The sequence below is a fragment of the Vibrio sp. 704 genome, from assembly GCF_033339295.1.
The window spans coordinates 57,672-168,852 of record NZ_JAWOUH010000011.1; the positions used below are offsets into that span (position 1 = coordinate 57,672).

Below are 111,181 nucleotides of genomic sequence, written 5' to 3' on the forward strand. Positions count from 1 at the left end.
GATTGCTTGCGCCTGCGGTCTGGCAACGGCAGTCGCGATGGGAACAACATTAAACCTATTCAACTTGCTTGGCTTGGTGCTCATTCTTGGTATCGGGATCGATTACACTCTGTTCTTTGCCGAGAAAGCCCGCAGCGTGAGCACACTATTGGCGATCACCCTTTCGGCAATAACCACTGTGCTGTCATTTGGGTTGCTATCACTCAGCCAAACTCACGCGATTCACAGTTTCGGCATTACGGTGTTAAGTGGTATTTTTGTTGCTTGGCTGCTCTCTCCGATTGCGATTAAAACAGAGGAAACGACGTCATGATTTTTAACCATGCTTTTCGCTGCGCGACGTTAATCGTACTGAGTCTGTTTTTAAGTGCATGCAGCTTGGTCCCTCACCAATCGACGCCTCTGGTCGACATTGCCGAGCACACCCAAGTTAGCTTGCCCACTCCCGCAAGCTTGGGCTATCAGTTGTCTGCCAGTCAGTTAATTACGGCTTCTTGGGCAATAGATGGTAAAACCACATCTGAGCAACTTCCGGTACAACTGCAAGTGACCAACAACGAAGTGGTGTTGGCAGGCTTTTCATCCTGGGGGACAAGAGTACTCTCACTGTCTTACGATGGAGAACAAATTCAAACCGAAGTGCTCAACGGTTTACAAGGTTCGCTACCGCAGCCAGAACAGGTATTATTTAACCTGATGATCACGCTCTGGCCGAGTTCCGCTTGGGAAGGATCGTTAAATGAGGTAAGGTGGCGAATTATTGATAAAAATAATTCTCGCGCCATCTTTGATAGCGACGGTGAAAAGATCATTGAGATTCAATACAGCTCTTCTAACAAGTTAGAGGGTAAGATTGATTTTCATCACCTCAAACATCAGTTTTCAATTTCTATTCAAACACTGCAACATCAGATTAATTAAGAACAATTTAGAATAACAATATGCCTATTCGCTCTTCTCAACCTTTGTATATTCAGGCCTGTGGCTTTCACTCTGCCATGGGACAAGATGATGCGCTCATCCACCAGTGTTTATCGGGAGCGAAGCCATCCAACATGGTGGTTGACCGAGATATTTTAAATTCAGGCCGCCAAACAGTAATCGGTCGAATCGCACAGACGTTACCGCAATTACCACCCGCACTCAGCCAGTTTGATACGAGAAACAACCGCCTCGCACTTTCGGCTTTGCAGCAAATCGAAGGCGACGTGCGTGACGCCATTGCTAAATATGGTCGTGACCGTATCGCAGTCGTGATCGGCACCAGCACATCTGGCATTTCAGATGGCGAAATCGCATTTGGTGAAAAGCTGGCAAAGGGTAATTTTCCTGCCGACTACCATTACACCAAACAAGAGCTTGGCAACTGCAGCGATTTTATTGCCGCCTACTTTGATTTGAGCGGCCCACATTACTCAGTTTCAACCGCCTGTTCTTCTAGTGGCCGTGTCTTTTTAACCGCGCAACGCCTGATTCGCTCTGGCATTGTTGATGCAGTTATTGTGGGTGGTGTGGATACCATTTGTCGCCTCACACTAAACGGCTTTAACGGTTTAGAAGCTCTATCCGATACCCTTTGTAAGCCGTTTGACCAACATCGCAACGGCATCAATATCGGTGAAACCGCAGCATTAATGTTGCTAAGCAAAACACCTGCGCCCGTTGCTCTTCTCGGAGCTGGCGACAGCTCAGACGCACACCATATTTCCGCACCACATCCAGAAGGGTTAGGCGCAGAAGAAGCGATGAAAAAAGCGTTGGCCAATGCAGGACTTACAGCGCAAGACATTGGTTACATCAACGCGCATGGCACAGCAACGCCGTTAAACGATGCGATGGAAAGCAAAGCCATTCATCGCTGCTTTGGTGACTCCGTTCCCGTAAGCTCGACAAAGCCACTTACCGGACACACATTAGGCGCAGCAAGTGCAACGGAAGCCGCGATCGCTTGGCATATTCTCAAGTACAACCTTGATTTGCCAATACAACACTGCGAAACCAAAGCAGACGATATCCATATATCGTTAGTTGAGACGCCAACCAAACTGGGTAACAAAGCGATTCTCAGCAACTCTTTTGCTTTTGGTGGCAATAATATTAGTCTTATTTTTGGTTACGCTCATGACTAAACTTCCTCCCATCGAACAACTTTTGCCACACGACAAACCAATGATCTTGGTCGATCGTGCTTTGGATGTTCAACAAGATACGACTCACTGCCAGGTTGATATCGCAGAACACAACCCGTTCTTCGACTCGGCCTCTCAAACTGTGCCAGCTTACGTTGGCATTGAGTTTATGGCGCAATCTGTCGCGGCGTGGTCTGGTTACCACGCATTAATGAAAGAACAAGCGCCACCGATTGGCTTTTTGCTTGGTAGCCGTCGATACACGTCTGAATGCGATACGTTTTCTCGCGGACAGGTGCTCGATGTGTATGCTGAAAAAGTTATGGAAGATAACGGTATGGCGGTTTTTTCAGCCCGTATTGAGCTACAAGGAACTGTTGTAGCGACTTGCCAATTGAACGTTTACGTTCCATCAGAAGAAAAATTACAAGAAATGAAAATCAGGAGTCAACAATGACCCGACAAGTCCTCGTTACAGGTGCCAGCAAAGGCATCGGTAAAGCCATTGCCGTTCAATTAGCCAAAGATGGTTTCCAAGTCATTGTCCATTACATGGGCGATCAACAAGGCGCGCAAGACACCCTAAACACCATCGAACAGCATGGTGGTAGCGGTCGTCTTATCCAATTCGACATCAGTGACCGTGCAGATTGTCGTGAGAAGCTAGAAGCCGATATCGCCGAACACGGCGCTTACTATGGCGTAGTAAACAACGCTGGCATTACAAAAGATACCGCTTTCCCTGCGATGACCGAAGAAGAATGGGATGGTGTGATTCATACCAACTTAGACAGCTTCTACAACGTTCTTCACCCTTGTGTTATGCCAATGGTGCAAAAGCGCAAAGGCGGCCGAATTGTTACGCTTGCATCAGTCTCTGGCCTAATGGGGAATCGTGGTCAAACTAACTACAGCGCAGCGAAAGCGGGCGTAATTGGTGCAACAAAATCACTCGCGCTTGAACTGGCAAAACGCAAAATCACCGTCAACTGCGTTGCTCCAGGGCTTATCGACACAGGCATGGTAGACGAACACGTGAAAGAACATGCGATGCCGCAAATTCCTTTGCGCCGCATGGGAGAGCCAGCAGAAGTTGCTGGTTTAGTCAGTTACCTTATGTCTGACATCGCAGGCTATGTAACTCGCCAAGTCATTTCGGTAAACGGAGGCCTAGTATGAGCCATCGAGTTGTTGTAACCGGAATGTCAGGCGTGACTGCGTTTGGTAACGATTGGCAATCTGTCGAACCAAAACTGCGTGACTGCCAGAACGCGACGCAATACATGCCTTCTTACGAACAGTATGATGGTTTGAACACCAAGCTCGCGGCACCAATTTTAGATTTTGAACTGCCAAAGCACTACAAGCGCAAGCAAGTACGCGGCATGGGGCGTGTTTCCAAATTGGCGACCGTCGCAACAGAAAACGCACTGAGCCAAGCAGGTTTGATTGGTAACGACGTACTCACCAATGGTCAAACGGGTATCGCATACGGCTCATCAACAGGCAGTACTGATGCAATCGGTGCATTTGGTGTCATGCTGAATGAGAAAACCACCAAAGCGATCACCGCAACGACTTACGTGCAGATGATGCCGCATACCACAGCAGTGAACGTTGGTCTATTTTTCGGTTTGAAAGGCCGAGTGATCCCAACCAGCAGTGCATGTACCTCTGGCAGCCAAGCAATCGGCTACGCCTACGAAGCGATCAAACATGGCTACCAAACGGTAATGGTTGCTGGTGGCGCTGAAGAATTGTGCCCAACGGAATCCGCTGTCTTCGATACCCTTTTTGCCACCAGTCTGAAGAATGAAGACCCGAAAAGCACACCAAGACCTTATGACTCCGATCGCGATGGTTTGGTGATTGGTGAAGGTGCGGGAACGCTAGTTCTGGAAGAGTACGAACACGCCGTCGCTCGTGGCGCGAAAATCTATGCAGAAATCATCGGTTTTGCCAGCAACTGTGATGCCGCACACGTCACTCAACCACAGATGGAAACCATGCAAATCTGTATGGAAATGGCTTTGCAAAATGCGGGCATTCCTGCTGAGAAGATCGACTATGTATCTGCTCACGGCACTGCCACCGACCGCGGCGATATTGCGGAAAGCAACGCAACAGCGAATGCTCTGGGCAAAGTGCCAATCAGTTCACTCAAGAGCTACTTTGGCCACACACTAGGCGCCTGTGGCGCGATTGAAGCGTGGCTAGGTTTAGAAATGATGCACACAGGCTGGTTCAACCCAACGCTCAACCTAAAAAACCTCGACGAGCAATGTGGTGATTTAGACTACATCGCCGGACAAGGCCGAGAGCTGGACGTGAAATATTTGATGAGTAACAACTTCGCCTTTGGCGGCATCAACACCTCCATCATCTTTAAAAAGATGTAATGCCCTTAGTAAATGCAAAAGCGCTGGTTAACCAGCGCTTTTTTGTTGGTTGCCTATCAGGTTCATATATCACGCTGTAACGGCAAACAAGACATTACCATTCCGCGATACAAAGGCGACTTTTAACACCACGAATTTGTAATCCCATCGCTTCAAAGACATGCTCAAAATCTTGACAAGATGCAGGCACATTAGGTAGCGACAATGAAGCCTCGGTAAAAAACGTCCGACTCAAATTATCCGTCTCTCCCCAAGCTAACTGCCACCAATCCAAAATTCGCGGCTTGGATGCGTTTAATCGATAGCTAGCAGGAATACGATCACGCTTGTTTAGGTTTTCAACCTTAGATGTTGGTAGTAAGTTCCACTTATCATTGTTGGGCCAATAAGCAAATGGCAAACAGTGATCAACGTGATACTCATTTCGTAATTTGCTTCCACTCCATACACTGACAATGTCGCAATGGCTGAGCTTCAACTGTTCAATTCTCTTTCGCACGACTCGCGTATCATGGTCTTTATCAATCCAGACCAAACAATCATGATACGTTTGCAGTGGAATACCCCGCTCTTGATTAGACCGAAATCGTTGCATTTCCATAATCCATTGGTTGACCACCAGCGGCTCAATCCAAGAGTTATACAATCGAAAACAATCCCAAAGGCTTTCATCCAACACAAACAGCCCATAACCTTCGAGGAACTCGCTATCCACAACAATTGAACGTTTTGGCTTCTTAGCTGAACGAATCATTTCAAAGTAAGGGTTTGATTTATCACCTTGATAGGTAAAAGTGACGGGACCATCTTTTATGGTTTTTAAGCTGTCTTTTATCGCTTTATCAAGCGCCACTGCATCTTCACCAAAAAATGTCGTGCCTATAGCAAGATCATCAGGACTTAAATGGGAAAGTCTGCCCCAGCCATCGGGCTTTATAAAACCTAGCCCTTTAGACGAGTTCGAGCTTTGCTGGATGTTCTCTTTATCGATTAAACGCTTAAATTGACGAATCCAATATAAGCCAACTAATCCTAATGGGATTGCAACTTTACCTTCGCTGCGATCAACCACTGCACCAGAATGAGCGTCTGCAATACGTAGTAAAGTACGTAGTAGTGCGAGCTTATAGGTAGCCGATTTGGAATCATTGACGATAATGTGGCGAACCTTATTCAGATCACCGGAACCATCATCAGGCAAAGACATCACTACAGTTTGCCAAGATACACCCGTTCGCTTTAACTGATCGTCATCGAGAGATACGTTTCTCACCATTAAAGCGCTATTCTTTGCAAACTTTTCGAGCTCTTCAACCGATACGGGATAAGCTTTACGACCGTCAGAAAAGTCACCGTGACGAAGGCTAATCACCAATCGACCATTAGGCGCTAACAAATTTGCAAGTTTGCGAAATGCACGTTCACGGTGCGTAGGCGCAAGATGCATCCATACCGCACTGACAAGAATTAAATCGAAGCGAAAGCCAAGATTAATGGTTTTCTCAAGCTTAGGTAATGCATCTTCAAGCCAAGTAACGGAATCGCCACAGTAAGACTTACCAAGCCTTAGAAGTGCTTGAGCAGGCTCGATCGCAACAACTTCACACCCATGCTCAGCCATCCATTTCGCGTCTCGACCAGAGCCCGCGCCAACATCTAACACACGATCTCCAGCCTGGGGCCAGAAGACTCTCCAACTCGCGTGGACATCCTCAAACTGGATCGATGTGTATTGCTTCGCGAAAGAGTCGGCGTGTCGGTCATAAAAGTTAGAAGTGGCAGGCATAAAGGTTAACGAAAGGTAATTAATATGCGTCCATATTAATTGCTAGAAATTGCAATGGCTAGAATGCCATTCAAAAGTTGTAGATAGAGTGGCAATTACAGCCAAAAACCTAAAAACGACAAAGCCCCGACAACTCAAAGAGTTATCGAGGCTTTTGAATAAATGGCACGCCCTATTGGATTCGAACCAATGACCACATCCTTAGAAGGGACGTGCTCTATCCAGCTGAGCTAAGGGCGCGCTACAGGGACAGGATTATACGAGTTCAAACGGGTAAATCAACGGGTTTTCATAACATTCTGATCTGAATGCCTAAAAAAAGTCCATTAAAACGCTTAATGTTCAAAAACACCACAAAGCAAACGTTTGCGTATGGATGTTAATAAGAAATTCTGCGACAATGCGCCGCAGATAATCTGCCTTCTTAATTTATAAGGAAAGTCATGACTGCTCAAAATATAGACGGAACTCTCATTTCCCAAACTGTTCGATCCGAAGTGGCTGCACGTGTTAAAGCACGTGTTGAAGCTGGGCTACGTGCTCCTGGTTTAGCAGTGGTTCTAGTTGGTGAAGATCCTGCTTCTCAGGTTTATGTCGGTAGCAAACGCCGCGCATGTGAAGAAGTTGGGTTTGTTTCTAAGTCTTTTGACCTTCCTGCGTCTAGCTCAGAAGAAGAGTTACTAGCTCTGATTGATGAATTAAACAACGATGATGAAATTGACGGCATTCTAGTGCAATTACCCCTTCCTGCGGGCATAGACACAACACATGTTTTAGAGCGCATTCACCCAGAGAAGGACGTGGATGGCTTCCATCCTTACAACGTTGGTCGTCTTGCGCAGCGTATTCCAAAGCTTCGCTCTTGCACGCCAAAGGGCATCATTACCCTACTCGACCGTTACAACATTGAGCTACGTGGTAAACATGCGGTTGTGGTTGGTGCATCAAACATTGTTGGTCGTCCAATGACACTTGAGCTGCTGCTTGCGGGCTGCACAACAACAACATGTCACCGTTTTACCAAAGACCTAGAGAGTCATGTGCGTCAAGCTGACGTTGTCGTGGTGGCGGTTGGTAAGCCTAACTTCATCCCTGGTGAGTGGATTAAAAAAGGCGCAGTGGTGGTCGATGTCGGTATTAACCGTCTTGATTCAGGCAAACTAGTTGGCGACGTGGAATACGACAAAGCACGTGAAAGTGCGAGCTTTATTACTCCTGTTCCTGGTGGCGTTGGCCCAATGACCGTCGCAAGTTTAATTGAGAACACGATGCTCGCTTGCGAACAGTTCCACACAGACAAATAACGTAAAACTTCAGATACGAAAAAGGCTCCGCAAGGAGCCTTTTTGCTAATTGTTGATATCTATTTCAATTACAGACTTAAAATCACGCCCGCAATAGAAGCGCTCATTAAGTTCGCCATGACACCAGCGATAATCGCACGGAAACCATGCTTAGAGACAAATGCACGCTTTTCTGGTACCAAAGAGCCCAACCCACCAATCAGCATCGCCATGCTTGAGATATTTGCAAAACCACACAAAGCAAACGTCACGATTGCTTGTGAGTGTTCACTAAGTTGAGACTTCACTTCTGCAAGCTGGATGAAAGCGACGAACTCATTCACCACAATCTTGTTACCAATCAGCGAGCCTGCTGTGGTTGCTTCTTGCCATGGTATACCCAACAACCAAGCGACTGGCGCAAACACAAAACCTAGGATGAGCTCAAAACTTAATGGTGTCCCAATCAGATCACCTATCCAGCCTAACATGCCGTTTAGCATTGCAATGACACTAATAAACGCCAGTAACGTACCACCGACCGATACAGCAATGCGTACACCCGCCATGGCACCATCGGCTAATGCTTCTACTACGTTGGTTGCACGTGGAATTTCAACTTGGCTAATGTCGATATCTGCTGCTTTATCCGTATCTTCTGGCATTAAAATTTTTGCCATCAACAAGCCGGCAGGTGCCGACATAAATGCAGCAGCAATAAGATAATTGAGGTCGACACCCAGTGATGCGTAACCAACCAACGTTCCGCCAGCAACTGACGCTAAACCACCTGTCATAACTGCAAAGAACTGCGAGTCAGTCATGTGTTTTAGGTAAGGCTTTACCATTAATGGTGCTTCAATGGTGCCAACAAAGATATTCGCCGTAGCAGACAAAGACTCAGCACGACCGATACCTAGCAGCTTTTGAATACCACCACCGATAAAGTTAATGATTTTTGGCATCACACCAATGTGATAAAGACCTGAGATAAGAGAGGAGAAGAAAACGATGATACCCAGAACATTGATCGCAAAGGTGAAGCCCCCTGTCGCCAAATTACCGAATAAAAACGCAATGCCCTCTTGACCATAGTTGATCAAATTCGACACAACACTGCTCACTGAATTCAGCGCATCTCTTCCTGCTGGTACATATAAAACCAACAACGCAAACAGTACCTGCAAAGCAAACGCAAACGACACCGTTCTCAGCTTTATATTTTTTCTATTTGTAGAAAGTAGCCATGCTAGGAATAGTATGGCTACGATACCAATAATTGAGTTCATAAAATGAATCCGACAGAAGGGGGATATGGAAGGCACCGGATTGTATAGCGGACTCAAAATGCTGCAAGTTGAGGATGTTAACAGTGTGAAAAGTTTAAGCGACCAATAACTGACCAACAAAATAACCAATTGAATTTATTGAAGATAAACGTTTGCTTATTTTAATTATTTCCATATGGAAAATATGTTTCTGATTCAGGAAAAATTTTTGTGAAGTGAATCACCTTATGTGTCGTTCTACAACGTCATTGATCCTGTTATTTAGGAATAGAGATGTAAGGCGCCAAACGTTGGTCCCAATGACAAGGGTTGCCGATCTTCTGTTTGATAAAGTTAATCACTGCGGATATTTTTTTTGGCATATGTTGGCGGCTTGGGTATACCGCATAAAACGGCATCGACTGGCTGGCTTTCCAGTCAGGTAACAGCTGTATTAACTTACCCGTTCTGAACTCATCACCCAGCAAGTAAGTGGCAAGGTAGGCAATACCCCAACCTGCAATAGCCGCGTCCCGGACGGCTTCTGCCAGATCCACTGAATAGTTACCCGAGACTTTTACGTTCAATTCTTGCTGATCTTTGGTAAACGCCCACCCCGTATAGTCACGCTCCCAACTTCTGTATATGAGGCAGTTGTGAGCAGATAGGTCATCCGGTTCTGTTGGCGAGTCATGTTTCAATAAGTAATCTGGCGATGCCGCAACAACAAACTGGCAATCCGTCAAACGCTGCGCAATGTAACCTTCAGGCAAATGCTCGTTGTTGGTTACCCATAAATCGAGCCCTTCGGCTAACATATCGACCTTATAGTCAAACAGATGTACTTCCACTTGAAGTTGAGGATACAGTTCGCGTAACTCTTGAATCGCTGGAATAATGTGTAAGGTACCAAATGATTGCGACAACCCAAGACGTACCAAACCTGCCACTTCATCCCGCTGGGTTTCCATCTCTAATGTGGCGCTGCTCACCGCTTGTACCACTTGCTCACAGTGATGAAAAAAGGTTTTCCCTGCCTCTGTCGGCGTAAAGCTTCGCGTAGTGCGTTGAACAAGCTTGATACCAAGAGACGCTTCTAACTGACTCAACTGTTTACTCACATGAGACACCGACACGCCTAAGCTCTTTGCAGCAGCTGTGAAGCTTTTGTGTTTAAGAAGAGCGGAGAAAATCACCATTTGTGCGGCACGTTCAGATAACACGCTTTACCTCGATTTGGTTATAGAAAAAACAAAGGGCTCCGAAGAGCCCTTGTATTGAAGACTGGATGCCGAATTGTTTGTGGCAGATCAGTATTTAATGCGGTCAGCCAAGTGGCTCACAGCAAGTGCGAAGTAGTAAGAGCGGTTCCACTTCATCAATACGTTGTAGTTATTGTAAACCAGATACGTACGACCATTCTCGTCGTCCGGCATGATCAACCATGCTTTGATGTCTTCATCCAGTTTTGGCAACGGGCTACCGTCATATTTTGTGATACCTAATTGGCTCCACTCTTGAAGGTATTTGCCTTTTTCAGCCGTGCGCCCTTCCAGGCTGCGATCAATATTTTTAGGAACCTTAACTTGGCGACCCCAAGTATATTTATCATCCCAACCAGACTTGCTCAAATAGTTAGCGGTTGATGCAAACACGTCCGCTTCAGATTGCCATATGTCTTTTTTACCATCACCGTTGCCGTCAGCAGCAAAACGAAGGAAAGAGCTTGGCATAAACTGGCATTGACCCATCGCACCAGCCCATGAGCCTTTAAAGTTCTCTAGCTCAATATGGCCTTGATCGAGGATCTGCAGTGCCGACATGGCCTCTTTACGGAAAAACTCTTCACGACGGCCTTCAAATGCCATTGTGGATAGTGCATCAATCACTTTAAAGTTGCCGGTAAACTTACCAAAGTTACTTTCAACTCCCCAAAGTGCCACAATAAAGCGCGGGTGGACACCGTACTCATCGCCTATACGCTTTAGCTCAGTGTAATGCTCTTTGTAGAGTTGTCTGGCTTGCTTCACCTTCCATTCAGGCACCGCGCGAGGAATGTACTCATCCAATGTCAGTTTCTTTTCTGGTTGGTTTCGGTCCGCTTTTACTGCTCGCGGCTTGTACTCAACATTAGCAAAAGCAGCACTAATGACCTGCTCTGAGATACCTTTATCACGAGCTTCAGCACGCAGCTTATTCAAGTATTCATCAAAACCCTCGCTACTTGCAAAAGCCGAGGTACACATACCAACGCTAAGCATGGTAGCCAGTATCTTTTTCATATTGCCCTCCTTGAGCAAGGCAGAAATCCCAGATGAAAAACGATGACGTTATTCGCCTTTCTGCTGGGCTTTTTGTTCTTTGTACTTTTCTAATAGGTTCTCCGGCGGCGGTGGAACCTGAAGAAAGAAGCCATCATTTTGTAATGAAGCCTTCACTTTTTCGATATCAACTTGTGCCAATTTACGGCCATCAAGTTTAATCGTCATGACAGCGATAGGCTTACCGAACATCTGCATTAAGGTGTCAGGAACCTGTGAAAAATCATCCTTTTTCGGAATATAGAGATAAGTACCTTCTTTTTTCGAGCTTTTATAAATAGAACAAAGCATGACACGCCTTTTATGCTGATTTAGCCGCGTTGAGTGCGGATTAGGTTGAAAACGTCAAATTCTCGCAAACTTAATAGCAAATTTGAGATTAATTCACCTATTTGCCCACGAGAGAACTTGCTGCGTCAAAGGATGAAATATAACATGACATACCTAGTTTAAGGCAACGCTCTTTCAATAAAGGCAAGAAGTCCACGATGACCCATTCACCAGACCTTAAAGGTAGCAGTTTTACATTGTCAGTTTTACACCTTTCTGACAATGAGATCGCAAAGACTGTCGAATTTTTGCAAGAAAAAGTTTCTCAAGCACCTTCTTTTTTTGCATCCGCGCCTTTGGTAATCAATATAGCAAAAGTACAAGGCGACATTGATTTCCCTAAGCTTAAACAAGGCATCTCAGATGCCGGTTTTATTCCGGTCGGTGTAACGGGCTGTAAAGACAAGCGTGTACAAAACCTTGCTTCCGAAGCTGGCTTCGCCATTATGTCGGCGAGCAAATCGCCAAGCCAAGCACCTGCCAAAATGGCACCAACGAAAGTAGTTCGTACGCCTGTCCGCTCAGGACAACAGATCTACGCAAAAGATGGTGATTTGGTGGTGCTAGCGCACGTAAGTGCAGGTGCTGAAGTCATTGCTGACGGCTCTATTCATATCCATGGCACACTTCGAGGTCGTGCGATTGCAGGAGCAAGTGGTCAGCAGGAAGCGCGTATTATTTGCCACGATTTACAAGCAGAACTGGTATCCATTGCGGGTGACTACTGGTTAAGCGATCAAATTGAAAGCGAGTACTGGCAAAAGAAAGTAATGATCAGTAAAGCCGATGAATCATTACATTTAGAAGTTCTCGCGATTTAATCTAAAAAGGAAAAAAAATGGCACGCATTATTGTAGTAACGTCTGGTAAAGGTGGCGTTGGTAAAACCACTTCAAGCGCAGCCATCGCCTCTGGTCTAGCTCTTAAGGGAAAAAAGACCGCGGTGATCGATTTTGACATCGGTTTGCGTAACCTCGATCTAATCATGGGCTGTGAGCGCCGCGTCGTGTATGACTTTGTAAACGTCATTAACGGCGAAGCGACATTAAACCAAGCGCTGATCAAAGATAAGCGCACGGACAACCTATTTATTCTTCCTGCTTCTCAAACTCGTGATAAAGACGCACTGACAAAAGATGGTGTTCAGCGCGTATTCGGCGAACTTGATGAAATGGGCTTTGATTTCATTATTTGTGATTCACCAGCAGGTATCGAGCAAGGCGCGTTAATGGCCTTGTACTATGCCGATGAAGCCATTGTCACAACGAACCCAGAAGTCTCTTCTGTGCGTGACTCTGACCGCATTCTCGGTATTTTAGATTCTAAGTCACTGCGTGCAGAACAAGGGCTAGAGCCAGTAAAACAGCATCTGTTACTGACTCGCTACAACCCATCTCGCGTCACTCAAGGCGAAATGCTAAGCGTTGAAGACGTTGAGGAGATCTTACATATTCCACTACTGGGCGTGATTCCAGAAAGCCAAGCCGTGCTTAACGCGTCAAACAAAGGTGTGCCAGTCACTTTTGACGATAACACCGATGCGGGTATGGCTTATGCTGACACCGTTGATCGCTTATTAGGCAATCAGGTTGAATTTCGTTTCCTTACTGAGGAGAAGAAAGGACTCTTTAAACGACTCTTTGGAGGCTAGACATGTCATTATTAGAATTTTTCCGTCCACAGAAGAAAACTTCTGCGAATCTAGCTAAAGAGCGTTTGCAAATCATTGTCGCAGAGCGCCGCAGCCAAAATGATCCTGCGCCGTCTTACTTGCCTCAATTAAAAGAAGACATCTTGAAGGTGATCAGCAAGTACGTGGCAATTGATCCAAATATGGTTGACTTAACATTTGAGCACAAAGACGACGATATCTCAGTTCTTGAGCTGAATGTGAAGCTACCAGACGAAGAAAAGTAATCAGTTTCTCTCGCAAGACGAATACTCTAATTAGAACGAAAAAGGTTGGCATCGAGGCCAACCTTTTTCATCTTTCATTACTTTAATGCTTTGTTCATCTTGTCGCCGAGTAAATCCAAACGCCACCCTTGCATCAAATCAGGCAACACTTCTGGGTCACGATCTTTTTTCCAAACCCAACTGATCAACTGATTGATCTGCTTTTTAGAGGCAAGGAACTCCGTGGCTAAACCTGACTTCTGCGAAGCCGATTTCACCAAGTCTTTCATATTTTTGAAGACCTGCTTGTAACCCGGATAGTCCATTAAACGCTCAATTTTCTCAGGATACTCTTCAGAAGGTGTTTGCTTCGCTTGTTTAACAATCGCGGCAATCTTCGCGCCATGGCGGTTAATCGCTCGGATATCAATATCTTCTGCTTCCATCTTCTTAAAGTTCGTTAAACCAAGACGAGCGACCGTTAATAGATCACCTTCTTTGAAGATAAAGTTCAGCGCTAAATCTCGTTTGATTGCTTCACGATAACGCCACGTCGCCAATGGCTTTAAAATCGCCAGCTCAGAAGGTTTTAATTGCCAAGCGCCCTTAATATCAAGGTAGGCATTCTCTTCATTGGTTACGCGAATACGTTTCGAAACGAGTAAATCACTTTCTTGCTGTACAGCTTCCCACCAACCTGCTTGCGTCACCTTATCGAACAGCTTTTCGTATAACGGTAACAAGTAATGAACATCTGCGGCAGCATAATCTAATTGCTTTTGTGTCAGTGGACGAGCCATCCAGTCGGTACGTGATTCACTTTTGTCGAGCTCTACGCCTAAATATTCTTCCACCAGCGATGCGAAGCCTGTCGATAGGCCGTGACCGAGAAAAGCGGCCATCAGCTGCGTATCCACCATAGGGAATGGTGTACAACCAAAAGCGTTTTGGAAAACTTCTAAATCTTCACCACATGCGTGCAGCACTTTTAGCACAGAAGTATCTTTTAATAGCGCTACAAACGGCGTCATATCCGTTAATTCAGTCGGATCAATCAGCGAGAGGCGATTACCATCGAAAAGCTGAATCAGACCTAACTGCGGGTAGAAAGTGCGAATACGAACGAATTCGGTATCCAGCATCACTACGTCTGCCTCTCGGGCATGAGTGCAAACCTCTTCTAGGTCTTTGTTTTTAGTAATAATTTGATAGTTCACATACTTCTCGCTATAAAAATGCCAGCAAAACGCTGGCATTCTATCATTTTTTAAATCTCTCGACTCGACGAAATCGGCTTATGCGCTTTTCTTCGCAAGTTCAGCGTCATTCTCTTCGCGTAAAACACGACGCAAGATCTTACCGACATTGGTTTTAGGTAAGTCTTCGCGGAACTCAACCAACTTCGGAACTTTGTAGCCAGTTAAGTGTTCTCGACAATGCGCGATCACTTCGTCTTTGGTCAAGCTCGGATCACGTTTCACGACATAAATCTTCACTAATTCACCAGACACTTCATGCGGCTGACCAATAGCAGCAACTTCAAGTACTTTGCCGTGTAGTGCTACAACGTCTTCAATTTCGTTCGGGTAAACATTAAAGCCTGATACTAAGATCATGTCTTTCTTACGGTCAACGATATGCAGGAAGCCTTCGTCATCGAACTTAACGATGTCGCCAGTTGATAGCCAGCCGTCTTCGTTAATCGTATCTTTCGTTGCTTCAGGTCGTTGCCAGTAACCTTGCATAACCTGAGGACCACGAACTTGAAGTTCACCAGTTTCAGTATTCGCAAGAGCGTTGCCTTCTTCGTCCACGATACGAACTTCTGTTGATGGTACCGGCAGACCAATAGAGCCATTGTATTCAACAAGATCATGCGGATATGCCGCCACCAACGGAGAACACTCTGTTAGACCGTAACCTTCGAGCAAATAGCAACCCGTGGTCTTTTGCCATCTTTCTGCCACTGAGCGCTGCACTGCCATGCCGCCGCCAACGGCTAAACGTAGATTACTGAAATCCAACTCGTGGAAATCTTCATTGTTGACCAATGCATTAAATAAGGTATTCACGCCCGTAATCGCAGTAAACGGATGCTTTTGTAGCTCTTTCACGAACCCTGGAATATCTCTAGGGTTGGTAATAAGTAAGTTACGACCACCCATTTCGACAAACAGCAGACAGTTTACGGTAAGAGCAAATACGTGATACAGCGGTAACGCTGTTACGACTAATTCACGCCCCGGAGATAAAACCGGTCCGTACGCGCCTTTTGCCTGTAGAACGTTCGCAATCATGTTGCGATGAGTCAGAATCGCACCTTTCGCGACACCTGTCGTCCCCCCCGTATATTGCAGGAATGCAATGTCATCCCCAGACATAAACGGTTTAACGTATTGTAGACGACGACCTTTACGTAGAGCCTGACGCATTGAGATAGCACCAGGTAAATCGTACTTAGGCACCATGCCCTTAACGTACTTCACGACAAAATCGACAATCGTACCTTTCGCTCGTGGCAGCATTTGACCAAGACTGGTTAACACTACGTGTTTGACTGGTGTTTTATCGACGATTTGTTCTAGCGTATTCGCAAAGTTAGACACAATCACAATCGTCGTCGCACCTGAGTCATTCAATTGGTGTTCAAGTTCACGAGGAGTGTAAAGTGGGTTAACGTTTACGGCGATACAACCTGCACGCAAAATACCAAATAATGCTACTGGGTATTGCAGTAAGTTTGGCATCATCAGAGCAACGCGGTCACCCTTTTGCAGTTTTAACTCGTTTTGCAGATACGCTGCGAATGCGCGACTACGCTCTTCCAATTTACGGAAGGTCATAACCGAGCCCATGTTCATGAATGCTGGTTGGTCTGCATATTTTTGTACAGACTGTTCAAACATTTCTACCAAAGACTCATATTGCTCTGGATTAATGGTTTCAGGTACGTCACTTGGATAACGTGAAAGCCATGGTTTATCCACGATGTTACTCCTCGTTTATAACTGGCTAAAAAATAGCGTCCTTTTTATTTTGAAAGCTATTACAGCACAGCGAACGTGCTTGAGCACGCAACTCTCAAACACTTGTTTAAATTTTGTTAACTACACCAAGAATTCGCGTTGCGACCTCGAGTATTTGCTCTAAATGACAGTGATGACCACCCTTGACAGAAACCACTTGCGGTGGGTTCTCTCCCCAATCAGCTTGGTTAGATGGTAAATTCTGAAATCCTTGATCGCCTAATACAATCAAATGAGGACAACGTATTTGGCTGGTAATCGAGTTAGCATGCGCTTGCGCCATTCGGTAAAGCGACGCACATTTTAACTTGGCGTCATGCCGCCAATACCATTTATCTCCTCGCTGCTCTGTTCCACGCTCGACTATCGGTAGAAGTTGCTCAGCGGTTAATTGGTTGGCTTGCATGCGTAATTTTAACGCCAGATCGAAGGAGGCAATGGCTCGCTCTGGCTTGTTTTGCTGTCTTATTCGACTTAAAACGCCATCGCGAAGACGAGGCAAACTGTTAGTAGGATCCTCATGAAGAGGTCCTGCTCCCTCAATTTGCACAAGAGCTTCGACCTGCTCTGGAAACGCTGCACTATAGCAACTTGCGATTAAAGCACCAAGTGAATGCCCTACTAATATCAGTCTGTTTGGTGATAATTCGTCCAAAAACTGATACAAATCGGCAATATAGTCGTGAAAGGGGTAATAATTATCGTGAGATTTATGACTCGATAAACCGTGACCAAAATGATCGATGGCGAGGAGGTGTAAGTGAGGATTAAGTTGATTCAACTGCTCCATGAGCGCTTTAAAGCTGCCCGCATTATCTAACCACCCATGAAGAAAAACGACTGACAAGTCAGCCGTTTTCTCGTTCCCTATCTCAAGGGCTGCCATTTTGCCGGCAGGAAGCTCGAATTGACGCTCATGCATCGCAGATTATTTGACCTGTTTTATCACTTTACCGTCTTGCGGGAAATCATTACGCCACATGCGGCAGTTAATCGAGTAACATGGGTAAAAGTAGGTTGGCGAGTCATACATGCGTACACGTTCTTCAATTTTCCATAAACGGTACCCTTCCCCCTTAATTACCGGGAAGATGTAACCGTGCTCACCGATCTTTCCTTCTTCTTCCCCTGCTCCTTTGCCTACAACCGTCACCAAACGGCCTTCACTAAAGGCGACAGGCTCTAAATAGCCATCAAAATAGGCGACAAAACGCCCCGTAGGCTCTTCATCAATATCAGGTTTACCAGACTCACTGATAGGAAGGTTTACAATCTCTAGACGCGTTTTATCTTTAAAGTTATCCACTTTAGCGATGATTCCACCAAGGCGAACATCTTCACTCACTTGCCCCTGAGACTCAGCAAACGCTTTATAGTCTGTAACGACCAATGCTGTGCTTGCATTTAGCTCCTCTGGCAAAGAGCTACACGCAGACAAACCAACCGTAGCAAATAATGCGAGAAAAAACCGTCCAAAAACCTTCATAAACCACCTTTCAATATTAGTAACCCCAAGCTGGGGAGATCTCACACGTAAATATCGACACCAAGTAATTGAGCCAGTTCCTCTTTTTTAGCTCGATTCATGACATCCATGTACTGCTCCATTGCTTTACGTGCGCCCCCTTCAGGAAGGTCATATTGCACTTGAGCTCGGTGAATTTGGGACTCATCCACGTGTTTTATGGAGTGCGCCACGGCGTTAGCAACCTTTGAAGGCTGACCTACAGGCTGCTTTGTTTGTGATTTATTTACCTGCTTCTTTTGACTGGCTTTATGAGTGCGATTTGCACCGGGAATCAAAGAAGGAGGCAAGCCATTAATCGACGCCATAGCACTCCATAAAAATACAGGGCAAACGCCCTGCTTTTTGTCAGGTTAATGAAAAACGGACTATTCGCGACCAGGAAGTTTTTTCCATGTCACATTATCACGTAAATAAACAGGGCTCGAATCTTCGACCGGCACGGTATTACCCTTTTTAAATTCTTGTTCAGCAAGAATCACGATGTCTTGTGAATCAGGGTACAGAACGTCACTATGCGTCAAATTAAACGGTAGGTCTGCTAATACTTCTTGGTAAGCATCCCAACCAGTACCTGCTGTCGTCCACGTTTTGTCGTCTGCTTGTGCTTCTTCAACGAGACGTGCTGGTGGAATTACGCACTCTGCATCCATCTCTGCCCACTCACCGTTTGCTTGGCGAGTGTAACGTGCCCAGTAAACTTCACCCATACGTGCATCAATGGCCACAGCGACATCGGTCACACCATGTAAGCGATAGCTACCTTGAGCCATTGCAGCCAGCGTTGAAACGCCGATCATAGGTAAGTCAGCACCGAACGCCAAACCTTGTGCGATACCAATACCGATACGAACGCCAGTAAAGCTACCTGGACCACGTCCAAACGCTAACGCATCCAGCTCTTGTAGAGTCAGGCCAGCTTCTTTGAGTACTTCATCAACCATTGGCAGTACTTTTTTGGTGTGATCGCGTGGTGCAACCGCGCTACGTGAAATCACTTGATCATTAGCCAACAACGCAACTGAACAGTTTTCAGTCGCTGTATCGATAGCAAGAATTTTTGCGCTCATTTAACTCTCTACAACTTTCATTTATTGGGTTATGCCTCAGCACTTGCGTCTGTGACAGATTGTTCTGCTTTCAGGAATGCTTTGATTCCATCTAAGTCTCGCGTCCTTGGGATAGGTGGTAGGCTTCCGAGGAAAATACCACCATAGTCTCGCGTGACGAGGCGATTATCACAAATGATCAACGCACCGTGATCCTTCTGATCTCGAATTAATCGCCCTACTCCCTGCTTTAACGTAATCACTGCATCCGGGATTTGTACTTCAGCAAATGGTTCACCGCCACGTAATCGACAATCCTCGATACGGGCTTTGAGTAACGGATCGTCAGGGGCGGTAAACGGTAATTTGTCGATAATAACACAGCTCAGCGCATCACCTCTAACATCAATCCCTTCCCAGAAAGCGCCCGTCGCCACGAGTAAAGCGTTACCCAGTTCCATAAACTCCGCCAAGGTTTTCTGCTTACTCATCTCCCCTTGCATTAACACAGGCAGCTCAAGTACTTCTCGGAACTTCTCACCTAGTTCACGCATCATGCTGTGCGAGGTACATAAAAAGAAGCAGCGACCATCATTTTCTTCAATCACCGGAGCAAGCATTCGGACTAACTTATCCGCTAAGCCGTTACTGTTTGGCTCTGGCAAATACCTTGGCACACAAAGGCGCGCTTGTTTTTGATAATCAAAGGGGGACGGCAGAGAAAATTGCTTTGTAGGTTTGAGGCCAAGGCGCTCAGTAAAGTGCTTGAAGTCGCCCGATACAGCTAGGGTTGCTGACGTGAAAATCCACGCGCCTTGTTTAATCTCTATTTGCTCATGGAACTTGTCCGCGACAGAAAGAGGCGTAATGTGCAGAGCGAAATGACGAGGCGAGGTATCGTACCAGTATGAGTAACCGGTAATATCGACATCACAGACGCGGTCGATGCGGCCTTTGATCAAATTGGCTCGTTCAAAAGCGGTATCCAGTAATTGACTGCGCCCTAAAGCTATTTTGAGTACATCAATCGCCAATTCGAGGCTGTCAGTTAAGCGCAATAATTCTCGCTTAATAGAACCTGATTGCAACGCCTCACGCCAGTTGCCACGAAAGCCTGGCTCACCCAATACAATCCGCATGTCCATTGCGCTTTGCATGAGTTTGTCGCCCACTTTTTGCAATTGACGCATATCTTTGGCTTCGGTGCGGTAGGCTATTTCAATGTCTTTGGCAAGATCGTGAATTTGGCGGCTTGAAACTGACTGGCCGAAATATTCGCTCGCAATATCTGGCAACTGATGAGCTTCATCAAAAATAAACACATCGGCTTCAGGAATCAGTTCACCAAACCCTGTTTCTTTAATCGCTAAATCAGCAAGAAACAAGTGATGGTTCACTACAACAATGTCGGAATCCATGGCTCGCTTACGCGCTTTCAATACAAAGCAATCAGTGTAGCTCGGACATTCTTTACCTAAACAGTTATCATTGGTTGAGGTGATGGTCGGAATGATCATGCTGTCTTCTGGTAGATCATCACAATCCCCAAGGTCACCTGTTTTGGTTTCTGATGACCAAGCACGCACTTTAACAAGTTGAGTTAATAATGTCGGGTCAGATTCATTAGTGTGGCTTTCGACCATTTGGCGGCTCAAACGATCCAAACACAGATAATTAGAACGCCCTTTTAATAACGCCACTTGGCCATAAAAACCAAGCGCATTGACCATGAGCGGTAAGTCACGATGGTACAACTGCTCTTGCAAGTTTTTCGAGCCTGTACTGATGATCACTTTTTTACCGCTCAACAGCGCAGGGACTAGGTATGCGAAGGTCTTACCGGTTCCGGTTCCTGCCTCCACCACCAACTGGGTTTGATCTTTGATCGCACTGCTGACGGCTTCCGCCATATCGATTTGTGGCTGACGAGCTTGAAAGCCAGGAATGGCCTTACCTAACGCGCCATCAGAGGAAAAAGTTTTTGCGATCATGCTTGGTATTGAGTTTGAAAAATTATCGAGAGTATATCAGAGGAATAGGAGTGACATCAGCCCACAATCTGACCAGCTTGCGGCGACACGCGGATATTTTGTTGAAACCAACGTAAGAATAGATTATTTATGGTGAAACATGGCAGTACAGTTACACCCGCCAGGGAATAATAACAAATTCGTACGCTAAAATATTAATGCATGGAAGTACCTGATTTATGGAAAAGAAAACACTGTTGACCCACTGTTCTGACGCCCCGGGTCTCATCTCGAAAATTACTAATATCTGTTACAAGCACCAACTCAACATCGTTCACAATAACGAATTTGTTGATAATACCAGTGGCCACTTTTTCATGAGAACGGAGTTGGAGGGGTACTTCAACGATCAAACGTTTCTTGCCGACTTGGACCAAGCTCTCCCGCAAGGTGCTAAGCGTAAATTGGTTGGCTCTCGCCGTAAGCGCATCGTCATTCTCGTCACAAAAGAAGCGCATTGTTTAGGCGATATTCTGATGAAAACCTACGATGGAAGCCTAGATGTTGAGATCGCCGCTGTGGTGGGGAATTACGACAAACTGCAAACTCTCACTGAACGCTTCGACATTCCTTACCACCACGTGACCCATGAAAACCTTAGCCGTGAAGAACACGAGCAGAAGATGCTAGAAGTGATCGATCAATACGATGCTGACTTTTTGGTGCTAGCTAAATACATGCGCGTATTGACGCCGACGTTTGTTGAGAAATATCACCACAAAATCATTAATATTCATCACAGCTTCTTACCTGCTTTTATTGGCGCGAAGCCATATCAACAAGCTTACGATCGCGGTGTGAAAATCATCGGTGCAACAGCACACTTCGTGACTAATGATTTAGATGAAGGGCCGATCATCAAGCAAGACGTAATTCCTGTCGACCATACATTCAATGCCCAAGATATGGCGCAAGCGGGACGCGATGTAGAGAAGAACGTATTGAGTAAGGCTTTGAATAAAGTGATCAATGACCACGTCTTTGTTTATGGGAATAAGACAGTGATCCTGTAATCCCTCCGTACTAGTTACAACGATAGTGAAACCCGTCCAACTTGGCGGGTTTCATCTTTTCAGAAGATCCCCCCTCCAATTCTAACCATCAAAGTTAAACCGATACGTTATAATTTTTCATTTCTCCACAACTATTTACTGAGAGAATGATTCCGTTTATCATTTGCCCTCCTTATAATAAACCACGTTAATATTACGGAATTAAAATGAAAAAAACGTTAGTGGCTTTTCTGATTGGGCTGACTTTACCAGCAACCACAATCGCAGATACTCTTGAGCCTGTTCAGAATGATGTATCCACTCGCATTATCGGCGGCGAACCTGCCAACACTTCCGACTGGAAATTTATTGCTTCACTGGTACGTAAAGGACAACCTACATCTATTGGTCACTTTTGTGGTGGCAGTTTCCTAGGTGGAAAATACGTATTAACTGCTGCGCACTGTGTGGAAGGTCTTAATGCGGACGATCTGGATATCGTTCTTGGTCTTTATGACAAAAACAGAGAGTCTCAAGCACAGCGCATCGCCATTAAAAATATCTATTCACATGATGAATATAACAACATAACAACGAACAATGACATCGCTCTTATTGAATTAGAACGCAATATCGATAGCGCAACTATTGACCTGGCAACGCCAGAACTTTTAGATAGCGTACGCGTAGGAGACAAGTTGCACGTGGCTGGATGGGGAAATACGTCCACGACAGACCGAATATACCCAACCGTTTTACAACAAGTAGATTTGGAATACGTAGATCGAGCTACCTGCCAAAACCTACCAGGAAACTACTCTAATGTATCAGATGACGGTATTTGCGCCGGATACTATTGGGGAGGTAAAGATAGCTGCCAAGGAGATAGCGGCGGTCCACTCATCGTTGATGATAACGGTATCAACAAATTGCTAGGCGTGGTCAGCTGGGGGGATGGATGTGCTCAACCAAACGCTTATGGTGTTTACGCCAACGTCGCTCATTTTCAACACAATGGATGGATAGATAGCCATCGCAATACTATCAGCTTCACTAAGTACCGAGATCTTCGTTTCGTTGAGCGAAAAGCGCAGCAAGAGACCTTTACTATTCGTAATGACGATACTATCCCATTCAACATCTACCAAAGCACAATATCATACGGAAGTACCATCGAGAAAAGCACTTGTACTGGTACCTTAAAGCCTTCGCAAAGCTGTCAAATTACCGTCGGCTACCAACCTAGCTATTCGGGATCAGAAACAACGATAGAGCTCTTTACCGATCATCCGAAACTGTCCAGACTCACAACAACTTTCGAGTATTCAGGTGTAGATAAAGCAAGCAGATCAGTGCGTAATGCCATTCCGCTAGCAGACGCAAATGTTTATACCGGTCAAAACGCTTGGACGGCTGAAAATGGTGAACTGCAATCAGCGGATATGGGAGCTTATCCTGGTGTATCTGAGCTGGTTTTGACCGATCTTCCGAAGGGCAAACTTACCATGGATCTCAAAGTAATGTCCGATGGTTTTGATTACTTGTTCATCTTAGTTAATGGTGAAATTTACGATAGCACCAACCAACTCCTCGATTATAAAGAGATCCAGATCGATCTTTACAAAGCATCTAATACGATAACGTTTGAATACGTCCAACACCCGTTTTCAAGTGGCATTTACAGCGCGCAAGCATTTGTTCGCAACATAAATATGTCAGTCAGCACAGATAATACGGGCGATGCTGGTAACGACGTTAATAAAAAGTCTAGTTCAGGCGGCAGTTTATCTATTGGCCTACTGGTGTTAATGGCTGCAGGTTCATTCGTACGACGCAAAAAAAGGTAACGAGATGAAACATAGACTCAAGATATTCCTACTTGGTTTGGGCACTATCAGTTTAACTGCATGTTCAGCAAACGCAGGACTGCAAACAAACCAGACGTCTGAGCACCAAGCAATGATGGTAGAGACTTATAGGACAAGTGAGAGTCAAATTTCATTTATCACAGAGTCTAACGGCTGCAGTGAAAACGAGGACTTTAGCCTAAAAATAGAGCAAAGCTCACAGACAGAAGCTCTTATTACTATCGTTAGAGACAAGGCGGATCATTGTAAACGAATGCCGTTTGCCAAAACTTTTACACTGCCTTTAGATGAAGAGTTGAAAGGCAAAAAACTTTCCATTACCAACCCAAAAAGCAAGTCACTGGCTAAATAATGATTCGCTTACGAAAGGGAGCCTCGGCTCCCTTTTTGCCTATCGCAACTCAGCAATTCTCACCCTAGCGTTTTACGCCTGCTCAGACTCCACAATACGCTTAAGTGAATGCGGGTGCAGTTTGATACAAATGCCTTGGTACTTAAACGCCACTGTTGGGTTATTCAAGCGTTCGCCATCCCCTTTCGGGCTCGACAGTTTGATCTTCACACCCAGCTCTTCCAACTCATTAAAACGCGCGCCAAACGCTGGGTAAGTGTGTTTCAAATCAGCAAGAAACTCGTCTGCAGTTTCGGCATGAGACGGAATCACAAACTCCACATGTTCCCAGCTTTCATTTGGGTAGATTTTGCCTTCCGCAGGGTATGGCAGTTCCAGACACTCAATCTTCCAACCACGGCTTTCCAACGCTTTATCGAATTCGATAACGATGATTGGGCGACCGTTGATTTTCGCTTGTGAAATCACCTTACCGTATTGATTCCATGCTTCATGCGCGGCTTTTGCTGTTTCAGTATCATTAATTCGCAGCGCAATATGGTCAGCTTGAGCAAAGCTCAGATCCAGTTTTAACAGGGATGCAAGCTCTTCAATCTTCGCCATAAATGCATCCAGATCTTGGATCATCAATTTAGGCGCTAGGCGTTTTTCAACTAGTTGAGTCGTCATTGTGGCTCTCTTATGGGGCGATTTATCTCATTACTCTGAGCGCAATAGTAAACGCAAACCAAACCACATTTCCATTCAATCGAAAAAGTATAAATTTCCCCAATTCCTCTCTGTATGAAAAGCAATAAAGTTGTTATCATTAGCCCCATTTTTGTGAACTCCAACAGAACTCGGCACTTACTTCGCCGAGTTCTTCGTCCTTGAATTGAAGGAAACGCGTGTGAATATCCAAGCACTTATTAATGACAAAGTATCTCAGGCTCTAGAAGCCGCTGGCGCACCTGCAGGCAGTCCTGCGGCAGTACGCCAATCAGCAAAGCCACAATTTGGTGACTACCAAGCAAACGGCGTAATGGGCGTTGCTAAAAAACTGGGTACTAACCCACGAGAATTTGCACAGAAAGTACTGGATGTTCTAGACCTAGATGGTATTGCAAGCAAGACAGAAATCGCTGGTCCTGGTTTCATCAACATTTTCCTAAGCGAAGAGTTCCTAGCAAAACAAGCGGAAGCAGCACTGGCTGACTCACGTCTTGGCGTTGCAGCAGACGAAGCTCAAACTATCGTTGCTGACTACTCTGCACCAAACGTTGCTAAAGAAATGCACGTTGGTCACCTACGTTCAACCATCATCGGTGATGCGGTAGTACGTACTCTTGAGTTCCTAGGTCACAAAGTGATCCGTGCGAACCACATCGGCGACTGGGGTACTCAGTTCGGTATGCTTATCGCAAACCTTGAGCGTGTACAACAAGAGTCTGGCGAAGTTTCTATGGAACTTGCGGACCTTGAAGGCTTCTACCGCGAATCGAAAAAACTGTACGACGAAGATGAAGACTTCGCAGTAAAGGCGCGAAACTACGTTGTGAAACTGCAAAGCGGTGACGAGTACTGTGCAGAAATGTGGAAAAAACTCGTTGATGTAACCATGATCCAAAACCAGCGCAACTACGACCGTCTAAACGTGTCACTGACTCGTGACGACGTGATGGGCGAGAGCATGTACAACGACATGCTTCCTAAGATCGTTGCAGACCTAAAAGAACAAGGTCTTGCCGTTGAAGATGATGGCGCGCAAGTTGTATTCCTAGATGAATACAAGAACAAAGATGGCGAACCAATGGGCGTTATCGTTCAAAAACGCGATGGCGGTTTCCTATACACAACAACAGACATCGCATGTGCAAAATATCGTTATGAAGAGCTAAGCGCAGACCGTGTGCTTTACTTCATCGACTCACGTCAACACCAGCACCTAATGCAAGCTTGGACAATTGTTCGTAAAGCAGGCTACGTACCTGAGTCAGTATCTCTTGAGCACCACGCGTTCGGCATGATGCTTGGTAAAGATGGTAAGCCATTCAAGACTCGTGCGGGCGGTACAGTTCGTCTTGCCGACCTTCTAGATGAAGCAGAAGTTCGTGCAGCACAGCTGATCGAATCTAAAAACCCTGAACTAGATGCGGAAGAAAAAGAGAAGATCTCTAAAACAGTTGCAATGGCAGCGGTTAAATACTCTGACTTATCTAAACACCGTACGACTGACTACGTGTTCGATTGGGACAACATGTTAGCGTTTGAAGGTAACACAGCACCATACATGCAATATGCATACACTCGCGTAGCTTCTATTTTCGCTAAAGCTGGTGTTGCTATGGACGCTCTCCAAGGTGACATCAAAATCACTGATGAGAAAGAGAAAGCACTTATTGCTAAGCTTATGCAGTTCGAAGAAGCGGTTCAATCTGTCGCTCGCGAAGGCCAACCACACATCATGTGTAGCTACCTATTCGAACTAGCAGGTCAGTTCTCTAGCTTCTACGAAGCATGCCCTATCCTAGTTGCTGAAGACGAAGCAGTGAAACAAAGCCGCCTGAAACTAGCAGCGCTAACAGCGAAGACCATCAAGCAAGGTCTGTCTCTACTAGGTATTGATACTCTAGAGCGTATGTAATCCGCTTTTACGTAGGTAGCTTAAGTAGCACAAGCTAAATGATGACAAAGGTTGACGTGAAAGCGTCAACCTTTTGTTTTATCTGGCGTATACTGATGTCATTCAATTCAAATCGGACAACATAATGAGTTTTGAACTGCACCCTCAACTGGCAAAAGACACCACCGTTATCGGCCACTTCCCACTGTGTGTGGCGCTTCTGCATAAAGATAACGCCGTGCCATGGGTTATCTTGGTCCCTAAACGTGCAAACCTAAAAGAGCTTCACCACTTGCCAATGCAAGAACAGCAACAGTTTTTGCTAGAGTCTCAAGCGGTAAGCCAAGCACTGGAAGCAACATTCCGTCCAGACAAGCTAAACCTTGGTGCGCTAGGTAATATGGTGCCACAGCTGCACATTCACCATATTGCTCGCTTCAAAGATGACGTAGCATGGCCGGGACCGGTTTGGGGGAACACCAAAGGTGAATTCCGTACAGAAGAAGAGCAAAACGAATTGCTTGGTCGCATTAAAAATGTGCTGTCACTGAGCTCTATTTTCCAAAAAGCATAAGCACTGCTAGCGAAAATAATTCGCCTTTGAATACGGCTGAAATAGACAGAGAAAGATTAATACGTATTTGTAACAATCTTTCTCATTTTTCTGGGATTATCACTAAAATAAAACTTGTTTAGACTACCAGCTCAGTTAGAGAGGGTCATCATGAAACAAGTCTTCAACACATTCCGATACGTCAGCTGGATCGCCATTATCTGTTCTATGGCTGCTTCATTCTTGCTTTTTCTTATGGGCGCAGCAAAAACCTATTCGGCATTTGCGGTCTTCATTCTTAATCAAACACCTCCAGAAGCACTCGCACATTTAGATAAAGCAGACATCGCGATCGCATATTTGATCAAGTCACTGGATACGTTTCTTGTCGCACTAGTTTTGTTCATCTTTGCTCACGGCATCTACACACTGTTTATTTCCAACAAAGCTAAAGCGAAAACACAAGAACCGTCGGTTTTGCATTGGATCAGAACCCCAAACATCGGCCACCTAAAAAACATTTTGGCTGAAGTCATCATCGTGATCTTGTTTGTGAAGTTCTTAGAGCTCGTGCTGATTAACTTCGACAGCTTAGATTGGACGATCTTAACATTACCTATTTCGATTTTAGTTTTAAGTCTTGGTTTGAAGTTCCTAGGGTTAGGCGCGACTAAACACTCTGAAGAGCATTAATTTCGCTGTATTCACAAACAATAACCAGCAAAAGAAAAGCCGCATCATTGCTGATGCGGCTTTGTCGTTTTTACGTAATAACTTTTTAGGTGACTAATTTTGACAATCGCTACATGGTGACTGTCAAAGACAAACCATCTTGTTTAGTCACTGAGTAGCGAACACGAGTCACGTCATGAGCTTTATTAGTGTCGACTAGGCGGCTAATTTTGCCCTTCTTAATCCACACGTTTAACATCGCGTCGGCGCCATCTTCACTCATCCCAAACTGTTTAGCCAGATCTGACTGGGAGACGGTTCCTTTGTCTGCAATGTATTGATAAAGCTCTTTTAAAATCATGCTACTTGCGCCTCTAATGCACCGTTTTGTTTCTTACCAACTTGTTTGAACACGCGGTAGGTACCAAAGAAGATAGCAACGATCACAGCCATCCAAATACCACTTGTCACTGGGCTATCTGCGAAATGCGTCAATTGGTTGTAGAACGTCGCACATAGGTAAGCCAAGCCCATTGTCCAAACCGCGATAAAGCGTGCGAACTTATGACCAAACTCACGTACGTAAGCACCCATCGCCGCCACACAAGGAGTGTACAGTAGGATAAAGATTAGGTAAGCAAATGCGGCATTGCCAGAAGCAAACTGCGATTTAATGTTACCGAAGATAGAAGCATCGACTTCTTGTTCTTCGGCAACGGCATTTGAGTCAGTTAAGTCACCCACTTCAATGCCTAGTGGATCTGAGTAGCTCAAACCGGCTAAGTTTTCAGGGATACTCATTACTGCCTCTTCTAGGCTGCCCATTAGATCAAATTCTGCGTCTTCACCGTCACTTGGCGTGGTGTATAGACTGTTAAGCGTACCAACTACCGCCTCTTTTGCGAAGATACCGGTAATGATACCAACCGTCGCTGGCCAGTTATCTTCTTGAACACCGATTGGCGCGAATACTGGAGTTACAACTTGCGCAGCTTTAGAAAGCACCGAGTTTTCGCTGTCTTCATTACCAAAACTGCCATCAGTACCCAATGAGTTGAAGAAACTCAGAATAGCAACAACGATAACGATGGTTTTACCTGCACCAAGTACAAAGCGCTTTAGCTTTTGCCAAGTTTTGATCACCACGTTTTGTAGCGTCGGAAGCTCGTAATCTGGCATTTCCATCACTAGGCTATCGCTGCTACCTGGGTAAAGCGTGTGCTTAAGGAAAAGACCTGTGAAGATCGCTGCCACAATACCAAGTAGGTAAAGTGCGAATACAATGTTCTGGCCAGAACCTGGGAAGAATGCCGCAGCGAATAGCGCGTAGACAGGCAAACGAGCACCGCATGACATAAATGGCGCCATAGAGGCAGCCAGTTTACGCTCACGTTCTTGGTCTAGAGTACGAGTTGCCATGATTGACGGTACGTTACAGCCAAAACCAAGAACCAACGGTACAAATGCTTTGCCCGGTAGGCCGATCTTCTGCATCACTTTATCTAGTACGAATGCTGCACGAGCCATGTAACCTGAGCTCTCAAGTACCGCTAGGAAGAGGTACAAACACGCGATAACCGGAATGAAGGTTGCAACCGTCTGGATACCACCACCGATACCATCAGCAAGAACCGTCACTAACCACACAGGCAAATGACCGTCTAACAAGTGATGCCCACCATCAACCAACAATGCGCCCACACCAATGTCAAAAAAGTCGATAAATGCACTACCGATGTTAATCGAGAACATAAACATCAGGTACATAACAACAAAGAAGAAAGGAATTCCAATCCACTTGTTCAAAATAAACTGGTCGAGTCTTTCAGTCACACTACGACTTAACTTGCCTTCGCTTCGGCGAACTTTTTTACACTGTTCATGCAGATGCGTGTACTTAGTATCCGCGACATGCAAATCGATATCCAAATCTAACGTCGTAATGACTTCCAAGACTTTGCTTCTATCAATATCAGAAAGACTATTGAGCACCATTGTGTCTTTTTCAAGCGCACGAATCGCTAGTGCACGATGAGCGACGTTTTGGTCGTTAAAAAGTGCGGAAACCGTTTGAATTGCCGACTCCATCTTCTCACCGTAATGCAAAGACAATTCTTTAAGTGGCACTCCTTGAACGATGGATTTATGGAGCTTTTCTTTAAACTCTGCCACTTGAGTTTTATTGGTTGCAGATAAACTGACAACCGGACAACCTAACGTTTTCTCAAGCTCTGCAACGTTAATCATCTGACGTTCACGCTTTAGCGCATCCATCTTGTTGAGGACAACAATCATAGGGCGACCAAGTTCGCGAAGTTGCAGCGTCATGTATAAGCTGCGCTCTAAACTTGTAGCATCCACCACGTTAATAATGAGATCAGCAGGATGAGTTAGAACCGCACGCGATGCGATGGATTCATCAATACTATTACTATCATTACCACTGTCTAATGAGTAAATACCCGGAAGGTCAGTGAGCAAAAACTCATCCCCAGCATGCTTGAATTGTCCCGTTTTCTTTTCAACCGTGACGCCTGCCCAGTTACCAACTTGCTGTTTTGCGCCAGTTAAACCATTAAATAGCGTCGTTTTACCACTATTAGGGTTACCTACGGTTAGCACTTGATATTGCATTACACTCGCTCCACTTCAATTTTCTGAGCAATTGTTTCTCGCAATGCGACAGACACACCACGGACTTCGACTTGTAAAGGATCGCCCATTGGCGCACGTCGAATCACTTTGACTTCTGTATTGGGAAGCAGCCCCATTACCATGAGTTTCTTTCTGATATCTGATGAAAGACCATCTAACAACCGAATCGTCACCGTATCGCCAGGATTAATCTCTGATAACTTCATAGTGGCCCTTAAGAGTATTGCTAATGAGAAATATTATTATTTAATAAGTTTAGGTTGCCAATATTACTCCCCTATACCCCTTCAATCCTTGTGTGAAATCAAAGATTCCGTAAATGTTTTCACGCTTTCAAACGTTAACTTCGTAAATTTCCTCTCGTTATTTACGTCAAAATTAACAATTAAAAATGACACCTAACGAAACAAAAATGTCACAAACCAAGATAGAAAACAAAAAATACAAATTAAAACAATTGGTTAAGTAAAAAACCAAACGTTGTCGCTTTTCTCATATAAACATGGCGTTATTTTTATAAGAAAAATAAGTAACCTCTCGTATAGTTACTCCATCGAGAGGGCAACCTCTCTAATAAATTCCAGAGGTGGCATGGCAACATGTCACTCCGGCAGCAAGCGAAGGTGTCCTTGACACCCGTGGTATAGTCCCCCCGGCTATACCACGATATTTTTTTTCACCTCTTTCAAAACTTCTTTACCTTATTCATCTTTTCAACACAGTTTTCGTTTTCACGAATGTCGCACACCATCATTCACCCAAATGAACAACGCTCTTTTGATACAGCAATACAACTGTCATTTATTTGTTGCAACTATCAATAAATCATTCTCTTGAAGCCATTTATGCTTATTGCTATGAACATCGCGACTAACAGATAGAACGTGATCGTGCTTACGTGTTGAGAATGGATTTGTAGGCTAGATGTGATGAAAAAACAATGAAACTCACTGCGTTAGCAACTGCAGCAATAATAGAGCACTGCATGCAGCTCCCCAGCATCTTAACTATTAACTAGGGAGCGTGTAATGAAGGTTTTCTAGTTAATTTCTTGGCTTTCTTGAGTCAAAGCAAACTTGGACGGGGGCAAACCAAAATGTAGCTTAAACTTTTGGCTAAAGTAAGATGGATCATTAAAGCCACAGTTAAAGGCGACTTCACTGATTTTCTCACCCGCCAATAACTGTTCACACGCCGTTTCTAAACGAACCTCTGTGACATAGTCTTTTAACGTTCTTGACGAGGCAGATTTAAAACGTCTCTGCAAAGAGCGTTCAGACATATACAGCATTTTAGCGGCTGACGCAGTGCCAAATTCAGGATCATGGTAATGCTCTGCCACTAATTGATAGACTTTTTGCAACCACTCTTTCTCTGGTGTGACTTGATCTTCTGCAATAGTTACAGGATTGAGTTCTTGCTGCGGTTCATCCAGATAACTACTTTCCTTCGCAGATGGCCATGTAATCTCGACTTTGTTTTGAGCATCAGAAGAGAAGACAGCCAAATAACCACCACTCGTTGTCACTAGTTGGGCAAGGTGGTCAATACTCAACTCAGAGTGATTTAAGTTAGATGGAAGCCCAGTCGCGACTTTATTAGGTAATTGCGTCCCGTAATCAAGAAAGCTCAATGACACAATATCATGCCCCTTTTCTAGCATAATTCTAACCGTTTGACCTCGGAAAGAGCGCTTGATGATATTGGCAAAAATGCTATTGAAAATAACATCAAGATTAAAACTTTCCAGAGCAACCCGGCTCTGCTTGCTCTCATCTTCTAGCTCTACCAAAATACCCGCTTTTGCAAAGTCATCTTGCCATACATCAACCACTGACTGAGTTATCTGACTCAAGTCGTAGTTCTGACTCCCACCACTTACATCACTTGGAACGCTTTTGAGTTCATTTAACTGCCAATTCGTTTTAGCCAAATGATCCTCTGTCGCAGTGTCCAGAGGCATAGGTAGTTTCGCCACAATAAAGTCGACGCTTGATTTTATGGATAGAGCTACATGGTCTACGAGTAGGTTTCTAACTTGAATCTGTTTACGTAATTGCTGGTTGCTCGTAAGCAACACTCTACTTTGATGTCTTAACTGATTCGTTTTGAGAGTCACTTGAGCTGCTAGATCACGGTTAGCCTGTACAACGTAGCGAGAGCGCCAGAAAACAAGTAATGCGACGACCGCAATACTAGCTACGACAAAGCCTAAAATAGCAAATCGCGATAGATACCAAGGATGAAGGACGATAAAGTGAGATTCTAAACCAACGACTCCAGCGGCAACTTGAGACGCATTACTGACCTGCAAGTGATATTCACCGGAACTAAGGTGCTCGAGTGTCAGTTGGCCCCCCTCTAACGTTTGCCATGGGTCATCGTTGTTCAATCGATAGTACAAATTTTGACTGTCTGGTTTTGGCATCACACCGAATAAAAAACTCAGCGAAGATCCATATGGCAGTGTGAGCCCATTCAGATCGGCACTACCAACTTGCAGAACTTCATTTTCAAGCACAACTTGGCTAACAATAAACTTAGACTCTGGGGGATTAGATACAAGCAGCTTGGATGCTTCTGCTTTTACGAGTCCGTACTTCGACCCCAGAACAAGCTCTCGCTCACCAATTTCTGTCTGTTGTATAACGCTACAAATACCAGGGAGGAACTCATTGTTCATTAAGCCTGATGACGATGAGTAATGTTTCACTAACTCACCCGAAAGGTGGTAATAGCTTAAACCGACAGAGGAAGCTAACCATACACCTTGCCTGTCTCTGATCAAGCAAGCAGGTCTGGCGTTGGGTTCACTCATTTCAACAACACGTTTTTCATCGCTTCGTGTATCAGTTTTAAACACACCATAAGATGAAGCAAACCACTGGCTGCCATCAACCGCCGTGGTCATGTCTAATGATTCACCAAACTTTTCTGAAAAACGGATAAACTGGATGTTGTCATTACTGTATTGGTATACGCCATGATCGGTGCCTATTAATAGGGCATCTTCAATATCATATAGGCGCGTAACCTTAGCAGGCAAATACTGACTTACTAGCCACTCACTTCCAAAGTTTCGTACGCTTTGTGCAGCAGTATCAACATTGTAAAGATGGTATCCGCTTGATACCCAAAGACGGTCATCACCATCAACGGTCACATGCTCTACGGCATGTCCGGCCATAACCTGTAAATAAGGAAATGTAATCTTGTTGAGACCATTTAGATCAAATATTTCCAGCCCTTTTGAGGTTGCAAGCCAAAGCATGCCGTTTTGAAACGCAAATTCATTGATCTGCGACTCCAACTCTAAGACTTGGTTAATCCCACTCTTTCCTGAACGATAAATCTTTCGGTCATCAGCAAACCAAAGCGCACCATCAGGACCTTCAATAGTTTGCCGAATTCGTCCTGATAGGGTGTGTGAGTCATAACTACTAAAGGTCACTCGTTCAAATTTTTTACTAAATAGCGAGTAATAACGAATACCTTGGTTAGTCGCAATCCACATCCCTCCTATATTGTCGCTCAACAACGAATAAATCTTCGTGTTGTCTAACTCTAACTCAAGAAAACTTGCAGGCGCGACTTCGGTGACCTCACCTGAAAAAAATGAGTACAAATAAAGGCCATGCTCTGTCCCCACCCAATACTCTTGATTTGTCTCTGCGAATGTCAAAACATGTGAGCCGCCAATTCTAATCACTTCTTTATCAGGCTGGTAAATGTTGAAAATTAAAGCGCCACGCAATGTACCTATCAAAATTTCTCTTCGCGTGTGTGAATAATAGACTTTCTCAATGTAGTTTTGACCTGAGGCAGCGACATGGTCAAACTTATCACCTTCAGAAAGATAGAAGCCGGAAGTCGTTGCTAGTGCCCACTTCGTTTCAACTAGCACCGCATCATTAATGTAAACGTAGCTATTATTACTATGTTGATAGAGCTGCAATAGAGAGAAAGAGTTTAATTCGCTAGTGTCGATATTGTAGGTATAGAAATGCGCGCCATCACTCACCCAAATATAGTTCTTTGAAGACCCTATTTTTCTTATTTGTGAGCCTGGATTTAAACTAAAGACTAAACGTCGTTCCTGATTTGGATAGGTTCGATAGACCTCATTTTCAATAAAGGTCCAAAAAGCACCTTTATGATAAGCCAACTGCTTAGCCGACGTTTGTAGGAAGCTACCTGATTTAGGTAATATAGTTTGACCATCGTAAAACAGGACTCGTCCGTGTACGTCATGAATCCACAAACCGCCCTTTTCACCCAAGAACAACTTTTTAGCCGCGATAAAAGTACCCTTTGCCTGAGTTGGCAAAGGGTAAAAGATTGCATTTGCATTATGAAGCGCAAATGCTTGGTAGGATAAGACAAAGCCCAACAGAGCAAGGGCTAATTGGCGTAGCAAGACGAAAACCTTTTGTATCAATTTGTGCTCGGAAAGTGACCGTTCATCGTTTGTAAAGCATGGATTGATACGGTTATTTTGAGCTGATAATTATTGGTAATGATATCTCAATTACTTTCTGAGAAAAGGCTCGCCTTATCAAAGGTTGTAATTCTTACTACTGGATCACGTTAAAAAGACTACTCCTACATTACGACAGCACTTAATCTGACTTTTTGTTCAAGCATTGCTCAAAACTATTCGCCATATTGTTGAGAAAAGTAAAGTAACTGCCAGGTTTTGCTTCAATTGTACTCCCTAACGGGTCAAGCTCGCCTTTAGCGACGTCACTGCCTCTCATTACGCTCTGAACGACAGCCGGGGTAAACTGAGGTTCAGAAAATACACAAGCCACATCTCCACCACTTAGCTTTTGACGAATTTGAATTAAGGTCTTCGCTCCTGGCTTTCGTTCTGGGCTCACAGTAAAATGCCCCATTTGATTTAGTTCATAACGATCTTCGAAATAACCGTAAGCATCATGGAATACAAAGTAACCTTTGTTTTTTACTGGTGCCAGCTTCTGCTTTATCTGTTGGTCAGTGTCTTTTAGCTCGAGTTCAAACTTTTTGAGGTTCGCTTGATATTGAGCTGCATTTTCCGGATCAAGTGATACAAGTTGATTCACAACAGCCTTGGCCACTTGTTGTGCTTGGCTTACACCTAGCCAAAAGTGCGGATCATGTGAGCCATGATCGTGCCCATCATGGTCATGGTTGTGCTCACTATCAAATTCACGCAATTCTAGATTTGGAATTTGACTAATAGTCAAAGTATTCGATCTATCCGAAACAACTTTCTCTAGAAACGGTTCAAGATCATGTCCGTACCAGATAACCAAATCAGCCGAAGCGACCTTTTTAACATCCGATGGACGCAAAGCGTAGTCATGGGGTGATGTGTTAGGCTGCAATAACACGTCTGGTGAAGTTACTCCTTGAGTAAGCTCTGTTACTAACAACTGAATAGGTTTGATACTCGTCAGTACCGTTACCGCCTGTGCTGGCAGTGTTAACATTGCTGAGGCAGCAAGAATTAATGCTCTTTTCATAGTTTTACTTGGGATATGGCGTGGAAAGTGAGATAATGTTACATTATAACATTATTGATTTGCAAATGAGTTTCATTCATGTCTTCCTTAGTCCATCTTGAGCAGTTATGCGTCGAGTTCGATGGCCGCAGAGTTCTCGATAACATTAGTATGGAATTAGAAAAGGGCAAAATAACTACCCTAATTGGTCCCAATGGAGCGGGAAAATCAACGTTAGTCAAAGTTATCTTAGGTCTTCAAAAGCCGACTAGCGGCAAGTTGAACCGACAAAGAAAACTGAAAATTGGTTACGTTCCTCAAAAGTTGAAGCTCAATGACTCCCTTCCATTGAATGTAACCCGCTTTCTAAATTTAGCAGGAAAATACAGTAAGCAAGAGTGCATTGATGCATTAAGGCTTGTTGGCGCTGAACATTTACTTAATAGTAATATGCATCGCTTATCCGGTGGTGAAAACCAACGAGTGTTACTGGCTCGCGCTCTGCTTCAGCGTCCTCAGCTGTTGGTATTAGACGAACCAGCTCAGGGTGTGGATATCCAAGGTCAAATCGATCTCTATGACTTAATTGAGAGCATTCGTCATCGCTTTGATTGTGGCGTATTTATGGTGTCGCATGACTTACATTTAGTGATGGCGAAAACGGACGATGTTATTTGTCTGCATCACCATGTTTGCTGCTCAGGTTCACCTGCCACTATTACTCAGCACCCTTCTTACATCGCACTATTTGGCAATGCAGCGAGAGAGTCTCTCGCGTTTTATCATCACGACCATGAGCACCATCATCACGATTTATCCGGAACGCCAGTAAGCGGTGATGCGACATCATGCTCCCACCATAAACACGGACATCACCATCATGATTGAGTTTCTCCTACCTTCTATCCTTGCTGGTATTGGTATCGCGATCATTGCCGGTCCACTTGGGTCATTTGTCGTTTGGCGTAAAATGGCTTACTTCGGAGATACCCTAGCTCATGCATCGTTAATGGGCCTAGCGCTGGGCTTCTTGCTCAACGTAAATCTCTACCTTGCGCTACTCGTCTGCTGTTTAGCTCTGGCCGTTTTGCTTGTCACTCTGCAAAAGCAACAACTTGTGGCTACAGACACGTTGTTAGGTATCTTGGCACACAGTGCACTCTCTATCGGTTTAGTATCGGTTAGCTTTTTGGAAAACGTGCGCGTCGATTTAATGAGCTACCTATTTGGGGACTTACTTGCCGTCTCTCCACAAGATCTGATGTTTATTTACGCAGGTGTTGTTGCGGTAAGCGCGTGTTTGTACGTCTTCTGGCGCCCACTGCTTTCTAGCACTGTCAGTGAAGAACTTGCCGCTGTTGAGGGCGTGAATACAGACTTAGTTAGATTGGTGTTAATGCTAATGGTGGGTGTAGTAATCGCAGTAGGTATGAAGTTCGTTGGCGCGTTGATCATGACTTCACTCCTAATTATCCCAGCCGCAACAGCACGTAAAGTCTCTTCATCACCAGAGCAAATGGCATTGTTCGCATCCATTATTGGCTCAGTGGCAGTACTGATGGGGCTTAGCCTATCATGGCACTTCGATACACCGGCCGGCCCTTCTGTAGTGATCAGCGCAACATCCTTATTTATGCTGAGCCAGCTGATTAAAAGCAAAGCATAATCGCATTGAGCATTAAACGCGAAAGGCCTTGCTAACAACAAACATAAATCCACTGAAACGGAAAAAGAAAAGCCTGCGAAATCGCAGGCTTTTTAATACTTATTAAGCTGTGTGGTCGATTACCAACCCGTCACTTCACGTAGACCTTGGCCAATCTCTGCTAGAGATTTCACAGTTTTAACGCCAGCCGCTTCTAGTGCAGCAAATTTGTCTTCAGCAGTACCTTTACCACCAGAGATAATCGCACCAGCATGGCCCATACGCTTACCAGGAGGTGCAGTTACACCAGCAATGTAAGAAACCACTGGCTTCGTTACATTTTCTTTAATGTATGCTGCTGCTTCTTCTTCTGCAGTACCACCGATCTCACCGATCATAACGATCGCTTCTGTCTCAGGGTCTTCTTGGAACAGTTTTAGGATATCAATGAAGTTTGAACCCGGGATTGGGTCACCACCGATACCAACACAAGTAGACTGGCCGAAACCTTCGTCAGTGGTTTGTTTGACTGCTTCGTAAGTTAGAGTACCGCTACGAGATACGATACCTACTTTACCTTTCTTGTGAATGTGACCAGGCATGATACCGATCTTACACTCATCAGGAGTGATAACACCCGGACAGTTAGGACCGATCATGCGAACGCCAGTTTCTTCTAGCTTCACTTTTACGTCGATCATATCTGTAGTAGGGATACCTTCAGTAATCGTTACGATTAGCTCGATACCCGCGTCAATCGCTTCTAGGATTGCATCTTTACAGAAAGGTGCTGGTACGTAGATGACTGTCGCTGTTGCGCCAGTCGCTTCTACTGCTTCGCGTACTGTGTTGAATACAGGTAGACCTAGGTGAGTTTGGCCGCCTTTACCTGGAGACACACCACCAACCATTTGCGTACCGTATGCGATAGCTTGCTCTGAGTGGAAAGTACCTTGACCACCAGTGAAACCCTGACAGATTACTTTAGTGTCTTTGTTAATTAATACAGACATTATTTAGCCTCCGCAGCAGCAACAACTTTCTGAGCAGCGTCAGTTAGCGACTCAGCAGCAATGATATCAACATCAGAATTAGCAAGAACTTCGCGACCTAGGTCAGCGTTAGTACCTTCAAGACGAACAACAACAGGTACGCTTACACCTACCTCTTTAACCGCACCGATAATACCTTCTGCGATCATGTCACAACGTACAATACCACCGAAGATGTTAACAAGTACCGCTTTCACATTGTCATCAGATAGGATGATCTTGAATGCTTCAGCAACACGCTCTTTCGTCGCGCCGCCACCTACATCTAAGAAGTTAGCTGGTTTGCCGCCGTGTAGGTTTACGATATCCATCGTACCCATTGCTAGGCCTGCACCGTTAACCATACAGCCAACGTTACCGTCTAGTGCTACGTAGTTCAGCTCCCACTGAGCTGCGTGTGCTTCACGCTCATCTTCTTGTGAAGGATCGTGCATTTCACGAAGCTTAGGCTGACGATACAGTGCGTTTGAGTCGATGTTGATCTTACCGTCAAGACATAGCAAGTTGCCTTCGCCAGTAATCACAAGTGGGTTGATCTCTAGCAGAGCAAGATCGTACTGAGAGAACATAGTGCCAAGACCCATAAAGATCTTAACGAATTGTTTGATTTGGTCGCCTTCAAGACCAAGTTTGAACGCTAGCTCACGACCTTGGTAAGCTTGTGGACCTACTAGTGGGTCAATTGCTGCTTTGTGGATGAGTTCCGGCGTTTCTTCCGCAACTTTTTCAATTTCCACACCACCTTCGGTAGAAGCCATGAAAACAATCTTACGGCTAGCACGGTCAACTACCGCACCTAGGTATAGTTCGTTCGCAATATTTGAAGCTTCTTCAACAAGGATTTTTGTTACTGGCTGACCGTTAGCGTCAGTTTGGTAAGTCACTAGGTTTTTACCTAACCACTTCTGTGCAAACTCTTTAACGCCTTCTTTTGTATCGTGTAGCTCTACGCCACCCGCTTTACCACGGCCACCAGCGTGAACCTGACATTTAACTACTTTCTTGGCTGTACTAATACGGCCTGCGGCTTCAAAAGCTTCTTGTGGTGTATCACACGCGTAGCCTTCTGGCACAGGCAAACCGAATTCTGCAAACAGCTGTTTGGCTTGGTATTCATGCAAATTCATTTCGATATTCCGTTTGTTTTTCCCTTAAGGGATTTATTATTTCCATAACGCTGCAGTCTTGGCTGCTTGTACGTCTGTAGGGTCTTCTCAAATCAATCCTTCATCATGAGTTCTCATACTGAAGGATTCAAATGAAGGCCAAACGTTGAGCTAGTCTAGCCATTGAAATTTTTAACGTCTAGCTACCTACGATAACTAGACGTTTTAGCGATATTAAACGTCTAATAGGAGACGTGCTGGGTCCTCTAGTAACTCTTTAATCGTTACTAGGAAACCAACTGATTCACGACCGTCAATTAGGCGGTGATCGTAAGATAACGCTAGGTACATCATCGGCAAGATTTCAACTTTGCCATCCACTGCCATCGGACGCTCTTGGATCTTATGCATACCAAGAATCGCTGATTGAGGTGGGTTGATAATTGGTGTAGACATTAGTGAACCGAACACACCACCGTTTGTGATAGTGAAGTTACCGCCCATTAGCTCGTCTACCGTTAGCTTGCCATCACGACCTTTAATAGCCAGCTCTTTGATGCCTTTTTCAACATCAGCGAAACCAAGCTTGTCACAGTCTTTTAGGACAGGTGTAACTAGACCACGTGGCGTTGATACCGCCATGCTAATGTCGAAGTAGTTGTGGTAAACAATGTCATCGCCATCAATCGAAGCATTTACTTCTGGGTAACGCTTAAGCGCTTCTGTTACTGCTTTCACGTAGAAAGACATGAAGCCCAAACGAATACCGTGACGCTCTTCGAACTGATCTTTGTACTGCTTACGAAGGTCCATGATTGGTTTCATGTTGACTTCGTTAAACGTCGTTAGCATTGCCGTGTTGTTCTTCGCTTCTAGCAGACGGTTAGCAACTGTCTTACGAAGGCGAGTCATTGGAACACGTTTCTGACTGCGAGCCGCTGCTGGCACGTCAACCACTGCTGGCGAGTCTTCTTTTGACGCAGATTTAGCGTTCGCAAGATGCGCTTCAATATCTTCGCGCGTAATACGACCACCAACACCAGTGCCTTTCACTTGGCTTGCTTCTAAGCCATGTTCAGCCAATAAACGGCGCACTGCTGGGCTTAGTGCGTCATTACTTTCTTCGCTAAGCGCAGCTTTGTGACGCTTATCAGGAGATGCTTCAGTACCTTCTGTTTTGTCTGCAGTTGGTTCACCTGCAACTGCGCCTGGCTTCAATTTAGCAATAATTTGTTTAGAAAGTACTGTCGCACCTTCTGCTTCAACAATAGCTTCTAAAACGCCAGCTTCCGGAGCTGGAACTTCTAGCACAACTTTGTCTGTTTCGATGTCAACCAAAACCTCGTCACGCTCTACTGCGTCGCCTGGTTGTTTGTGCCATGTCGCTACGGTTGCATCAGCAACTGATTCAGGTAAATCTGGAACCAGAATTTCAATTGTCATATCTGTTTCTTCCTTTAACTTCTAGTTCTTAATTCGAAGTTTTTGAGTTCACGTTCAGAGCGTCTTCAACCAACGCTTTTTGTTGTTTCAAGTGCACCGACATGTAGCCAACTGCTGGCGAAGCAGAAGCTGGGCGACCTGCGTATTTAAGATTTGCACCTGCAGGAATAGCGGCACGGAAGTTATGTTGGCTACAGTACCAAGCACCTTGGTTCTGAGGTTCTTCCTGACACCACACGAAGTCTTCAACGTTAGTGTATTGAGCAATTGCTGCTTGTACTTCTTCCATTGGAAATGGGTAAAGCTGTTCAATACGCACGATAGCAACATCGTCTTGCTCGTTGTTACGGCGCTGCTCTAGTAGGTCAAAGTAAACCTTACCAGCACAGAACACGACACGTTTCACTTTGCTTGGTTCTAAATCATCTACTTCTGGAATTGCAGATTGGAATGTACCATCCGCCAAGTCTTCAATCGTTGAAGTACATAGAGGGTGGCGCAGCAAAGATTTCGGCGACATAACAATGAGAGGTCGACGCATTGGGCGTACAACCTGACGACGAATCATGTGGTACACCTGAGCCGGTGTTGAAGGAACCACAACCTGCATATTTTGCTCAGCACAAAGCTGAAGGTAACGCTCTAAACGTGCAGATGAGTGCTCAGGACCTTGACCTTCATAACCATGAGGTAGAAGCATAGTAAGACCGCACAAACGCGCCCACTTTTGCTCGCCTGACGAGATAAACTGGTCGATAACAACTTGTGCACCGTTGGCAAAATCACCAAACTGTGCTTCCCAGATAGTTAAACCACCTGGTTCGGCTGTTGCGTAACCGTATTCAAACGCCAACACAGCTTCTTCTGACAATACTGAGTCAAAGACTTGGAATGGCCCTTGGTTGTCATGAATATTCGCTAATGGAATGTAAGTGCTTGCATCGGTTTGGTTATGAAGAACCGAGTGACGGTGGAAGAAAGTACCACGACCCGAGTCCTGACCTGAAAGACGAATACGCTTGCCATCGTCAACCAATGTAGCATACGCCAATGTTTCAGCCATACCCCAGTCAATAGCTTTTTCACCGGTCATCATTGCTAGACGATCGTTGTATAGCTTATTAACACGGCTTTGCAGTTTATGGCTTTCTGGGTACTGACACAGACGATTGCCTAGCTCAATAAGGCGTGTCTTGTCGTATTTTGAATCCCACTCCATATCCCATTCATGCCCTAAGTAAGGGGACCAGTCTACAGAGTGCAACGCCATTGGACGCCATTCTTTAACAACCACTTCACCGCGATCTAATGCATCGCGATACTCATTGACTAACTGAGTCGCCGTCTCGATATCTGACTCATTTTTATCGATCAGAACATCTGCATACAATTTGCGTGGTGTAGGATGCTTTTTGATTTTCTGGTACATCAAAGGCTGAGTCGCATTTGGCTCATCTGCCTCATTGTGACCGTGGCGACGGTAACACACAAGATCGATCACGACATCGCGCTTGAACTCGTTACGGTAATCCAATGCAATGCGAGTAACAAAAGCAACTGCTTCTGGGTCATCGGCATTTACATGGAAAATTGGCGCCTGCACCATCTTCGCGATATCGGTACAGTACATCGTAGAACGCGTGTCACGAGGATTAGACGTCGTAAAGCCTACTTGGTTGTTGATGACGATACGTACCGTACCACCAACTTGGAACCCACGAGCAAGAGACATGTTGAACGTTTCGGCAACCACACCCTGACCAGCGATTGCAGAATCACCGTGGATGGTGATAGGAAGCACTTTGCTACCTTGATTATCACCCAAGCGATCTTGACGTGCTCGAACTGAGCCCATGACTACTGGGTTTACGATTTCTAGGTGCGACGGGTTAAATGCAAGTGCTAAATGAACATCACCGCCTGGAGTCGCAAAATCAGCAGAGAAACCTTGGTGATATTTCACATCACCCGTACCCCAAGTTTCGTCGTGTTTACCTGCGAACTCATCAAACAGGTCTTGAGGTTTCTTACCAAGTACGTTCACCAGCATGTTCAAACGACCGCGGTGAGCCATACCGATAACCACTTCACGCATTCCACTTGTACCCGCATGACGGATCAACTCTTTCGTCATCGGAATCAGCGCATCACCACCTTCTAAAGAGAAACGTTTTGCACCTGGGAATTTCGCCCCGAGGTAACGCTCCAAACCTTCAGCGGCTGTTAGCTCTTCTAGGAACGTGCGCTTCTCATCTTTGTTGAATGATGGCTGGCCTACGACAGACTCAAGGCGTTGCTGAATCCAACGCTTTTGCTCTGTGTCAGTCATGTGCATGTATTCAGCACCGATGGAACCGCAATAAGTTTTGTTGAGGGCTTCATAGATATCTTTCAACTTCATGGTTTCTTGCCCAACAGCAAAAGAACCTACGTTGAAAGTTTCTTCGAAGTCATCTTCGGTAAGATTATGAAAAGCAGGGTCTAACTCCGCCACGGTTGGGCGTTGCCATAGACCTAGTGGGTCTAATTCTGCAGCTTCATGCCCGCGGAAACGGTATGCGTTGATTAGCTGTAGAACTTTTACTTGTTTTGCATCGACATCTGGGTCACTAACTTGGACATTGTAATGCTTTGTTTCTCTAGCGAGTCGTCGGAAGTAGTCACGGACACGTGAATGTGGTTGTTCTGCCACTTCTTCTGATGGCTTAGGCAAGCCTTCAAAAACACGTTTCCACTCCTCACTTACCAGATCGGGATCACTTAGATACAGTTCGTAGAGGTCCTCTACATACGTTGCATTGGCGCCAGCCAAGTGTGAAGACTCGAGCCATGCCTTCATCACGCCGTTGTGCATATTTTCCCTTAACCAGTAGTTTTCACGTTTGCTTCGGTCTTTGCCGAGCTATAAGAGCCGACTAAAAATACGGTCGGCAATTTTTGTATTCTTTACTCGAATATTACTGAAGCAGTGAAGCGGTCATATCGGGTGATCCGCAACACTGCGACATTCCTAAGAGCGAGTAAATTAAACCGAACGATTAACCAACATCGACTTAATGTGACCGATGGCTTTCGTCGGATTTAATCCCTTAGGACAAACACTTACACAATTCATGATGCCATGGCAACGAAAAACGCTAAATGCATCATCAAGATCAGACAAACGTTCATCTGTTGCCGTATCGCGGCTATCAATTAGCCAACGGTACGCTGCGAGAAGACCAGCTGGGCCGATGAATTTATCAGGGTTCCACCAGAATGATGGGCAAGACGTTGTACAACATGCACACATGATACATTCGTACAATCCATCTAAATGCGCACGGTCATCAGGCGATTGTAGATTCTCACGTGATGGTGGTAATGCACCATCATCAATCAAGAATGGTTTAACTTTCGCATAGTTATCATAGAACTGCGTCATGTCAACGATAAGATCGCGCACGACAGGTAACCCTGGTAGTGGACGAATAACTATCTTATCGCCTTGTAGAGCAGATAACGGTGTGATACACGCTAGGCCGTTTTTACCATTCATATTCAAACCATCAGAACCACATACCCCTTCACGGCATGAGCGACGGAACGCGATGCTTGGATCTTGCTCTTTTAGCAGAATCAATGCATCAAGCACCATCATGTCTGAGCCTTCGTCTACCTCAAGGGTATACTCTTTCATGTAAGGCTTAGTATCCACATCCGGATTGTAACGGTATAAAGAGAAGTTTAATTTCATAGTCGTATCCTCCCTTTAGTATGTACGTACTTTCGGCGGGAAAGCTTCACGATGCGTTGGCGTCATGTTCACATCACGCTTAGTCATCGCTTCTGTTTCCGGATTGTAGATAGAGTGGCATAGCCAGTTCTCATCATCACGCTCAGGGAAATCGAAACGAGCATGTGCGCCACGACTCTCTGTACGGTAGTTCGCTGCAACGGCAGTTGAAAACGCGGTTTCCATCAGGTTATCAAGTTCTAGACACTCGATACGCTGCGTGTTGAACTCTGAAGACTTGTCCGCTAGATGCGCATCTTTCAGACGTTCGCGAATCACTTTCAACTCTTCTAGGCCGGTTGCCATCGCATCGCCTTCACGGAATACCGAGAAGCTGTTTTGCATGCATGCTTGTAGGTCTTTACGAATCTGAACTGGATCTTCACCACCAGTGCTGTTTTCCCAACGCATAGTACGCGCTAGAGACGCTTCAATATCAGATTCTGTTGCAGGACGAGCTTCCGCTTGCGCTGCTAGCGTTTCGCCAAGGTGCAAGCCAGTAGCACGACCAAAGACGACCAAGTCTAGTAATGAGTTGCCGCCCAGACGGTTAGCACCGTGTACCGATACAGAAGCAATCTCACCACATGCGTAAAGGCCTTGTACTTCCATCTCGCTACCGTCGGCCTTCTGCTTAATTGCTTGGCCAGAGACTTGAGTAGGTACACCACCCATCATGTAGTGACAAGTTGGAATTACTGGAATTGGCTCTTTCACAGGGTCAACGTGTGCAAATGTACGAGACAGTTCACAGATACCTGGTAGACGTGATTCAAGTACTTCTTTACCAAGGTGATCAAGTTTCAACTTGATATGTGGACCCCAAGGACCATCACAGCCGCGGCCTTCACGGATTTCAATCATCATTGAACGAGCAACCACGTCACGACCAGCAAGGTCTTTCGCGTTTGGTGCGTAGCGCTCCATGAAGCGTTCACCATCTTTATTTAGAAGGTAACCACCTTCACCACGACAACCTTCCGTCACTAGAACACCCGCGCCAGCAATACCTGTTGGGTGGAACTGCCACATTTCCATGTCTTGCATTGGAACGCCTGCGCGAAGTGCCATACCAACGCCATCACCCGTGTTGATGTGCGCGTTAGTGGTCGATGCGTAAATACGACCTGCACCACCTGTAGCTAGAATGGTTGCTTTTGATTTGAAGTAACAGATTTCACCCGTTTCCATACAAATCGCAGTACAACCCATGATTGCGCCGTCTTGGTTTTTCACAAGATCCAAAGCGTACCACTCCGAGAAGATGGTTGTTTTGTGTTTTACGTTTTGCTGGTAAAGCGTGTGAAGAAGTGCGTGACCAGTACGGTCTGCAGCAGCGGCTGTACGAGCAGCCTGCTCACCACCAAACTCTTTAGATTGACCACCGAATGGACGTTGGTAGATGGTACCGTTATCGAAACGAGAGAATGGCAGACCCATTTTTTCAAGCTCGATAACTGACTCAGGACCATTTTTACACATGTATTCAATCGCGTTCTGGTCACCGATGTAGTCGGAACCTTTAACGGTATCGTACATGTGCCATTGCCAATCGTCTTTGTGCGAGTTACCCAGAGCAACAGTAATGCCACCCTGTGCAGACACAGTATGAGAACGTGTTGGAAATACTTTTGACAACAAAGCACATGATAGGCCTTGTTCTGAAATTTGTAGTGCAGCGCGCATACCTGCACCACCAGCGCCGATTACTACGGCATCAAACTCACGAACTGGAATAGACACTTACGCACCCCACAGAATAAATAGACCAGAGAAGACATAGCCGAATAGCACGGCAATAACACCAAGTTGTAATGCGCCACGTAGTTTCGCGCACTTAATGTAATCAGTTAATACCTGCCACAAACCAACCCAAGCGTGAATCAGGATCGAGACAAGTGCCAACATGGTGAATACTTTAGTGAAGGTACCACCAAAGAATTGGGTCCAAGATGCGTAAGAGATATCTGAAAATGCACAGAAGCTAATCAGATAAATCGTGTATAGCGTCATAATGATTGCAGTTGCACGAATTAGTAGGAAATCGTGTACACCATTACGACCAAATGAAGATACGTGTTTTACCATACCAAGATCCCCGCCAATAATGATAATACTGCTGTTGCACCAAACGCGACTTTAGCGCTCATCGTGCCTGAATCTAGTTCTTCAAAGTGACCCAAATCCATCAATAAGTGACGGATACCACCTGCGATGTGGTAGGCAAGTGCAGTAAGAATTCCCCACAGGATGAATTTTACGAAGAAGCTATCGACGATGTCAGCGGCTTCCATAAAACCCATTGGGGATGACAGAGAAATGGATAGTAACCACAGTAGTATACCCACCGCAACAAACGTAATTACCCCAGACACACGGTGTAGGATGGATGCGATTGCTGTGATAGGAAAGTGGATGGTCTGTAAATCTAAATTAACAGGTCTTGACTTTCTTTCTTTCACGGGCTTGCTCACTCAGCTCCATTGAGCATTTATTGTTATAACCAATTTCAGCTTCCAAACGTACAAAAGTTAACATCTATTTAACAAATATCGCGAGTAACCACTCAGATAAGTGTAAACAAGTTGTTAACAAACGGAGTCCAGCAACAAACCTCACTCTTTGTTTCTAGCCCCGAATTTATAAGGATTTAACTAAAATTTTCTTTGCCAATATACGGCGAGCAACATTCTAATACAATTGGTGTAACAAATTATGCTACATAGAACAGATTTTTAACGATTTTCATGAGAAAAATCATAACAAGTGCACACAAAGATGGAGAAAAATTGACTTTAAGCTTTAACAACAGTACAAAAATGGCACATAAACATCCTGGACGGATTAAATAATAAACAAAGGAGATTGTTATGGCGGATAAGAAAGCGACCCTTCATGTTGAAGGTCAAGCGCCAATCGAACTGCCAATTATGGACGGTACGCTAGGTACACCTGTAATTGACGTTCGTAAGCTGGGAGCCAATGGTTACTTTACTTTTGACCCAGGTTTTCTTGCCACTGCATCTTGTGAATCATCAATCACGTACATCGATGGCGGCAAAGGTATTCTTTTGCACCGCGGTTTCCCGATTGATCAATTAGCCAATAACGCAGATTACTTAGAAGTATGTTACATCCTTCTTTATGGTGAAGCCCCTACCCGAGAACAATACGAGCAATTCAAAACGACCGTTACTCGTCACACAATGGTACACGAGCAAATCGCAAGCTTTTTCCATGGCTTCCGACGCGATGCTCATCCAATGGCGGTAATGTGTGGTGTAGTTGGAGCACTTGCAGCCTTCTATCACGACTCTCTTGACATTAACAACGACGAACACCGCGAAATTGCAGCGTACCGTCTGCTGTCAAAAATGCCAACACTGGCGGCGATGTGTTACAAATACTCTATCGGTCAGCCATTTATTTACCCTCGTAACGACCTTAGCTACGCTGAGAACTTCTTGCATATGATGTTCGCAAACCCTTGCGAAGAATATGAAGTAAATCCTGTGGTTGCCCGTGCGATGGATAAGATTTTCACTCTACACGCGGATCACGAACAGAATGCGTCGACATCAACTGTACGCCTAGCTGGCTCTTCTGGTGCGAACCCATTTGCATGTATTGCCGCTGGTATTGCATCCCTTTGGGGGCCTGCTCACGGTGGTGCAAACGAAGCCTGCTTGAGAATGCTAGAAGAGATTGGCAGCGTCGATAACATCCCTGAATATGTAGACCGCGCGAAAGACAAAGATGACCCATTCCGCTTAATGGGCTTTGGTCACCGCGTTTACAAGAACTACGACCCACGTGCGACAGTAATGCGCGAAACGTGTCATGAAGTTCTCAAAGAGCTAAACATTCAAGACCCTCTGCTAGACGTTGCAATGGAACTTGAGCGCATTGCACTTTCTGATGAGTACTTCGTGTCTAAGAAGCTGTACCCGAACGTAGACTTCTACTCAGGTATCATTCTTAAAGCGATTGGTATTCCAGTTTCTATGTTTACGGTTATCTTCGCGATTTCTCGTACCATCGGCTGGATTGCTCACTGGAACGAAATGCACAGCGATCCACTGAACCGCATCGGTCGTCCTCGTCAGCTATACACTGGCGAAACACAACGTGAGTTTTCTCCACTTCACGAACGTGAATGATCTTTTAGTACGAAGATAGACAAACAAAAGGGTTGAGATTTTCGTCTCAACCCTTTTTTCTTTTTTGCGTTTAACGTTATTAATGGAGAACGCTAAACCGGATTATCAATATCGATAAACTCCACATGTAGGCCATATTCATCCGCTAGCCATTTGCCTAAGGCCTGAACACCATAACGCTCAGTAGCATGATGACCTGCAGCAAAGTAATGAATGTCCATTTCACGAGCAGTATAAGTGGTGCGCTCTGAAATTTCTCCAGAGATAAATGCATCCAGCCCGTGCTGTACAGCAAGTTCAATGAAATCCTGCCCTCCACCAGTACACCAGCCGACTGTCTCAATCATCTTATCAGTATTCTCTGGAGCGATATGCAGAGGCTCTCTTTCAAGAACTTGGTTGATCTTACTCGCAAATTCAACACCAGACATCGGCTTTTTCAAGCGCCCAAACATAGCAACTGACTGAGGGTGCCCTTCAAGCCCACCTTCTACTTCGATTTCAAGTAAGCGAGCTAATTCAGCGTTGTTGCCTAGCTCTGGATGAATATCTAGAGGAAGGTGATAACCATATAAGTTGATATCATTTTTGATCAGGCTACGAATTCGTTTACCTTTCATGCCACGAATTGGCTCAGGCTCACCTTTCCAAAAATAGCCATGATGAACAAGCAATGCGTCTGCATTAAGCTCAATCGCTTTATCGATTAAGGCTTGAGAGGCGGTTACGCCAGTGATAACACGCTTTACCGCTGATTTCCCTTCTACCTGTAACCCATTTGGCGCGTAATCTTTAATTAACTGCGGTGACAGTTTGTCATTAAGAATCTGTTCTAGCTTTAAGTTATTCATTATTACTTCCAATTTCTAGCGCATGTAAACCTAAATAACCTCTCGATGGAATCAGACGAAAGAGTGCAACCTAGTTGATACAACAACGTTTTTGACATCTGGCACCTTGATATCATTTAGGTCTTTAAAGTGTATCTCGAACCCTAATATCGATGCTAGCCACCCTACCCTCAAAAGCAAATTTAGTTACAATAACAAAGCTTGTCGCCTCACCATAAATTTAGGGATACGGATGAACCAACTGCAACGCTTTTACCAATGGATCGCCACTTCACCTCCGCTTTTCAAGTTACGCCCTCCGTTTGCAACCTTAGAAGATGTCTCGGTCAAACCTTTGAATAGCTCAGAACAATACAATGGTAATCCGAGACTGGGTTTTTTATATCAGCACCTATGCACTGCGGCTCTTTCTAATTCAGAACGATATCAGATTATTGCCGAAGAAATTCAGTTGAACGACGCGGAAGGTAAGACCATTGGTGCTGTCGATTTGGTGTTGAGGAATACAGAATCAAATCAGATAGAACATTGGGAAGTGGCGATTAAGTTTTATCTTCTTTACAACGGCATTTGGTATGGCCCGAATGCTCACGACCAGTTACATGCAAAATTGGATAGAATGCTCACGCATCAGCTGAAAATGAGCGATCGCCCGGAATTTCAAAAAATAATTCCTTTAAACGACTCTCCAGAAGAGCGCCTAATGATGCAAGGACGACTCTATATTAATCCGTTTACTCCAGAGCCAACTCCTAAGGAGTGCTTGGGTTATGAATTAAATCCAAGTCAGATTAGTGGTTACTGGTGCTATCAACGTCAATGGGATTTAATTGGTAAACCCCTTTATCATTTACATAAACCATGCTGGGCGACCGGTACAGACGATTTCTCTCAACCTATTGAAAAGCCTTTAGATCGATTCATACACGCACAAACGGAAGACGGTCAATTCTGGTTTGTGGTACCAGATTCATGGCCCGGAGATAAAGCGGTTCGGGGCACTTAAACATGAAAGGGTTGATGTTTTCACATCAACCCTTTGCTAGATACATTGACCATTGGATGTTTTACAAACCAGCGGCTGCAAACACTTGATTAACGATCTCTTGTGCTTCAGCTTCGATTTGTTTCAGATGTTCTTCACCTTTGAAGCTTTCACAGTAAATCTTGTAGATGTCCTCTGTGCCTGATGGACGAGCAGCGAACCAACCGTTAGCTGTCGTTACTTTAAGGCCACCAATCGCAGCACCATTGCCTGGTGCATGCGTTAGACGAGCAGTGATCTCATCACCTGCTAGAGTTTCAGCCGCAACCATTTCTGGTGACAACTTCTTCAATACGTCTTTTTGTGGGCCATTTGCTACAGCTTGAATACGGTTGTACTTCGACTCACCGTGCTTCGCCGCTAGCTCTTCATAGTAATCTTGTGGGTTCTTACCCGTTACCGCAGTGATCTCTGCTGCTAGAAGGCATAGCAAGATGCCATCTTTGTCTGTTGACCAAGGCGTGCCATCTTTACGAAGGAAAGACGCACCAGCACTTTCTTCGCCGCCGAAACCAAACTTACCAGTGTACAGACCGTCTACAAACCATTTGAAACCAACAGGCACTTCACATAGCTCACAACCTAGATCCGCAACAACACGGTCAATCAGCGCACTTGAAACTAGTGTTTTACCAACAGCGACATCTTTACCCCACGCGTCACGATGACGGTACAAGTAGTCAATACAAACGGCTAAGAAGTGGTTCGGGTTCATCAAACCTTTTGGCGTAACGATACCGTGACGGTCGTAGTCAGGATCGTTACCAAATGCTAAATCGTATTCGTCTTTCAGTGCCAATAGACCCGCCATTGCGTAAGGAGAAGAACAGTCCATACGCACAACGCCGTCTTTATCTAGCGACATGAATTGGAAAGAAGGATCGATCGATTCACTTACTAGCGTTAGGTCTAGGTTGTATGCCTGACCAATTTGACGCCAGTAATCGATACCGCTGCCACCCAATGGATCTACACCAATCTTCAGGTTCGCTTTTTGGATTGCTTCCATATCAATAACGTTCACCAGGTCATCGATGTATGGCTTCACCAAGTCCATCTCTACAAACAGATCCGATGCTTTTGCTTCTGCTAGTGGTAGGCGTTTAACACCTTGTAAACCTCCAGCAATCAATTCGTTCGCACGATCTTCGATAGCTTGAGTCAACTCAGCTTCTGCAGGACCACCATGTGTCGGATTGTATTTGATACCGCCGTCTTGTGGTGGGTTATGTGATGGGGTAATAACGATACCGTCTGCTTTTTCATCGTGTTTGATGTTGTAAGTCAGAATCGCGTGTGAAATACCCGGTGTTGGCGTGTAACCGTTGTCTTGTTGGACAATCACTTTCACACCGTTTGCAATCAGTACTTCAATCACACTTGAGAAAGCAGGCTCAGATAGCGCATGCGTGTCTTTACCCACAAACAACGGGCCAGTTGTGCCTTGCTCAGCACGAACTTCTGCTACCGCTTGAGCGATCGCTAAAATGTGGTTTTCGTTAAAAGTGTGCTTGTCTGCAGTACCGCGGTGGCCAGAAGTACCAAATTGAACTTTGTGTTCTGCGTTTGCCGCGTCTGGTTGAAGTAAGAAGTAGTTAGCAACGAGTGCTGGGATATTGTGAAGATCTTCCTGCTGCGCTTTTTGCCCAGCACGAGGGTGCATAGCCATGTTTGACATCCTTTCTTTCAATACAAATAAAATTAAAAAAGCCTCATAATATCCGCTCACTGCGACGCATTATGAGGCTTCTATCAGGTTTCTTAGATTGAACCTGTTACTTTTTCTATTAAGTCAGGTTGGAACCCCATGTGTGCCATCACTTGTTCAACCATCTGTCTTTTACGACTTGTATTGTTATTCGTGATAACCCAAAACGGTGTGCCAGGAATGGCTTTTGGCTTGGTCGTATTACCGTTTGCTAGCAAGGTTTCTTCATTATCTGCAAAGTACACGCGTTTGCGTCCTTTTACATTCGTAGCCTGGGCGAAACCTTCTGGATTCAATTTATGTAAGGTCGATAATACTAACATAAAGCGATCAATCGCTTTTTTTAGACCGGCAAACTCATCAGAAATAAGCAGCGAACGCATTTCTTTCACTACATCAACAGATTCCGTTTTACCCGCATCTTTACTTACTACAATCCCTTGTGGCTTCTCTACTACAGGCGCGGCTTTAGCTTCCTGCAACTGACCATCAAGGTTTAAAAGGCGTCGCAAAATATCCGAGGCGCTTTCACCGATATGCTTAGTTTGACTAGCTATATAACGGTATAGATCCTCATCAACCTCAATTGTTTTCATTCGCTTTTCACATTCTCAATGTTTAAACTCTGGGGGATTATAACGAGATCCACGCGGATACTCCACGTTAAACCCATCACGAATAAGATAAAATGTCAGCATTACTCAACTATAAGCAGGAAGGCCAAGGCCAAACAGTTGTTTTGATTCACGGATTGTTTGGTAGTTTAAGTAATCTGGGTCTACTCGCCCGCGATCTTATTAAAGATCACACGGTGATCAGTATTGATCTGAGAAATCACGGCCTCTCTTTCCACTCCGAAGTCCATAACTATACCGATATGGCAAAAGATGTGGCTCAGCTCCTTCAGCACTTAAACGTTGAGCCATCTATTGTTATTGGTCACTCCATGGGCGGAAAAGTCGCGATGGCTCTTGTGGACATTGCGCCAAATGTAGTCAAGCAGTTAGTCGTTCTCGACATGGCGCCTGTTGCCTACACTACGAACCGTCACGATAATGTTTTTAACGGCTTACATGCTGTTATTAATGAAAAACCAACAAATCGACAGCAAGCCATGGATATCCTAGCTCAACATATTGAACTCGATGGTGTAAGACAATTTCTCTCTAAATCACTGTACAAAAATGACGATAAGATGAATTGGCGGTTTAACGTACCGAGCCTTTTTGAGAATTATGACCAAATTATTGGCTGGCAAGAAATCACACCAACAGATATCCCAACTTTATTTATCAAAGGCGGCGACTCTGACTACTTAATGCCAGAACATCAGCCGGCAGTGAAGCGACAATTTAACCATGCTAAAGCACACATTATCGCTGGCACTGGTCACTGGTTACACGCCGAGAAACCGACAGAAGTAATGAGAGTCATTCGAAAATACATTTCGAGTTAACAAATTCGAAAAGCAACATTAGATTATTGAAATAACCCTTCTTGTAGTGCATTAACTTTACCGTTTAACAGTGGTATAGTGCGCCCAAGATTTTTCGGCATGAAGGGCTAAAATGCTTTACGACTATATGGATATGCTCGAGTCTATTGGACTCGATCTTCTTTTTGCTGCTATCTTTTTTTTCATCGGGATGGCGATAAAAGATGTGCTAAAGCAAGGCAATGTACCTGTTTTTGGTCGTCGTATTGTGTGGTTAGTCCTTTTCCTAGGCTGTGCTGGCTTTATTGCAAAAGGTGTAATTCAGCTAACTTGGGAAGGCTCAGGGTTAGGTTAAACCCTTAGTAGCATCGCCAATAACAAACAATGTAAAGGTATAGACTCTATGGCAAGTGTAGGTATCTTCTTCGGTAGCGACACAGGTAATACTGAAGCCGTTGCAAAGATGATTCAAAAGCAACTAGGTAAACATCTAGTTCACGTTCAAGACATCGCGAAAAGCAGCAAAGAAGACATTGATAACTTCGATCTTCTTCTTCTAGGTATCCCAACTTGGTACTACGGCGAAGCACAATGTGATTGGGATGACTTCTTCCCTGAACTTGAGCAAATCGACTTCTCTACTAAGCTAGTGGCTATCTTTGGCTGTGGCGACCAAGAAGACTACGCAGAATACTTCTGTGACGCGATGGGCACAGTCCGTGATATCGTTGAGTCTAAAGGCGGCACAATTCTTGGCCATACCTCGACAGAAGGCTACGAATTTGAAGCGTCTAAAGCACTTGTTGAAGGTGACGAAAGCCAATTCGTAGGTCTATGTATTGATGAAGACCGCCAACCAGAATTGACTGACGAGCGCGTTGAAAGCTGGGTTAAACAGATCTATGAAGAGATGTGTTTAGCTGAGCTAGAAGGCTAATCAAATTGAATGGTGCAAAGACCTCCACTTGGAGGTCTTTTTGTATGTATTGTCACACAGCATCGGTAAGTACTTCCTCTTCGCGATACTGAGGTTTCTTTCTTACATAAAGCTTGCGTTGAACCTCTGAAACCACATTCCCCTGTTTATCTTTTACATGAGTAATAAACTCAGGAAAACACTTTTCTCCATTCCGTGTCATTTGATAAATGTTTTCCAGCATCCCTTCAGTGACCTCAAATTCTGCAAACAAATCACTTTGCCCCGGCTTAATGAAGTTAATGCTTGCCTCTTTATCCCACACATAATATTCCTCTCGTAGAATCCCCATCAGCATCAACGAGTAAATAGGATCAGTTAAAGAGAAAATACTGCCGCCATATTGGGTGCGATTGGCATTTTTATTCCACCAGCGAAGCTTTAAACGTACCTTTACAGTACGGAAGTCTTGAGAAATATGTAAGATTTTAATACCCGCCCCCCAAAAAGGAGGCCAAATATTGAGTGCGAACTTTACAATTCCTGGTTTGTATATCTTCGCTAGTCGCCTATTCATCGCTATCCCTGCCCTCTCCAAGCTTAATGTTACACAATTGTAACTGGTCAGAGCTGTAATATAATGGACCTGTTTCTAATTTACAAAAAGATTCTATTAACCCTTTGAAGTTCGTGGTTTAATGTTCCGAACGCTTATCCTATAATGGTAGGAAGATTGAATTCTGTTAAATCGCTGCAGATGATCCAACGGGAAAGTATATGTCAGATAATAATCAGGCGCTGAAGGATGCGGGTTTAAAAGTAACCCTTCCGAGGCTAAAAATTCTAGAAGTACTTCAGCAGCCAGACTGCCAGCACATCAGTGCTGAAGATTTGTACAAAAAGTTGATTGATCTAGGTGAAGAAATTGGCCTAGCAACTGTTTACCGAGTTCTAAACCAGTTCGACGATGCTGGTATTGTAACTCGTCACCACTTTGAAGGTGGAAAGTCAGTCTTCGAATTATCGACTCAACATCACCACGACCACCTAGTGTGCCTAGATTGTGGTGAGGTAATTGAATTTTCTGACGATCTTATCGAAGAACGTCAAAAAGAGATTGCAGCTAAGTACAATGTCACACTAACAAACCACAGCTTATACTTGTACGGCAAGTGTAGCGATGGTGGTTGTAAAGACAATCCAGATGCACACAAACCGAAAAAATAAGGGTTTGTTAATTTAAAAAGTAAACGTCAGCACATGCTGGCGTTTTTTGTTTCTAGAAGTCAGTACCTTAGACGTCAGTACTTTGGTTACAGAACAAAGGCTACTAAACACCCATCTTTTTTATCCACAGTTTTGCACATCTATATAGCACTCTGTGGGATTAGGTATAAAAAATGCCAGCATTTGCTGGCATTTTCATCACTCTCAGCATTAATCGAGATTATTGATTCTCAATTTTTGCCCAGGTATCACGTAGACCAACCGTGCGGTTGAATACTAGATTATCTGCTGAAGAGTCTTTCGAGTCTGCACAGAAGTAACCCATACGTTCAAACTGGTAACCTTTTTCTGCTTCTGCAGAAGCTAGGCTAGGCTCGACAAAGCCATTGATCACTACTAATGATTCAGGGTTAATAGTAGAAGCAAAATCTTCCGCTGCGCCTGGGTTTGGCACCGTAAATAAACGATCGTACAGACGAATTTCCGCAGGAAGAGCTTTATCTGCTGACACCCAATGAATAACGCCTTTCACTTTACGACCATCTGCTGGGTTTTTACCTAGCGTATCTGCATCGTAAGAACAGAAAATCGTTGTGATGTTGCCTTCGGCATCTTTTTCAACGCGCTCAGCTTTGATCACGTAAGCACCACGTAAACGAACTTCTTTACCTAGCACTAAACGCTTGTACTTTTTGTTCGCTTCTTCACGGAAGTCTTCACGCTCAATCCACAGTTCACGCGTGAATGGCACTTCACGCACGCCCATTTCAGGTTTATTTGGGTGGTTGGCAACTGTCAAGTTTTCTACTGCGCCTGCTTCAAAGTTTTCGATAACAACTTTAACAGGATCCAGTACAGCCATTGCACGCGGAGCGTTCTCGTTTAGGTCATCACGAATACAAGATTCTAATGAACTAAACTCGATCATATTTTCTTGCTTCGTTACACCAATACGCTTACAAAACTCACGAATAGATGCAGGTGTGAAGCCACGACGACGCAGACCTGAGACAGTCGGCATACGTGGATCATCCCAACCATTAACCAGTTTTTCAGTAACTAGCTGGTTAAGCTTACGCTTAGACATCACTGTGTATTCAAGGTTTAAACGACTGAACTCGTATTGATGTGGACGGCTTTCGATCGTGATGTTGTCTAGAACCCAATCGTACAGACGACGGTTATCCATGAATTCAAGCGTACAAATAGAGTGCGTAATGCCTTCTAATGCATCAGAAATACAGTGCGTAAAGTCGTACATTGGGTAAATGCACCACTTATCACCAGTTTGGTGGTGCGTAGCAAAACGCACTCGGTATAAAACTGGATCGCGCATGACCATGAATGAAGAACCCATGTCGATTTTAGCACGAAGACACGCTTTACCTTCTTCAAATTCACCAGCGCGCATTTTTTCAAACAACGCCAAGTTCTCTTCAACAGAACGGTCACGGTATGGACTTGGTTTACCTGGCGCCTTTAGTGTGCCGCGGTATTCACGAATTTGCTCTGGACTTAGCTCATCTACGTACGCTAAGCCTTTGTTAATCAATTCAATTGCATATTCGTAAAGCTTATCGAAGTAGTTTGATGAGTAACATACTTCACCACTCCACTCAAAGCCCAACCAGTTTACATCTTTCTTGATAGACTCAACGTATTCGATGTCTTCTTTTTCAGGGTTTGTATCGTCGAAACGCAGATTACATTGACCCTGGTAGTCCTGAGCAATACCGAAGTTCAAACAGATAGACTTAGCATGACCGATATGCAGGTAGCCATTTGGCTCCGGCGGGAATCGAGTATGCACGCTAGTGTGTTTACCATCCGCTAGATCTTTATCAATGATCTGGCGAATAAAGTTTGATGGACGAGCATCAGCTTCACTCATCTATAGCACCTCAAAAATATTAGTATTGTCAGAGAAAACGGAACTCTGTATCCAAGTATGGTTTCACAGAGCACATTGTTCCTAATGATCCACAATTCTAAGCAATTAGACAACAAGAACTCGCTCTAAAACGACAATATTTATCGAGTTAACGTGAAAGCAAAGCAGATTCAAAGGGCCTAAACGAAAAAAGGCCTCCTGCGGAGGCCTTTTGCGATGTTGTAGTATCAATTGTTTGCAATACCAATAACAAACAATCGCACCACTATTAAACAGTTAAGCTGGTAACTGAACACCACTTAAGTCTTCATCTTTAGATACATTCTTCATCTCACCAGCAACAATCTCTGCTAGTGGACCAAGGATAACTTGTAGGTTGTTTGTACCTAGCTTCACAACTCCCATAGCTCCAAGATCTTTCAGAGTTTTCTCATTGATAACGCTCATATCTTTCACAGAAAGGCGCAAACGAGTAATACAGGCATCGATAGAACTTAGGTTGTCATGACCGCCAAGTGCTTTCAAGTACTGACGAGCAAGCTCTGAAGAATTGCTTGATCCAGCCACGTTAGATGAAGCTTCTTCATCATCTTCACGTCCCGGTGTTTTAAGGCCAAACTTAACAATCACGGTACGGAACACGAAGTAGTAAACCGCAAAGAAACCAAGACCTTGTACAATGAGCATGTACCAATTTACCGCTAGCGGGTTACGAGTCGACAATACTAAGTCGACTAAACCAGCAGAGAAACCGAAACCTGCAATCCACTGCATTGATGCCGCGATATAAACTGATAGACCAGTCAGCGCTGCGTGAAGAACGTACAGTCCTGGAGCAAGGAACATGAATGCAAATTCAAGTGGTTCTGTTACACCTGTAAAGAATGAAGCAAACGCAGCTGCAATCATGATAGATGCCACTTTCTCTTTATTCTTTGATTTCGCAGTATGGTACATCGCTAGAGCCGCACCTGGTAAACCAAACATCATGATTGGGAAGAAGCCCGCTTGGTACATCCCCGTAACACCTACCGTTGCCGTGCCTTCAGCTAATGATTTCGCACCGCCAAGGAAGTTTGGAATGTCATTAATACCAGCAACATCAAACCAGAACACTGAGTTTAGTGCATGGTGCAGACCAACAGGAATTAGAAGACGGTTGAAGAATGCGTAAACACCTGCACCTGCTTCACCCATACCTTGAATGCTTTCACCAAAACTGACCAGACCGCCGTAAACTGATGGCCAAACGTACATCAGGATGAACGCAATAACGATACCAGCAAAAGACGTTAGGATCGGTACAAGACGCTTGCCAGAGAAAAACGCCAGTGCTTTGTGCAGCTCTACGTGAGAAAAACGGTTGTACAACTCAGCAGAAACAATACCAACCAAGATACCGACGAACTGGTTATTGATTTTACCAAATGCAGCAGGTACTTCACTTGGGTCAATGCCTTGAATTTGTGATACTGCACCAGGGGCCAAAAGCGTTGTGACAACTAAGAAGCCCACGAAACCTGAAAGTGCAGCGGCGCCATCTTTGTCTTTAGACATTCCGTAAGCAACACCAACAGCGAACAATACTGACATATTGTCAATGATCGCTGCACCAGCTTTAATAAGAAATGCAGCAAGTGCACTGTTTGCGCCCCAGCCATTTGGGTCGATCCAGTAGCCAATACCCATGAGTATTGCTGCTGCAGGAAGTGTGGCAACCGGCACCATAAGCGCCTTACCCACCTTCTGGAAGTATCCGAGAATGTTCACCTTAAGTTCCCCCTATAGGATTAGATGTTATGTTGAATGACTTATTTCAGCCGTCCAATTTAGTCATCCTAAGTTTATGATATTAATTTTGCTCCGCAAATTAAAAGCTCACCGTTTGTGATCATAATCACCACAATTTGCCCTTTCGGAAGGTTTTTGCTAGCGAGATCATAAAACTTATTTTATTATACGAAAAAATGGCGTTTTAAAGATAATATTCTCGCACTTTATGCAAGGCAGAATCAGTGTTATTTTGGTATCTAGGCGGGTAAATCACTGTAACTTTGCTCTGAAAAAGAATCATAAAAAACCATACAATTATTACTTTTCAGTTAGTTACTATGACAATAACATCGATAAAACGCGACTTGCTGTATGTGACTCGTTATCTAATTCAGTGATACAAACTAAGTACCCATATGACTGAAGCAGTCTCTACTTAGATAACGATATAGAAATTGAATTCTCATCTATAAGGACTAGCTGACTATGTACGCGCTAAGTAACTGTAAAATTTATACCGGTAGTGATGTTCTTACCGATCATGCGGTCATCATCGAAAACGATCTTATTCAATCTATTGTGCCGGTTTCTGAGCTACCTCAAAGCATCGAACTAAAAGACCTTGCAGGCGCTAATCTAAGTCCAGGCTTTATCGATCTGCAGTTGAACGGTTGTGGCGGTGTAATGCTAAACGATGCAATTACCCCTGAAACCATGCAAATCATGCACCAGGCAAACCTCAAATCTGGCTGTACTAGCTTCCTGCCAACACTCATTACGTCATCTGATGAAGATATGCGAACTGCAATTGCCGCAGCTCGTGAGTACCACAACAAGTATCAAAATCAATCGCTTGGTTTACACCTCGAAGGTCCTTACCTTAACGTCGCGAAAAAAGGCATCCATAACGTCGATTTTATTCGCCCATCAGACGAAAGCATGATCGACCTTATCTGCGCAAACGCCGATATCGTAGCGAAAGTAACGCTAGCACCTGAGCATAACGACCCAGAGCATATTGCGCGATTAAAGGCTGCTGGCATCGTGGTTTCAATTGGCCACACAAATGCAACCTACGCCGAAGCACGTAAAAGCTTTGAAGCAGGCATTACTTTTGCCACACACCTCTTTAATGCAATGACACCAATGGTTGGTCGTGAACCAGGAGTTGTTGGTGCAATTTACGATACTCCTGACGTATACGCTGGCATTATTGCTGATGGTTTTCACGTCGACTACGCAAACATCCGAATTGCTCATAAAATCAAAGGTGAAAAGCTTGTTTTGGTGACGGATGCCACAGCTCCAGCAGGTGCTAACATTGATCACTTTATTTTTGTCGGTAAGAAAGTATATTACCGAGATGGTAAGTGTGTTGATGAAAATGGCACGCTAGGCGGCTCAGCTTTGACAATGATTGAAGCAGTTCAGAATTCAGTTGAGCACGCGGGGATCGCTTTAGACGAAGCTCTACGAATGGCCACGTTATACCCAGCAACAGCAATTGGTGTTGAGGATCGCCTTGGCCGAGTTCGAAAAGGGATGGTTGCAAACCTGACTATTTTCGATCGTGACTTTAAAGTAAAAGCGACGGTTGTTAACGGACAATACGAGCAAAATTAAGCATGAATGGCGGACAGATTGGTAATGTAGATTTAGTAAAACAGCTTAACAGCGCTGCGGTATATAGGCTGATTGATCAGCAAGGTCCTATCTCCCGTATTCAAGTCGCGGACGTGAGTCAACTCGCGCCTGCTAGTGTTACCAAAATAACCCGCCAACTTTTAGAGCGCGGCCTTATTAAGGAGGTCGCCCAACAAGCTTCAACTGGTGGTCGTCGTGCGATCTCTTTGACTACTGAAGTCAAACCTTTTCATTCGATTGCCGTTCGCTTAGGTCGAGATTACGTACAGTTCAGTTTATACGATTTAGGTGGTACCGCGCTGGCAGAAGATCAGCATGAACTGCACTACACTAACCAAGCAGACTTAATCGCAGGGCTTATCGATTTATTAAAAGATTTCGTAAGCCGTTGCGAAGACAAAATTGATCAACTCATCGCTATCGGCATCACTTTACCGGGCCTTGTTAACCCAACAACTGGCGTGGTCGAATACATGCCTAATACCGATATCGATAATCTTGCTCTCGGTGAAATTGTTGGAGAGAAGTTTAATACAGCATGCTTTGTTGGCAACGACGTACGTGGCATGGCGTTGGCTGAGCATTACTTTGGAGCAAGCCAAGACTGCCAGGATTCTATTTTGGTTAGCGTCCATCGCGGTACTGGCGCAGGTATTATCGTTAACGGCCAGGTTTTTCTTGGTTTTAACCGCAACGTCGGTGAAATTGGTCATATCCAAATTGACCCGCTTGGTGAGCAATGCCAATGTGGAAACTTTGGCTGTTTAGAAACCGTAGCTGCAAACCCAGCGATTATTCAACGAGTGAAGCAACTGATTACTCAAGGATACGAATCAAGCTTAACCGACCTTGAAAACATCACAATTGAAGCGGTATGTCAGCACGCAATGAATGGTGATGAACTTGCGAAACAGAGTTTAGTGCGAGTGGGCAACCAGCTAGGTAAAGCGATTGCGATTACGGTTAACTTATTTAATCCACAGAAAATTGTAATTGCTGGCGATATTACTGCAGCACAAGATATTGTTTTCCCTGCAATTCAACGCAACGTAGAGAATCAATCTCTTAAAACTTTCCATAACGACCTCCCTATCGTGGCTTCTCACATTGATAAGCAGCCAACGATGGGCGCATTTGCGATGATTAAACGCGCTATGCTGAACGGAGTTTTGTTACAAAAGTTACTGGAAGACTAAGTTTATACAACCAATTGAGTTACAATCTCGGGCTGTGTTTTCACAGCCCGTTTTTGTATATCAGGAATACAGCTTAACAGTATGGAAATTATTCTAATTACAGCCGCTTTTTTAGCTGGTTTTATTGCGCTTAAATGCAGCCTCCCTCCCCTCGTTGGTTTTCTACTAGCTGGATTTGGCTTGCATGCATTTGGTTACCAAAGCAATGACGTTATCGTCACTCTCGCAGATCTTGGTGTTACTCTTCTTCTGTTTACTATTGGACTCAAACTCGATGTAAAAACCCTGCTGTCCAAAGAAATATGGGGAGGGGCAACCGCCCACAACATACTCTCTACCGCTTTTTTTGCCCTAGCGTTATCCGGCTTAAAACTACTGGGCTTGACTTCGCTAGCCAGTATGGAGGGCAGCCAAATCCTGCTTTTAGCTTTTGCACTATCGTTCTCTAGTACCGTTTTTGCCGTAAAAGCATTGCAAGAAAAAGGCGAAATGAACGCGACCTACGGCACACTCGCGATCGGTATCTTGGTTATGCAAGATATTTTTGCCGTAGTATTCCTGACTGCTTCAACCGGAAAAGTCCCAGAATGGTATGCCATCGGTTTGTTCGCACTGCCTTTCCTTCGTCCTCTATTCTATAAGCTGCTCGATAAAGTTGGCCACGGCGAAATGCTGGTGCTATTCGGTATTTTCTTCGCGCTTGTTGTCGGTGCTGGGCTATTCGAGTTGGTCGGGATGAAACCAGACTTGGGCGCGCTAATTTTAGGCATGCTACTCGCAGGTCACCCAAAAGCCTCAGAACTATCCAAGTCATTATTCAATATGAAGGAGCTCTTTTTAGTCTGCTTCTTTTTGAACATTGGTTTATCCGCCTCATTGAGCGTGAATGGCGTCGTTCTCGCCCTGCTATTTATCTTACTGCTACCAATCAAAGGACTCTTGTACTTCGTCACTATTAATCATTTTAAGTTTCGAGTACGTACCTCTTTGCTCGCCTCTTTATCACTATTTAACTACAGTGAGTTTGGTCTTATTGTTGCTGGGTTGGCCTATAAAATGGGCTGGATGCCAAGTGATATGCTTGCTGCGATTGCGGTTGCGGTGTCGGTATCCTTTGTAATTTCCGCGCCACTTAACCGCCTTAGCCATAAAATTTATCGACATTCAGGTAAGTGGCTGCAAGAGACAGCGGTAGAAAAGCTCAATCAACGCGACCAACTCATCAACCCAGGTCATGCCCAAGTATTGATCTTAGGTATGGGGCGTATTGGGACGGGCGCTTATGATGAGCTACGCTCACGCTATGGCAAAATTTCATTGGGTATAGAAATTCGTGAAGACGCTGCACATCATCATCGTTCAGAAGGAAGAAATGTGATTTCTGGTGATGCCACCGACCCGGATTTCTGGGAGCGAATTTTAGATACAGGTCATGTAAAACTGGTTCTGCTTGCAATGCCACATCATCAAGGTAACCAAACAGCACTTGAGCAGCTTAAACGCAGAAAATATAAGGGGCAAATTGCCGCTATAGCCGAATACCCAGATCAATTGGAAGGCTTACTTGAAAATGGCGTTGACGCAGCATTCAATATTTATAGTGAAGCTGGTAGCGGTTTTGCTCGACACGTCTGTAAACAACTTCAACCTAAATTCACACCAATTAAATAAGCAACAGCACTGATATTTTTCGGAAGGCTTTCTATTGATAGGAAGCCTTTTTTGTATAGTTTTTATACCAAACCTTGATCTCATTCACCAAAACAACGGTTTAGTTAAATATTTTCCATACAACAAGGCCTTTTATCATTTTTTTAATCACAAAACGTTGCTTTTTTTATTAGTAATGGCAAATTTAAACCATACCGATTAGAAATTGTTTAGTTTAGTAAGGATGTAGTATGTGTTCAGTATTTGGCATTTTAGACATTAAAAGCGATGCAGCCGCATTGCGCCCTATCGCATTAGAGATGTCGAAAAAACTTCGTCACCGTGGCCCAGACTGGTCTGGGATTTACTCTTCAGAGCGTGCTATTTTAGCGCACGAGCGCTTGGCGATTGTTGGTCTAAATAGTGGTGCACAGCCGCTATACAGCCCTGATAAGAAGCTCATCCTTGCCGTCAATGGTGAAATCTACAACCATAAAGAAATTCGTGCTCGTTACGAAGGAAAGTACGAATTTCAAACCGATTCAGACTGTGAAGTCATTCTTGCACTTTACCAAGATATGGGTGCAGATCTCCTTGAAGAACTAAACGGTATTTTCGCTTTTGTGCTCTACGACGAAGAAAAAGATGAGTATTTAGTCGGCCGTGACCATATTGGTATTATCCCTCTTTATCAAGGTCACGATGAGCATGGTAACTACTATGTGGCATCAGAGATGAAGGCTCTTGTTCCAGTATGTAAAACAGTAAGTGAATTCCCTCCTGGTAGCTACTACAGCTCTAAAGATACTCAGCCAACACGTTACTATGTTCGTGACTGGAACGAGTACGCAGCAGTACAAGGTAACAGCACTAGCAAAGAAGAATTGACGGAAGCGCTAGAAGCTGCTGTTAAACGCCAACTAATGACTGACGTGCCTTACGGTGTACTTCTTTCAGGCGGTCTAGATTCTTCTATTACATCTGCGGTAGCAAAACGCTTTGCAGCGATGCGTATTGAAGATGATGAAAAGTCTGAAGCTTGGTGGCCTCAACTGCACTCTTTTGCTGTTGGCCTAGAAGGCGCGCCTGACCTGAAAGCAGCTCGCGAAGTTGCCGACCAAATTGGTACCGTTCACCACGAAATGACGTACACGATTCAAGAAGGTTTGGACGCGATTCGTGACGTGATTTACCACATTGAAACGTATGACGTGACGACTATCCGCGCATCAACACCTATGTTCTTAATGGGTCGTAAGATCAAAGCGATGGGTATCAAGATGGTATTGTCTGGTGAGGGCGCTGACGAAATCTTTGGTGGCTACCTTTACTTCCACAAGGCGCCAAACGCGAAAGAGTTCCACGAGGAGACAGTGCGTAAACTGCTTGCTCTGAACATGTTCGACTGTGCTCGTGCTAACAAGTCGCTGGCAGCATGGGGAGTTGAAGGACGCGTACCTTTCCTAGATAAAGAGTTCATAGATGTAGCAATGCGCTTGAACCCAGCAGACAAGATGTGTGGCAACGGTAAAATGGAGAAACACATCCTTCGTGAGTGCTTCGAGCACTACCTGCCAGAATCGATCGCATGGCGTCAAAAAGAGCAATTCTCTGATGGCGTTGGCTACAGCTGGATCGATACGCTGAAAGAAGTAGCGGAACAGAAAGTGACAGACCAGCAGATGGAAACAGCTCAATATCGATTCCCATACAACACGCCAACGACAAAAGAAGGCTACGTGTACCGTGAAATATTTGAAGAGTTATTCCCACTTCCATCAGCAGCAGAGTGTGTACCAGGAGGCCCTTCAGTAGCGTGTTCTTCAGCGAAGGCGATTGAATGGGATGAATCGTTCCAAAACTGTGTTGACCCATCAGGTCGTGCAGTACAGACCGTTCACAACGACTCATACTAATTCTCTACGATAAAGATAAGGGTCGGTTCGTCCAACCCTTTTAAAACAGACAGAAAATTAGATACGATCAAAAAGAGGTGCTTTTGCACCTCTTTTTATGTTTGATGGAATTAGGCTATTTTAAATCTAAATCACTATTGTCTATGCTGACAGGCACACGCTTGGTGATCATCTGAACTAGCATAATTGAGCGTTTCTCACCATCTTGTTCTTGGAAGATGGCATCTATGCCCGCAAATTGACCGCTTTTAACTCTAATTTGATCGCCTGGTTTTGGCATGCATTCAGAAACGGTATTGTCATTACAACACTTTTCTAGCTGCATCAATTCGAAGACCAAGTCACCTTGAACTTCTTTCGGTTGAGCACCAAAACGCACAAAGTCAACAACACCTCGAGTAGAGCGGACTGAGGTGAAGTTTGGCCCTTGCTCATAATCAAAGTAAGCGAATACGTAACAAGGAAACAGCGGTTCCTCGACTTTTTGTCTTTTACCGCGCAAAATCTTCTCAACTTCTACAGTTGGATAAAAGCACTCTACACCTTGGTTTTCAAGGTGTTGTTTCGCCCTAACCTGCTCCCCACGTTTACAATAAAGTAGATACCAACGTTTCATCTTTTTACTAGCCAATTCTATTTTGTTTTTATCCTAGCATTAAGCCAAAGTTGAGTCATTGATATTCAGTTTATCTATAAAAGTATGATTATACATCGCTCGCATTAACGAAATTTTTCAGCAACTTACGATAAAGAAGTCCATAGGCAAAAATGGAAATTAAGTTTGTAACACAACCAATACACCATCATATAATCTGCAAATCCAACCAAAAACAGCCACTTAACAAAAAAAATAGTTGAATGGCAAAATTTTATTATTTGTCACTCGTTGAATTGCATTGTATACGTAGAAGTCGTTAAAAAATGTAATAACTATTATTAGAAGAGCTTATGTCAAACCAACATCAATATTTTGGTCATCCACGTGGCCTGTTCTTATTGTTCGGTACTGAACTGTGGGAACGCTTTTCTTACTACGCAATGCGTGCCATTCTCGTGCTTTACCTTACTGATACAACAATGAATGGCGGCCTTGGCTGGTCAACCAAAGACGCATTAGACCTATACGGCATATACACAGGGCTTGTGTATATCACGCCTCTTATCGGTGGTTACCTAGCAGATAACTATTTAGGTCAACGTCGCTCAATTTTGCTTGGTGGCGCGTTAATGGCCATCGGCCAGTTTACTCTTGCACTTCCTGCTGATGCTTTAGGTATTGGTTCGCTACACAGTTTCTATTTAGGTCTTGGCCTACTTATCACTGGTAACGGTCTCTTTAAGCCAAATATCTCAACCATGGTTGGCGACCTTTATCAAGAAGGTGACAACCGTCGTGACGGCGCATTCACTATCTTTTATATGGGTATCAACTTAGGTGCATTACTTGCCGGCGTCGTTTCTGGCTCTGTGACAACCTCTTACGGTTGGAAAGCTGGCTTTGTTGCCGCTGGTGTGGGTATGCTGGTTAGCCTAGTGATGCAAATGGTACTGGCTCAATCATGGCTTGGTGATATTGGTCGCGAACCAGCGGCGAAACGAGATCTAAACAACAAAAACGCCACCACGAAGCAGCCACTCACCAAAGAAGAAGTGAATCGACTAAAAGTAATTCTGGTCATGAGCTTATTCACTATTGTCTTCTGGGCAGGCTTTGAACAAGCTGGTGGTCTGATGAACATCTACACTCAACAATATACTGATCGCATGATTGGTGGTTTCGAAGTTCCTGCTGCGTGGTTCCAATCACTAAACCCATTTTTCATTATTACTCTAGCGCCAGTTCTGGCTGTCCTTTGGGTAAAATTGGGTAAACGTGAACCTACTTCGCCAGTGAAATTTGCGATGGCACTATTTTTCTTGGCGATTGGTTTCCTTTGTATGGTTGGCGCAGTGCTAGAACAAGGTGGAGATACAACAGTAAAAACATCGATGTTATGGTTGGTCGGCGCTTTCTTCTTCCACACATTAGGCGAGCTGTGTTTATCACCAATTGGTCTTTCATTGGTGACTAAATTAGCACCGCTTCGCTTAGCTTCACTTATGATGGGTGCATGGTTTGGCTGTAATGCGATTGCTAACTATGTTGCGGGCTATGTGGGTTCTCACGTAGGCGAGTTAGGCGCTATGGCTATCTTTAGTGGTATTGCGGTCAGCGCAACCGTAAGTGGCGTAATTTTGCTCCTATTCTCTAATACACTCGTTCGCTGGATGCATGGCGCTGAAAATACGCACAGCACGGCAGAGCAAGTAGAAGAGCAGCAAGTACAAGTTGCTTGATCGCTCAACTAAACGTAGAAAGGGTCGCTATTGCGACCCTTTTTTGTATCTAAAGTTTAGATTGAACTAACTCAACCATCATCTCGATATGAAGTTCACTATCGTTCAAACAAGGGATGTAGGTAAAGTTTTCACCACCTGCTTCAAGGAAAATCTCTTTACACTCTTCCGAGATCTCTTCCAACGTCTCTAAACAATCTGACGAAAATGCGGGGGTCACAACATTAATATTTTTCACACCCTTTGCAGGAAGTGCCTCTAGGGTCTTATCGGTATAAGGTTGAAGCCACTCTTCTCTCCCAAATCGGGACTGATACGTCATGCCAATTTGTTGGTCGCTTAAACCTAACGCTTCCCCAAGCAAGCGAGTCGTCTCTTCACAATGCTGTGGGTAAACATCACCATTGTCAGCATAGCGTTTTGGAATACCATGATAAGAACACAGCAGGTAATCTCCCTGACCATTCTTTTGCCAATGTTCACGAACTGAATGCGCTAACGCTTCAATATATTTCGGGTGATTGTAATAATCACGAATAAAGCTAAAGCCTGGCATCACCGGCAGGTTTTTAAATGCTTTAGTGATTCCGTCAGAAACCGCTGCCGTTGTTGTGCCCGAGTATTGCGGATACAAAGGTAAAACAATGACTTCATCAACGCCTTGCGCCAATAGGGCTTCAAAGCCTGATTGCAAACTTGGGTTACCATACGTCATACCAAGCTCTACAGGTATATCAAGCTTTTGTGCTAACTTTTCCGTTTGGCGTTTAGAGTACACCATCAACGGCGAGCCCTCTTCCATCCATACTGATTGATAGAGTTTGGCAACTTTAGGAGCTCGGATAGGAAGGATAACGCCGTGCAATAGTGGACACCAAAGCCATCGAGTCATGTCTACCACTCGGTGATCATGAAGAAACTGACTTAAAAAGCGCTTTACGGCAGGAGCGGTTGGTGCGTCAGGAGTTCCCAGGTTAACTAGGAGTACACCCTGTTTATTATTCTCTTTCATAACATCCTATTCATGGTAAACGGCTTGGTTCATATATTTAAGTAACCTCGAAGTAACGAATAGCCGAGATGAAGTTAATTAGATATATGTTTACGAGTAAACTAAAAAAAGCGACCACTTGGGCCGCTTTCAATATATCAAAATATTAAATTTTTGACTTCAGCAAATTAAGATAGTGCTTTCTCGATATCCGCACTAACTTCAGCTACTTGCTTAGTACCATCAAACTTAAGGTACTTAGTCTTGCCTGCTTCAGCTTCTTTGCCGTAGTAGTTGATTAGCGGTGCAGTTTGCTCGTGGTAAACACCTAGACGAGCACGTACTGTTTCTTCTTTGTCGTCATCACGAACAACAAGATCTTCACCAGTTACATCATCTTTACCTTCCACTTTAGGCGGGTTGTAAACCACGTGGTAAGTACGACCAGAAGGAAGGTGAGCACGACGACCAGCCATACGCTCAACAATCACATCGTCTGCAACGTCAAATTCGATAACGTAGTCTACGTCTACGCCCATTTCTTTTAGGCCGTCAGCTTGAGGGATAGTACGTGGGAAACCATCTAGTAGGAAACCGTTTGCACAGTCTTCTTGAGCGATACGCTCTTTGATAAGACCAAGGATGATTTCATCAGAAACTAGCTGACCAGCGTCAATAACAGCTTTAGCTTGTTTACCAAGCTCTGTACCTGCTTTGATAGCAGCACGAAGCATATCACCAGTAGAGATTTGTGGAATACCGTATTTTTCCATGATGAAGTTTGCTTGTGTGCCTTTACCTGCACCTGGAGCACCTAGAAGAATGATGCGCATGATTTATCCTCTTTAATATTTAAGATTTATACCGAAGCTCACAATAGCTGACCTCTTAGACATCAAACCTGAGAAGCACCTGCAACGATAAGTTTCGGTATAACGTATATAGGCGAGCAAAAATACACGCCTTATTACTCACATTCAAGTCGCAGATTCTATCACAGGTTCTCTGAGCAAAGAGTGTATTAAGACTAAAGAATGTTAACAGTACCCTCTTTCACGCCCTATTGATTATTAACTCAGCACTTGAGATGCAAAATTTTGCGACAACAAACAAAAAGCTCGCTAAATGCGAGCTTTTTGATTTGCAGAGGTTATTACACCTTAGTCAAAAGTTGATTAACGGCTCCTAAGAACTCTGTTGGATCCTCAATAGAGCCTCGCTCCGCGAGCATTGCTTGACCAAGCAGAACTTCAACCCAGCGACCAAACGCTTCTTCATCGGCTTCGTCAGCCATACGCTTAACCAATTCGTGCTCAGGGTTTAGCTCAAAGATGTATTTCACTTCCGGCACAGCTTGACCAGCTGCCGCAAGAAGCTTCGCCATTTGAGTGCCCATTTCGTAATCGTCCGTTACCACAACAGCAGGCGTAGATGCGAGTTTGAAGGTCGTACGAACTTCTTTCACACGATCGCCTAGGTAAGACTTCGTGCGCTCTACAACCGACTTGAACTCTTCTTCGGTTTCTTTTTGCTTCTCTTTTTCTGCTTCATCTTCAAACTGACTTAGATCAAGCCCAGCCTTAGTGATTGACTGGAACTGTTTACCATCAAACTCAGTTAAGTAGTTCATCAGCCACTCATCAATGCGGTCGTACATCAAGATAACTTCAATGCCTTTCGCTTTGAACTGTTCTAAGTGAGGGCTGTTTTTCGCAGCTGCATAGCTGTCTGCCGTCAAGTAGTAGATCTTATCTTGACCTTCTTTCATGCGCTCAACGTAAGACGCCAAGCCCACAGTTTGCTCAGAAGAGTCCACTTCAGTTGAAGCAAAGCGCAATAAACCTGCAACTTTCTCTTTGTTTGCAAAGTCCTCCGCAGGGCCCTCTTTCATCACAAGACCAAACTCTTTCCAGAATGATTGGTATTTCTCTTCGTCATTCTTGGCCATACGCTCGAGCATCGTTAGCACGCGCTTAGTACAAGCATTACGTAGAGACTGAGTCACTTTATTGTCTTGTAAGATCTCACGCGATACGTTTAGCGGTAAATCGTTTGAGTCTATTAAACCACGTACGAAGCGTAAGTATGACGGCATAAATTGCTCTGCATCGTCCATAATGAATACGCGCTGTACGTACAGTTTCAAGCCTGATTTGTGGTCGCGGTTCATCATATCCCAAGGTGCTTTCGATGGGATGTATAGTAAGCTCGTGTAGTCGTTTTTACCTTCTACACGGTTATGACTCCAGACCAATGGATCGGCAAAGTCATGTGATACGTGTTTGTAGAACTCTTGATACTCTTCTTCTGAAATATCAGATTTGTTACGCGTCCACAGTGCTTGGGCTTTGTTGATTTGCTCCCACTTCTTCTCATCTGTTTCCTTGCCTTCGTCATCACGAACGACAGTTTGGATTGAAACAGGAATGCCGATGTGATCAGAGTACTTACTGATAACGTCACGTAGACGCCACTCATTCAAAAACTCTTTACCCTCTTCACGCATATGAAGAATGATGTCGGTACCACGTGACTCTTTGGTAATGTTTTCGATGGTGTACTCACCTTCACCCGCTGAGTGCCATTGTACCGCTTCATCAGCGGCTAGACCCGCAGCGCGAGTGCGCACGGTAACGGCGTCAGCAACGATAAATGCCGAGTAGAAACCAACACCAAACTGACCAATAAGCTGAGAGTCTTTGCTCTGCTCTTCAGATAGCTTTGAGAAAAACTCAGCTGTACCAGATTTTGCGATTGTTCCTAAGTGCTCAATCACATCATCACGGCTCATACCGATACCGTTATCAGAAATGGTTAAGGTATTTGCGCTTTCATCAAACGACAGTTTCACGCAAAGGTCTGCATTACCTTCGTATAGATCTGGGTTAGATAACGCCTGAAAGCGCAGTTTGTCTGATGCATCTGATGCGTTAGAGATCAGCTCGCGCAAAAAGATCTCTTTATTTGAATAAAGAGAATGGATCATTAAATGCAGTAGTTGTTTTACTTCTGATTGAAAACCACGAGTTTCTTTATTTTGAGATACGGTTTCGCTCATGTGTGCTCCATAACATCTAAACTAATTGGCTTTTTCATAGGGACAAGTTTGTGACTTTCCCCTTGAAATCACCTTACCGAGATGTCATTTAACATGTGGCTGACAAATGTAAATTCAAGGTCAATATTGCTAAAAACGGTGTTTTTTTAGAAAATTTTAATTATCCTACCCGTCTAAAAGCATCTAAAATGTCGTGCGCACTCCAAGCGCCCCGGTAATTTTGTGACATAAATCACCATAATTACAACATCATCCATCTAAGAAGAACTAAATGACTAACATTGGCACCAAATTTCTACTTGCTCAAAGGTTCACCTTTGATCCAAATAGTAATTCGCTCGCTGACCAACAAAACGGCAACGACGTTGTACGATTAGGAAGCAACGAAAGCCGTATACTTCTGATGTTGGCAGAGAGACCAAACGAAGTTTTAACCCGTAACGAGCTTCACGAGTTTGTTTGGCGTGAGCAAGGTTTTGAGGTGGATGACTCAAGCCTGACTCAAGCGATTTCTACTCTGCGTAAGATGTTGAAGGATTCAACTAAATCTCCAGAGTTTGTTAAAACCGTTCCAAAACGAGGCTATCAACTCATTTGTACTGTTGAACGCCTAAGCCCACTTTCTTCAGACTCAAGCTCAATTGAAGTTGAAGAGCCAGCTTCTGATAACAATGACGCCTCTGCTAATGAGGTAGAAACGATCGTAGAGCCGTCTTTAGCGACGCCTTCTGACGCAATCGTTGAACCAGAAGCGCCAGTAGTACCTGAAAAAGCACCTGTGGCTTCTGCTGTGAATCCTTGGATTCCACGCGTTATTTTATTTTTGGCACTATTACTACCGATTTGCGTACTGCTGTTTACAAACCCAGCGGAATCTCAGTTCCGTCAGATTGGTGAGTATCAGAACGTACCAGTGATGACACCTGTAAATCACCCTCAAATCAACAACTGGTTGCCTTCAATAGAGCAATGCATTGAGCGCTACGTGAAGCACCATGCAGAAGACTCGTTGCCAGTGGAAGTGATTGCCACTGGTGGACAAAATAACCAGCTGATTCTGAACTATATTCATGACAGTAACCACTCTTACGAGAACGTAACACTGCGTATTTTCGCAGGTCAAAACGATCCAACAGACATCTGCAAATAAAGGAGGCCAATATGAAGATTAAATTAGCATCTGCGGTTTTGGCCGTATCCGTTCTTTTCAGCAGTTGGTTGTATTGGGGAAGTGACCTAAAAGTGGAGCAGCTCCTCACAGCAAACGAATGGCAGTCGACCATGGTGACAGTCATTACAGACAGCTTGCCTGACGATACTGTCGGCCCACTACGCCGAGTTAATGTTGAATCAAACGTGAAATATCTCCCTAATGGTGACTATATTCGCGTAGCAAATATAAAACTATTTGCTCAAGGTTCAACCGCAGAATCAACGATAAATATCTCGGAAAAAGGCCGCTGGGAAGTAAGTGACAACTATTTGTTGGTCTCGCCTTCGGAGTTTAAAGATATTTCATCTTCTCAATCAAAAGACTTTTCCGAAGCACAGCTACGTTTGATTACTCAAATTTTTAAGCTAGATGCGGAGCAAAGTCGTCGTATTGACGTCGTGAACGAAAAAACACTCTTGCTCACTAGCTTGAACCACGGTTCTTCGGTACTGTTTAAAAACTAATTTTGATTGGATGATAAGGGGGCAAGACGCCCCCTTTGTTTTGCTTATGGATTGGCTAGATACCACTACTCTCTTTTTCGGTTCACTAATCGCCAACACGCTGGCTTCACTTTCCGGTGGCGGAGCAGGCTTGCTTCAATTCCCTTTACTCATCTTTCTCGGCTTACCGTTCTCCGTTGCGCTAGGCACACATAAGGTGGCTTCGGTCGCTTTAGGCTTAGGCGCAGCAAGCACGCATTTAATATCAGGCACTATTAAATGGAAAATCGCGCTCTACCTTATCTTGTCCGGTAGTATTGGCGTGATTTTAGGGGCTAACTTAATTGTACAGATCCCTGATGGTATCGCGGAAAAGATGCTCGGTACGATGATCCTAGCGCTAGGTATCTACTCGCGATTTAAGACATCGCTAGGCCAAGCTGAAGTAATACGTAACCGTCATCCTATCGGTTGGGTTATTGGTGGAATTGGCTTACTGTTTATCGGCATCATTAACGGATCTCTTACCGCAGGTTCTGGTTTGCTCGTGACACTATTTTTGGTGCGCTGGTTTGGTTACGACTACAAACAAGCCGTTGCTTACACCATGATTTGTGTCGGCCTGTTTTGGAATGGCATTGGAGGCATTGCCGTCGTACAGGCAGGGGCGCCTATTCACTGGGCTTGGTTACCTGTTTTATTGTTAAGCTCTTTTCTAGGCGGCAGTTTAGGCGCATGGGCCGCGACTCGATACAGTAACAGAGTGATTAAAGTTGCATTCGAAATTCTCACGTTTGCCGTGGGCATCAAGTTGCTGGTTTAAAAAGATTAAAAGGAAAGTTTCATGGATAAAGCAATCATTGATATTTATTACTGCCGCCAGTGCAACTGGATGTTGCGTTCAACTTGGCTATCGCAAGAATTACTGCATACTTTTAGCGAAGAAGTAGAAACAATCAGCTTACACCCGGACACAGGTGGTCGCTTCGAAATTTTCTGTAATGGCCAGCAAATTTGGGAACGGAAAAAAGACAGCGGCTTTCCTGAAGCCAAGGTGCTAAAACAGCGCGTAAGAGACATTATCGACCCAGAACGCGATTTAGGACATTCAGACACAAAATAGGGAGCAATTCGCTCCCTATTTTTTACTTAGTAAAACCGTTAAATCATGGTTTGTGCTAATACTTCGCCTTCTGGCGTTTTTACCGTTAGCTTATTGCCTTCTAGAGTACCAAAGCTTCTCGGTAAGCCATTACGTGGGAATGTCATCGAGCCTGGGTTGAATATAATGGCTCCATCTTGCATCTCTGCGACGGGAACATGTGTATGACCGTGGGCGATGATATCACCTTCACGCAGTGGCGGCCGTTTTTCAGAGTTGTACAAGTGACCATGAGTCAAAAAGATTCTCTTGCCAGATTCAAGTAGCACCCATGAGTAATCCATCATCATTGGAAACTTCAATAGCATTTGGTCTACTTCACTATCACAGTTGCCACGTACAGAAATAATTTGATCACTGTATTGGTTCAATAAGTCTGCTACCTGTGGAGGGTTGTAGCCTTCCGGAATAGGGTTTCGCGGCCCATGGTTTAGCGTATCTCCTAGCAAAATCAGGTGGTGCGCACCAGAAGCCAAAAATAGATCAATGGTTTCTTTAGTTGCTGGCAAAGAGCCATGCAGGTCTGAGGCAAAAAATAGTTTCACGACATCGTCTCCTCAAAAAGTATGAGGTCATTCTACGGCATTTTTTTAGCAGCTCAACCTACGACGGTTTGAATACTACTGATAGCGCAATGATTCAATGACCATAGGCAAAACATAGAACCATGCTGCATACGCTGTTCCAACCAACACCAGTATCCAAAACACCATCGACATAAATTTTGATTTGGCTAGATGGTGCAGCGGATCGGGCTCTCCGCATCCTGGACATGCATGAGCGCGTTTTGAGATTTGTTTCTCACACACGGGGCAAGAGACTAAAGGCATGATACAGATTCCTCGACATTAGGCTTAGGGCGCAAAGAATAATGGTGAATTAACACATATGCAACCTAACATATATTAAATATTTTAGTTCTTTGTAACAGTCGCTGACTTGAGAAAAAATTCGTTGATTTTTCATTTATATCAACCTATTACACTTCTTCTCGCACCATACCATTGATGACAATATTGTTATAACTCACCATCCCAATGACCTCGCCACTTTCAATGACCGGCGCTCTGCTTATGCCAAATCGCTCAAACAAACGGGCACAATATTTTACGTTCATATCTGGTTCAACACACAAAGCGGGCTTGGTCATGATTTCATAAATATTTGTGCGCTGAGGAGAACGATTATTCGCCAGCACCTTTTTGGCGATATCATTCATCAACACGATGCCATATTCATCATTATCATCTCGCTTTTTCACCACCAGCGCTTTGACTTGGTATTTTTTCGCTAGCGTTATGCCTTCGTATACGGTCATCAGTCCATCAACCATTACATACGTTGCCGCCATAACATCTCGAACTCTAATTATCGTTTGATCACTCATAATTCATCCTCGACTACTTTGGTCAATGTCTCGACTTGATGCGCGACACCGACTGCATCTTCAATATCGATCTGAACAGCAATCCCCTGTCCCGACTCTCTGTCAAATTCACCAACCTCATTAATGGTCTCTAATATGTGTCGAGATAGATGTTCCTCGACCACAAACAGCAGCACATCTTTTTGCACTTCTAGCGTTAAACCAAAAAACGTTCGCTTTTGATTTAAACCTTGCCCGCGAGCATTGTTAATCACTGTTGCACCGGTCGCACCAGCATCGCGTGCAGCGTCCAACACCTTGTCTGTTTTGCTGTCTTCCACAAACGCAAGTATCAATTTAAAGCGCATTTTCTTCTTCCTCCGAGACGTTTTTATTCAGCCACTGGGTTATTTGCGCATAGCCCATCACAGATATCATAGGAAATAGACTGGCAAACGCGATCAAGCCAAAGCCATCAATCATTGGGTTTCTTCCAGGGACGGTCGAAGCAAGCCCTAACCCTAATGCAGTTACAAGTGGGACAGTGACGGTAGAAGTTGTTACGCCTCCAGAATCGTAGGCGAGTGGAACAATAAGCTTAGGAGCGTAAAACGTTTGAATCACAACGACGATGTAACCCACGATGATGTAATAATGAATGGGATCGCCCACGACAATCCGGTAACTCCCTAATGCAATACCAATTGCCACCCCAAACGCAACGGCTACGCGCAAGCCGTTAATACTGATACTGCCTCCAGAGACTTGGTTTGCTTTTATCGCTACAGCGATTAAAGAAGGCTCTGCAATCGTGGTACTAAAGCCTATAAAAAAGGCGAAGGTGTAAACCCAATAATAGTCGACCCACATTAAGGCTTTCCCTACCGATACTTTGAACTCTTGTAAAAACTCCGGCGCCGTTAATTGCACAGCCATCGTCTCCCCAAGTGGAAACAACGCCATTTCTAATCCAAGTAAAAAAAGAGCTAACCCGAAAATCACATAAACGAACCCAAGCAAAACTTTCTTAAGGTTGCTAACAGGACGCCTTAACACCGCTAACTGAAAACCAAAAATAATGCTGGCGATGGGAACGACGTCTCGAACGGTCGATAACAAAGTGTCTAGGAAATGATCAATTGAAATCATGTTACGACCATTCCGTAAACCATCACAAACATCATCGGTAACAGCGAGGCAAAAGCGATTAAACCAAAGCCATCCACCATAGGGTTACGCCCTTTAATAGAAGACGCTAAACCGACACCCAGTGCAGTGACCAAAGGTACTGTTATGGTGGACGTGGTTACACCTCCGGAATCGTAAGCAACGCCAATAATGGCTTCAGGTGCAAACCACGTCAGTATTACAACGCCGACGTAGCCGCCGATGATCATGTAATGAATTGGCCACCCTTTTAAGATGCGCAGAACGCCAATAACGATAGCGATCCCCACAGAAAGTGCCACCGTTACTCGTAGCCCTTGTCCATAATCCTGCATGGATTGCTCTGAGTTTGTGATCATCCCTCCTTCTGCCGCAACTTCTGATGCTTCTTCTGCTACGGCCGTTAATGCAGGCTCGGCGATCGTGGTGCCAAAGCCTAGACAAAACGCAAAAACTAACAACCAGAATACGCTGCCTTTTTTTGCAAAGGCTTGAGCCATACTCTCTCCGATAGGAAAAAGACCAAGTTCTAGGCCAAAGATAAAAAAGGTTAATCCTAAAACGACAAGCAACAAGCCAAAAAGAATGGAGACCAGGTTGGGCAGCGGCTCTTGCAAAACGACTAATTGAAAAAAAGTGATAACAATGATGATGGGTAATAAGTCACGAGCACTATTGAGGAGCGCTCGAAAAAGCGCAACAAATGCTTCCATGCCTATCCTCCTTGATTGTGCAAACTGATTACGCTCGTTCCAATGAGCGATAACTTCTAGTCTGGCATAGATTTCACTCTTCTACCGTGAATGCACTAGCGCCATCTATAACATTTAGTTACATATTTTCTAATATGTGAAGTTAATAGTATCTCTGCCAGCTTGTCACTATCCCAGAAATAATGGTGTTGAGATGATCAAGCTAAGCACAAAACGACTATAATGTTCTAATACGTGTACATTCAAAGAGATAACATGAAGATATTACTCACAGGTGGCACTGGGTTTATTGGCTCGGAGTTGCTCAAGCTGCTATCAACTCACCAAGTTATGCTACTTACACGCTCTCCAGAGCGAGCAAAACAACGCCTACAGCATGCTGATCTGGGTAATATCGAATACCTTGACTCGCTCGAATCGTTCGCCGATCTCAATCACGTTGATGCCGTCATTAATCTTGCAGGTGAGCCTATTGCGGATAAAAGGTGGACCAGCGAGCAAAAAGAAAAAATCTGCAAAAGTCGTTGGAAAATTACCGAGCAAATTGTTGAGCTGATCCACGCAAGTACCGAACCTCCCTCTGTTTTTATTAGTGGCTCGGCAGTTGGCTACTATGGTGATCAACAAGATCATCCGTTTGATGAGTGCTTACATGTTAATAGCGACGACTTTCCTCACGAGGTTTGTGCAAAGTGGGAGCAAATAGCTAAGCGCGCAGAGTCGGAACAAACACGGGTTTGTCTACTGAGAACTGGCGTGGTACTCGGCCTTAATGGTGGTGCGTTGGCAAAGATGCTATTACCTTACAAGCTTGGCGTAGGCGGCCCACTTGGGAACGGTAATCAGTACATGCCTTGGATTCACATCCTAGATATGGTCCGCGCCATCATGTACTTGCTTGAAACACCACATGCCCACGGTGCATTCAATATGTGCGCCCCCCACCCTGTGACTAATCGTATATTCAGCGGCACACTAGCTAAAACGCTAAAACGTCCGCATATCTTGTTCACGCCTAAATGGGCGATGGAACTCCTAATGGGAGAATCTTCCTGCTTGTTGTTTGATAGCATGAGAGCCAAACCCAAAAAACTCACCGAACTGGGCTTTAAATTTAGCTACTCCAGAATAGAGCCAGCACTCAAGCACTTGCTTCATGACCGGAGCTGATGAATGATGGCTCCAATCAATGTTTCTGAGTCTTAAATTAAATTATGAAAAAGTCGATTCTTATTACGGGTTGTTCAACCGGCATCGGTTACGTGTGCGCTCACGCCCTACAAAACAAGGGATTTAATGTCATTGCATCTTGTAGGAAAGAACAAGATGTCCAGCGCCTAATTAATGAAGGGCTAACCTGCATCAATCTAGACCTAAATAGCCCAGAAAGCATTTCTTCGGGCGTGAAGCAAGCGCTAGAGTTAGCAGAAGGTAAGCTTTACGCAGTGTTCAATAATGGTGCCTATGGTCAGCCCGGAGCACTGGAAGACTTACCCACCGAGGCTCTTCAAGATCAATTTCAGACCAACTTTTTTGGTTGGCACCAGTTGGTCAGAGAGGTGCTTCCTCATATGCGCCAGCAAGGCGAAGGACGCATCATACAAAACAGCTCTGTTCTTGGTTTTGCCGCAATGAAATACCGTGGTGCCTATAATGCATCAAAATTTGCCTTAGAAGGCTGGACAGATACGCTCAGGCTAGAGCTTGCGGATACGAATATCAAAGTGGCATTGATAGAACCAGGGCCGATCGAAACTCAATTTAGAAACAATGCATTACGAGCCTTTGAGAAGTGGGTTGATATTGAATCTAGCCCCCATCGTCATGCTTATGAAGGACAAAGAGAGCGACTCAACAACGACAAGTCTAATAATCGATTTGTTTTACCTGCAGAGTCTTGCATCGCACCAGTTCTTCATGCATTAACTAGCGTTTCACCGAAAATTCGTTATCGAATTACTACACCGACTAAATTATTCGCAGTCTTGAAAAGACTATTACCAACCCGTGCACTTGATAAAATTTTGCGACAGGCTGCATAAAAAAGTTTTGTCGAAATGTAATTTCATCGTAACAATGTGATGTCATTATGAACATGTAGGTTAAAAAAACCTCAACTAAACGAATCAATTTCTACGCAATTCAGCGGGGATTCTTTCGCCCAAAGTGATTGAGTTGCTTAGATTTGGTATCGCCACCCATTACGTTTTGTAGCAATGTTTATACTACTGCGAGGCAACAATGACATTAAATCGGCTTAACTGGCTTAGTGTGGGTGTAGTGTTGACCATGTTCATCCTATTTTGATACCGCACTAACAAATAGCATTAGAATTGCGCTGCTTCGGCAGCGTTTTCTTTTTATCTAACACCTGAGCAGCAATAACCTCACTCTGTTACCTCACGTTTTCTCAAAATAGAATGATTCATTATTGATGGTGAATGTCGCTTGAATTTCACCTAAATCAACTCCATATCTAATATCAACGACAAGACACAAGGCAAGGATACTCTGATGCAATCCCCATTTATCGTTGAGATAACAGAACAGAACTTTCGCGAAACGCTTGAAGGTTCAATGAACACGCCCGTTTTGATCCACTTTTGGGCCAACGCTCAGCCAGAAAGCGCACAGATACTCCCTGAGTTGCAATCTCTTGCTCAACAGTACAACGGTGCATTTACGCTTGCTCTACTAAATTGTGAAGATCAGCCCGCTTTAGCGTCTCAATTTGGCGTGCAAGTATTGCCAACTATCGCGCTGTTTATAAATGGTCAAGCCGTCGATGGTCTGGGAGGCCCCCAGCCAATTGATGCCATTGCTACCATGCTACAAAAGCATTTGCCAAGCCCAGATGAACAACTATTAAAACAAGTCAGTGAACTTCTTCAGCAAGGTGAGCATGCTCAGGCTTTGAGCATCATCCACACTTTGCCGCCAGAGCTGCAAGAGCGTGGTGATGTGAAACTCGCGATGGCTGATTGTTTGCTAGAAACCAAACAATTTGATATTGCCCAAGAACTACTGAACGCTATCCCTCTCGAGTATCAAGATAACTACTACAAGAGCCTAATAGCCAAGCTCGAGCTGCATTTGCAGGCTGCAGATAGCCCTGAGTTACAGCGACTAGAACAAGCATACGCAGCAGACATGGCAAACTACGAACTCGCTTGTGAATTGGCGGTACAATACAACCAAGTTGGTCGGGATGAAGAAGCGTTGGAACTGCTGTGGAATATTCTTAAAAAAGACTTGGGCGCCCAAGACGGTGAAGTGAAGAAGACTTTTATGGATATTCTCAGTGCGCTAGGTCAAGGTAACGCATTAGCAAGCAAATATCGTCGCCAGCTTTACTCAATTTTGTACTAAGCGTCGCATTCTTCTAGGAAGAAGACAACAAAGGCCGGGATTTCCGGCCTTTGTTTTTTGTTAGAAGTCGCTATACAACGTTGGTGCTACTGGCGGATACTCTATTGGTTGCCAACGATCATTAAAGGTGTACTTGGCATAAAGCATGAAATGGTTTGGTGTATAAAACTCAGAACGTTGTACATCGACTAACGCACCAAGATACCAACGTTTGCTGACTCGCTTTTCCACCGCCGCTTGCAACGACGTACCAAAACCACCACCTTTGTCTGACTCCGCTACTGTCGATAAGTATGGCGCGTCTTCCTTAGTCCAAGAGTTAGAGACGGATGCACTCAATTGATATGACCAAGAACTGTTGTATCGGCCATAAAAGTTGATAGGTAAAGACACCGAGAAGTAACTTTGCGGACTGTAGTAGCCACCGTGACCTAGCGTGTACTCACCCAGATTTTTGTCGTAATCAAGGTACATTAAGTTCGTACCTATACTTAAACGCTGGTCATCCGTTGCAATTAACTTGTAGTACGCTCCACCTAGCACGCCTAAACGAGTGTTGTCCTCAACCTTTTCACCAGTCAAAACATGATACTGCAAGCTACTCCAAAAACCGTAAGGGCCACCAATGTCCCAACTTGAGCTCAACTTCACACCAGTACGAGCAACTCCGCCCCATTTAGTCCCTTGAGGGTCAGTCGTGCCGCTAGGGACAGACATTCCAGCATAAGAAAGCGCGCTACTGGTCTCAGGGCGACGCGAAGCTTCTGCCGTCCAACCGAACTCACCCAGGTCCCCATTGATGCGCACACCCCCAACCCATGTGGTATGGTCGAAACCAATTGGTGTCGTGCCGATATCGACCAACCAATCTTCAGCCTGCCAGCCCACTCCAAATGCCATACCTGATGCGTCATTTTGGAACGAAGTGCTGTCAGAATCGGTGGTTTTTTCATAATAGTCCAACTGACCTGAATCGATAGAAACATAATCGGCTTTTAGCAACAGGTGCCCATCCCAGCTCTCTATCGGGATTCGGGCTTCTATGGGCACTTGATTCGAAGTATTACGGCCATCTCGTGCACTGTAATCCCAGCCAATCATGACATGCCCATCACTCCGATCATGCAGTTTATCGATGTCCGATTTGACGTTACGAGTCAACCAGTAGTCGTCAGCAGTATCATATAGCTCGCGTAAGCTTAGGGGTTCTTTTTTCGCCTCTTCAGGTTCACGATTTTTATCCATTCGGTCACGATTTAAGGCTTGATAGGCGCGTGTTTCAGCTAAGGCCCACTGTTGATTTATCATTGCTATAGACATGCTATTGCGAAACGCTAATGCATCAGCATCAGGCATCGCATCCAACAACTGATTTAGCGCATTAGCGTCATTCCGATAGCCTTGTTGATTAAACACCGCGACCACTGTCATCAACTGTGCCGCAGTTAAGCTATCGCGCTTTTTATTCAAAATGAGGTGCATGTCGTGATACGTCGCTTCATCTCCAGTCAAAGCACTGGCTTGCAACATGCCAATTTCTGCTTGAGTTTTAAATGGCTCAGGCTTTAAAGAAACTTGTTCATACAAATCCAACGCAAGCTTAGGCTGTTGATTAACCAGCATCAGATCCGCTTGACTCAACAGTCGACGGGTTTTGAGTTCATCAAGCTGTAATGCTTCCGAAGCACTTAAATCTTGTCTTGCGGAATTTAATGCTAAGTCCGCGTACCAACGATCAAAATCTTCAAAGTGATTCAAGCTTACCATCATGCTGCCGTAAGCCAGTTTGTCATCGGTTGACCAATCTTCTGAAAGCGAAATGTTTTGGAAAATCCTCTCAGCTTCCTTAACTTCATCAATGTCTAACCACGTACTCACTAGACGAGCGAGCGGTTGAATTTGACCTTGATAATCCGACTCTAGCGCACGTAATGTCGCCATTACTGATTCGGGAGAAGCTAAGTAACGCGTTTGAATGTCTCTCAACTGAGCATCAAGCTTCAAGCGGGTTAAATTGCGCTGCATTGCGTCTGTCATGTCATGTTGTGCGATACTCTCTAGCTCAGCGATGGCCTCATTCACGTTGAAGTCCTGCGCGAGATAAAGCGCGTAAGCAAATTTCATTTCAGGGTCATTACTAGATGTAGCCCAATCGGACATCAGCGTATCCGCGCGTACTTTGTCGCCCATTGAATGAACCACGTCAGCAATATCAAGCCTTAACCATGGGGAGGTTGGCTGTAGCGCAATCAATTCCTCTACGGACGCTTTCATCGTTGCCTGATCATTTTGAGCGATTGCGATCCGCAGACGAGTCAAAATAACTTCCGACTTGATGCTCGCTATTTTTTCAGCGACCACTTTCTGCTGTGGGGCTGAGTAACTGCGCGCGAGTGCTTCCGCGCCAGACCAATCTTGCTGCTGAATGCGAACATCTAAGCGACCACGCAATGCAGAGCTATTGCTGCTATCCAGTTGCAAAGCTTGTTTGAAAACCTTCTCTGCCGCGGCATAATTTTCTTGTACCAGATACAAAGAGCCTAATGATGAATAAGCATAAGGTTGGGATTTATCTACTTGAATCGCTTTTTGATAAGCGCTTTCTGCTTGCTTAAACTGGCCTTTTTCGACCAAGACATCACCTTGATCAAGATACGCCCAATATTGAGAAGTCTCGATTAGCGCTGCCCATTTTGAGGCCGAGTCAGGATTATGATCTAAGTGCTGAGCCTGTTTAAAGTATCCGAGCGCTTTTTGTTGCTGCCCTCTACGTAGATAAACCTTACCCATAGCACCAAGCAATTCAGGATCTCGCGGACGAGTCGTCAACGCATAACGCAGCTGAGCTTCTGCTTGGTCGGTTTTATCTTCCTCGAGCAACGCTAACCCTTTGAGCTTGGCGAGATAAGTGGGGTCTTTGCGTAGTTCCTTTTCCTTTTTCCAGCGATCTTTCGCGCTTTGATTCGCTCTTTGTATCTCCATGTCAGACGGGTAGTAGCTAGCTAAGATGGCATATTGCTGAACAACTTGATCTGAAATAGGCAATTGATCCAATGCACGCAACCACGACGTTGCCGCATTTGTTCCAACCGAAGGAGCAAGCGCTAACTTTTTATAGGTATCGAGAATCCATGGATCAGCAGGATTCTCTTTGCGAATGTGGTTGGCGAATGTGGTTGGCTAACGCGAGTTGAAAAGACGGAACACTAGGATAATTTGCATTTAAACGTTCCAGTCCCTGTTTTACCGAGCTCCAACTGCCTGGCAAATTACTTTGCAACTGTAGGAATTCCAGTTGTAACGCTGGTGATGGCATTCCATTTGGGAAAAGGGCTTTGTAAGCTTGAATCGCTTCATCGTAACGACCAGATTTTGCAAGCAACTGAGCGCGCTGATAATCCGCTCTTTTCTCTCCCTGAATAGCCATAATCGATGACAAGTTTTTCGCTTGAGTCGAATGAGGCGCCTGTCTGATTAAGCGCTCAAATACCGGTTTTGCTAATTCTGGCTGCTTACGTTTCAGATACATATTCGCTTGATAGAAAAGCCCCGTTGGATTGCTTTCTTCAATCGCGAACAGCCTCTCCAGAGTACTCTCGACAATATCATCTCGGCCAATCGCATCCGCCAGTTTTAGCTGCTCAACCAACCACTCAACCGAGTCAACTCGTGCTAATGATGTGGAAAATTGAACCAGCTCGATAGGCTTGTAGACCTGTGCGAGCTGCGACTTTGTCAGAGGTTTTGAGCTAAAGCTTTCTGCATGCACAGTGCCGACGCCACCAGCCGCCAAAGCAACCAGTGGAATCCACCATAACACGTATCCTGTTACTGACATCTCTCGCTCCATACAGGAAGCAATTCACCTTGCACACCAAAACGGTAACGTTCTTCATGCCAACCAAGCCCAAATAGACTTAATACGTTGTCGTAATAATGATCGTTTTTGTCCACCACAAGTTCATTTTGAGCACGACGAAACTGCGTCTCCAACAGCGCAGATTCACCAGAAGCCGCGAGTAACGGAAGAGCCGCAGCAGAAAAACCTGCGCTTCCTGCTTGGGTATATTTACCCGTTTCAGTATTTACTTCTCTCGCTGGCGCACCAAGGGCTTTGGTTGCCGCGACAAACGGCTGCATTTTTTGTACTAATACTGCTTTTTCTGAAACTTGGTCATTTAGCATACCCGCCCAAAGATAAGTGCGGATCGCGTTGTAACTGCCCATCGGCCCTGTAACCACATCTGAGCTATAACGACCATTTCTCAATACTGCCCAGTCTGGGCTAAAGCCAGCTGGCATCGTTTTCTCTAGCATGTGAACACTTGCCTTATACATTGAGTCCCAGTTGTATTGCGGGTACAGCGACTGCATACGAGCAATCAGTTGTAACGGAACATAACTCGGATTCACACGGTACTGGCCGTCGGCATCAAAGCCCGTTGGAGCTGGCAACAATACCGTTCCAACTCCCGCTATGTTGACGGTTTCTTCACGTAAAATACGACTCGCGATCAGATGTCCAAGGGTCTGATAGTAGTAGTTATTCCATAATCTCCCCGCCTCAACAAGGGAGTAAGCTATCCACAAATCAGAATCTGACGCTGGGTTAGAATCCAAGACTCCGAACTGACCATTTTCTTTTCTTCCCCACAACCAAGCAGGAAGCCTTGCCGTCAAATCCCCACCAGCCAAATGTGATTGAGTCCATTTTAAAACCTGATCGAAGGTTTTAGGGTCATTGGCAACCAAGGCAAAGAACAATGCGTAAGATTGGCCTTCCGAGGTTGTAATCATACGCTCGTCACTGCCATCAACGACTCGGCCTTGCTCCATGTATACCGACTTAAATGTTTCCCATTGTGGCCACTCGCAGGTGTTAGCCCACAAGTAAGGAGACACGAACAACATAAGGAACGAGATGAGTTTTTTCATTATTCCTCTTCCTCAGTTTTTTCTAAACGTCTAGACGCGACTTGACGTAATACGCGCCAAAGCACAATGGTTACGATCACCACTAGCAAGGCGGCAAAGCACGCAACGATGACTGGGTGATTAGAGAAGTGATACCAAACGAGCTGCCACACAGGAAGCTTACCGACATAGTAGTGCGAACCCACGTTGTAGCTTGCTACTTCGTTATTTCTCAACGTCACCACCGAGCCAAACATGTGCTCCACTTTACCGGAGTCAGCCAACGCGCGATCAACCGACGAAAAATCTGACGGGTGAGCCGCCATAATAGAAATGACGCTGCGTTTTTTCGTAAATGGCGATTCTGCACCATAAATAGCAGCAAAAGAGCCTTCTGCCTCGACAGAAACATAATCTGCGGCGGCTTGACGAGCATCACTTGGACTCATCCAGTTCATTCCGAGCTGCTTTTCATTTTTGCTTGGTAGGCGAATTTGTCTCTGACCCTCTTTAACCACTAAGTTAACTTGGTCAGGATTATTAGCGGCTTCTTCTAATGCATCCACAACACCAATCGTCAGGATATCTTTATTTTTTAGTTGCTCAGCATTCCATTTATCTGTCAAAAGCACCTGAATACCTGGGTACCCAGAGTCACGTCCCAATGACCCCATGACGTTTAAGAAGGTTTGCAACACTTCTTTTGGAGCACTCTCTGGAACAACAATAGCAGTTTCTGACAAATCAGCCATGCGAGTGTAAGGAAAACCGGATGTAGCAAAAGCGCGCATATTTGGCATTTCGATGTAGTGGGGGAAACCACTAAAATCAACCGTAGAGTCACCATCAATAACCGCGTATTGCTTACTTGGCTGCGTTACCTGGCACTGCCCATCGGTCACCGAAGCAAAGCCAAATTCGAACTCGATTCGGTTTTGACTACCCACCTTAAAAGCCGGAATGCGAACAAACGTATCACCACTTAGAATGCCATCATCTAACAAAGGAACACGTATACGGTTAGATTCTCCACCTTGACCTTTTGTGGTTAGGTTGAACGCCTCAATGAATTGGTCATTAATACTCAAAGTCAGACGAGAGCCGGAATGATCCGCAGCAGGCGGTGAATAACGATAGTTAAGATCCATCGGTATACCACGGCTTTGCCAAGTAAAGAGATCGGGTGGTAAACGCAAACTTACGTTGATTGGTGGAGGCGTTCGGCCTTCCACTTGCAGCATGCTTTTTTGTTCGACTAACTCAGACAATGCAACAGGACGAGCCGTACTCACCCAGTTTGGCGCATCGTACGGGACTCGTGGTTTGATTTGTTTGACTTCATTAATCTTCGCGATTGGTCCAGTAAGAAGTTGGTTTCCCAACGCCAAACCTTGCACCGCAATGTTAAGATCCTTACTGTCACGGCCTGTCACCAGAAGAAACTTCACGTACGGGTCTGTTGGATGAGTGATGACTTGAAGACGAGGGCCATCCGTGTCTGGAAAATCTCTCAGAAACTCAGGTTTGTTGTCATTGGTAACAAAGACAATGGCGTTGCGCTTAGGTAACGTGTCGACACTAAAAGGGAATTGAGCACCACGCCAACCCGCAAGAGCACCAAAGTAAGAGCTCAAGACACCGGCAGCCTTGACATCATCTAAATCGTATTTGCTACCCATCACGACAGGCAGATTTAACTGGCTGAAATCACGGACATCAAAAAAAGGAGCCGGTAACAAACTCAAGTCACTTTCCAGCACTGTCTTTTGAGCAAGCATCTCAATTCGACTACTTTGGCTAATCTCAGCCCAAATGCTCGAGTCATTGGGATTAGCACAGTCTTTCTGAGTATTCCCTATTAACTCAAAGCGAATTTGGTTGTAATTACTAAAGTAACGAGTGTCCAGCGGCATAGATAAGCTCAACTTTTTGCCTTGCTGGCCATCGACGATTGACGCTACTCCCATAAGTTCGTTGTTCAAATACACTTTGACGTGAGAAACCAAAGAGAGCAACGCTGGCGAAGGTGTGATATCAAAGTGCAACGTTGCTTTAGATACCACCTCATCGAGTCGCGAACCGAAACCAATATAAGCACTGGCCTCACTACCTTGGATAGCAATTGAACCACTGTAACCTAATTGACTAAATGGGATGACGCGCTTAAACACGGTCGAATCTTCAGCATCTTGCTGTGCCAAAGGCGTTGCTTGTTGCTGACTTACTTCTTGTGCCGCGAGACTGCACGACATACACATGAGAGTGATAGCCGTTGTCAACGCTGTTAGTTTTTTATTATTTAGCATGACTTGAGGTCCTGATTGGGACATAACGAGGTCTTAGTGACCAAATAAATTCGATACAAAATAAAAGTGCATTCACACTGACCTGAACAAACTTAGGACAATGTTGCAGCAAGCGTTTGTATCCATTAAAGCCGACTTGCAGTACAGCCTGCATACTCGATAGAGGTTTATCTGATTGATAACCTTGTTGCCATTTCGCCCATGTATCTGCACGTGCAAATGTACATTGGACGTATTGGATTCGTTGTTGATGAGACAATTCGTTGAGTTGTAAACCAAATATCCCCTTATGAGCATAGGCAACCGTCATAGGGAACACGAATTCTTGGCCACCTCGATTGAGGATCACTTCTAAGGTTTGACCGAGTAAGTAAGCACAGGTTGGTTCATCGACCCCGTCAATTTCTATGCGCACGCCCCCCAAAGAGAAATCCTTCATCTGCGCTTGTATTAAATGCCCAGAATTAAGCCTAACCGCGACAGGAATCGCCACCTCTACTCGGTGATCTTTTCGCACTTGTTTAGCTTCTACTGCAACCGCAACGGCAGCACCTAAAATCAACAGGTTGTACATCGTCCATACGAGATTCACGATAACTGTACCGATTTCATTTTGAGGCCCCCACCCCATTCGGTAAATCCCTACAGCGAAGCCCAAAATGTTGAGTGCAACCAAAACCAAATATGGTCGAGAGATCACCCAATCGTAGTGAGACTTTTCAACCAAACCGCCTTTTGCCGTTACGTTGAATGTCCCTTTATGGGGCGCAAACAAAGCCACCGTTGTTGGCCTTGCGATATACCAAGCAAGCACGGTTTCGTATACCTCACCCCAAAACGAATAACGGTAGTCACCCTGCATACGAGAGTTGGTCATGCTGGCGTGAATCATGTGGGGTAATACGTACAAAATGATCGCCAGCGCTGGTGCATAAATCACGTAGGAATGCAGCAACAAATAAGCCAAGGGTGCGATCAGGAATACAATCCTCGGGATACCAGATAGAAAGTGCAGCATGGCATTGACGTAACAAAGCCGTTGAGAGAGCTTAAGCCCCTTTCCAGTCAATGGATTATCTACCCTAAATATCTGCGCCATCCCGCGAGCCCAACGAATGCGTTGCCCAACATGTGCAGACAATGTTTCTGTCGCCAAACCAGCAGAAATCGGCTGCTTAAGATATGCAGAACGATAGCCTAAACGGTGCATGCGCAGAGACGTGTGCGCATCTTCCGTCACGGTTTCGACTGCAATACCACCGACTTCCTCTAAAGGCTCTCGACGTAAAATAGCGCACGAGCCACAGAAGAAAGTCGCATCCCATAAGTCGTTACCATCTTGAATCAGGCCGTAAAACAAGTTGCCTTCGTTTGGCACGTTACGAAAGTTCGATAAGTTACGCTCAAAAGGATCCGGTGAGAAAAAATGGTGCGGCGTCTGAATAAGCGCCAACTTTGGATCTTTCAGGAACATCCCCATTGTGAGCTGAAAAAATGCTCGTGTAGGAATATGGTCACAGTCAAAAATCGCAACAAACTCACCGCTGGTCTGCTTCAACGCATAGTTAATGTTACCGGCTTTCGCATGTTCATTCGTTGGGCGGCGGATGTAGTTCACCCCTACACTTTTGGCGAAATCTCGGAAGCTATCACGCTTGCCGTCATCCAGAATGTGGATGTTAAGTTTGTCTTTCGGCCAATCGACACCTAACGAGGCATAAACCGTCGCTTTCACAACATCGAGATCTTCGTTGTAAGTAGGGATCATCAAGTCAATGGTTGGCCAAGTTGACTGATCCGGTGGCATCGATACTGGTTTGCGATTCAATGGCCAGATATTTTGGAAATAGCCAAGCATCAGCACAATCCAAGAATACGTCTCAGCTAGAAGTAAAACGCCCCCTAGAAACAAAGCAACAGGATCGTCCCAGTTCAGGGTAGACGAATAACGCCACCACAAGTATCGACATGAGGCCGTAACCGACAAGATGATCAAAAGCATGGTAGGAAAACGACCCGGCATGCGACGGACCATCATCGCTAATGCCCAGAGTAACAGCACAAAGACAGTCTGAGCCTGATAACCAAATGGCACCGTAAAACAAAGCAAAGCGATTAACACCACGAAAAACAGCAAAGTGTAGTTCAACGCCATCGCGGACTTACTTGCTTTAATACGCTCTCGAACTTGTGGATCTTTGATGTTGTTCGCTGTCTGTTCTAACCAGCGGACGCCTTTTGCAACCACTTCAAATGGCAAGTAGAACGCATTGCGAATTTGCTCGGCTAAAGTCATCGCTAAGCTGCTGGTTTTTTTGGACCATGCTGTATTTACGTTTTGCCTGAAGCAAAGCAACCACACGCTTTGGATAATAAAACGTACAGGATCAAACCATCTTGGCGCAGCAAAATTAACGTTTGGATAGTAAACCAAAGGCAGTTTCCATGAGGGAACACCCGAAATAACCGGCTTTAAAAATACAAAACTCAATGAAAACCAAAAAGACAAAGCACACTCACCAACCCAGTTTGTTTTACAATTCCAGGCTTGCTCGTAAGCGTTCTTCTGCAGTCTGAATTGATCCACTACCCAACGTTGGAAAATCAGATTAAGACTTCGCATAAATTAGCTTTGGTCCTGAGCGCTTGATAACGCTGATACACACCAAAAAGCAAAAGACTGAAAATCTTTTGCGGCTTGGCTCGATGGCGAATAGTGTTGAACGGTCGTCAGGTTTGCCACACATTCAAGCAATGCCGTATCTCGATGAATCGAAACAGGAATCAAGGATTCGCTAAGTTCCTTTTTCAGCACCAACATGAAATCACGACCAATTTCGGTTTCTGGCTGATACTTATTCACCAAAAAACGTAATTTGTCAGAGCGAAGCAATCTCGATAGCTCTTCATGTTGTAGCCAAGATTGAAGAGTGAGATAACTCAGGGCGTCTGCCGTTACCACCACCACAATCATATCCATTGAGTCGACAAAAGATCGCACTTCAGGATCAGTAAGCTCTGCTAAGTCGGCGTGAAAAAGCAGCCACTGCTCACCACGGTTTTCGCTCACTTGCAACGTCATTTCACCTAGCATTGATAGATAGTGAGAACGCTCATTAAAAAACGCTTTTAACTGCTCAGAATTCAGATGGCCAAACGGTAAAAAAAGTGCACCTTGTGGGCTTTCATAACCAGCCTGGGTCCAAGGCTTATCTAAAAGAAGTTGTTTCGCCCAGCCTCCTTGCTCTTCCCTCGGCAAGCCAAGATGAGCTTGCAGTAAACTATTAGGCACCACCTCAATGGCCAGTACCTGTTTATTTATCTTAACTAACGCTTGTGCCAAATTCGCAGCGACGGTCGTTGAGCCACAGCCGCCTTTTAAACTAACAAATAGAAGGCGCTTCATATCGCTTCCGTTTCTGAATTTTTCTGCGTATTACGTACCAAAGATAGAACATTACGAGCACCGTTGGCTTTGAAGACTTGCCACTTATTTTTAACTTGTACGTAAGACTCGTTTTCTGTTGTTTCAATATACGTGTATTGAGTTAAGTTATAAGAAGAGTAGATCGAATTAATATCTTTTGCAGACTCAGTCATAGAATTTTTCACAATGTAACGGAGCTTAAACTGAGATAACAGCAATCCCGCCACTATCATTTTCAGTATAAATTCCATTGTTAAAAAATTGACGCATCGACCTATGCGTCTCATATTTATAGAACGATGATGAATGTGAATAAGTTTATTTATAGCCCATATAAATAACAAAGGCCTAAATAATATTTAACTTCAGAAAAAAGGATTACAATAATGAATTGTTACCATCCATTTAATACATATAAGAAATTTAAATATTTTAAATGAGAATCATAGACTTAGAGACTATTGATTTTAAACTCATAAACATCATGTGAAGCACATGCTATAACTATTTTAATTTCTGATCAATTTCGTTTAATATCTTAGCGTCATTTTCTTGTCACTAAGAAAATCAAAATTGTAACGATTAGCATACAACGGATTGTGAGCTTCACAAAACACATTAAGTTATTGATTTAAGGCTCTTTATGTCATCACTCTCTGAATCATCTGCTATTAAAAACGAACGAGAGATAAACTCTGTTTATGTAAACTTATTTACTCATAAACAGATGCTTATTGATTATTTGTTCAGTACACTACCGGAAAATGACAACACTTCACTTACAAGCTTTACAGACAAAGAAACTTTTTTGTCCACATTGAATGATGAAGCCTTAATGAAATTCAATGACTTATCTAAAACCTACCTTGAACAGTGTTTTTTTCTTAGTCATAAATTCACAAAAAAAACGCCCAAAGCTATAAATCTTGCTAAAGACATTCACCAAACGAACATAAAGAAGTTTTCTACATGTCTATTAGTTGTTCCAGACTCGCTACTATCATCAACTAATGATGATTTTATAAGTGTCTTTCTACAAAGCTTAAATGAGCTGGCAAATAATAAAAAAATCACTATTAGTGTTTGTATATATGGGCATCTGACGACTTCACTATTAAAGCCCATTCTTATTTCTCACAATAGACACATTGCAGGTTTGGCGACCATGACATCATTAGATGACGCTCGCTACTGCTATCTTGTGGATTTTTGGTCCAATAAACACGGTGTAATTACCCAACACGAATACATTCTCACTAAAACTAAAGATAAAACACTAAAAGCAACGTCTTACGAAACGCATCAATCTCATGTCATGCCAGAAGACAAATCGGATAGCGATAGAATCTATGTCAGCAGAAGAGCTTTCAGAGAAAGCGTGAAAGCCCCAAAAGGGATGCGTGTGGCAGAGAGCAATCAAGGACTCATAGCGATGCTAGACAACCCTCGCTCTTCAACGATTATTTTCAGCTGCGATAACCAAAGCGAAGTTCAACAGATCGCGTTAGATTGCTACCGTTTAAGGTCCGCATATGGCCGTCGACTAAAGATTATTGTCAGGGAGACCCAACAATGTCTGAGATATGCAGATGAAAAGTTCTTGCTTCGCGCGGGGGCAAACTTCATTTCTCACGCGCAAATCCCCCACATGCGCTTTATGACTCAGGTTGAAGCAATTCAAGGCCAAATGCTTACACGCCCAATTCCTGAAAGTTTAGAGGCGCTCTTAAAATATGACTTTGAGTTTGGTAGCAAAGGCTACTTACAAAACCAGGATTTTAGTCAACACTGTATTGACGTCATTTCCCACTCAACACACTCAAGTGTGAACTTTGCACTTATAAAGCTGAACTTATTGCCAGGTATGACTGCAGAGGAATGTTTACGTCTTTGTCATATTCGAAGAAATGGCGACGTTGTGACAGCCTGCAACAAAGCTCTATATGTCGTGTTCAGTGCTATTCGACAAAGCGATATTGATATTGCGCTAAACAATATATTTGAGTTTCCAGTGAGAGACCTATTTCACTCGACCCACACGTTTGATACCCAATTAGATATCGAAACAGAGTTAAAATTCATCGTTCAAGATGCCGCTGTCATATCCGACGACGTTTCAGCTCTGGCGACAGAGAGGAAAATATTCCATACCGCCACTAACTCCATTACTGATGTTCCTCCTTTGTTTGCTGTGAAAAAAACCATTGAGCTCAAGGAACGTTCATGAATATTAACGATTTTTTACTGACCGTGAGTATCAGTTCAGGTATTGGCCTACTCTTAGGATACTTTCTACGTGACCTAGTAAACGCTACCCGACGCTTTTACCACAAACACTTAAAACGCTCGCGCTATTTTGAGCTAGATACATCAGCCACTAACACCAAGAAGCTTAAGTAATGACATCGCATTCTCATGACTCTACCCCCCTCACTATAGGATTGGGCTGGTGGAACATTTACTTTATCGCAAAAACAGCGCTCTATTTTCAAGGAATCATCGATTTCCATCCAATGGAAAACTTTGCGCTGTTGATCTTCATCCTGCTTCCTATCTCGATGAAAAGCCTAAATGCGGTACGTCATATCGTTGTGTTTGTCGCCGCAGCCTGGCTCTTGCATTACGATTCTTACCTACCTCCTCTAGACCGTCTTTGGGCTCAAGCGGGACAGTTAATGCAGTTTGAATTGAGTTATCTGGTCGAGCTTTTGGGACGATTTTTATCATTCCAAGCAATACTCGGGTTGCTCGCTTTGTGTGGTGCGTACTTTATTTTGAGCAAGTTCGTTAGAGTTTCAGTCTTTGTGGTTATTGCGATGGTCTATATAAGTATTCCTATGACGACTGAACCTCAGACAACAGTGGCTGCAGAAGTAGCTCAACAACAGCCGACAACCGAGGTTACTGCTAGCAAACAACCTCAAATAACGGAAATTAATGATGCCAGTCTCAACACGTTAACTGCAGATTTCTTTGCTAAAGAAGCTTCCCGACGTGTGGCATTCGATACAAACAGCGCAATGGATGCTCCTTTTGATTTGCTGTTCTTGAGTATTTGTTCGGTCGCGTGGGATGACATCGAAATTGCAGGACTGGCTGATCATCCGCTGTTCAAAGAGTTTGACATCATGTTCGACAATTTTAGCTCCGCTACGTCATACAGTGGGCCTGCTGTCATTCGTCTGTTACGAGCCAATTGTGGTCAACAGGAACACAGTCAACTGTTCCAGCCAGCACCATCAAAGCAGTGCTACTTGTTCGAAAGTTTGAAAGAGCTAGGCTTCACAGAAAATTTACTGATGAACCACAATGGTGTCTTTGATAGCTTCCTTGAATTGATCAAAAAAGACGGCGACTTACAAGCGGCTCTTATGTCTCAAGAAGACTTAACTCCTTACCAAAAATCTTTTGATGGCTCTTCGATCTTCCGCGATAAGCAAGTATTGGATAATTGGTGGCAGCAAAGACTTAACAGTAGTGACGACAAAGTCGTGGCACTCTACAACTCAATTTCACTACATGATGGCAACAGGATCATCAATGCGAATTCAAGCACATCTATTGCTAGCTACAAAATGCGCCTTGAGAATTTGCTTGATGATCTCCACGCGTTCTTTAAAACCTTAGAGTCCTCAAAACGCAACATCGTTGTCGCTTTGGTACCAGAACATGGTGGTGGAATGCGAGGAGACCGCATGCAAATTTCGGGTATGCGAGAAATTCCTGCACCGACAATCATTCATACACCGGTAGGAATTAAAATCTTCGGAGAAGGAATTCAGCGTCAGGGCGACACCGAACACGTAAGCGAGCCATCTAGCTATCTGGCATTGTCGCAGCTCGTTTCGAATATCCTGGATAAAAACATTTATCAAAGTAAGACGTTTAGCCCTTCAATATTGACAGAGAACCTACCAGAAACACGAGTTGTCGCGCAGAACTCAGGCTCTACTGTGATTGAAGTACAAGGGAAATATTATGTTTCTCTTGATGGTTCAAGTTGGATTGAATACCCCGCAAAATAGCGAGAGTAAAACCATGCAATGACAAAGGCCGGTGTTTCCGGCCTTTGTCATATAAAAAACCAATAACCTCTCAAAGGTCTCAGAACTTCAATTGTCTATTGTCTATAAATAGGTAAAAATGGATCGAATATTATGCACTTAAGGGAATAACTCATGCCAATTGATTCACTGATCACCATCGGTATTTTCGTCGTTCTTGCTGTCGTTATCTTATCTTCAGCCATTAAAACGGTTCCGCAAGGAAACAACTGGACAGTTGAACGCTTCGGACGCTACACCCACACATTAAAGCCGGGTTTAAACTTAATCATTCCATTCGTTGATAAAGTTGGTCAAAAAGTAAATATGATGGAGCGCGTTCTCGATATTCCTGCGCAAGAGGTCATTTCAAAAGATAACGCTAACGTGGTTATTGACGCTGTCGGATTTGTTCAAGTGATCGATGCTGCCAAAGCGGCTTATGAAGTCAACGATTTAGAACACGCTATTAGAAACTTGACCCTTACCAACATTCGTACCGTTTTAGGTTCAATGGAACTGGACGAAATGCTGAGCCAACGCGACATGATCAACTCTAAGCTGTTGGCGATTGTTGACCAAGCAACAAACCCTTGGGGCGTAAAAGTCACACGAATTGAGATTAAAGATGTCCAGCCACCAGCCGATCTGACCGCTGCAATGAATGCGCAAATGAAAGCCGAGCGTAATAAGCGTGCGGAAATTCTTGAAGCAGAAGGGGTTCGCCAAGCTGAGATATTAAAGGCCGAAGGTCATAAACAATCAGAGATATTAAAAGCTGAAGGCGAAAAGCAGTCTGCTATTCTCCATGCAGAAGCACGTGAGCGTGCCGCGCAAGCAGAAGCAAAAGCGACTTACATGGTTTCCGAAGCCATTGCAAAAGGTGACATGCAAGCCGTCAATTACTTCATTGCACAGGGTTATACCGAAGCGATCAAGAGCATTGGTCAAGCCGAAAATGGTAAAATCATTATGCTTCCATTAGAAGCAACCGGACTAATGGGCTCGGTTGCAGGGATAGCAGAGATGTTTAAACAGCAAGGTAAAGAATAATTTATGGATTTTTTTAGTTTGCTGGAAGGTATCTCTTTCTGGCATTGGCTAGCGTTTGGCTTTGCTCTTTTAGCAGTTGAGCTACTTGGTACCGCAGGGTATTTTCTCTGGCTCGGGGTGTCTGCACTTATCGTTGGAGCAATCATGACCGTTTTGCCAATGAGCTGGCAATTACAATGGCTTTGCTTTGCAAGCTTCAGCTTAATCACCACCTGGCTTTGGTGGCGACGACAATGGTCTAAAGACAAGCAAGAAGACCAAGAAAGAGATCTGAACCAAAAGTACAAGCAGTTAATTGGGCGTACTCTTATCCTTGAAGAAGACTTTTCCGTCGGGCTCAATCGCATCAAGGTAGCCGATACCACATGGTCCGCACAATCGGATCAAGCACTTCCAGCCGGTACCCGCGTAAGAATCACCGATGTTGAAGGTATTATTTTAATCATTGAGCCTGATTCTAATTAATTTATGCCAAAGTAATGGGGCAAATCATGCTCCATTACTTTAATCTAAACAACTGCTTTCATTTCATTACCTTAATTAAAATCGAGAAAAAAATAAGTATTAGTAATATTATTAATACCCTACCTACCATTTCCTATTATTTAATTATTCAACACACGACAATCAATAAGATAGAAATATATCTAGGTAAATTATCGATCTAAATTTATTTTAAAAAATAAAACTTTATTGAATTATTTTTTGATCTTTTTATCCTCGGATACATACTTAACGCATAAGCATTTAAGTTGAGTGCTTTTTATTTGGTAAGTAAGAGGATGTACTATGAATAAGCTTCTCTTTTTAATGTTGTGCGGTATTTTTTCTTTTTCTTCCTTTGCCTACAACAACGGAAACGGTGGTACAACTAATTTGGGACCTATAGTCGAATGTAAGATGCCAAGTGGCGACGTTACGAATATTCCAAGTGAAATGTGTCGATTTAGAGGTGGGGAATGGGAATAGTAAAGAAGTAAGAGCTTAGTTTGATATAAGAGCCCTATTCAACCTTGCCTTTCTGCGTAGTCACGGTTTATACAAGCACGTAGATATTTAAAGTTTATATTAAGGTGATTATTATGAGATTTTTATCTGGTCTATTAGTAATATCTTTTGCCATAATTCCGTTAACCACTCATGCTAATGGTGCATCCGGTGGTCGTACGTTAGGCCCAGAGATAAAGTGTGAGTTGCCAAACGGTAATGTGCATATGTTGCCACCGTTATATTGCAAAATATACGACGGCCGAGAAGTGAAATAGAAAAGGAGCCTAGCGGCTCCTTTTATTATTTCATTAAGTATTAATGGAAGCTATAAGGGATAAGAACTTGTAGACGTAAGTCTGTTTCATCCGCATCGCCAGCACCTGCGTACTCATCACGTTCTAGGATTGTACCGTGTAAGCGAATGGTAGAACCTTTAAGCGCGCCACTTTGTAGTGAGTAAGATACTGTTGCGTTAACTGCGTATTCGCTTTCGTAATCCCAGTCACCTGATGCTCCGCTTGCTGCAGAGTCAGCGCCAGTACCGTAACCAAAGCCTAGGTAGTAGTTCCAGCCGTTACCTTGGTTGTAAGATAGACGGTTGTACCATGCTAGCTCACCCGCTTTGTTCCAGTCAGATAGCGCGTCCCACCACTGAGACCAAGTACCATTGTTCATACCATATGTATGAATAGTACGAGGAACGAAGTCCGCACGGTTATCTGTGTCTGTGTAGCGCAACTCAGACATCCAAGCTAGCTTGCCGAAAGATTGGTTCAAAGACAGACCAGTGTGGAAACCTAGGCCATCGTATTTCACATCGTCATCAACACCGTAGAAATCAAATGCTAGAGTTGTACGATCGCTCACTGTGTACTTCAAATACGCTTTGTAAGATGTGTTATCAGTCTCGTTGTGGTAGCTAGTCACTTGACCTGCACCCCAGTCAACACCATTTGCATATTGAACGCCAGTTGCTTGGCCTAGGCCAAGTTGCATAAACAGGCTGTCAGTTAGGTTACCATTTAGACCTAGAGAGTGTAGGTAGCTCCATGAAGTGTCAGACCAAAGCGCTGGTGCGTAATCATCTTCGTGAAGCAGCCAAGGTGCTGTAAATTGGTCTGCGCCAAAGTAGCTTAGGTTGAAATCACCAAGTTTAGCGTTCAGTTCGAAACCACGGTAAGTACCAGGTACAAAGCTCCAAACGTTACCGATTGTACCGTTACCACCAGCCTGTAACATACCAAAACGAGCATTAAAGTTTTCGTTTGCTTTGAATTTCAGCGCTGCTTTGTAAACTTTAAGCTGCTGACCATCACCTGCACCCCAGTCTAGGTTGTTACAAGTTGAGATTTCGTTACATAGGTAGCCTTCGTTTGAATTGTAAAGACTATCGTTGTAAAGATCGCCAGAGTAGTAAGCCGCAACATCTGCGCCCACCCAACCATCGTGGTAGCCAGAAGTGAAGTCTAAAATTGCGTTGTAAGAAGAGTAGTTTAGACGACTCCAACGGTCACCATTTTCACCGCCGGGCTTACCTGTTGTACGAGTTCGTGAACGAGTATCAACTATGAATAATGCATTCAGACTTGAGTCTTGCATAAATTCGTTCACTTTCTCTACGTACTCGCCACCTGCTGCACTTTCAGTAGACGCTGTAGCTGGAGCGACAGCAACAACACCAAACATTGCTGCGGTTAACGCTGAAACCTTAAAAAATTTGTCCATGGAAAAACTCCTAAAAATGGATATAGCTGTATTTTTCTATCTCACCTTTAGTTGGCCGCCGAAGGAGAGAAGTAAATTCCTGATCAAACCTCATTATTTCTAATTTGGCTTTTTTTAGTTCCTGCATACACACCGTGTATCCACGTGATTAAGACTAACTTCGCAGCTAAAAACATCCAAATGGAACTTATTTTTTTTCTAAAAAAATATGAGCCACTCCAAAGTTCCATATAACTTATTGATCCAGATCTTATTTTTAACAACATCAACACAACACAACAAATTGTTATTTAAAATCAAACACTTAAATTGAACTTGAAAGTATCAACTTGAAGTCACTCGCAGACTAAAAAAGCCAAAAAAACCAATAACCCAAGGTTCGATCTTGATCACTGAAAAGAACAAAGGCATCAATTACTCAATAAAAAAACACTTAATTATGAACAAGAAAAAGCCCCGCATGCTTAGCATACGGGGCTTTTAGTTATTTTTTAGCTTTTTTGAGAAGACTTAATTCATCAGTTCGAGTAAGTCTTGTTCTGTTTTAATTTCGATACCCAGTTCTTGTGCCTTTGCGAGCTTCGAACCTGCATTTTCACCAGCAAACAAAATATCGGTTTTCTTAGAAACACTACCCGTCACTTTAGCCCCCAGTGCTTGGAGGGCTTCTTTGGCTTCTGTACGCCCCAGTTGAGAAAGTGTTCCCGTTAATACTACTGTTTTACCTTCTAATGGTAATTCCCCCACCTGCTCAGTAGTATTAATCTCTGGCCAATGAATTCCTTGTTCAAGCAAATCTTTAACCACCGCTTGGTTCTGTTCTTCACTAAAGAAAGTCGTAATATGTTGAGCAACCACAGCACCGATGTCTTGCACTTCAATCAACTGCTCTTCGGTAGCATTTTGGATCGCTCCCAACGTTTTAAAGTGCATTGCTAAGTTTGCTGCGGTTGCCTCGCCAACTTCACGGATCCCCAGTGAATACAAAAACCGAGGTAAAGTTGTTTCTTTGGATTTTTCTAACGCATTCACAATATTCTGCGCAGACTTTGGCCCCATGCGATCTAGTACGGTTAAAATCCCCGCTGATAACTTAAATAAGTCAGCAGGAGTTTTCACCATCTCACGATCAACAAGCTGCTCGATCACTTTATCGCCTAAACCGTCAACGTCTAACGCTTTACGAGAAACAAAGTGTTTTAGCGCTTGTTTGCGTTGGGCTTGGCAAACTAAGCCCCCCATACAACGTGTTACCGCTTCTCCTTCGATCCGCTCAACATGCGAACCACAAACAGGACACTGAGTTGGGAAAACAATATCTCGAGCTGTTTCTGGTCGACGCTCTTTGATGACAGATACGACTTGCGGAATAACATCGCCAGCACGGCGGATCACAACGTGATCACCAATCTTGACCTGCAGACGTTCTATCTCATCTGCGTTATGAAGCGTCGCATTACTTACCGTTACCCCGCCAACAAATACAGGCTCTAGCTTAGCAACAGGTGTAATCGCACCAGTGCGACCGACTTGGAACTCCACTTCATTCAGTGTCGTCATTTCTTCCTGAGCTGGAAATTTGTAGGCAATCGCCCAACGTGGAGCGCGAGCAACAAACCCCAGACGCTCTTGCACGGCAATATCGTCAATTTTAATAACGACACCATCGATCTCATAAGGGAGGGCATCACGACGCTGCAATATATCTTGGTAGTAAGCTTTTACATCCGCCAAGCTTTCAACTCGCTTAGTTTCCGGACACATTGGCAGTCCCCAAGATTTGATTTGCAAAAAGCGTTCGTAATGACTTGCTGCCAATTCTGCGCCTTGCACCACGCCTACACTGTATGCATAGAAGCTAAGCGGACGAGAAGCCGTAATACGTGAATCCAATTGTCGTAAGCTACCTGCCGCAGCGTTACGTGGATTAACAAAGATTTTCTCGCCTTTCTTCCTTGCTAATTCATTGAGCTTTTCAAACCCAACTTTCGGCATAAAGACTTCACCACGAACTTCAAGACGATTTGGCCAGTCATTACCTCTGAGTTTTAAAGGAATGGCTTTAATCGTACGCACATTCTCTGTGATGTTTTCACCCGTAGTACCATCGCCTCGAGTGGCCGCTTGAACTAACACGCCATTCTCATATAACAAACTTACGGCGAGTCCATCCAATTTAGGCTCACAACAGTATTCTTTCACACTCTGGCTGCCCACGCGCTCTTGTGCGCGCTTGTGGAAACTATCAAGTTCACTATCATCAAACGCGTTATCAAGCGAAAGCATCGGTACTTCATGTGTCACTTGGCTAAACGCAGAGAGAGGTTGTCCACCGACACGTTGGCTTGGCGAGTCTACGGTTATTAAGTCAGGGTTCTCAGCTTCAATATCCAGTAACTCTCGCATTAAACGGTCGTACTCGGCATCAGGGATCTCTGGGTTATCTTCCACGTAGTAACGCACAGCGTGGTAATGCAACGACTCTTTTAGTTCTTCTAGTCGCTGAAGTACTGATTCAGACATAGTAAAGCCCCGTGTATTTTCAATCGGTGAGGTTGGGAAATCCAAGAAAAAGGGCTCCATCCGGAGCCCTATTATTATTTGCTGTTAAGATTATGCGTTAGCGGCATTAAACTCAACTATTTGACGTCGATAAGATGCTAAACGATCTGGCGTCATTAAGTTGCGCTGGTCATCAAGTACGTTACCACCTAAGTCATCAGCAATTTGCTGTGCAGTTCGGAGCATTAAGTTGAAGTTCTGTTCAGCCTCGCCATAACAAGGCAATGTCATGAAGAATGAAATACCCTTCGTTGTAAACTCAGCAGGATCAGCATGCTCAAACGTACCAGGGTGCATCATATTAGCGACGCTAAACAGCACTTTGCCGTTACCGGACAAGTCAACATGACGATGGAAAATATCCATCTCGCCATAAATTAGACCGTTTTGTTGCATACTTTCAAATAAAGCAGTACCAACAAATGGCTCTTCACCAGCACAGTGCACATTCAATACAATCACTTGCATTTCAGGTGCTGGCTTTGGCTCTTCCTTAGGCTCTGCAACGACAGGCTCACTAACCGTTTCGACTTGCTGTTCTTTCTCCGTAATATCAAACGCGGCGGGAATAGCGTCTTCTTCCACAGCGGGCTGGAATGGCTCTTCAGCTACTGTTGCTTGAACAACAGGCTCAACGTCCTCTTCTTTATCTTTTTCTGCAACAAATGAAGGGATGTCATCCGGCTCCTGCTGCGTCTGTTTGACTTCAGATGGGCCACCGAATAACGGGTCAGATTCAAACTTGTTGTCGAAAGAATTCGCCATCCCAAAATCTGGCTCTTTGCGATCTTTGCGAATGATCTCAAAGTCATCTTCAGGAGCGGGAGCGAAGTCTCGTTCTTTCTCAACAAGATCATTTTTGTCTTCTTGGTCAACATCCAGCTTACCAAGTGGCTTGTTACCAAACTTTGCTTTGCCTTCTTTTTTACTGCTCCATAAACCATGAAACAGTAATGCCGCGATGGCTAATGCGCCAACAACAATGAGTACGAATCGCAATTCCTGCATTATTTACTCTCAATATACTTGTTTTTACTACTCGCAGTTCCTTGAGCAGCAACCCAAGTGCAATAAATCTGAATGATACGTTTACTTTACCAAAACTATATGTAGATTTAGAACAACTTAATGCAAGAAGTTCCGTTTTTTGTTGTGATTCTTGCCACGATTCCACTTAACAAGACGTCATTTGTCAGGGCATTGAAAGAAAAGTCCTCACAGGTACAATGAGTTTTCATTTACACGAAGCCAAAATAGACATGAAGCAAAACAATCAGCAGAGAACCGGGTTCGGTTATTTTCTATACGGGATACAATTGGCACTTGCCCCTAAAATCAGGCGCTTTGTCATCTTACCTCTACTTGCAAATATCTTGCTTGTAGGTGGTGCCATCTTCTATCTATTTTCAAACCTTAATATATGGATAGAAGGCTGGATTGGGCAGCTGCCTGAGTTTTTATCCTGGTTAACTTACATTCTTTGGCCTTTACTCGCTCTGACGATACTCGCTACCTTCTCCTATTTTTTCAGCACGCTCGCGAACTTTATCGCCGCGCCATTCAATGGCCTCTTGGCTGAAAAAGTGGAAGAGTACTTAACGGGACAAAAAGTAAATGATGATGGTTTCACTGCCGTCCTGAAAGATGTTCCTCGCGTTTTAGCTCGTGAGTGGAGAAAGCTCCTTTACATTTTACCTAAAGCAATAGGCCTATTCCTATTATTGCTCATCCCTGCCCTTGGACAAACAGTAGGCCCATTTTTATGGTTTATCTTTACCGCCTGGATGCTCGCGATTCAATATTGTGACTACCCGTTTGATAACCATAAAATCCCATTTAACGACATGCGTTACAAATTGAAACAAAAGCAAGGTAAGGCCTATGGCTTTGGGGTATTGGTGTCTGTGTTTACGACGATCCCAATTTTGAACCTCATTGTCATGCCTGTAGCAATATGTGGTGCAACCGCTATGTGGGTCGCGGAGTTTAAGCACCAACGATAGTCGATTAGAGATTAAGGAAAGGGATCAGCGCCAGCTTTTCCCTTTTCTTTTATCAAGTTCTGGGCCAACCTAATAAGATATAACTTTTTAATCCTTTTCCCTTTTTTTCATACCGCATATTCTTCTATCCATATTCACACAACGTGTAATGAAGGAACATCACTATGAGCAAAATCTACGAAGATAACTCTCTTACTATTGGTAATACACCTCTCGTTCGTCTAAACAAAGTAAGTAAAGGCAAAGTTCTCGCAAAAATTGAAGCGCGTAACCCTAGCTTCAGTGTTAAGTGCCGTATCGGTGCAAACATGATTTGGGAAGCAGAGAAAGCGGGCCTTCTTAAGCCAGGTGTAGAGCTTGTAGAACCTACCAGTGGTAACACTGGTGTTGCTCTAGCATTCGTAGCGGCTGCTCGCGGTTACAAGCTAACATTGACCATGCCTGAATCAATGAGCCTAGAACGCCGTAAGCTACTAAAAGCACTAGGCGCGAACCTTGAGCTGACTGAAGCGGCGAAAGGCATGAAAGGGGCGATTGCTAAAGCAGAAGAAATCGTAGCAAGCAACCCTGAGAAGTACCTACTTCTTCAACAATTTGACAACCCAGCGAACCCAGAAATCCACGAAAAGACTACGGGCCCTGAGATTTGGGAAGCGACAGACGGTGAAATCGACGTATTCGTTGCTGGTGTTGGTACGGGCGGTACTATTACAGGTACAAGCCGTTACATCAAAGGTGAAAAAGGCAAAGCCATCACTTCTGTTGCAGTTGAGCCAGCAGAGTCTCCGGTTATTGCACAAGCACTTGCTGGCGAAGAAATCCAACCTGCCCCGCACAAAATTCAAGGTATCGGTGCTGGTTTCATCCCTGGTAACCTCGATTTAGACATTATTGACCGTGTTGAGCAAGTTACCTCAGAAGAAGCGATTGAGATGGCTCGTCGCCTAATGGAAGAGGAAGGTATCCTAGCTGGTATCTCATCTGGCGCAGCGGTTGTTGCAGCGAACCGACTTGCGGAACTACCTGAATTTGAAGGAAAAACAATTGTAACTGTCTTGCCAAGTTCCGGTGAGCGTTACCTAAGTACAGCACTCTTTGCAGGTATCTTTACCGAAAAAGAGAACCAACAATAATATGTGTTCAAATCAATTTTTAGTTTAAAAAAGCCCCGTTTAGGGGCTTTTTTGTTGATCCCTGCCCTACCTTTGGTAATATCAGGGTGTTTTATTTCTAGCTTCAAAATAAAGAAGCAGAACACAAAAAGGTTTCAAAGTGATTACGCACGCAAACAGTTGCGTAGTTACCAAACTTTTGACTAGTATCAGAACTGACGCGCTTTGAACTCTTCCCGTGCTAGCGCACAAGATGTAAAGCAGTTAAGCTAAAATCTGGTCACAAACTAACAAAAAAATACATTTATTGGGGTATATCACATGTACGAGAAGCAAGTAGAAATCACAGCAGAAAACGGCCTTCACACTCGTCCAGCTGCACAGTTTGTTAAAGAAGCGAAAGCATTCGACGCAGACATCACTGTGACTTCTAACGGTAAAAGCGCTAGCGCTAAGAGCCTGTTCAAACTACAAACACTAGGCCTAGTAAAAGGTACTCAAGTTACTATTTCTGCTGAAGGCCCACAAGCTCAGCAAGCAGTTGACCACCTAGTTGCTCTAATGGACCAACTACACTAATCCGGTCTCCTACTCCAGAAGCCATTTTGTGAAAGCAAAATGGCTTCGTTGGAAATAGGCTCAAAACTAAGCTAAAACTATTCGTTAGCGCACCCATTATTCTCCCGTTTTATAAAGTTGACCAAACTTAAGGTAAGGCTATGATTTCAGGCATCCTAGCATCTCCTGGTATTGCAATCGGTAAAGCACTACTACTTCAAGAAGATGAAATTGTCCTAAACACAAACACTATTTCTGACGATCAAGTAGAAGCTGAAGTTCAGCGTTTCTTTGACGCTCGTAACAAATCTGCAGCTCAGCTAGAAACTATCAAGCAAAAAGCGCTTGAAACGTTTGGCGAAGAAAAAGAAGCGATCTTTGAAGGTCACATCATGCTTCTTGAAGACGAAGAGCTAGAAGAGGAAATCCTAGCACTTATCAAAAACGACAAGATGACTGCTGATCACGCTATCCACTCAGTGATCGAAGAGCAAGCATGTGCTCTTGAGTCTCTAGATGACGAATACTTAAAAGAGCGTGCAACTGACATCCGCGATATCGGTTCTCGTTTTGTTAAGAACGCACTAGGCATCAACATTGTTTCGCTTAGCGATATCAGCGAAGAAGTAATTCTTGTTGCTTACGACCTAACGCCATCTGAAACTGCGCAAATTAACCTAGACTACGTGCTTGGTTTTGCTTGTGATATCGGCGGTCGTACATCTCACACTTCAATCATGGCTCGCTCACTTGAGCTTCCAGCTATCGTTGGTACTAACGACATCACGAAGAAAGTTAAGAATGGCGACATGCTGATTCTTGACGCAATGAACAACAAGATTGTTGTTAACCCATCAGAAGCTGAGCTAGAAGAAGCGAAAGCGGTTAAAGCAGCATTCCTAGCTGAAAAAGAAGAGCTAGCGAAACTGAAAGACCTACACGCAGAAACGACTGACGGTCACCGTGTAGAAGTTTGCGGTAACATCGGTACAGTGAAAGACTGTGACGGTATCCTTCGTAACGGCGGTGAAGGTGTTGGTCTGTACCGTACTGAATTCCTATTTATGGACCGTACTGCGCTACCAACTGAAGAAGAACAGTACCAAGCGTACAAAGAAGTTGCGGAAGCAATGAACGGTCAAGCTGTGATCATCCGTACTATGGATATCGGCGGCGATAAAGATCTCCCATACATGGATCTTCCAAAAGAGATGAACCCATTCCTAGGTTGGCGTGCTGTACGTATCAGTCTGGATCGTCGTGAAATCCTTCGTGATCAGCTACGTGGCATCCTACGTGCTTCTGCACACGGCAAACTGCGTATCATGTTCCCAATGATCATCTCTGTCGAAGAAATCCGTGAGCTTAAGAAAGCGATCGAAGAGTACAAAGAAGAGCTACGCGCTGAAGGCCACGCGTTCGACGAAAACATCGAAATCGGTGTTATGGTTGAAACTCCTGCTGCTGCTGCGATCGCACACCACTTAGCGAAGGAAGTGTCTTTCTTCTCTATCGGTACAAACGACCTAACTCAGTACACGCTAGCGGTTGACCGTGGTAACGAGATGATTTCTCACCTATACAACCCACTATCACCAGCTGTACTTACAGTGATCAAGCAAGTTATCGACGCTTCTCACGCAGAAGGTAAATGGACTGGTATGTGTGGTGAACTTGCAGGTGACGAGCGTGCAACACTTCTACTTCTAGGTATGGGTCTGGACGAGTTCTCAATGAGCGGCATTTCAATCCCTAAAGTGAAGAAAGTAGTTCGTAACTCTAACTTCGCAGAAGTGAAAGCAATGGCTGAAGAAGCCCTTTCTCTACCAACAGCAGAAGAAATCGAAGCCGTGGTAGAAAAGTTTATTGCTGAGAAAGCTCAGTAATCGGTAGTACCAAGTAATTCAATACTTAATGGCCATTAGACGGCGAAAAAAGTCGTCTAATGAGCTATATTGGTATACTATAATTCGACAGAATAAAACCAAACCTTAGGAGCATGACACAATGGGTCTGTTTGACAAACTTAAGAAGCTTGTATCTGATGACAGCGCTGACGCTGGTGCTATCGAAATCATCGCGCCACTTTCTGGTGAGATTGTAAACATCGAAGACGTGCCAGATGTTGTTTTCGCTGAGAAAATCGTTGGTGACGGTATTGCTATCAAGCCAGCAGGCAACAAAATGGTAGCTCCTGTAAACGGTACTATCGGTAAGATCTTCGAAACTAACCATGCGTTCTCTATCGAGTCTGACGACGGTGTTGAGCTTTTCGTTCACTTCGGTATCGACACAGTTGAACTAAAAGGCGAAGGCTTCACGCGTATCGCTGAAGAAGGTCAAACTGTTAAAGCTGGCGACACTGTAATTGAATTCGATCTAGCTCTTCTAGAAGAGAAAGCGAAGTCAACGCTAACTCCAGTTGTTATCTCTAACATGGACGAAATCAAAGAGCTAAACAAGCTTTCTGGTTCTGTAACTGTTGGTGAAACTCCAGTTCTACGTGTAACTAAGTAATTTTTACTTAATCGAACACGAAAAAAACGCTGCCAATGGCAGCGTTTTTTATTATCTGACTTTTTTCTGAGCGATGGGCATCGCTGAAACCCGCTCAGCTAAGTAATCCAAGTGCCGAACTCGGCCTTTGCTTTGCCTGAGCCAATAACGCAGTTGTCGCATCTTGGAGCACTTGAGAACGCACCATTTCCGTAGATTCTCTTGCGAAGTCTGTATCTCTTATTCGACTCTTGGATTCTGTAACACTCCGATTCACAGTATTTAAGTTATCCACCGAACCATTTACACGGTTCTGAAAGCTGCCAATTTCACTTCGGTGCGAATCAACGTACTTAATTGCTGCATCAATCACCCCAACTGAAAGCTGCGCCTTACCTGCCGTCGACATATCGATGTCATCCATTGTGACTAATTGACCAGCGCTCACATCAAGCTCATCCGCTAAACTCCCATCGAGAACCACACCCTCTGGCGCCTTCATCGTAGAAGCGAAGAATTGCAGTTCGTTGTTTTCCGTTACTGAAGCATTCACTATCGATTGTTGAGCATTGATGTAAGTGGCGACCTGTTCTATACGGTCACCCAATTTGAGTCCAATGGATTCCGTTTGGGTTTGCCCTTTACTGTCTTGGTATTCGACTTTTAGGGTTTGATTATCTTTAGTGACTCGCCAATCTTTATCGACCGCATCACCAACATAATGCTGCCCTCCCATCTCTGGGATATGGCTACGCATGTTACGTAACGTCAAAGAGATTGAATTAGCGTTCGCGCCAATATGGAAACTTTGTGAACCGTAAGATCCATCAAACAGGTTTTTATCCGCAAATGTTGTCGTGATCGCGACACGATCAAGCTCATCTTGCAGCGCTACGACCTCATATTGAATACTTTGCCGATCACTTGAGTCATAACTGCCGTTTGCTGCTTGAAGCCCCAGAGAGCGTAAGCGTTGCAATATGTCACTGCTTTCGTGCAATGCTCCCTCCGCTGTTTGAGAAACAGAAAAAGCGTCGTGTGCATTTCTTAAGGCGACATCAAGCCCTCTCGCTTGTACATGGAGAGTATTCGATATCTGTAAACCTGCCGCATCATCGCTCGCCGAGTTGATTCGAAATCCCGAAGTTAGGTTGCGTTGTGAATCAACATTTTGCGCAGCTGCTTGACTCAGGTGTCTCTGCGCCACCATCGCAGAAACATTGGAATTTAAAGAGATCATCTAATCGATATGAATGCCTTATCGAACATACTGTCAGGACACATCTGAATCGTTATAGCCAATAAGCAAAAAGCCAGGGATGAGCCTGGCTTTGGTTTCTTGCTTTGTTAAATTGATTAACCTAGCAGACTTAGCGCTGAGTTTGGCGCTTGTTTCGCTTGCGCTAGAATTGAGCTTGACGCTTGCGATAGAATTTGTGATTTGGTCATTGCCGTCGTTTCTTTCGCGAAATCTGTATCTTTGATACGGCTCTTCGACGCATTCACGTTCTCGTTAAT

99 protein-coding genes, 1 tRNA gene and 1 pseudogene (1 of these 101 running past the window's edge) are annotated in these 111,181 nt (G+C 44.4%); 47 read left to right on the top strand and 54 right to left on the bottom strand.

Going from position 1 to position 111,181, the window contains the following annotated elements; genetic code table 11:
• The 6 genes in view from R7R24_RS15440 to R7R24_RS15465 are tightly spaced (at most 20 nt apart) and all read left to right on the top strand, a layout consistent with a single transcriptional unit that may run on beyond the window.
• Positions 1-313, top strand: the 3' portion of a protein-coding gene (locus R7R24_RS15440) for an MMPL family transporter (protein WP_054578009.1). Its footprint begins 2,030 nt before the window's first position; the window shows 313 of its 2,343 coding nt (coding positions 2,031-2,343); its start codon lies beyond the left edge, outside the window; its stop codon occupies positions 311-313.
• Positions 310-921 (top strand): DUF3261 domain-containing protein, encoded by a 612-nt coding sequence (locus R7R24_RS15445; RefSeq protein ID WP_054578010.1) that lies wholly within the window; start codon positions 310-312, stop codon positions 919-921. Before R7R24_RS15440 ends, R7R24_RS15445 begins: the two co-directional genes overlap by 4 nt.
• Positions 922-941: 20 nt before the next feature.
• On the top strand, positions 942-2,129 hold the full coding sequence (locus tag R7R24_RS15450) for a beta-ketoacyl-[acyl-carrier-protein] synthase family protein (protein ID WP_054578011.1): 1,188 nt from the start codon (positions 942-944) through the stop codon (positions 2,127-2,129).
• The gene (locus R7R24_RS15455) at positions 2,122-2,586 is read left to right on the top strand and encodes a hotdog family protein (RefSeq protein ID WP_054578012.1); all 465 of its coding nucleotides are present in this window, start codon (positions 2,122-2,124) and stop codon (positions 2,584-2,586) included. The genes R7R24_RS15450 and R7R24_RS15455 overlap by 8 nt, the downstream gene beginning before the upstream one ends.
• Positions 2,583-3,308, top strand: coding sequence for a 3-oxoacyl-ACP reductase FabG (fabG, locus tag R7R24_RS15460; RefSeq protein WP_054578013.1), 726 nt, complete (start codon positions 2,583-2,585; stop codon positions 3,306-3,308). Before R7R24_RS15455 ends, fabG begins: the two co-directional genes overlap by 4 nt.
• The gene (locus R7R24_RS15465) at positions 3,305-4,528 is read left to right on the top strand and encodes a beta-ketoacyl-ACP synthase (protein WP_042523982.1); all 1,224 of its coding nucleotides are present in this window, start codon (positions 3,305-3,307) and stop codon (positions 4,526-4,528) included. Before fabG ends, R7R24_RS15465 begins: the two co-directional genes overlap by 4 nt.
• A 94-nt stretch (positions 4,529-4,622) precedes the next feature.
• Here R7R24_RS15465 and R7R24_RS15470 read toward each other — a convergent pair whose 3' ends face one another.
• Positions 4,623-6,314 carry a class I SAM-dependent methyltransferase gene (locus tag R7R24_RS15470; protein ID WP_005382296.1) on the bottom strand — a complete coding sequence of 564 codons (1,692 nt, stop codon included), beginning with the start codon at positions 6,312-6,314 and terminating at the stop codon, positions 4,623-4,625.
• A gap of 163 nt (positions 6,315-6,477) precedes the next feature.
• Positions 6,478-6,554 (bottom strand) — tRNA-Arg (locus tag R7R24_RS15475).
• A 203-nt stretch (positions 6,555-6,757) separates the two neighbouring features.
• Here R7R24_RS15475 and folD point away from each other — a divergent pair.
• A complete protein-coding gene (folD, locus tag R7R24_RS15480; protein WP_005382297.1) occupies positions 6,758-7,618 on the top strand; it encodes a bifunctional methylenetetrahydrofolate dehydrogenase/methenyltetrahydrofolate cyclohydrolase FolD in 861 nt (286 codons plus the stop codon).
• Positions 7,619-7,686: 68 nt separating this feature from the next.
• Here the strand turns inward: folD and R7R24_RS15485 are convergent, their stop codons facing one another.
• From R7R24_RS15485 to R7R24_RS15500, 4 genes are all read right to left on the bottom strand, one after another.
• On the bottom strand, positions 7,687-8,886 hold the full coding sequence (locus R7R24_RS15485; protein ID WP_005382298.1) for a NupC/NupG family nucleoside CNT transporter: 1,200 nt from the start codon (positions 8,884-8,886) through the stop codon (positions 7,687-7,689).
• A gap of 257 nt (positions 8,887-9,143) precedes the next feature.
• Positions 9,144-10,088, bottom strand: a complete 945-nt coding sequence (locus R7R24_RS15490; RefSeq protein WP_025766976.1) for a LysR family transcriptional regulator — start codon at positions 10,086-10,088, stop codon at positions 9,144-9,146.
• Positions 10,089-10,175: 87 nt separating this feature from the next.
• Positions 10,176-11,147 (bottom strand): lytic transglycosylase domain-containing protein, encoded by a 972-nt coding sequence (locus R7R24_RS15495; RefSeq protein ID WP_054578015.1) that lies wholly within the window; start codon positions 11,145-11,147, stop codon positions 10,176-10,178.
• 48 nt (positions 11,148-11,195) lie between these two features.
• A complete protein-coding gene (locus R7R24_RS15500; RefSeq protein ID WP_005382303.1) occupies positions 11,196-11,477 on the bottom strand; it encodes a YcgL domain-containing protein in 282 nt (93 codons plus the stop codon).
• Between the two features lie 197 nt (positions 11,478-11,674).
• Between R7R24_RS15500 and minC the strand changes: the two genes are divergently transcribed.
• From minC to minE, 3 genes are read left to right on the top strand one after another with little or no spacing between them, the layout of a single operon-like run.
• Positions 11,675-12,337, top strand: a complete 663-nt coding sequence (gene minC, locus R7R24_RS15505; protein WP_005382304.1) for a septum site-determining protein MinC — start codon at positions 11,675-11,677, stop codon at positions 12,335-12,337.
• 17 nt (positions 12,338-12,354) lie between these two features.
• Positions 12,355-13,167, top strand: a complete 813-nt coding sequence (minD, locus tag R7R24_RS15510) for a septum site-determining protein MinD (protein ID WP_054578016.1) — start codon at positions 12,355-12,357, stop codon at positions 13,165-13,167.
• 2 nt (positions 13,168-13,169) lie between these two features.
• Positions 13,170-13,433, top strand: a complete 264-nt coding sequence (gene minE / locus R7R24_RS15515; RefSeq protein WP_005388332.1) for a cell division topological specificity factor MinE — start codon at positions 13,170-13,172, stop codon at positions 13,431-13,433.
• A gap of 77 nt (positions 13,434-13,510) precedes the next feature.
• Here minE and rnd read toward each other — a convergent pair whose 3' ends face one another.
• The 7 genes from rnd to R7R24_RS15550 form a co-directional block, all read right to left on the bottom strand.
• Positions 13,511-14,629, bottom strand: a complete 1,119-nt coding sequence (rnd, locus tag R7R24_RS15520) for a ribonuclease D (protein WP_054578037.1) — start codon at positions 14,627-14,629, stop codon at positions 13,511-13,513.
• A gap of 78 nt (positions 14,630-14,707) precedes the next feature.
• Positions 14,708-16,399, bottom strand: coding sequence for a long-chain-fatty-acid--CoA ligase FadD (gene fadD, locus R7R24_RS15525; RefSeq protein WP_005382216.1), 1,692 nt, complete (start codon positions 16,397-16,399; stop codon positions 14,708-14,710).
• 106 nt (positions 16,400-16,505) lie between these two features.
• Positions 16,506-17,360 carry an alpha/beta fold hydrolase gene (locus R7R24_RS15530; protein ID WP_005382215.1) on the bottom strand — a complete coding sequence of 285 codons (855 nt, stop codon included), beginning with the start codon at positions 17,358-17,360 and terminating at the stop codon, positions 16,506-16,508.
• Between the two features lie 6 nt (positions 17,361-17,366).
• Positions 17,367-17,924, bottom strand: coding sequence for a Slp family lipoprotein (locus R7R24_RS15535; protein ID WP_054578017.1), 558 nt, complete (start codon positions 17,922-17,924; stop codon positions 17,367-17,369).
• Positions 17,925-17,965: 41 nt separating this feature from the next.
• The gene (locus R7R24_RS15540) at positions 17,966-18,271 is read right to left on the bottom strand and encodes a hypothetical protein (protein ID WP_017819942.1); all 306 of its coding nucleotides are present in this window, start codon (positions 18,269-18,271) and stop codon (positions 17,966-17,968) included.
• 60 nt (positions 18,272-18,331) lie between these two features.
• Positions 18,332-19,033, bottom strand: a complete 702-nt coding sequence (gene tsaB / locus R7R24_RS15545) for a tRNA (adenosine(37)-N6)-threonylcarbamoyltransferase complex dimerization subunit type 1 TsaB (protein WP_017819943.1) — start codon at positions 19,031-19,033, stop codon at positions 18,332-18,334.
• Positions 19,034-19,062: 29 nt separating this feature from the next.
• Positions 19,063-21,003 (bottom strand): ATP-dependent DNA helicase, encoded by a 1,941-nt coding sequence (locus tag R7R24_RS15550; RefSeq protein WP_005382210.1) that lies wholly within the window; start codon positions 21,001-21,003, stop codon positions 19,063-19,065.
• Between the two features lie 218 nt (positions 21,004-21,221).
• Between R7R24_RS15550 and purU the strand changes: the two genes are divergently transcribed.
• From purU to R7R24_RS15565, 3 genes are all read left to right on the top strand, one after another.
• Entirely contained in the window at positions 21,222-22,055 is an 834-nt protein-coding gene (gene purU, locus R7R24_RS15555; RefSeq protein ID WP_005382206.1) for a formyltetrahydrofolate deformylase, read from the top strand.
• Between the two features lie 206 nt (positions 22,056-22,261).
• Entirely contained in the window at positions 22,262-23,881 is a 1,620-nt protein-coding gene (locus tag R7R24_RS15560; protein WP_005382202.1) for a S1 family peptidase, read from the top strand.
• 4 nt (positions 23,882-23,885) lie between these two features.
• Positions 23,886-24,254 carry a hypothetical protein gene (locus R7R24_RS15565; RefSeq protein WP_017819944.1) on the top strand — a complete coding sequence of 123 codons (369 nt, stop codon included), beginning with the start codon at positions 23,886-23,888 and terminating at the stop codon, positions 24,252-24,254.
• A gap of 72 nt (positions 24,255-24,326) precedes the next feature.
• Here the strand turns inward: R7R24_RS15565 and R7R24_RS15570 are convergent, their stop codons facing one another.
• The gene (locus R7R24_RS15570) at positions 24,327-24,923 is read right to left on the bottom strand and encodes a VOC family protein (protein WP_017819945.1); all 597 of its coding nucleotides are present in this window, start codon (positions 24,921-24,923) and stop codon (positions 24,327-24,329) included.
• 220 nt (positions 24,924-25,143) lie between these two features.
• Between R7R24_RS15570 and argS the strand changes: the two genes are divergently transcribed.
• The 3 genes from argS (at position 25,144) to R7R24_RS15585 (ending at position 28,102) form a co-directional block, all read left to right on the top strand.
• On the top strand, positions 25,144-26,877 hold the full coding sequence (gene argS, locus R7R24_RS15575; RefSeq protein ID WP_005388349.1) for an arginine--tRNA ligase: 1,734 nt from the start codon (positions 25,144-25,146) through the stop codon (positions 26,875-26,877).
• Between the two features lie 124 nt (positions 26,878-27,001).
• Positions 27,002-27,430, top strand: a complete 429-nt coding sequence (locus R7R24_RS15580; RefSeq protein WP_005382194.1) for an HIT family protein — start codon at positions 27,002-27,004, stop codon at positions 27,428-27,430.
• A 150-nt stretch (positions 27,431-27,580) separates the two neighbouring features.
• Positions 27,581-28,102: a YqhA family protein gene (locus tag R7R24_RS15585; RefSeq protein ID WP_005446434.1), complete on the top strand. Its 522-nt coding sequence runs from the start codon at positions 27,581-27,583 to the stop codon at positions 28,100-28,102.
• Positions 28,103-28,211: 109 nt separating this feature from the next.
• On the opposite strand, the gene R7R24_RS15590 is transcribed toward R7R24_RS15585, so the two are convergent.
• From R7R24_RS15590 to znuA, 5 genes are all read right to left on the bottom strand, one after another.
• Positions 28,212-28,442, bottom strand: coding sequence for a FeoC-like transcriptional regulator (locus tag R7R24_RS15590; protein WP_005382192.1), 231 nt, complete (start codon positions 28,440-28,442; stop codon positions 28,212-28,214).
• Complete coding sequence (gene feoB / locus R7R24_RS15595) at positions 28,439-30,715, bottom strand: Fe(2+) transporter permease subunit FeoB (protein ID WP_054578018.1); 2,277 nt, start codon at positions 30,713-30,715, stop codon at positions 28,439-28,441. The genes R7R24_RS15590 and feoB overlap by 4 nt, the downstream gene beginning before the upstream one ends.
• A complete protein-coding gene (locus R7R24_RS15600) occupies positions 30,715-30,942 on the bottom strand; it encodes a FeoA family protein (protein WP_005382190.1) in 228 nt (75 codons plus the stop codon). The genes feoB and R7R24_RS15600 overlap by 1 nt, the downstream gene beginning before the upstream one ends.
• Positions 30,943-31,775: 833 nt before the next feature.
• Entirely contained in the window at positions 31,776-35,153 is a 3,378-nt protein-coding gene (locus tag R7R24_RS15605; RefSeq protein ID WP_191116148.1) for an AraC family transcriptional regulator, read from the bottom strand.
• A 202-nt stretch (positions 35,154-35,355) separates the two neighbouring features.
• Positions 35,356-36,243 carry a zinc ABC transporter substrate-binding protein ZnuA gene (gene znuA, locus R7R24_RS15610; RefSeq protein ID WP_017819948.1) on the bottom strand — a complete coding sequence of 296 codons (888 nt, stop codon included), beginning with the start codon at positions 36,241-36,243 and terminating at the stop codon, positions 35,356-35,358.
• Positions 36,244-36,321: 78 nt separating this feature from the next.
• Here znuA and znuC point away from each other — a divergent pair, with 78 nt between their 5' ends.
• Together znuC and znuB are read left to right on the top strand one after the other, a co-directional pair.
• The gene (gene znuC / locus R7R24_RS15615; protein ID WP_005382185.1) at positions 36,322-37,110 is read left to right on the top strand and encodes a zinc ABC transporter ATP-binding protein ZnuC; all 789 of its coding nucleotides are present in this window, start codon (positions 36,322-36,324) and stop codon (positions 37,108-37,110) included.
• Positions 37,103-37,888, top strand: a complete 786-nt coding sequence (gene znuB / locus R7R24_RS15620) for a zinc ABC transporter permease subunit ZnuB (protein WP_005382183.1) — start codon at positions 37,103-37,105, stop codon at positions 37,886-37,888. Before znuC ends, znuB begins: the two co-directional genes overlap by 8 nt.
• A gap of 119 nt (positions 37,889-38,007) precedes the next feature.
• Here the strand turns inward: znuB and sucD are convergent, their stop codons facing one another.
• The 8 genes from sucD to sdhC form a co-directional block, all read right to left on the bottom strand.
• A complete protein-coding gene (gene sucD / locus R7R24_RS15625; protein WP_005382181.1) occupies positions 38,008-38,880 on the bottom strand; it encodes a succinate--CoA ligase subunit alpha in 873 nt (290 codons plus the stop codon).
• Positions 38,880-40,046 carry an ADP-forming succinate--CoA ligase subunit beta gene (gene sucC / locus R7R24_RS15630; RefSeq protein ID WP_005382179.1) on the bottom strand — a complete coding sequence of 389 codons (1,167 nt, stop codon included), beginning with the start codon at positions 40,044-40,046 and terminating at the stop codon, positions 38,880-38,882. The genes sucD and sucC overlap by 1 nt, the downstream gene beginning before the upstream one ends.
• Positions 40,047-40,259: 213 nt before the next feature.
• Positions 40,260-41,468 (bottom strand): 2-oxoglutarate dehydrogenase complex dihydrolipoyllysine-residue succinyltransferase, encoded by a 1,209-nt coding sequence (odhB, locus tag R7R24_RS15635; protein WP_005382177.1) that lies wholly within the window; start codon positions 41,466-41,468, stop codon positions 40,260-40,262.
• Positions 41,469-41,496: 28 nt separating this feature from the next.
• Positions 41,497-44,322, bottom strand: coding sequence for a 2-oxoglutarate dehydrogenase E1 component (gene sucA, locus R7R24_RS15640; protein ID WP_005382176.1), 2,826 nt, complete (start codon positions 44,320-44,322; stop codon positions 41,497-41,499).
• 171 nt (positions 44,323-44,493) lie between these two features.
• On the bottom strand, positions 44,494-45,204 hold the full coding sequence (locus R7R24_RS15645) for a succinate dehydrogenase iron-sulfur subunit (protein WP_005382174.1): 711 nt from the start codon (positions 45,202-45,204) through the stop codon (positions 44,494-44,496).
• A 15-nt stretch (positions 45,205-45,219) separates the two neighbouring features.
• Positions 45,220-46,986: a succinate dehydrogenase flavoprotein subunit gene (gene sdhA / locus R7R24_RS15650; protein ID WP_005382172.1), complete on the bottom strand. Its 1,767-nt coding sequence runs from the start codon at positions 46,984-46,986 to the stop codon at positions 45,220-45,222.
• The gene (gene sdhD, locus R7R24_RS15655; protein ID WP_005382169.1) at positions 46,987-47,331 is read right to left on the bottom strand and encodes a succinate dehydrogenase, hydrophobic membrane anchor protein; all 345 of its coding nucleotides are present in this window, start codon (positions 47,329-47,331) and stop codon (positions 46,987-46,989) included.
• Complete coding sequence (gene sdhC / locus R7R24_RS15660) at positions 47,325-47,717, bottom strand: succinate dehydrogenase cytochrome b556 subunit (protein ID WP_017634811.1); 393 nt, start codon at positions 47,715-47,717, stop codon at positions 47,325-47,327. The genes sdhD and sdhC overlap by 7 nt, the downstream gene beginning before the upstream one ends.
• Positions 47,718-48,113: 396 nt before the next feature.
• Here sdhC and R7R24_RS15665 point away from each other — a divergent pair, with 396 nt between their 5' ends.
• Complete coding sequence (locus tag R7R24_RS15665; protein ID WP_005382163.1) at positions 48,114-49,403, top strand: citrate synthase; 1,290 nt, start codon at positions 48,114-48,116, stop codon at positions 49,401-49,403.
• Between the two features lie 92 nt (positions 49,404-49,495).
• On the opposite strand, the gene R7R24_RS15670 is transcribed toward R7R24_RS15665, so the two are convergent.
• Positions 49,496-50,254, bottom strand: coding sequence for a Nif3-like dinuclear metal center hexameric protein (locus R7R24_RS15670; protein WP_005382162.1), 759 nt, complete (start codon positions 50,252-50,254; stop codon positions 49,496-49,498).
• 232 nt (positions 50,255-50,486) lie between these two features.
• On the opposite strand from R7R24_RS15670, the gene R7R24_RS15675 reads away from it, so the two are divergent.
• Entirely contained in the window at positions 50,487-51,260 is a 774-nt protein-coding gene (locus R7R24_RS15675) for a DUF1853 family protein (protein WP_054578020.1), read from the top strand.
• 61 nt (positions 51,261-51,321) lie between these two features.
• On the opposite strand, the gene pgm is transcribed toward R7R24_RS15675, so the two are convergent.
• Complete coding sequence (gene pgm / locus R7R24_RS15680) at positions 51,322-52,968, bottom strand: phosphoglucomutase (alpha-D-glucose-1,6-bisphosphate-dependent) (RefSeq protein WP_054578021.1); 1,647 nt, start codon at positions 52,966-52,968, stop codon at positions 51,322-51,324.
• A 92-nt stretch (positions 52,969-53,060) separates the two neighbouring features.
• Positions 53,061-53,603, bottom strand: a complete 543-nt coding sequence (gene seqA / locus R7R24_RS15685) for a replication initiation negative regulator SeqA (RefSeq protein ID WP_005382149.1) — start codon at positions 53,601-53,603, stop codon at positions 53,061-53,063.
• A 92-nt stretch (positions 53,604-53,695) separates the two neighbouring features.
• On the opposite strand from seqA, the gene R7R24_RS15690 reads away from it, so the two are divergent.
• From R7R24_RS15690 to fldA, 3 genes are all read left to right on the top strand, one after another.
• A complete protein-coding gene (locus R7R24_RS15690) occupies positions 53,696-54,463 on the top strand; it encodes an alpha/beta fold hydrolase (protein WP_318119550.1) in 768 nt (255 codons plus the stop codon).
• 112 nt (positions 54,464-54,575) lie between these two features.
• A complete protein-coding gene (locus R7R24_RS15695; RefSeq protein WP_005393038.1) occupies positions 54,576-54,797 on the top strand; it encodes a DUF2788 domain-containing protein in 222 nt (73 codons plus the stop codon).
• A gap of 48 nt (positions 54,798-54,845) precedes the next feature.
• Complete coding sequence (gene fldA / locus R7R24_RS15700; protein ID WP_005382146.1) at positions 54,846-55,379, top strand: flavodoxin FldA; 534 nt, start codon at positions 54,846-54,848, stop codon at positions 55,377-55,379.
• A gap of 52 nt (positions 55,380-55,431) precedes the next feature.
• Here fldA and R7R24_RS15705 read toward each other — a convergent pair whose 3' ends face one another.
• Positions 55,432-55,935: a DUF4442 domain-containing protein gene (locus R7R24_RS15705; RefSeq protein ID WP_005382144.1), complete on the bottom strand. Its 504-nt coding sequence runs from the start codon at positions 55,933-55,935 to the stop codon at positions 55,432-55,434.
• 200 nt (positions 55,936-56,135) lie between these two features.
• On the opposite strand from R7R24_RS15705, the gene fcrX reads away from it, so the two are divergent.
• A complete protein-coding gene (gene fcrX / locus R7R24_RS15710; RefSeq protein ID WP_005382141.1) occupies positions 56,136-56,585 on the top strand; it encodes a ferric iron uptake transcriptional regulator FcrX in 450 nt (149 codons plus the stop codon).
• Positions 56,586-56,805: 220 nt separating this feature from the next.
• Here the strand turns inward: fcrX and glnS are convergent, their stop codons facing one another.
• Together glnS and nagE are read right to left on the bottom strand one after the other, a co-directional pair.
• Positions 56,806-58,476, bottom strand: a complete 1,671-nt coding sequence (gene glnS, locus R7R24_RS15715; protein ID WP_005382124.1) for a glutamine--tRNA ligase — start codon at positions 58,474-58,476, stop codon at positions 56,806-56,808.
• A gap of 276 nt (positions 58,477-58,752) precedes the next feature.
• On the bottom strand, positions 58,753-60,246 hold the full coding sequence (nagE, locus tag R7R24_RS15720) for an N-acetylglucosamine-specific PTS transporter subunit IIBC (protein ID WP_005384985.1): 1,494 nt from the start codon (positions 60,244-60,246) through the stop codon (positions 58,753-58,755).
• A 489-nt stretch (positions 60,247-60,735) separates the two neighbouring features.
• Here nagE and nagA point away from each other — a divergent pair, with 489 nt between their 5' ends.
• From nagA to asnB, 4 genes are all read left to right on the top strand, one after another.
• On the top strand, positions 60,736-61,872 hold the full coding sequence (gene nagA / locus R7R24_RS15725; RefSeq protein ID WP_054578023.1) for an N-acetylglucosamine-6-phosphate deacetylase: 1,137 nt from the start codon (positions 60,736-60,738) through the stop codon (positions 61,870-61,872).
• A gap of 2 nt (positions 61,873-61,874) precedes the next feature.
• Positions 61,875-63,089, top strand: coding sequence for a DNA-binding transcriptional regulator NagC (gene nagC / locus R7R24_RS15730; protein ID WP_005382105.1), 1,215 nt, complete (start codon positions 61,875-61,877; stop codon positions 63,087-63,089).
• 81 nt (positions 63,090-63,170) lie between these two features.
• Entirely contained in the window at positions 63,171-64,760 is a 1,590-nt protein-coding gene (locus tag R7R24_RS15735; RefSeq protein WP_054578024.1) for a cation:proton antiporter family protein, read from the top strand.
• A gap of 230 nt (positions 64,761-64,990) precedes the next feature.
• The gene (asnB, locus tag R7R24_RS15740) at positions 64,991-66,655 is read left to right on the top strand and encodes an asparagine synthase B (protein ID WP_005382100.1); all 1,665 of its coding nucleotides are present in this window, start codon (positions 64,991-64,993) and stop codon (positions 66,653-66,655) included.
• A gap of 115 nt (positions 66,656-66,770) precedes the next feature.
• Here the strand turns inward: asnB and rfaH are convergent, their stop codons facing one another.
• Positions 66,771-67,271, bottom strand: a complete 501-nt coding sequence (rfaH, locus tag R7R24_RS15745; protein ID WP_005382098.1) for a transcription/translation regulatory transformer protein RfaH — start codon at positions 67,269-67,271, stop codon at positions 66,771-66,773.
• A gap of 332 nt (positions 67,272-67,603) precedes the next feature.
• Between rfaH and R7R24_RS15750 the strand changes: the two genes are divergently transcribed.
• Complete coding sequence (locus R7R24_RS15750) at positions 67,604-68,992, top strand: peptide MFS transporter (RefSeq protein WP_005382097.1); 1,389 nt, start codon at positions 67,604-67,606, stop codon at positions 68,990-68,992.
• A gap of 49 nt (positions 68,993-69,041) precedes the next feature.
• On the opposite strand, the gene hemH is transcribed toward R7R24_RS15750, so the two are convergent.
• The 3 genes from hemH to htpG form a co-directional block, all read right to left on the bottom strand.
• Complete coding sequence (gene hemH / locus R7R24_RS15755) at positions 69,042-70,004, bottom strand: ferrochelatase (protein WP_053303297.1); 963 nt, start codon at positions 70,002-70,004, stop codon at positions 69,042-69,044.
• A gap of 167 nt (positions 70,005-70,171) precedes the next feature.
• Positions 70,172-70,816 (bottom strand): adenylate kinase, encoded by a 645-nt coding sequence (gene adk, locus R7R24_RS15760; RefSeq protein ID WP_005382094.1) that lies wholly within the window; start codon positions 70,814-70,816, stop codon positions 70,172-70,174.
• A gap of 320 nt (positions 70,817-71,136) precedes the next feature.
• Entirely contained in the window at positions 71,137-73,041 is a 1,905-nt protein-coding gene (gene htpG, locus R7R24_RS15765; RefSeq protein WP_017819957.1) for a molecular chaperone HtpG, read from the bottom strand.
• A gap of 271 nt (positions 73,042-73,312) precedes the next feature.
• Here htpG and toxR point away from each other — a divergent pair, with 271 nt between their 5' ends.
• From toxR to R7R24_RS15785, 4 genes are read left to right on the top strand one after another with little or no spacing between them, the layout of a single operon-like run.
• Complete coding sequence (toxR, locus tag R7R24_RS15770; protein ID WP_191116317.1) at positions 73,313-74,191, top strand: transcriptional regulator ToxR; 879 nt, start codon at positions 73,313-73,315, stop codon at positions 74,189-74,191.
• Between the two features lie 11 nt (positions 74,192-74,202).
• Complete coding sequence (gene toxS, locus R7R24_RS15775; protein ID WP_005382091.1) at positions 74,203-74,718, top strand: transmembrane regulator ToxS; 516 nt, start codon at positions 74,203-74,205, stop codon at positions 74,716-74,718.
• Positions 74,719-74,764: 46 nt separating this feature from the next.
• Entirely contained in the window at positions 74,765-75,520 is a 756-nt protein-coding gene (locus R7R24_RS15780) for a sulfite exporter TauE/SafE family protein (RefSeq protein WP_054728937.1), read from the top strand.
• Positions 75,521-75,541: 21 nt separating this feature from the next.
• On the top strand, positions 75,542-75,820 hold the full coding sequence (locus tag R7R24_RS15785; RefSeq protein ID WP_149191964.1) for a SelT/SelW/SelH family protein: 279 nt from the start codon (positions 75,542-75,544) through the stop codon (positions 75,818-75,820).
• Positions 75,821-75,858: 38 nt separating this feature from the next.
• On the opposite strand, the gene yfcE is transcribed toward R7R24_RS15785, so the two are convergent.
• From yfcE to R7R24_RS15815, 6 genes are all read right to left on the bottom strand, one after another.
• On the bottom strand, positions 75,859-76,404 hold the full coding sequence (gene yfcE / locus R7R24_RS15790; RefSeq protein WP_047102892.1) for a phosphodiesterase: 546 nt from the start codon (positions 76,402-76,404) through the stop codon (positions 75,859-75,861).
• 75 nt (positions 76,405-76,479) lie between these two features.
• Positions 76,480-76,689, bottom strand: a complete 210-nt coding sequence (locus R7R24_RS15795) for a hypothetical protein (RefSeq protein WP_005382086.1) — start codon at positions 76,687-76,689, stop codon at positions 76,480-76,482.
• Positions 76,690-76,838: 149 nt separating this feature from the next.
• Positions 76,839-77,246 (bottom strand): CBS domain-containing protein, encoded by a 408-nt coding sequence (locus R7R24_RS15800; protein WP_005382085.1) that lies wholly within the window; start codon positions 77,244-77,246, stop codon positions 76,839-76,841.
• Positions 77,243-77,593, bottom strand: a complete 351-nt coding sequence (locus R7R24_RS15805) for a P-II family nitrogen regulator (protein ID WP_054578025.1) — start codon at positions 77,591-77,593, stop codon at positions 77,243-77,245. The genes R7R24_RS15800 and R7R24_RS15805 overlap by 4 nt, the downstream gene beginning before the upstream one ends.
• Positions 77,583-78,374, bottom strand: a complete 792-nt coding sequence (locus R7R24_RS15810) for a DUF1538 domain-containing protein (RefSeq protein WP_025766994.1) — start codon at positions 78,372-78,374, stop codon at positions 77,583-77,585. The genes R7R24_RS15805 and R7R24_RS15810 overlap by 11 nt, the downstream gene beginning before the upstream one ends.
• Positions 78,371-79,105, bottom strand: coding sequence for a DUF1538 domain-containing protein (locus tag R7R24_RS15815; protein WP_017634823.1), 735 nt, complete (start codon positions 79,103-79,105; stop codon positions 78,371-78,373). The genes R7R24_RS15810 and R7R24_RS15815 overlap by 4 nt, the downstream gene beginning before the upstream one ends.
• Before the next feature lie 255 nt (positions 79,106-79,360).
• Between R7R24_RS15815 and R7R24_RS15820 the strand changes: the two genes are divergently transcribed.
• The 3 genes from R7R24_RS15820 (at position 79,361) to R7R24_RS15830 (ending at position 82,474) form a co-directional block, all read left to right on the top strand.
• Positions 79,361-80,275 carry a TIGR01777 family oxidoreductase gene (locus R7R24_RS15820; RefSeq protein WP_005382076.1) on the top strand — a complete coding sequence of 305 codons (915 nt, stop codon included), beginning with the start codon at positions 79,361-79,363 and terminating at the stop codon, positions 80,273-80,275.
• Between the two features lie 44 nt (positions 80,276-80,319).
• Entirely contained in the window at positions 80,320-81,147 is an 828-nt protein-coding gene (locus R7R24_RS15825; RefSeq protein WP_017634824.1) for an SDR family oxidoreductase, read from the top strand.
• A gap of 472 nt (positions 81,148-81,619) precedes the next feature.
• Positions 81,620-82,474, top strand: coding sequence for a co-chaperone YbbN (locus R7R24_RS15830; RefSeq protein ID WP_213883484.1), 855 nt, complete (start codon positions 81,620-81,622; stop codon positions 82,472-82,474).
• Positions 82,475-82,534: 60 nt separating this feature from the next.
• On the opposite strand, the pseudogene R7R24_RS15835 reads toward R7R24_RS15830, so the two are convergent.
• The 6 genes and pseudogenes from R7R24_RS15835 to R7R24_RS15860 form a co-directional block, all read right to left on the bottom strand.
• Positions 82,535-86,312: pseudogene (locus R7R24_RS15835) on the bottom strand (cellulose synthase subunit BcsC-related outer membrane protein).
• Positions 86,303-87,409: a cellulose synthase complex periplasmic endoglucanase BcsZ gene (bcsZ, locus tag R7R24_RS15840; RefSeq protein ID WP_054575226.1), complete on the bottom strand. Its 1,107-nt coding sequence runs from the start codon at positions 87,407-87,409 to the stop codon at positions 86,303-86,305. Before bcsZ ends, R7R24_RS15835 begins: the two are co-directional and overlap by 10 nt.
• Positions 87,409-89,694: a cellulose biosynthesis cyclic di-GMP-binding regulatory protein BcsB gene (gene bcsB, locus R7R24_RS15845; protein WP_053303301.1), complete on the bottom strand. Its 2,286-nt coding sequence runs from the start codon at positions 89,692-89,694 to the stop codon at positions 87,409-87,411. Before bcsB ends, bcsZ begins: the two co-directional genes overlap by 1 nt.
• Positions 89,684-92,317 carry a UDP-forming cellulose synthase catalytic subunit gene (gene bcsA, locus R7R24_RS15850; RefSeq protein WP_053303302.1) on the bottom strand — a complete coding sequence of 878 codons (2,634 nt, stop codon included), beginning with the start codon at positions 92,315-92,317 and terminating at the stop codon, positions 89,684-89,686. The genes bcsB and bcsA overlap by 11 nt, the downstream gene beginning before the upstream one ends.
• Positions 92,318-92,320: 3 nt before the next feature.
• Positions 92,321-93,100, bottom strand: coding sequence for a cellulose biosynthesis protein BcsQ (gene bcsQ, locus R7R24_RS15855; protein WP_005382068.1), 780 nt, complete (start codon positions 93,098-93,100; stop codon positions 92,321-92,323).
• Complete coding sequence (locus R7R24_RS15860; RefSeq protein WP_021034149.1) at positions 93,097-93,294, bottom strand: hypothetical protein; 198 nt, start codon at positions 93,292-93,294, stop codon at positions 93,097-93,099. Before R7R24_RS15860 ends, bcsQ begins: the two co-directional genes overlap by 4 nt.
• A gap of 470 nt (positions 93,295-93,764) precedes the next feature.
• Between R7R24_RS15860 and bcsE the strand changes: the two genes are divergently transcribed.
• The 6 genes from bcsE to R7R24_RS15890 all read left to right on the top strand — a co-directional run bounded on the left by bcsE (position 93,765) and on the right by R7R24_RS15890 (position 99,482).
• Positions 93,765-95,348, top strand: coding sequence for a cellulose biosynthesis protein BcsE (bcsE, locus tag R7R24_RS15865; protein ID WP_054578028.1), 1,584 nt, complete (start codon positions 93,765-93,767; stop codon positions 95,346-95,348).
• Positions 95,345-95,521 (top strand): hypothetical protein, encoded by a 177-nt coding sequence (locus R7R24_RS15870; protein WP_191116321.1) that lies wholly within the window; start codon positions 95,345-95,347, stop codon positions 95,519-95,521. Before bcsE ends, R7R24_RS15870 begins: the two co-directional genes overlap by 4 nt.
• A complete protein-coding gene (gene bcsG / locus R7R24_RS15875; protein ID WP_054578029.1) occupies positions 95,521-97,146 on the top strand; it encodes a cellulose biosynthesis protein BcsG in 1,626 nt (541 codons plus the stop codon). Before R7R24_RS15870 ends, bcsG begins: the two co-directional genes overlap by 1 nt.
• Before the next feature lie 153 nt (positions 97,147-97,299).
• The gene (locus R7R24_RS15880; protein WP_047102903.1) at positions 97,300-98,217 is read left to right on the top strand and encodes an SPFH domain-containing protein; all 918 of its coding nucleotides are present in this window, start codon (positions 97,300-97,302) and stop codon (positions 98,215-98,217) included.
• A 3-nt stretch (positions 98,218-98,220) separates the two neighbouring features.
• The gene (locus R7R24_RS15885) at positions 98,221-98,682 is read left to right on the top strand and encodes an NfeD family protein (protein ID WP_047102904.1); all 462 of its coding nucleotides are present in this window, start codon (positions 98,221-98,223) and stop codon (positions 98,680-98,682) included.
• Positions 98,683-99,299: 617 nt separating this feature from the next.
• Positions 99,300-99,482 (top strand): hypothetical protein, encoded by a 183-nt coding sequence (locus tag R7R24_RS15890; protein WP_021707681.1) that lies wholly within the window; start codon positions 99,300-99,302, stop codon positions 99,480-99,482.
• Between the two features lie 40 nt (positions 99,483-99,522).
• Here the strand turns inward: R7R24_RS15890 and R7R24_RS15895 are convergent, their stop codons facing one another.
• The 3 genes from R7R24_RS15895 to zipA all read right to left on the bottom strand — a co-directional run bounded on the left by R7R24_RS15895 (position 99,523) and on the right by zipA (position 104,502).
• A complete protein-coding gene (locus tag R7R24_RS15895; RefSeq protein WP_005382055.1) occupies positions 99,523-100,932 on the bottom strand; it encodes a hypothetical protein in 1,410 nt (469 codons plus the stop codon).
• 510 nt (positions 100,933-101,442) lie between these two features.
• A complete protein-coding gene (gene ligA / locus R7R24_RS15900; RefSeq protein ID WP_017634827.1) occupies positions 101,443-103,455 on the bottom strand; it encodes an NAD-dependent DNA ligase LigA in 2,013 nt (670 codons plus the stop codon).
• 90 nt (positions 103,456-103,545) lie between these two features.
• Positions 103,546-104,502, bottom strand: a complete 957-nt coding sequence (gene zipA / locus R7R24_RS15905; protein ID WP_017634828.1) for a cell division protein ZipA — start codon at positions 104,500-104,502, stop codon at positions 103,546-103,548.
• A gap of 251 nt (positions 104,503-104,753) precedes the next feature.
• On the opposite strand from zipA, the gene cysZ reads away from it, so the two are divergent.
• The 5 genes from cysZ (at position 104,754) to crr (ending at position 109,684) form a co-directional block, all read left to right on the top strand.
• The gene (gene cysZ / locus R7R24_RS15910) at positions 104,754-105,497 is read left to right on the top strand and encodes a sulfate transporter CysZ (RefSeq protein WP_025998633.1); all 744 of its coding nucleotides are present in this window, start codon (positions 104,754-104,756) and stop codon (positions 105,495-105,497) included.
• Positions 105,498-105,661: 164 nt separating this feature from the next.
• A complete protein-coding gene (cysK, locus tag R7R24_RS15915; RefSeq protein ID WP_005382045.1) occupies positions 105,662-106,630 on the top strand; it encodes a cysteine synthase A in 969 nt (322 codons plus the stop codon).
• Between the two features lie 300 nt (positions 106,631-106,930).
• A complete protein-coding gene (locus R7R24_RS15920) occupies positions 106,931-107,188 on the top strand; it encodes an HPr family phosphocarrier protein (RefSeq protein WP_005382043.1) in 258 nt (85 codons plus the stop codon).
• A 140-nt stretch (positions 107,189-107,328) separates the two neighbouring features.
• The gene (gene ptsI, locus R7R24_RS15925; RefSeq protein WP_017634829.1) at positions 107,329-109,053 is read left to right on the top strand and encodes a phosphoenolpyruvate-protein phosphotransferase PtsI; all 1,725 of its coding nucleotides are present in this window, start codon (positions 107,329-107,331) and stop codon (positions 109,051-109,053) included.
• A 121-nt stretch (positions 109,054-109,174) separates the two neighbouring features.
• Positions 109,175-109,684 carry a PTS glucose transporter subunit IIA gene (gene crr, locus R7R24_RS15930; RefSeq protein ID WP_005382041.1) on the top strand — a complete coding sequence of 170 codons (510 nt, stop codon included), beginning with the start codon at positions 109,175-109,177 and terminating at the stop codon, positions 109,682-109,684.
• A 94-nt stretch (positions 109,685-109,778) separates the two neighbouring features.
• On the opposite strand, the gene R7R24_RS15935 is transcribed toward crr, so the two are convergent.
• Both R7R24_RS15935 and R7R24_RS15940 read right to left on the bottom strand, forming a co-directional pair.
• Positions 109,779-110,903, bottom strand: coding sequence for a flagellin (locus R7R24_RS15935; RefSeq protein WP_054579493.1), 1,125 nt, complete (start codon positions 110,901-110,903; stop codon positions 109,779-109,781).
• 116 nt (positions 110,904-111,019) lie between these two features.
• Positions 111,020-111,181, bottom strand: a 162-nt coding sequence (locus tag R7R24_RS15940; protein ID WP_254845721.1) for a flagellin, incomplete at its 5' end; no start/stop codon positions are given.

Bases quoted from the DNA above. Each gene is read 5' to 3' on its own strand.
- folD (WP_005382297.1), top strand. From the start codon at position 6,758: ATGACTGCTCAAAATATAGACGGAACTCTCATTTCCCAAACTGTTCGA.
- R7R24_RS15455 (WP_054578012.1), top strand. From the start codon at position 2,122: ATGACTAAACTTCCTCCCATCGAACAACTTTTGCCACACGACAAACCA.
- fabG (WP_054578013.1), top strand. From the start codon at position 2,583: ATGACCCGACAAGTCCTCGTTACAGGTGCCAGCAAAGGCATCGGTAAA.
- R7R24_RS15750 (WP_005382097.1), top strand. From the start codon at position 67,604: ATGTCAAACCAACATCAATATTTTGGTCATCCACGTGGCCTGTTCTTA.
- R7R24_RS15820 (WP_005382076.1), top strand. From the start codon at position 79,361: ATGAAGATATTACTCACAGGTGGCACTGGGTTTATTGGCTCGGAGTTG.
- R7R24_RS15890 (WP_021707681.1), top strand. From the start codon at position 99,300: ATGAGATTTTTATCTGGTCTATTAGTAATATCTTTTGCCATAATTCCG.
- znuC (WP_005382185.1), top strand. From the start codon at position 36,322: ATGTCTTCCTTAGTCCATCTTGAGCAGTTATGCGTCGAGTTCGATGGC.
- nagC (WP_005382105.1), top strand. From the start codon at position 61,875: ATGAATGGCGGACAGATTGGTAATGTAGATTTAGTAAAACAGCTTAAC.
- bcsE (WP_054578028.1), top strand. From the start codon at position 93,765: ATGTCATCACTCTCTGAATCATCTGCTATTAAAAACGAACGAGAGATA.
- zipA (WP_017634828.1), bottom strand. From the start codon at position 104,502: ATGCAGGAATTGCGATTCGTACTCATTGTTGTTGGCGCATTAGCCATC.
- hemH (WP_053303297.1), bottom strand. From the start codon at position 70,004: ATGAAAGAGAATAATAAACAGGGTGTACTCCTAGTTAACCTGGGAACT.
- toxS (WP_005382091.1), top strand. From the start codon at position 74,203: ATGAAGATTAAATTAGCATCTGCGGTTTTGGCCGTATCCGTTCTTTTC.
- rfaH (WP_005382098.1), bottom strand. From the start codon at position 67,271: ATGAAACGTTGGTATCTACTTTATTGTAAACGTGGGGAGCAGGTTAGG.
- R7R24_RS15540 (WP_017819942.1), bottom strand. From the start codon at position 18,271: ATGGCGTCGATTAATGGCTTGCCTCCTTCTTTGATTCCCGGTGCAAAT.
- feoB (WP_054578018.1), bottom strand. From the start codon at position 30,715: ATGCAATATCAAGTGCTAACCGTAGGTAACCCTAATAGTGGTAAAACG.
- R7R24_RS15580 (WP_005382194.1), top strand. From the start codon at position 27,002: ATGAGTTTTGAACTGCACCCTCAACTGGCAAAAGACACCACCGTTATC.
- R7R24_RS15920 (WP_005382043.1), top strand. From the start codon at position 106,931: ATGTACGAGAAGCAAGTAGAAATCACAGCAGAAAACGGCCTTCACACT.
- R7R24_RS15795 (WP_005382086.1), bottom strand. From the start codon at position 76,689: ATGCCTTTAGTCTCTTGCCCCGTGTGTGAGAAACAAATCTCAAAACGC.
- R7R24_RS15600 (WP_005382190.1), bottom strand. From the start codon at position 30,942: ATGAAGTTATCAGAGATTAATCCTGGCGATACGGTGACGATTCGGTTG.
- bcsQ (WP_005382068.1), bottom strand. From the start codon at position 93,100: ATGAAGCGCCTTCTATTTGTTAGTTTAAAAGGCGGCTGTGGCTCAACG.
- R7R24_RS15565 (WP_017819944.1), top strand. From the start codon at position 23,886: ATGAAACATAGACTCAAGATATTCCTACTTGGTTTGGGCACTATCAGT.
- R7R24_RS15805 (WP_054578025.1), bottom strand. From the start codon at position 77,593: ATGCGCTTTAAATTGATACTTGCGTTTGTGGAAGACAGCAAAACAGAC.
- sdhD (WP_005382169.1), bottom strand. From the start codon at position 47,331: ATGGTAAAACACGTATCTTCATTTGGTCGTAATGGTGTACACGATTTC.
- htpG (WP_017819957.1), bottom strand. From the start codon at position 73,041: ATGAGCGAAACCGTATCTCAAAATAAAGAAACTCGTGGTTTTCAATCA.
- R7R24_RS15860 (WP_021034149.1), bottom strand. From the start codon at position 93,294: ATGACTGAGTCTGCAAAAGATATTAATTCGATCTACTCTTCTTATAAC.
- cysZ (WP_025998633.1), top strand. From the start codon at position 104,754: ATGAAGCAAAACAATCAGCAGAGAACCGGGTTCGGTTATTTTCTATAC.
- ligA (WP_017634827.1), bottom strand. From the start codon at position 103,455: ATGTCTGAATCAGTACTTCAGCGACTAGAAGAACTAAAAGAGTCGTTG.
- crr (WP_005382041.1), top strand. From the start codon at position 109,175: ATGGGTCTGTTTGACAAACTTAAGAAGCTTGTATCTGATGACAGCGCT.
- minE (WP_005388332.1), top strand. From the start codon at position 13,170: ATGTCATTATTAGAATTTTTCCGTCCACAGAAGAAAACTTCTGCGAAT.
- bcsA (WP_053303302.1), bottom strand. From the start codon at position 92,317: ATGCGAAGTCTTAATCTGATTTTCCAACGTTGGGTAGTGGATCAATTC.
- R7R24_RS15870 (WP_191116321.1), top strand. From the start codon at position 95,345: ATGAATATTAACGATTTTTTACTGACCGTGAGTATCAGTTCAGGTATT.
- bcsB (WP_053303301.1), bottom strand. From the start codon at position 89,694: ATGCTAAATAATAAAAAACTAACAGCGTTGACAACGGCTATCACTCTC.
- R7R24_RS15570 (WP_017819945.1), bottom strand. From the start codon at position 24,923: ATGACGACTCAACTAGTTGAAAAACGCCTAGCGCCTAAATTGATGATC.
- R7R24_RS15690 (WP_318119550.1), top strand. From the start codon at position 53,696: ATGTCAGCATTACTCAACTATAAGCAGGAAGGCCAAGGCCAAACAGTT.
- minC (WP_005382304.1), top strand. From the start codon at position 11,675: ATGACCCATTCACCAGACCTTAAAGGTAGCAGTTTTACATTGTCAGTT.
- R7R24_RS15815 (WP_017634823.1), bottom strand. From the start codon at position 79,105: ATGGAAGCATTTGTTGCGCTTTTTCGAGCGCTCCTCAATAGTGCTCGT.
- R7R24_RS15670 (WP_005382162.1), bottom strand. From the start codon at position 50,254: ATGAATAACTTAAAGCTAGAACAGATTCTTAATGACAAACTGTCACCG.
- R7R24_RS15530 (WP_005382215.1), bottom strand. From the start codon at position 17,360: ATGCATGAGCGTCAATTCGAGCTTCCTGCCGGCAAAATGGCAGCCCTT.
- R7R24_RS15810 (WP_025766994.1), bottom strand. From the start codon at position 78,374: ATGATTTCAATTGATCATTTCCTAGACACTTTGTTATCGACCGTTCGA.
- sucD (WP_005382181.1), bottom strand. From the start codon at position 38,880: ATGTCTGTATTAATTAACAAAGACACTAAAGTAATCTGTCAGGGTTTC.
- znuB (WP_005382183.1), top strand. From the start codon at position 37,103: ATGATTGAGTTTCTCCTACCTTCTATCCTTGCTGGTATTGGTATCGCG.
- R7R24_RS15465 (WP_042523982.1), top strand. From the start codon at position 3,305: ATGAGCCATCGAGTTGTTGTAACCGGAATGTCAGGCGTGACTGCGTTT.
- ptsI (WP_017634829.1), top strand. From the start codon at position 107,329: ATGATTTCAGGCATCCTAGCATCTCCTGGTATTGCAATCGGTAAAGCA.
- R7R24_RS15485 (WP_005382298.1), bottom strand. From the start codon at position 8,886: ATGAACTCAATTATTGGTATCGTAGCCATACTATTCCTAGCATGGCTA.
- R7R24_RS15800 (WP_005382085.1), bottom strand. From the start codon at position 77,246: ATGAGTGATCAAACGATAATTAGAGTTCGAGATGTTATGGCGGCAACG.
- R7R24_RS15830 (WP_213883484.1), top strand. From the start codon at position 81,620: ATGCAATCCCCATTTATCGTTGAGATAACAGAACAGAACTTTCGCGAA.
- asnB (WP_005382100.1), top strand. From the start codon at position 64,991: ATGTGTTCAGTATTTGGCATTTTAGACATTAAAAGCGATGCAGCCGCA.
- bcsG (WP_054578029.1), top strand. From the start codon at position 95,521: ATGACATCGCATTCTCATGACTCTACCCCCCTCACTATAGGATTGGGC.
- R7R24_RS15705 (WP_005382144.1), bottom strand. From the start codon at position 55,935: ATGAATAGGCGACTAGCGAAGATATACAAACCAGGAATTGTAAAGTTC.
- sucA (WP_005382176.1), bottom strand. From the start codon at position 44,322: ATGCACAACGGCGTGATGAAGGCATGGCTCGAGTCTTCACACTTGGCT.
- tsaB (WP_017819943.1), bottom strand. From the start codon at position 19,033: ATGAGCGCAAAAATTCTTGCTATCGATACAGCGACTGAAAACTGTTCA.
- R7R24_RS15825 (WP_017634824.1), top strand. From the start codon at position 80,320: ATGAAAAAGTCGATTCTTATTACGGGTTGTTCAACCGGCATCGGTTAC.
- nagA (WP_054578023.1), top strand. From the start codon at position 60,736: ATGTACGCGCTAAGTAACTGTAAAATTTATACCGGTAGTGATGTTCTT.
- bcsZ (WP_054575226.1), bottom strand. From the start codon at position 87,409: ATGAAAAAACTCATCTCGTTCCTTATGTTGTTCGTGTCTCCTTACTTG.
- znuA (WP_017819948.1), bottom strand. From the start codon at position 36,243: ATGAAAAGAGCATTAATTCTTGCTGCCTCAGCAATGTTAACACTGCCA.
- R7R24_RS15450 (WP_054578011.1), top strand. From the start codon at position 942: ATGCCTATTCGCTCTTCTCAACCTTTGTATATTCAGGCCTGTGGCTTT.
- R7R24_RS15500 (WP_005382303.1), bottom strand. From the start codon at position 11,477: ATGCTTTGTTCTATTTATAAAAGCTCGAAAAAAGAAGGTACTTATCTC.
- fcrX (WP_005382141.1), top strand. From the start codon at position 56,136: ATGTCAGATAATAATCAGGCGCTGAAGGATGCGGGTTTAAAAGTAACC.
- R7R24_RS15495 (WP_054578015.1), bottom strand. From the start codon at position 11,147: ATGAAAAAGATACTGGCTACCATGCTTAGCGTTGGTATGTGTACCTCG.
- toxR (WP_191116317.1), top strand. From the start codon at position 73,313: ATGACTAACATTGGCACCAAATTTCTACTTGCTCAAAGGTTCACCTTT.
- R7R24_RS15550 (WP_005382210.1), bottom strand. From the start codon at position 21,003: ATGATCGCAAAAACTTTTTCCTCTGATGGCGCGTTAGGTAAGGCCATT.
- R7R24_RS15585 (WP_005446434.1), top strand. From the start codon at position 27,581: ATGAAACAAGTCTTCAACACATTCCGATACGTCAGCTGGATCGCCATT.
- odhB (WP_005382177.1), bottom strand. From the start codon at position 41,468: ATGACAATTGAAATTCTGGTTCCAGATTTACCTGAATCAGTTGCTGAT.
- fldA (WP_005382146.1), top strand. From the start codon at position 54,846: ATGGCAAGTGTAGGTATCTTCTTCGGTAGCGACACAGGTAATACTGAA.
- seqA (WP_005382149.1), bottom strand. From the start codon at position 53,603: ATGAAAACAATTGAGGTTGATGAGGATCTATACCGTTATATAGCTAGT.
- adk (WP_005382094.1), bottom strand. From the start codon at position 70,816: ATGCGCATCATTCTTCTAGGTGCTCCAGGTGCAGGTAAAGGCACACAA.
- R7R24_RS15935 (WP_054579493.1), bottom strand. From the start codon at position 110,903: ATGATCTCTTTAAATTCCAATGTTTCTGCGATGGTGGCGCAGAGACAC.
- purU (WP_005382206.1), top strand. From the start codon at position 21,222: ATGGAAAAGAAAACACTGTTGACCCACTGTTCTGACGCCCCGGGTCTC.
- R7R24_RS15885 (WP_047102904.1), top strand. From the start codon at position 98,221: ATGGATTTTTTTAGTTTGCTGGAAGGTATCTCTTTCTGGCATTGGCTA.
- minD (WP_054578016.1), top strand. From the start codon at position 12,355: ATGGCACGCATTATTGTAGTAACGTCTGGTAAAGGTGGCGTTGGTAAA.
- pgm (WP_054578021.1), bottom strand. From the start codon at position 52,968: ATGGCTATGCACCCTCGTGCTGGGCAAAAAGCGCAGCAGGAAGATCTT.
- R7R24_RS15695 (WP_005393038.1), top strand. From the start codon at position 54,576: ATGCTTTACGACTATATGGATATGCTCGAGTCTATTGGACTCGATCTT.
- R7R24_RS15895 (WP_005382055.1), bottom strand. From the start codon at position 100,932: ATGGACAAATTTTTTAAGGTTTCAGCGTTAACCGCAGCAATGTTTGGT.
- glnS (WP_005382124.1), bottom strand. From the start codon at position 58,476: ATGAGTGAAGCTGATGCTCGTCCATCAAACTTTATTCGCCAGATCATT.
- R7R24_RS15665 (WP_005382163.1), top strand. From the start codon at position 48,114: ATGGCGGATAAGAAAGCGACCCTTCATGTTGAAGGTCAAGCGCCAATC.
- R7R24_RS15560 (WP_005382202.1), top strand. From the start codon at position 22,262: ATGAAAAAAACGTTAGTGGCTTTTCTGATTGGGCTGACTTTACCAGCA.
- R7R24_RS15735 (WP_054578024.1), top strand. From the start codon at position 63,171: ATGGAAATTATTCTAATTACAGCCGCTTTTTTAGCTGGTTTTATTGCG.
- R7R24_RS15880 (WP_047102903.1), top strand. From the start codon at position 97,300: ATGCCAATTGATTCACTGATCACCATCGGTATTTTCGTCGTTCTTGCT.
- R7R24_RS15535 (WP_054578017.1), bottom strand. From the start codon at position 17,924: ATGAAGGTTTTTGGACGGTTTTTTCTCGCATTATTTGCTACGGTTGGT.
- cysK (WP_005382045.1), top strand. From the start codon at position 105,662: ATGAGCAAAATCTACGAAGATAACTCTCTTACTATTGGTAATACACCT.
- R7R24_RS15590 (WP_005382192.1), bottom strand. From the start codon at position 28,442: ATGATTTTAAAAGAGCTTTATCAATACATTGCAGACAAAGGAACCGTC.
- R7R24_RS15645 (WP_005382174.1), bottom strand. From the start codon at position 45,204: ATGAAATTAAACTTCTCTTTATACCGTTACAATCCGGATGTGGATACT.
- R7R24_RS15785 (WP_149191964.1), top strand. From the start codon at position 75,542: ATGGATAAAGCAATCATTGATATTTATTACTGCCGCCAGTGCAACTGG.
- R7R24_RS15470 (WP_005382296.1), bottom strand. From the start codon at position 6,314: ATGCCTGCCACTTCTAACTTTTATGACCGACACGCCGACTCTTTCGCG.
- R7R24_RS15780 (WP_054728937.1), top strand. From the start codon at position 74,765: ATGGATTGGCTAGATACCACTACTCTCTTTTTCGGTTCACTAATCGCC.
- sucC (WP_005382179.1), bottom strand. From the start codon at position 40,046: ATGAATTTGCATGAATACCAAGCCAAACAGCTGTTTGCAGAATTCGGT.
- R7R24_RS15675 (WP_054578020.1), top strand. From the start codon at position 50,487: ATGAACCAACTGCAACGCTTTTACCAATGGATCGCCACTTCACCTCCG.
- R7R24_RS15445 (WP_054578010.1), top strand. From the start codon at position 310: ATGATTTTTAACCATGCTTTTCGCTGCGCGACGTTAATCGTACTGAGT.